This window comes from Marinomonas ushuaiensis DSM 15871, assembly GCF_000521805.1.
Lineage (GTDB): Bacteria > Pseudomonadota > Gammaproteobacteria > Pseudomonadales > Marinomonadaceae > Marinomonas > Marinomonas ushuaiensis.
Window position 1 is genome coordinate 1 of the sequence record NZ_JAMB01000003.1, and the last position, 115,343, is coordinate 115,343.

Below are 115,343 nucleotides of genomic sequence, written 5' to 3' on the forward strand. Positions count from 1 at the left end.
TTCGAACCCCCTATGGGACGCCATTTATCTTTTGATGAAAAAGATAAAAATATTACTTGAATAGAGTAGGGTAATATTGAATGTGCGGGAATAGCTCAGTGGTAGAGCACAACCTTGCCAAGGTTGGGGTCGCGAGTTCGAGCCTCGTTTCCCGCTCCATTTGTCTTGATTCAATCGTATTGATGATGGGTGAATGAAATGTTTATAGTTTTTTCAAAACTAAATTGTGTCCCATTCGTCTAGAGGCCTAGGACACCGCCCTTTCACGGCGGTAACAGGGGTTCGAACCCCCTATGGGACGCCATTCTTTTTTACGCTATCATAGCTAACCTTCTTTTTGAGTTTTTAGCCATGACTTGGTTTGTCAATTACAGACTAGATTCTTCAGTTTCAATTGCTGACCGAGGCCTTACTTATGGCGATGGTGTATTTGAGACCATTCGCGTTATTCCCAATACTATTTTTCAACTTGATGATCACCTCTCTCGTCTTTATCGTGGCCTAATTAGGCTAGGTATGCCTCTTTCAGATAAACAAAAAAGCGAGCTTGTTGCTTTTTTATATTCGACAAGTTCAACTCTTATCAATGAAGAATCCGTGGTGAAAATAATAGTCACTCGGGGGGAAGGCGGACGAGGGTATTTGCCTCCTGAAAAAGCCATTCATTCAGTGATTATTGGCATTCTTCCAGCGCCAAATTATCAAATGCAACAAGATAAAGGTGTGTCTCTTTCTGTTTCCCCTATTCCAGTTAGTAATAATCGATTTCTATCAGGTATTAAGCATTTAAATCGTTTAGAAAATGTTATGGCTAAGCGATTCTTGGTGGCTCCTGATTTTGAAGCCATTATGCTGAATGAAGGCGATGAGCTGGTAGAATGTATTCAAAGCAATCTTTTTTGGTTTAAAAAAGGTGTCATTTACACGCCATCGCTTGAAAAATCAGGCGTGCAAGGGACTTATAGAAAAGCCATTATAGAAAATCAAACTCATTACTCTGTGCAAATTGGGCACTTTTTTCTGTCTGACATTATTAGTGCTGATGAAGTTTTTATAACGAATAGTTTGATGGGGGTTGTACCAGTGATTAACATAACGACTCGCACAGGTAAGCAATCTTTTCCTATCGGGGTTCATACTCGAAAGTTACAAATTTCAATGCAAGCTAAGGATCCGCATGGCGTTCATTAAGTGGTTTTACCGTGTTGCCTTTTTAGGTTTAACTCTGGCGGCGATTGTTGCAGGCTATTTTTATCATTCAATAACAACTCCGATGACGTTAGACGCGACTGAAACATTTGAGGTTCGAGCAGGTGATACGGCCTATAGCTTAGGCAGTGCATTGAATCAGAGAGGAATGATTGATTATCCGTTTTTAACCCGTATTGTCTCTAGACTTCACCCTGAATGGGTTCCAAAAGTCGGAAAGTATGCGATTAATCCAGATATGAACCTCTTAAATGCAATGGCGCTGTTTAACTCAGGTCAGTCTATTTTTTATTCCATTACTTTATTGGAAGGAAAGACAACACAAGAGTTTCTATTGACTATGGCGGAGAAGGGTAACATCACCATGACGTTGGCTGGATTGTCAAATGAAGAAATTGCGAAACGTACAGGGCTTGATATTTCTCACCCTGAAGGGCAGTTTTTTTCGAATACCTATCGTTATCATGAAGGTGATACAGACGTCAGCATACTTAAGCATGCTAATGAGTTACTGAAATCTACTCTCAATGAGCAGTGGAAAAATAAATCCGATAATCTCCCTTATAAGTCACCTTATGAAGCCTTGGTGATGGCATCTATTATCGAAAAAGAAACAGGTGTTGCTGAAGAGCGCTCATTAATTTCTCGTGTTTTTATTAGTCGTTTAGAAAAAGGTATGCGCCTACAAACCGACCCAACTGTAATTTATGGCTTAGGTGACTCGTTCACTGGGAATTTGACGCGTAAAGGTCTTCAAGATATGTCTCCTTATAATACTTATCGTTTTTATGGTTTACCGCCTACTCCTATAGCAAATGTTGGTAAAGAAGCGATAGAAGCAGCGCTTAATCCTGGAGAAACTAAGTCTTTGTATTTTGTTGCTAAGGGCGATGGGACACATGCTTTCTCTAATACATTAAGAGAGCATAATAATGCGGTAAGGAAATATCAGTTTAAACGTCGTGAAGATTACAGATCCACCCCTGAAGTTACGAAGTAGAGGAGTCAGCGTATGAAAGGTAAATTTATTTCGCTTGAGGGTGGAGAAGGCAGTGGTAAAACGACAGCGATTCATTTTATTCAAAAATGGCTAGAATCTCATAATATTCCTTATTTAATGACTCGTGAACCCGGTGGAACGCCGCTTTCTGAAGAAATTCGTCAGCTTATTTTGACGCCACGGGAAGAAACGGTAAATGATGTTACTGAATTGTTGCTCGTTTTTGCTGCAAGAGCTCAGCATTTATCTGAAAAAATTCAACCCGCTTTAGAAAAAGGCATCTGGGTCATCAGTGATCGTTTTTTAGATTCCAGTTATGTTTATCAGGGTAAGGCTCGTGGTGGTGATTTTGCCATGTTGGATCAATTGGCGACTTGGGTTGTTGGCGACAACAAACCAGATGCGACTTTGTTGTTGGATATTTCTGTTGAATTAGGTCAAGAGCGAGTCGTACAGCGCCAGCACCAAGACCGTTTAGATAAAGAATCTCTGTCGTTTCATCAAAAAGTCAGAGATGGCTTTCTTGAACGAGCAAATGCCGATCCAGAGCGTATAAAAATTGTCGATGCAAGCCTATCTTTAGAAGCCGTACAAAAGCAAATAGAAGAGCAATTATTACAACTTAATAATGCTTGGTCTGGTGATGTATAAATGACAAATATTGCGCCTTGGCTAATACCTTGCTTGCAGCAAGTGCAGGTTTTAAAGCAAACAAAAAGCTTATCACATGCGTTATTGATTACTGGTGCTGATGGTGTCGGACAAGAAGAACTCGCTCGTGAAATGGTGAAGGACTTGATGTGCGAAAAAGATCAGCCTGCAGCCTGTGGTGACTGTCATTCTTGTCATTTAATGCAGGCTGAAACTCATCCTGACTTTCGCGTTTTGGACGGTGAGGCGTCGAGCATTAAGGTTGATCAGGTACGTTTGCTGGTAAAGCAGATAAACCAAAAACCTCAGGTCGGGTATAACAAGGTCGTATTAATTACTCACGCCCAAGCGATGAACATCAATGCGGCTAATGCGGTTTTAAAAGCCCTTGAAGAACCATCAGATCGAACTTACTTTGTCTTAACCAGTTCTCAGTCAACTAGCTTGTTAGCAACCATTAGAAGCCGCTGTCTTCTCGTTAATGTGCCAACACCCAATTTAGATGAAGTAAAGCAATGGTTAACACATCAGGCTGATAGCCAAGAATTAAAAGATCTTTTTTGGTTAACGACTCAACCATTTCGTTTACTGTCACTTCAGAAACAAGGTAAAGCTAAGCTTTATGCTGATTTGCCAGCTCAGTTGAATTCCTTGTTACAGGGAACGATCTCGACACAAATAATGTTAAAAGGCTTGGATAGTAGTAATCTTGAAGATTACTGCAATGGTTTAGCCGCTATTTTGCATCAATGTATTTGTCATTCAACAGGCGATTCATTGGATAACGCATTACAAAATATCTATCCTACTTTGATTGTTCGCTTAGGGATTCAAGGTCTTATGATTCGTTATCAGGCATTACAAAAGCTTAAAGCAGACCTTCAAAAAACAAATTTAAACCCCATAATGCAACTCACACACGAATTGAATCAATGGTAAAACAACTATGTTAATTGATACACATTGCCATCTTGATATGTTGGACTTGGCACCGTACGACAATGACCTTAACGGCGCTATCGATGCGGCTTATCATCAAGGTGTTAGGCAACTTCTTAGTATTTCTGTTGATCTAAACAAAATGGGCACCATTTTAGCCCTTACCCAGCGCGATGGTGTTTACGCAAGTTGTGGTGTGCATCCATTAGAGAGTCAAGGGTTGATAACTGATGATTCATTGCTTCGAAAATACGCTCAAGAAAGTAAAGTAATTGCGATTGGTGAGACGGGACTCGACTACTTTTATGAAGCATCTGAAGAAGCTCATGACGCTCAAAAAATCAGCTTTATGCATCACTTACAAGCGGCTGGAGATTTAGGTTTACCTGTTATTGTTCATACACGCAGTGCGAAAGAAGATACCTTGGCTTTGATTAAGCAATACGGAAACTCCGATACAGCAGGTGTTTTGCATTGCTTTACTGAAGATTATGAGATGGCCAAAGCGGCGTTGGATGAAAATTATCTCATTTCAATTTCCGGTATAGTCACTTTTAAAGCAGCGGAAGAGCTAAAAGAAACTGTACGTAAGCTTCCTTTAGAGTCTCTTATAATTGAGACGGATTCTCCGTATCTTGCACCTGTTCCTTATCGCGGTAAAAAGAACGAACCTAAATATGTGTCTGAAGTGGCTCAATATGTGGCCGATTTAAAGGGAATTCGCTATGAGGCTTTATTAGAAGCGACCGCAGCAAATTTCCAGCGCGTTTTTTCAAAAGTGGACCCACAAAATCAACTTAAGCTTAAAACATGATTTATGAGTTAGGTCCACTGCAATGCCTTCACCTTGATTAAAGAATATTAATGATATTCTTTAATCAATCTAGTCGAAGTGAAATCAGAGTGTTAGTCTCAACGCATTGTATTTATTTAAATTTATTTGAGAGAAGAGACACTTCTTTCGCAAGCCTATTCATTAAGTGGCTTGTTAGACAAAAGGAATCCCATTGATGTCCAACATGGTTACCTCTCTACCATATCAGGCGCTTGCAGCAAAAGTACCTAGCGATCACCTTCCTTTCAATACATTAAATGATATTGAGCCTCTTAGCGGCATTTTAGGTCAAGAACGAGCGGTTGAAGCGATTCAATTTGGTGTTGCCATGCAGCGACCTGGCTACAATATCTTTGCGATGGGAGACTCGGGAACCGGACGTTCTTCTTATGTTTTGAATTATCTTAAAAGTGAAGCAAAGCGCCGTCCAGCACCTAATGAATGGGCTTATGTAAATAACTTTAATGAAAGCCATAGACCAAAAGCGATTGAGTTTGAACCTGGCTTAGCGTCTGAGTTTGAAAAAGAAATTCGTACCTTGATAGATGGTTTGATGACGACATTTCCTGCGGCATTTGAAAACCCTACTTATCAGCAACAGAAGAGCGTTATAGATCGCGCTTTTAATGAAAAGTACGAAGCCGCTATTAATAAAGTTGAGCGTGTATCAGGAAAAATTGGTGTCGCCATGTTCCGTGATGCTTCATCCGTTAGTTTTGCGCCAATGAAAGACGGAAAAGCATTAGAAGAGAACGAATTCGCAGCCTTGTCTGATGATGAGCGAGATGCTTTCCAAGAGGGTGTTTCGACACTGGAAGGTTTGCTGAATGAAGAATTACTCGGCTTGCCTCAATGGAAGCGCGCTACGTACGATCAAATTCGTCAATTGAATTTAGACACGGTAAAAGAAGCGCTCGATCCTTTGATGTCTGGGTTGTTTGAACAGTATCAAAACCATGCCGATGTTTTTAAACACCTTACCGAGTTGAGAGCGGATTTGGACAAAATCATCATAGACCAAATGGCTGATGATAAAGCGTCTGAGAATCGAGATGAAATTGGTCGTCGTCAATTCTATGAAGATTTATATTTGCCGAACATTGCTATTACTCACGAAATCGGCGGCGGTCAGCCTGTTGTTTATGAACCACATCCAACTTATCGCAATTTATTTGGTCAAGTCGAACACAGCAGCGATCAAGGTATGTTGGTCACCAGTTATCGTTTAATTCGCTCTGGTAGTTTGCATGCGGCAAATGGCGGTTATTTAATTCTTGATGCGGAAAAGCTGTTAACTGACCATTATTTATGGGAAGCACTTAAACGAGCATTGAAAAGTAAGACCTTAAAAATTGAGCATCCTTATGCAGATATGGGGTTAATGAATACCATGACGTTATCACCACAAGATTTGCCTTTACAGGTAAAAGTTGTGTTGATTGGTGCTCGTGATATCTATTATTTGCTTCAAGATGCAGATCCTGATTTTCAAGAAATGTTTCGTGTTTTAGTCGATTTTGATGACACTTTGAAGCGCTCAAAAGAATCTGAATTTTCATTTGCTCGCCTGATGAAAGATCGAGTGGATAAAGAAGAATACGCGAACGTGACTCGTGACGGTGTTGCAGCACTTATTGAGTACAGTAGTCGTTTAGCTGAGCACCAACGAGAAATGGCTGCAAAAATAGGCGATGTGTTTGAATTACTTGGTGAAGCTGACTTTGTCCGTCAAATGGCGAAAGAAAATGAAATTACGGCAGAGCACATTACTCGAGCACTTACTGCAAAGAAACATCGTACAGGTCGAGTCAGTGAAAAAATCATTGAAGAAATCATTGAAGGCACAGTGCTTTTGGAAAGCGAAGGTTTTGCGGTTGGTAAAATCAACGGTTTAACTGTTATGCAAATTGGCGATAGCAGTTTTGGTGCACCTGCTCGTATATCTACGACGGTTTATCCTGGTGGTAAAGGCATTATAGATATTGAGAGAGAATCAAACCTTGGTCAAAACATACACTCAAAAGGTGTTTTGATTCTGTCTGGTTACCTTGGAAATAAATATGCTCAGCGCTTCCCATTAGATATATCCGCGTCCATTGCGATGGAGCAAAGTTACGGTTATATCGATGGTGATAGTGCTTCTACTGCGGAATTATGTTGTTTATTGTCGGCTTTGATTCAAGTGCCGTTGCGCCAAGATCTTGCGATTACTGGTTCTTTGAATCAATACGGTGAAATTCAAGCTATTGGTGGTGTTAATGAAAAAATTGAAGGTTTTTTCAATGTTTGTAATGCACGAGGATTAACTGGTACGCAAGGCGTTATTATTCCTAAATCTAACGCGAATAACTTAATGTTAAACGATGACATCATCGAGGCTGTGAAAACAGGCATGTTTCATGTTTATGCTATTTCAACAGCAGACGAGGCTTTGCATTTGTTGACAGGAATTGAACCTGGTGTTGCAGATGAAGAGGGTGATTATCCTGAAAATACTTTGTCAGCAAGAGTCATTGAGCGCCTAGAAGAGATATCTAAACTGGGTGAGGAAGATGATGAAGAAGAGGAAGATTCCGAAGAAGCTCCGGAAACAGATAAATCCGAAGCAAGCAAAAAAGTAGAAAAATAGCCATAATCAATGATAAAGGCTAGGAATGACGCCCCTAGTGTTTGCCATTGGTTCTTTTGATTATTTCCGCTTTGCATTTAGAGTTGATTAGAGCGTAGACGGTGTAATATAGGCCGTCTGCTTTGACATAAACATAGCTGGCGACTTCTTTTCTTTTGCTTGGCAAATGCCTTTTTAGAATAAGTGCTCTTTTGAAAACCTTTCCTCCCATGAGTTTTTCAGCACTTTCATCGGACGCCATCTTTGCGTCAAAATCATTACACTCAGCAAAAGTTAAGTTGCTTACACTTAAACAAAGAGCCATCAATAAATAGCGTCTAAAATGAAAAATATTTTACTCCAGTGTATTCTGTTTTAAGTTTGTTGGATCGAGTTTGGGCTGCCTATATTAATTATGTACGCCTTACCCATAAATCAAACCTTTGAATAATACCATTTAAAATAAGTAAATCTAAGATGCATTGCTTGTAACCTGAAGGTGTTGTGATCAATTAAAAATCACTGCTACGATACTGATCTTAGCCTTTTTCGGATTTATCGGTAAGCCAAGTACAATGATTTTTCTGAAAGACTAAGGCATGGAGGATTTATTCGTGGTTTTCCTAGATGACCTAGCTCGAATTCGCTGTTACAATGCGCCCGATAAAGAGAGGATATTATGGCTCGTGCTAAAAAATCGCGCAGTATGCGTGGAAAACTTGGGAAAACTGGTTCAAAAGAGATGATGAAGGAGCAAAACAAAGCCCGTAAAGCTTCATCGACTCGTCGTTTTGCAACAAAAAAATCCAAGGAACGTAAAGAACAATCACATAAAAAACTTGAAAGATTAGGATTGCTTCCACCAAAATCGGAAGCGGGTCCAGCTGTAAGACCGCGTCGTTTTGTATTCGTTAAACCTGTTGATGAAAAAGAAGAGCAGGAAAAAGTACTTGCAGAGCAAGCAAGCAACACAGAAAGTGAAGATTTATCAGTTGATGAGTTGTTGTCTGCCTTTACAGAACAAAATTGATCAAATAAATGTAAAATAGAAAAGGCTGCATCTGCAGCCTTTTTTTATGTTGAAAAAACACCATACATAAAATATCTGTTAATACTGTTTAAGTCTGATTGACCAAATATAAGGTGATGAATTTGAAAGCCTCTGTTCCTATGTCAAGTGTCCGTTATCTTTTAAAAGCAGTGGAAGACCAAGGCTTAAATCGTCAAGCCGTACTTGAAAGCTTGGAAATAACACAGGATGAAATAGAGCAAAACGATTCATTTTCAGCCTACCGATACGGCATGCTTTATCAAAAAATCATGTGGTTAATGCAAGACGAATCTTTTGGTATGCTAAGTGGTGGCAAGGTGCCAAATGGTACTTTTCGAATGATGTGCCTTTGTATTATTCATGCGAAAAGTTTAGCTCATGCTCTATACCGTTGTAGTGATTTTTATGAAATTTGCCGAGGTCCAACGGTTAAGCCTGTGCTGATTAAAAAGGGTCGGTTTGCTTTGGTAACATTTGCGCCGATCGATGCATCAACCGGAGATGTCAATTCTCTAGTTACTCCAGAGTCTAAAGAACAGCTTAGAACCACGCTTTCAATGTGGCATCATTTCATTTGTTGGTTGATTGGCCGTCGTTTGAGTTTGAAGGCGGCGTACTTTACCAGTGAAAGGCCAGACGATGTGGAATACTACAAGACTCTTTTTCAATCAGAAGTGAAGTTCAACCAGCATGCCAACGCCTTGGTGTTTCCTGCTAATTATTTGGATATGCCGATTGTTCAAACAGAAGACAGTTTAAGAGGTTTCTTAAAAACAGCACCTTACCAATTAATGGTGATGGTTGAGAACGACAACAGCCTTAAATCACAAGTGATGGCGATGTTAGGTAAAGACTTCTCAAGAGAAATGCCCAGTGCTGAAGAAGTAGCAAGTGCACTTAATATGAGTGTCTCTACGTTACGTCGTCGTCTAAATGATGAAAAAACCTCTTACCAACACATTAAAGACGAATGTCGAAAAGAGGCCGCTATTACCTATATGAATGCGCCGAGACTCAGTATTAATGATATTGCTGCTTTGATGGGGTTTGATGAACCAAGTGCATTTTTCCGTTCTTTTAAAAAATGGACTGGTATAACGCCGGGTGAATATCGAAAAAGTGAGGAATATTTAAAATTCGGAAAATCGATAAAACGCCCATGATGTATAGGTTTTAGATTTATAAAATCAAGCCTTGATTGTTTTTGTTAGAAATATAGGCCTGAATTGTTATTGAGAGATTTGCTTTATTTTTCCATTCTATAGGTATACATCCGCTCGGATAATTAACCGGAGAATAAAAAATGAGCGAATACCAATATCCTGCTAATGATATCTTATTCAGTTTGTCCTCTGTTGCTCAAATGCAGCGACTTATCCCTTATTTAGACGATGCTATCGACAAAGACCTTTTAGAGGCCATTCTTGGTGAAGCTGGAAAGCTTGCCGAACACGTTATCGCACCTATCAACGGCAGTGGTGACAAAGAAGGGTCTCGGGTCGAGTCTGGTGAAGTTTACGAAGCGAAAGGCTTTAAAGAGGCATTTAAGGCGTATTCAGAAGGTGGTTGGATCGGACTTTCTGGCGATCCTCAATATGGTGGGCAAGGATTACCATCTTATATTGCCACAGCCGTTAATGAAGGGGTTCAAGCCGCTAACCTTGCTTTCTCTCTGTGCCCTTTACTAAGCTTAGGGGCGATTGAAGCTATCAGCCTTCATGCTAGTGATGAGTTGAAAAATCAATACCTACCAAAAATGTTAGCAGGTGAGTGGGCTGGAACCATGAACCTGACTGAATCTGCTGCAGGTTCTGATCTTGCCGCGATTGCCAGCAAAGCCATTCCTGATGGCGATGTATTTCGCATTAAAGGCCAAAAAATATTCATTACGTGGGGCGATCATCAAATGAGTGACAACATCATTCATTTGGTTCTGGCTCGACTACCGAATGCGCCTGAAGGTGTAAAAGGTATTTCACTGTTTATCGTTCCAAAATTTATTCTTGATGAGAAAGGTGAACCGTCTCAACGAAATGACGTTCAAGTGGTTTCTGTTGAACATAAGATGGGGATTCATGCTTCACCGACTTGCGTTATGAGCTTTGGTGATCAAGAAGGTGCTGTGGGTTATCTTGTTGGACAAGAAAACGAAGGCATCAAAGCCATGTTCACTATGATGAATAATGCTCGTCAGGGTGTTGGTCTACAAGGATTGGCTATTTCAGAACGTGCTTATCAACAAGCTTTGTCTTATGCGAAAGAACGTAAGCAAGGTATGAAAGCCGATAGGTCTGGAAGAGCGGTAATTATTGAGCACCCAGATGTGCTTCGTATGTTAATGACGATGAAATCACAAATCGATGCGATGCGTTCATTAGTTTATGTGGCTGCCGTCGAAAATGATTTGTCTCACTTTGCGACAGGTGAACAAAAACAAGAATCAATTGAAAGGACCGCTTTGTATACACCAATCGTTAAAGGATGGATCACTGAGCAGGCTCAAGAGGTTACCTCGTTGGCCATTCAGGTTCATGGTGGTATGGGTTTTATTGAAGAAACAGGTATTGCCCAACATGCTCGTGATGCTCGTATCCTTCCTATTTATGAAGGGACAAATGGCATACAAGCGATTGATCTGATTGGTAGGAAGCTCCATTCAGATAAAGGTAAAGCCATGACTTCTTTGCTTGCAGAAATTGAAGCGGAATTAACAGAATGGGAGCAGTCAAAAATCAGTGATCATACTGCACCAGTCAAGGCGATACTTGAGCAAGCAAAACTGGCAACTCAGTACTGTTTGTCATCCATGCAGGTTAACCCGGTTTTAGGTACGGGTTTGGCATATTCTTACATGATGCTAATGGGTTACTTAATTGGCGCTTGGCTACAATTACGAGCTTTACATGCTAGCAAGCAAGATGAAAATAATTTGGATGATGCTCAACAAAGATCTTGGTCGCAGTCCGTTTCATTTTATTGTGATCATGTTTTGCCTAGAGCTGTCGCGCATTTTCAGTCTATTGAGCGCGGTCAGTCATCTATAGATGATCTTGATGAAAGCAGTTTTAACAGATAAATAGAACAACACTTTATAAAAATAATAATGCCGTTTTCTAGGAGGCAGTATGACAGACAGAGAAGTAATGGAGTTTGATGTTGTGATCGTTGGTGGTGGTCCTGCAGGGTTGTCAGCAGCATGTCAAATCATGCAAAGAGCCAAAGCAGAAGACAAAGAAGTCAGCGTTTGTTTGGTTGAAAAAGGCTCTGAAATCGGCGCTCATATCTTATCGGGTGCCGTGGTTGATAAAAAAGCGCTAGCAGAACTATTCCCTGATTGGGAGGCAATGGGAGCACCGTTACATACATCCGTTAATGTTGATGAATTACATTGGTTAAATTCCGAAAGTGGCTCTAAACAACTGAGTAACTGGATGATTCCGAAAACGCTTCATAATGACGGCAACTATGTTATTAGCCTTGGTAATCTTTCTCGTTGGTTAGCCGAGCAAGCCGAAGAACTTGGCGTCGAAGTATTTCCTGGGTTTTCAGCAGCACATCTTGCTTATGACGAAAACGGTCAGGTTGAAGGTATCATTACTGGAGATATGGGACTGGCTGAAGACGGTTCGCAAAAAGACGGTTTCATGCAAGGTATGTTACTAAAAGCAAAATACACTATTTTTTCTGAAGGTTGTCGTGGTCATCTAGGTAAAGAGCTTATGGAACGCTTTGAGTTAGACAAAGGTAAAGCGCCACAACATTACGGTCTTGGAATCAAAGAATTATGGGACGTGCCAGAGTCTCAAAGTAAACCGGGTACTGTCATTCATACCGCAGGTTGGCCATTAGGCAAAGAAGCGGGCGGTGGCGGCTTTTTGTATCATCTAGAGAACAATCAAGTGGTTGTTGGCTTGATTGTCGACCTTAACTACAAAAACCCTCATCTTAGTCCGTATGATGAATTTCAACGTTATAAGCATCACCCAATCATTTCACAACATTTGAAAGGTGCAAAACGCGTTTCTTATGGTGCTCGTGCGATTGCTAAAGGTGGTTGGTCATCTCTGCCTAAAATGAGCTTCCCTGGTGGCTTAATTATTGGGTGTGATGCGGGAACCTTGAACCCAGCAAAAATCAAAGGCACTCATACGGCAATGAAAAGTGGCATGTTAGCGGCAGAAACTGTTTTCGATGCGCTACAAACAGAAATGTCGCCGGCAGAGTTAACTCACTTTGACGATGCATTACGTCATTCTTGGTTAGGTGAGGAGCTAGAACAAGCCCGTAACTTTGTTCCCGTGATGCATACATTAGGGACTTTCTGGGGTGGTGCATACAATTGGCTAGATCAAAATCTTTTCTCTGGTCGTTTACCTTTTACCTTTAATGATATGGAACCTGATTATGCTTGTTTGGAGTTGGCTGATGCCCATAAAGCACCAGAGTATAAAAAGCCAGATGGCTTGTTAAGCTTTGATAAATTGTCTTCTGTTTTTTTATCAAACACTAACCATGAAGAAGATCAGCCTTGTCATTTGCAATTGAAAGATGCAAATATTCCCATTCAAAGTAATTTAGTGAAATTTAATGAGCCCGCTCAACGTTACTGCCCGGCAGGAGTTTATGAAGTCGTGCAGGTGGAAGGTGAGTCTGTTTTTCAGATAAACTCTCAGAACTGTATTCATTGTAAAACTTGTGACATCAAAGACCCGGCTCAAAACATTACCTGGGTAACACCTGAAGGATCTGGAGGGCCGAACTACCCAAATATGTAAAAGCCATATTTTTTGTGGCTTTGGCTCCCTATGCAAAAAGTAGAAAAAACATAGAAATAATTCAAAATAGTATTGAAAACAAACAGGTCATTTATATGTGACTTGTTTGTTCACATTCATCACTGGATTTCAGAATTAGCCTGTTTAATAATGATACCCTACAAAAAGGGGAACACTATGCGTTTATGGGTTGATGCTGACGCCTGTCCTAATGTTATTAAAACCATTCTTTTTCGCGCAGCCGAACGGACAGAAATCCAATGTATTCTTGTCGCTAATCAAGCGATTTCAATTCCGCCATCTAAATGGATAGAGCGCAGAGTGGTTAGCTCTGGTTTTGATGTGGCTGATGATTATATTGTCGATAATATTGATTCTACTGATTTGGTTGTGACGGCAGATATTCCTTTGGCGTCTGATGTAATTGAAAAAGGCGCTTTGGCAATCAACCCTCGTGGTGAACTATATACCAAGGAAAACATTAAACAGCGCCTCGGTATGCGGGACTTTATGGAGCAGATGCGTTCTTCTGGTGTGCAAATGGGTGGGCCACCAACATTCAATCAACAAGATCGCATGGCGTTTGCTAATACATTAGATAAACTGTTAGCACAAAGAGCAAAATAGTCTTAATTATTAACTTTTGTTGTTGAGAAATCTGGAAAGTGTTTTTTGAATGCTTTCCAGATTATTCGACGTTTATTAGGTGAGTTCATATGAAAAAAATCGTGGTTGTTGGCGGCGGTGCAGGTGGCTTGGAATTGGTAACTAAATTAGGTCATGTGTTTGGTAAAAAACGCCAAGCAGAGATTGTACTTATTGATAGAAGCCAAACCCATATCTGGAAGCCTTTGTTACATGAAGTTGCAACCGGTTCTTTGGATATTAATAATGATGGGCTCAATTATCGAGCACATGCGGCTAAGCATCATTATCAGTTTCAATTGGGCACGTTAATGGGTGTTGATCCTGAAGCGAGAACGTTAACATTGGATGCTTTATCAGATGACATGGGGCATGTTGTTTTACCCGAGCGCACCATTGTCTATGACATCTTGATCATGGCAGTTGGCAGTGTCAGTAATGATTTTGGCACACCAGGTGTCGCTGATCATTGTTATTTCTTAGATTCACACAAACAAGCTGAACGTTTCCAGCAAGCCTTATTGAATCAATTTTTACGAGTTCACCAAGAAGGTGCTGATGCAAAATTGAAACTGGCGATTGTTGGAGGTGGCGCAACCGGTGTTGAACTGTCCGCTGAACTCTTCCATGTCGCTGATATGTTGAAAGCCTATGGCATGCCGGAAATGTCTGGAAAACGTGTTCATGTTCAATTGATTGAAGCTGGCCCTCGTATTCTGCCAGCATTACCAGAACGAATCGCTTTCTTAGCAACTAAAGAATTAAAACGTCTAGGTGTTACCGTCAGTCAAGATACGCGAGTAGTTCGAGCTTATGATGGTGGATTTGAAACGGCAGATGAAACAAATATTGATGCAGATCTTATGATTTGGGCTGCCGGTGTTAAAGCGCCAGATTTCGTTGCTAATATTAACGGGCTTGAAACTACGAAAAGTAATCAAGTTCTGGTTAAAGGGACATTGCAAACAACGACATTTGAAAATATTTATGTGATCGGTGATTGCTGTGCATGCAAACAAGCAAATGGTTCGTTTGTTCCTCCACGTGCTCAGTCAGCCCATCAGATGGCATCGTTGGTATTTGACAATATCAAAGCCTCTTTCTTGAGCGAACCATTGAAAGAATACACTTATAAAGATTATGGTTCTTTGGTGAATTTAAGCCGTTATAGCACTGTTGGTAATTTAATGGGGAATTTAATGGGGGGCTCTATGTTTATCGAAGGACGTATTGCTCGCTTTGTTTATGTTTCCTTGTATCGCCTTCACCTTATTGCTATTCATGGTTGGTTCAAAGCGACTGTTATTATGGCCGCTCAGAAGATTGGAAAAGTGGTTAAACCCAAATTAAAACTGCATTAATAGACCTCTAGTATTTTCCATCAGGAAACGCTTCATTAGGTAGTTGTTCATTAAGAATAGTGAAAAGCCGAGATTATCATCTCGGTTTTTTTTTGCTCTATTTTTATTTTAACTGCATCTAAGCTTGACCTATGTGTTACCAATAGGTTTTAAACTAACACTGTCATTTAGATATTTTAACGGTGAGCGTATGCGAGTAAGTGAACTGGCCAAAAGAGCCAAGGTAACACCTGAGACGGTTCGACACTATACAAGATTAGGACTAATTCATGCTCAACGCGACCCTAACAATGGTTATCAGTTGTATGACAAGTTGGGAGTACAAAGACTGAATTTTATTCGACAGGCTAGTGAACTAGGGTTTAGCTTAAAACAAATTGAAGAGATATTTGAGCAATCTGACAGTGGCGATTCACCCTGTCCATTGGTACGAGATTTATTGCAAAAAAAGGTTCCTGAAACCAAAGCAAAAATTGCGCAGTTACAAGCCCATCTTTTGAAAATGGAAGGTGCATTGAAAGCTTGGGAGGAAATGCCAGATGGTACGCCTGATGGACATTCTATCTGTTGCCTGATTGAAGATTGGGAAGAGAAAGAATCCGAGAGTAAATAGGAGGAGACTATGAATAGCCTAACTGAAAGGAAATTGAATGTAACAGGGATGTCTTGTCAAAAATGCGTTTCTAAAATACGTACATCGATTCAAGATAAGGATCAAAACGCTATTGTTTCAGGTGTGCCAAATGAAAATATACTAACTGTCACTTCTTTTCTTACTACTAAGGTAATTGAAGCTATTGTGATTGATGCCGGCTATAAGCCAGCATCAGCGCCCATTGATGATGAGCGCACTCAAAAAAAAGATTCAAACACAGTAAAAGCAACAAACCCTACCAATGAACAATCAAATATTAAGACAGAAGAGCACCAATATAAGTTGTCAATTACAGGCATGACTTGTGCGAGTTGTGTGAGTACGGTTCAAAAGGCATTAAGGAGTTCAAGCCAGGTTGTTTCTGCTGAAGTGAATTTCGCTAACCGCACTGCACACGTGGTTACGGAAGGTTCATTTGAGACTCTAATCGAAGCCGTAGCGAGTGCCGGCTATGAGGCCAGCTTGATTCTTGATGAAGAAAAAAGTGAAGCGAATCGTGAGAAAAAAGATTTAGAAGAATATCGTAATAAGATTCAGTCTTCTGTACTTGGTTTAGGTCTTGGTGTTCCTCTCATGCTCTATGGCTTGTTGGGCGGCGACATGATGGTGAGCTCGATCACTGATAGGTTTGTTTGGTTATTTGTCGGTCTTGTCACCTTCGCTATTATGGTGCGAGCCGGAAAACATTATTTCGTTGGCGCTTGGAAAGCATTCAAATCACATCAAGCTAATATGGATATGCTAATTGCATTGGGTACAGGTAGCGCTTGGTTTTATTCCATGTTGGTTTTGTTAACGCCTACCTTATTACCAGAAAGCGCACACCATCTTTATTTTGAAGCAAGTGTGATGATTATTGGTTTAATCAATCTTGGGCAAGCACTTGAACTGCGAGCTCGTCGTAAAACCAGCCAAGCATTGCATCGACTATTAGATCTACGCCCAAAGATGGCAACCTTAGTAAAAGGCAATTCCGAGTCTCGAATTAGTGTTTCTGACATTCAGGTAAATGATATTTTACGTGTTCGTTCAGGTGATAAAATTCCTGTGGATGGAGAGATTCTGGAAGGTAGTTCGACCGTAAATGAATCCATGTTAACAGGTGAAGCAAAACCGGTTAAAAAAACTCAAGGTGACGTTTTATCGGCAGGAACAGTAAACGGTCAAGGTAGTTTATTATTCAAAGCAACACGTATTGGTTCAGATACATTATTAGCTCAAATTATTACTATGGTGAGTAAGGCGCAAAACTCAAAACCACCCATCAGTGTTCTTGCAGACAAGGTGTCATCTGTCTTTGTACCGAGTGTTATTATCATCTCGATTCTAACAGCATTGGTTTGGTTTAATTTAGGAAGTGAGTTCGTTTATTCTTATATGTTGGTAACCAGTATTTCTGTACTGATTATTGCTTGTCCTTGTGCGTTAGGTTTGGCTACACCAATATCGACCATGATAGGCATAGGTAAAGCAGCAGAATACGGTGGTCTGATTCGAAATGGCGAAGCATTGCAAAGAGCCAGCGAATTGACTGTCATTTTGTTAGATAAAACAGGAACAATAACGGAAGGTAAACCTAAAGTTGTTAAACAAATCCTGACTAAGAGCATACTAGATGAGCAAGATCATCCAAATAATAAAAATAAATTCTTAGCGCAAATTGTTCACTCACTTGAGTCTCGTGCGAATCATCCATTAGCGGATGCACTTTTAGAACACAGTAAGGTATTTCTTGAAAGTAATGAAACTCTTCCACTTGATGAATTTGAATCATTAGTGGGGTTAGGTGTTAGAGGAAGCTATCAAGGTAGTAACTATTACTTAGGCAATGAACGCTTAATGAAAGAAAAGGGTGTCTCTATCGAAATGGATGGCACTGAGGGTTTAGAGTACGCCAATGCCACACGTGTTTATTTAGCAGAGGAAAAAAATTCAAATGAAGCCGATTTGATTGGTGTTTTTTATATTGAAGACCCGATTAAAAAAGACATAAAAGCGGCTATATCAAGCTTTAAAGAACAAGGTATGAGGGTTGTTATGCTCACCGGAGATAATCCTCAGACTGCGAAGTCTGTCGCCAATGACGTTGGTATTGATGATTACCATGCGCAGTTGATGCCAGAAGATAAACTGAATTGGGTAAAACAACTTCAAAATCAAGGTGAGGTTGTCGGGATGATTGGTGATGGTATTAATGATGCTCCGGCTTTGGCTCAAGCCGATGTTGGTTTTGCCATGGGGGCTGGAACCGATGTCGCAATGGAAAGTGCTGACATTACTTTGATTCATAATGATTTGAAAGGTGTCGCCGACGTTATTCAAATTAGTAAGGCGACCTTAAATAATATCAAGCAAAATTTATGGGGGGCATTTGCCTACAATGGCTTAGGGATCCCTATTGCTGCAGGTATTTTATTTCCTTTTACAGGTTGGTTATTGAGCCCTATTGTTGCTGGAGCGGCTATGTCTTTATCTTCAATTACAGTCGTAATGAATGCCAATCGATTGAGACTATTCCGTATTTCAGTCCCTAAAAACACCATTGATGAAGAGGAGGTTTAAGTATGTTGATTAACCTTTTAGGTTTAGCGGCCATTGCTTTTGTTATTTATTGGTTTTGGCTGCCTATTCACCGTAAAAGAAATAGTCAAAAATCTAAGTAAATTATTTCATATGGGTGTTTTTTGAGAAAGTAATTGCTATTTAAGTGTTGTATTATACTGCCATTAAAAAACGAGCTAAGAGGATACTCTTGGCTCGTTTTGTTTTAGTAATTTTGTATTCGTCAATTATGACGTTGCCTTCCTACCGCGATACTTTAACCAAATATTGGAGTTTTTATGCTTGCTTATCAGTGGGGCGTTTTTGCTATTGCCCTTGGAACCTTTGGTATCGGTACTACCGAGTTTATGCCAATGGGTTTGCTTCCTGTCATCGCTGAAGGTGTAGGTGCATCGATTCCGGCTGCAGGTTTATTAATAAGTGCCTACGCAATTGGTGTCATGATCGGTGCACCTTTAATTACCTTGTATTTAACCAAGTACAGCCATAAGACGTCTTTATTGGCTCTTATGGTTGTTTTCGTATTGGGCAATGTGCTTTCTGCTTTGGCGGTTAATTACGAGACATTGCTTGTGTCTCGAATAATCACAAGTTTGTCTCATGGTGCTTTCTTTGGTATTGGTGCTGTGGTTGCTATGAACTTAGCGCCTTATCATAAGAAAGGCTCTGCCGTAGCGTCTATATTTCTAGGATTAACCATTGCCAATATTATTGGTGTCCCTATCACTACATGGTTAGGACAAACATTTGATTGGCGAATCTCATTTGCTGTAACTGCATTGCTAGGGTTAGTCGCTATATTAGGTATTAGCCGAAACCTTCCAACTATGCCTAGAACTGAGAAACCTAACGTTAGAAGTGAGCTTAAAACTATCATGCAGCCTGCCGCATTGCGTGCATTTGCAACAACGGTAATGTGTGCCAGTTCAATGTTTACACTTTATACCTATATTACGCCGATAATGCAGACTCTGGCTCAAGCATCAGATAATGCTGTTGCCATCATGCTGATGTTAACCGGAATAGGGTTCACGTTAGGTAACTATATTAGTGGCAAGGTAACGGATAAATCACCAGATATGGCATTGTTTGTTTTCCTAGGCTTACAGGTGTTAGTACTACTTGTGTTTCGTTTTACATCGACTACGGTTGTCGGTGCTGGAATAACCATTTTGCTATGGGGAACCGTTATTTTTGGTAGTGGTCCACCGTTACAGATGCAGGTAATGAAAATTGCAGAAAAAGCACCAGGTTTAGCGTCTTCAATTAACATAGGCGCTTTCAACTTAGGTAATGCTATTGGTGCTGCGTTGGGGGGATTGGTTATAAGTATTGGTTTTAGTTTTGATTGGATTCCAACGTTTGCTGCTTTGCTATCTTTCCTAGCTTTGGTCATGGTATGGCTCAATCGTCAAAAATCAAAGAGTAAAGATATCCGTTAAAGTTGGCCTTTTGTGTTACAAAATTATTATAATTGTATTAACTTCTTAATATTAAAGCTTTTTAAGCTAGATTATAGGTGAATTGATTTGAGCATACTGAAAAAAAACGTCTTAAGACTGAATAGACTTATCCTATTTTTAGCGATTACAGTGACTATTCTGACGTTTGCCAACAGCCTTTATTCGAATTATGAAGTACAAAAGGAACAATTGGTTTTGCAAGCGTTGGAGGTTAACCGCGCATATGCCAGTAAGCTTTCGGATACGACTGAGGTGTTTCTAGCTTCATCTCAACAGCAGCTATCTTATACGAGCAGCCTTTTATCAAATAAAATGGGTGATGAAGCATTTTTGAAGGAAGAAGTTGACAGGCTTAGACTTCAAACAAACAGTTTCAATTCTGTTGTTATAACGGATGATACAGGTATTGCCAAAGCGGTCTCTCCGGAAACAACTGGGTTGCTAGGTCGACAACTTAAATCTGTTGGTAGTTTAGAAGCGCTTGAGGAAAAAAGATCCTTAATTAGTAAGCCTTTTATCTCGACAATAAAAAATCTCCTTGTCTTTATCTCCACTCCAATATTTGATCCTAAAAACAACTATGTAGGCTTTGTTGGTGGAACAATTTATCTAAAAAAACCTAACATCCTTAGTAAAATACTAGGCCAACATTATTACGAAAATGGCTCCTATATTTATGTAGTCGATAAGCAAAAACAAATTTTGTACCATCCAGACATCGATAGAATAGGTGATTATGTTACCAATAATGACGGTATTGATGAAATCATCATGAGCCAAGAAGGCGGCATAGTACTTAATAATAGTTATGGCAAAAATATGTTGGCTGGTTATGCAAATATTCCCAGTACTGATTGGATTATCATTACTCAAAGTCCTCTTAATGTAACGTTAATTCCATTAACTGGCATAATGGAAAAAGTTATTTTACGCACGATGCCCATGGTAATAGGTGTTTTCATCTTTATTTGGTTCTTTGCCCGCGCTATTTCTCGTCCTCTTCAACTCTTGGCTGAAAAGGCAAAATCACTTGATAACCCAGAAGTTAACGAAGAAATTGAAAAAATAAATTCTTGGTATGCTGAGAGCTTAAGTCTTAAAAAGGCTATTTTGAGTGGTGTGAAATTGTTGCATAACCAAATAGGGCAGCTACAGCGAGATTCGGAAACTGATCCATTAACAGGTGCAAATAACCGACGAGCATTTCAGGTAAAACTTAAAAAACTCGTTTTATTGGAACAACCCTTTTCTATACTTTCTCTTGATATAGACTACTTCAAACAAGTTAATGACAATTATGGGCATAATGTTGGTGATGAAGTTTTAAAACAACAGACTCAGTTAATACATCGCTTTTGTCGAGACGGTGATATGGTCGCTCGGACAGGTGGTGAAGAATTTATTTTATTGTTAAAGGATGTCGAGTTAAATGATGCTTATTTAGTTGCTGAAAGATTACGCATTGCGACTGAACAAGAAGTATTTGATACGGTTGGCCATATTACCGTGTCTATTGGTGTTGCTGCTTGGTCAAAAAATTCAGTCTCTATTGATGAAATGCTGTCATCGGCCGATAAAGCACTTTATGAAGCCAAAGGGCAAGGCCGTAACCGCTGCATAATAGCAACGCCGGACATTACTAAATAATTTCTAATTATTTGAATTTCAAAAAAAACACCAAGTTGTTAATTTGGTGTTTTTTTATGTTTGAAATTTACTTTTACATGCTACATTGACTAATCATTTAGCAATAATTTTGCCTGTTCAAAAACAATAGGGCGACCTTCTGAGGTCGTTGATGTTACTGTCATTTTTGCATTTAGCATAAGTTGTTCATCACGAACACGATGAACTGTTTGATGAAACACTATCTTTAATCTAGAAGTCTTTTCAGTACGGGTTTGAATATAAAAAGCGTCACCACTTTTTAGCGAGCGCTTATAATCTAATTCGGCTTTAATGAGGACAAGATGTATGCCTTGGTGCGTAATTTCGGCAAAATCTAGGCCTTTCGTTTTTATAAACTGATGGCGGGCATGTTCTAAATAGTTTTGATACACGGCGTTATTCACTATGCCTTGCATATCACATTCATAATCTCGTACTTCAAAAAACGTACAATTCAACGATGCTTTATTATCTTCCATTACATAACCTTAACTTGTTGTCTGTGACTATTTCTATAAAGCGAGAATATGAGTCCAGGAACAACTCGAATGTTAAAAGTTTTCTTATGAAGAGCAGCATTGGTTTTTACCTGATCGCTTGGCGTAGAGTAAAAAATGTTGTGCTTTTTTGATCAATTGATTTGGGCTTTCATCGCCAATCAAAGTCGTAACCCCAATTGAAACAGTCACTTGTGGAAGTAGAACTTTTGTATTTTTATAACGTATTTTTTGAGTCTCTATTTCATTTCGTAATAACTCGGCGAATTTTACTGCCACGGCTATTTCGGTTTCACTAAGCAATATTGCAAAACGGCCACCATTTATACGACCAATAGAGGCTTTTTCAGGTAACAGTCTAAACAGTAATTTAGCAATGTAACGAATCAATGATGTGCCTACATTTTTTCCGTATTCATTATTGATCACACTTAAATCATCGATATCGATTAAGATCAAAGATAAGTCATCTTCAGCATAAGGTGTTAAAGAAAGTAAAGCGTGCTCGAAGCCTTTTTCGTTCGCAAGTAATGTCAAAGGATCAATTTCAGAGGCTTTGTTAGCATCTGATAACCCTTCTCTTAGTTTTGCTATTTCTTCTTGTGCGCGTAGTAAAGACTGACTGTAGTGTTCAATGATTTGATTCGTTTTAAGCGTTCTTAATTCTAGCTGTGAGGTTAGTTTTTCCAACTGATCAGGCGTTTTAATATCTTTCAAAGCTTCTTTTGTATTTCGTAAGGCTTCATGAAAAGTATGAATCTCATTAGAAGCTGTTGATGTTTCAGACTCTAAATTATCGGTAAGCTCTTTTAAAACTGGGCCTTGTTGATAAGCGTATTGAAATTCTTTTGGTAATAAGAACTCATTAAACAGCTCTTGAGATACAAATGCAGGTAAGCTTCCAAAACGACGTAAAGTTCGATCTACGACTCGATTCAGCTTTGGTGTTCTATTTGATGTGTATTCATACCAAATACCATAGTTGTATGGCGTCGGTGGAATATCTAACTTTTCCATTAATGGAATCGCTAAGCGCATGAGTTCATTCGCTTGTGTGACGCTATGTTGAAACATCTAAAGAGCCTCTATTGCCACGATTACTGTTAAGGTGTTCTGCTTATGGAAATAAAACATACTTTGAGGGTTGTTCTACCTCTAAAATATTGACGATTTCGACGTCATGGCGAATTTTTATGACTGTTTATATATAGTAAGTAGAATTTCCTTAAATTGCTATTAACCACCAGAAAATTTACTTTTGTAACCTTCTTTTTCGAGCAAATCTTTTAGTTTTTGACGGTTATCACCTTGGATTTCAATTTGCCCGTTTTTTACCGCACCGCCGGTTCCACATTGTGCTTTGAGTTTTTTTGCCAATTTTTTTAAGTCGTCTTCTGTAACAGGAAGACCTTTAACAACAGTAACGCCTTTACCTTTACGACCCTTTGTTTCTAAGCTTATCAGGACTTTACCATCACCAACAGCTGGTTCATTTTTACACTGGCATGCGGATGTTGATTGTTCACAGTTAGGACAAAGACGACCTTGATCTGTTGAGTAGACTAAATTTCTATTCTTCATTGATGCAACCTCACAAACCTTATCCTTTAAATCATTGTATTTTATCACTTTTTTGAACAGGGAACAGATAAAAATAGTAACATGTTGGCGTGGTTATATTTTATAGGGTGCTAATGTATCGAGGATGTTGGTTATTTTTTCATGAAGAGGGGCTTTCAAAACAAGTTGTTGCTCTGTTATTGGATGTTTAAATTGAAGGCTAGACGCATGAAGCATCAGTCTAAAATCCTCGGGCCAAATTTCTTTTGCCACTTTATTGATATGACGGCAGCCATAACACGAATCGCCAACGAGAGGATTCAATAGGTGTTTGAAATGACGGCGGATCTGATGCTTTCTACCTTGCTTTGGTACTACTTCAATCCAGCTCAGGCGCATACTGTCGTAGCGACTAACAGGAATAGGAAGTTGATAATGAGCTTTTAAAGTAAAATGGGTTTCAGCTTCTTTTTCAGTTCCTTCGATTTTAAAACGAGATCGACCTTTTTGTTCATTGAGCTTGGCCAATGGGTAATCAATCACGCCACTTTCTGCGCAAAAACCTCGGACCAAACAATGATAAATTTTCTGTGTTTTAGATTCTGCAAATTGAGCAGAAAGCTGCCTTGCAGCATCAGGGCTAAATGCCATAACCAAAACGCCTGACGTTCCTCTGTCCAATCGATGGACCGGGAATACCCATTTCCCTGTTTGGTCCCGCAGACGCTGTACAACAGCGTCTTCTTCCTCTTTGGCTAAGTGTGTCCGATGAACAAGTAAGCCTGCTGGCTTATTGACAGCAACAAGATGCTCATCTTGAAACAAAATCTCTAAAGTCATTCTATTGTGTCTACAAACGCTGTGATTTTTTGCAAGGCAATGTCTGCCAATTTCTGCATGGCTTCATTACTTGCCCAAGCAATATGTGGGGTTAATAGAAAATTAGGGTATTTAGAGAGTTGGTGCAAAGGGTGATCTAATGGCATCGGCTCTTGTGTCGAAACATCAAAAGCAGCGCCTGCGATAGCTTGTTTTTCAAACGCTTTTAGTAATGCGTTTTCATCCACGATGCCACCGCGGCTAATATTTAGTAATAGAGCATTTGGCTTCATTAGAGCAAATTCAGCATCGCCGATTAGGTTCTTAGTATCTTCCGTTAATGGGCAGTTTACACTTATCACATCAGCCATTTTCAGGGCACTTTCAAAATTCGTATAACCTATCCGTATATCTTTAGCGCCTTTACGTTCGGCAAAAGTAACTTTCATTCCAAAGGCTTTTGAAATCTCGGCTACTTTTTTGCCTAAAGAGCCTCCGCCAACAATGACCATGTTGGTGCTATGAAGATCTTGGATCGGATAGTCTAAAAAGCAGAAGTGTTCTGAGCTAGACCATTTTCCTGATTTAACATCTTCGATATAGGAAATAAGATTTCTTTTTAATGCGAGCAGCATTGAAAACGTATGTTCAGGGACACTATTGATTGAATAACCCGCTACATTTTGAACTGTAATGCCTTGTTTTTTGCAAGCTGCAGTGTCGACGTTATTAATACCAGTCGCCATGACCTGAACTAATTTTAGTGAAGTAGCTTTAGCGATAGATTCTTCGTTTAACACCACTTTATTGGTCAATACAATGTCGGCATCTTTAATGCGCTCTGCTACTTGTTCCGATTGAGTATTTTGATATTCAACGACTTCTGTTATCAGTGTTGGTAATTCAATATCGATGCTATCAGGGAATGAACCTCTGTCTAAAAAAACGGCTTTCATTTATCTTCCTTATTCTTTTCTAATAATGCGTGTAAATATGGCTGTATATTTTGTAGTACAACTTTTTGACCTTGTGCATTTGGATGAAGACCATCGTTTTGCATTAAGTCTTTATTTAAAGCAACGTCTTGAAGCATAAAAGGCAAATACGCTAGATTATATTTTTCAGCAATGCCTTTGTATAAATTAAAAAACATTTCTGTGTAACGTTTTCCGTAGTTTTGAGGGATTTGATTACCCACTAATAATATCATGGCATTGGCTTCTTGAGCCTGTTCAACCATTTTTTCTAAATTAATAGTGGTTTGATTAAGCGGATAACCACGTAAAGCATCATTAGGACCAAGCTCTAACACAACCCATGAAGGTTTATGTGAATCAAGGAGAGCTTGAAAGCGGGATAAACCACCTTGTGTCGTTTCGCCACTGACACTGGCATTTACAACCTTGATATCAGGATGAGATTCGGAAAGTTGATTTTCTAGTAAACTAACCCATCCATCTTGTTGTCTTAAATTATAAGCCGCACTCAAGCTATCACCCATAACCAATAGGGTTGAAGCAGAGGCCAACGAACTCATGAAAAGAATCGTTATTGTACATAAGAGTAGTAATGGTCTTTTTAAAAACATATCAAACCTTTTTAGAGTAAAACTGCATGGCTACAAACACCGCGATTAGAGTACGTAATTTAACTCATACTGTTACGTCAAATACAGGGGATTTAACCATATTGAAAGGAATTAATATGGAAATCAATGAAAGCGAATCGGTTGCTATTGTTGGTTCCTCTGGTTCTGGTAAGTCGACCTTGCTTGGTTTATTAGCCGGTCTTGATGTGAATACTTCAGGAGATATCTTTCTTTATGATCATAACTTCTCTAGCCAAAATGAAGAGCAGAGAGCGTTAGCGCGTGGTGAATACGTTGGCTTTGTTTTTCAATCCTTCCATCTTTTACCCAGTTTACAAGCCATTGAAAACGTGATGTTACCGGCAGAGTTAAAAGGCGATAAAGACGCGCGTAAAAAAGCAGAAGCTTTATTGGATAAAGTCGGTTTATCTCATCGGTTAACACATTACCCAAATCAGTTGTCCGGTGGCGAGCAACAGCGCGTTGCCATTGCACGAGCCTTTGCGTCCCAACCGAAGATTTTGTTCGCCGATGAACCAACAGGTAATCTTGATGAAGAAAATGGCAACCTGATCATTAAGCTTCTGTTTGATCTGAACAAGTCCCAAGGAACGACTCTGGTTATGGTCACTCATGATAATGAGCTTGCGAAAATGTGCGACCGTCAACTGGTTATGTCTGCGGGCCAGCTTACGGAAAAAACGTTATGAGTTTTACCTTTCGTTTAATGCTAAGAGACATTCGAAGCGGGGATCTAATCACGCTTTTGATGGCGCTTATTATTTCAGTGAGCACAGTCACATCAATTGGATTGTTTATTGATCGCCTGCAACTTTCTTTTGAACAGGAATCCGCGAACTTATTGGCCGCTGATCGCTTAATTCGTTCAGATGAGCTTATTTCAGACGATTGGAAATTAGAAGCTCAAAACTTATCGTTGGAACAAGCCGAGCGAACCTCCTTTACAACCATGATGTTTGCAAAGGATTCTCTGCAATTGTCGCAGATAAGTGCTGTCAGCAATAATTATCCTCTTCGAGGGGCTTATCTTGTTGACGATACTTTGTTTGGCACAGGGCAAAGCACAACGGATTCGCCGAAGCAGGGCGAAGTTTGGGTATCCTCTCGACTTGCTAGTTTATTAAATATCGATATTGGTGATGAAGTCGAAGTTGGTGAAGCGAAATTAACAGTCTCTCGTTATTTAGTGAGAGACCCTGGTTCAAGCACCTCAGCTTTTGCGATTTCACCTCGTGCTGTGATGAATATCGAAGATCTTGCTGCCACCAATGTCATTATTCCTGGAAGTCGAGTTCGTTATTCTCTACTTCTTGCAGGGGGCAGAGACACGTTAGCCGAATACGAAGCTTGGGTGAAGCCGCAATTAGAAGACGGACAGCGCTGGCAAACGCCTGCTCAGCGTGGCGAGCGTATTGGCGACACAATAGGGCGTGCGGAATCTTTCTTGTTATTGGCTGGCACATTGGCTGTGGTGATGTCTGGTGTTGCTATGGCTCTGGCTTCGGCTCGATTTGTTAAACGCCATCTGATGCAAGTGGCGATTTTGAAAACGCTTGGTGCTACTCCTAAGTTATTGACTCGAGTATTTGCACAGCAATTGTTTGCGCTCTTGATCGTTGGCGCTTTAATTGGTCTTGGGATCGGTTGGGGAATACAAGAGATCATTGCCTCCTTATTGTCTAGTTTGGTGTCAAGCAGCTTACCAGAACCTTCTGTTGACCGTTTATGGTTGGGTGCAGCTACTGGCTTTATTTCTATGTTGGTTTTTTGCCTGCCATTGATGATGAGGTTGATTAAAATCTCACCATTGTCTGTCTTGCAGCCCAACGCAAAGATTGAACAAAATACAGTGTTTGTTTATCTGATTGGCTTTGTCGGCATGTATGGTTTGATGTGCCTTTATACCAATGGTTTTTTACTACCAAGTATTATGACCGTGGTTATTGCGGGTATTAGTTTATTGGTCGCTGGTATTGGTTGGCTGGCTTTTCGATTAGGTCGCTCTTTAACATCAGGAGCAACCAGTGGTTGGCAAATAGGGTTGGCTTCTTTGTATCGTAGATTGGTGCCAAATTTGTTTCAGCTTTTGGTATTCACATTAATTATCATGTTGACGCTGATTTTAATTGGCATCAAATCAAGTTTGATTGCCGATTGGCAGCAACAGCTTCCAGAAGACGCACCCAACCATTATTTATTCAATGTACAAGCAAGCCAAATTGAACAAATCAATGATGAAACAACCAAGTTAAATATACAGAAATCAGATTGGTTCCCTATGGTTCGCGGTCGAGTTACCGCAGTCAATGAAGACACGGTACAAGACCTGTACCCAGAAGAACGTGGCGAACCCGAGCTATTTGAACGAGAGCTAAACCTTACTTGGTCAGATACTATCGGTGAAGGCAATGAATTGGTTTCTGGTGATTTCAGTGCTGAAGGGTTATCGGTTGAACAGGAATCGGCGAAAGAAGCCAAGCTGTCACTTGGAGATGAACTGACGATTAATATTGGCGGCAATATCGTTACGTTACCGATTACTTCTATACGTACCGTTGACTGGGGTTCTATGCAGCCTAACTTCTATCTCATCTTACCTAAAAGTGTTTTAGAAGATTACCCTGCAAACTTCGTCAGCAGTCTGTTTATTAGTGATGATTCGGCGCAACCTTTTTATCGTGTGATGTCAAAATTTCCAACAGTGTCTATTTTGAATGTGGGTGATATTTTAAAACAGATACAAACGATAATTGGCCAGTTGTCTCAAGCCATTCAATTGGTGTTGTTATGTATTCTCAGTGCTGGGGCTTTGGTGTTGCTTGCTAGCGTAAGATCAACACTGGAAGAAAGGTTGGAAGAAGGCGCATTGTTACGGGTTTTAGGAGCCAAGAGTTCACTGGTTAGACAAGCGTTGTTTGTTGAGTTTGGTGCGCTCGGATTCTTCTCAGGACTCATTGCCGCGATAGGCGCTGAGGGGTGTTTGTATGGTTTACAGGTCTTTATATTCAATACTGAACCAAGCTTCCATCTATCATTATGGTTATTTGGGCCTTTAATCGGTGTTTGTGTCATTTCAACCATTGGTATATTTGCCAGTAGGACTGTGTTAAAAGTGCCGCCTATGCTTTTATTGCGTGGGTTATAATAGGTACTTTTTAAACTAGATTGAGTTGTTTGGATGTTTGTAGAAAAGCATGGCTATATTATCAGCCGCCATACTCGTGAAGTAGGTGGCCAGATTGAAATGAGCCTCTTTATTAAAACCCCGGAAGGAACCGTTAAGGTTTTACCCGACAAACAACTGAGTGTGTTTTTTACTGATGCGCCACTCGACAGCCTTCCTAATGACGTAACTGGGGTTCAATGTACTGAATCCCAGCTACGATCTTTTGATAATACTCCCGTTACTATTGTTCAAAGTCATAGCCTGACCATCCACCAGCAAATGGTTAGCTTGGTTAAGCGCAATGGTTTTGCCGTTTTTGAAGGAGATATCAAAGCTCATAACCGTTATTTAATGGAGCGCAACATTCGTGGCTCTGTTCGGTTTATTGGCGTGCCTGATTCCGCTAATCAAATATATCGTCAAGCAAAAGTCATCGCGGGTGATTGGCAGCCAGAATGGAAAGTGTGGTCTTTGGATATAGAAACCTCAGTTTCAACCAATACCTTGTTGTCTATTGGTATTACCGCAAAAGACCAACGTATTGCTTTTGTTGTCACCAAAAATCCCATAGACACAGACATTGTGTATGCCTTTTCGGATGAAAAAAATCTGCTGTTGGCTTTTATACGTTATGTCAGAACCCATTCCCCCGACATTTTTATTGGCTGGAACCTGATCGGCTTTGATTTACAGTTTATTGATCAGCGCTGTCAGGTGTTAGGTATTCGTCCTGCGTTTGGTGTGAATGGTGAAAACTGGAATATTCGATCGTCAGATAATCAGGGGCGGTATTTCGCCAGTATTCCAGGGCGAGTTGCGCTGGACGGCATCACTTTATTAAAAGTTGGTGGCTATCATTTTGAATCTTACAGCTTGAATAATGTCAGCAAAGAAATTTTAGACGACGGCAAGTTATTGCAAGGTGGTGATCGTTGGCAGGAAATAGAGCGTTTACACAGAGAAGATTTAGACGCTTTTGTCGCCTATAACTTGCAAGACTGCGATCTGGTTCTACGCATCTTTGAAAAGCTTAAGCTGATTCAATTACAACAAACCCGTGTTGACTTAACAGGTATTCCTTTGGAGCAGCCTGGGGGTTCTGTCGCTGCTTTTGAAAATCTTTATTTGCCTCGTTTGCATAAAGCTGGTTGGGTTGCTCCAGCGTGGACTGAGGATGACTTTGTCGCCAGTCCCGGTGGCTTTGTTATGTCATCGATTCCAGGGCTATATAAAAATGTCTTGGTGTTTGATTTTAAAAGTCTGTATCCAAGTATTATTCGAACCTTCTATATTGATCCATTAGCGCGCGTCTCTGCTAGACATGAAAGCACTAGGCATGAGGAGCAAAAATCAAAGACGATTAAAAGCCGTTTAATTCCTGGTTTCTTAGGTGCGAACTTCGATAGAAATAAAGCTATTCTGCCAGAACTTATTGCTGAGCTTGCTCAAGCTAGAGAGGAAGCTAAAAGAACCAACAATGACATATTAAGTTACGCGATTAAAATTATTATGAATTCTTTCTACGGTGTATTGGGTTCTAATGTTTGTCGTTTTTATCATGCCGAATTAGCCAGTTCGATTACTATGCGTGGTCATGAGTTACTGGCAAGAGCGAAAGATTGGATAGAAGAGCGTGGTGCTAAGGTTATTTATGGTGATACGGATTCTTTGTTTGTCACGCTCAATGACGCTCAAATAGATCCTCAACTATTTGGCGAGCAACTCTGTACCGAAATTAATCATTGCTTGCAGGTGTGGTGTAATGACTACGCTCAGTTAGAGTCGCGTTTAGAATTGGAATTTGAACAAGTATACGATCGCTTCTTTATGCCAACCATTCGTGGACAAGAAGAAGGCAGTAAAAAACGCTATGCAGGTCGTTCAAAAGGAAAGTTGATCTTTAAAGGTTTAGAGGCAGCAAGAAGTGATTGGACACCTTTAGCAAGACAATTTCAACGAACCTTATTCGAAAAAATATTCAATGACGAAAACCCAATTCCATATATTCAAGAAACCATCGAAAAATTAAGAGCAGGGCTTTACGACGAACTTTTGGTGTACAGCAAGCAGCTAAGTCGACCTTTGTCTTCTTACACTAAAAACAAGCCGCCTCATGTTCGAGCGGCTGCTATCATTGACCAGAAACGAGCAGAATTCGGTCAACCGCTTGAATACGATAAAGGACGTAAACGAGTTTACTATTTATATCAAATAACAGGCGTGATCCCTTATGAAACCACGGATGACTTAGTGAATTTGGATTATGAGCATTACATCGAAAAGCAAATTGAACCGATCGCAGAGAGCATTCTTCCTTTCTTTCATACTAATATGGAAAGCCTTCTTTCACAGCAAATCTCACTTTTGTAGGTTTATTGTTAGCAATTCACAAAAACTGTTATGTGCTTTTAAGCTCAATACCAAAGACAGACTCTGTATTTTTATTAGTATTTAAAATTAGCTCTTCTAATGCTATGCCTTTTAAACGAGCAACTTCCATGGCGACCCAAGGTAAATATTTTGGGTGATTCTTCTTTGGTCTTGGTCGAATATTCCGAGGCAGCAAATAAGGTGCATCGGTTTCGATTAATAATTTGTCCAACGGAATATGAGGCACAGAGGCTTGTAAATTCGCTCCACGACGTTCATCGCACACCCAACCAGTAATGCCAATATAAAGCCCTAGATCCAAATAGTTGTTAAGCTCTTCTTGGTTGCCAGTAAAACAATGGATCACCGATTTCTTCGCCAATTCTGGATGACGCCTTAATCGTTCAAGCATTGCTTTATGAGCATCTCTTTCGTGTAAATAGAGTGGTAAGTTATGTTCAAGTGCTAATTCGATTTGCTCATCAAAAGCATAAAACTGTTCATCTGGTGTAGAGTAATTACGATTGAAATCGAGCCCTGTTTCCCCAATAGCAATAGGTTTTGCTGTTTGTATGAGCTTGGAAAAAACTGCTTTACTACTCTTGGTCCAGGTTTTTGCTTGATGAGGATGGCAGCCAAGGGTGTTCCAAATCTCAGCGTGTTCTTGTCCTAATGTTTGAACTAACTTACTTTCTTCTAAATCTGACGCAATACAAATCATGCCGTTTACACCAGCGTCTTGCATTTCGGTTAACGTTTTCTCAATATCATCAATCAGAAAGCTGTGGTTGATGTTTACACCTATATCGATCATAAAACACTCATATTATGGATGGGTCTAAAACTATTGGGCGATAATATTAATAAAGAATAGATTTAAATAGAGCTTTATTTTTCATAATTATGGTGTTGTAAGAGAAAAACAATATTAAACTTCTATTACTAAAATAAGGTAAACAATTGTTTTATGACAAAAAAATACTGTAACACTTAGCCGAATGCAATATCATGGCTATAATAAATTTACGCATTAATAAGAAATGTTTGGAGTGCTATATGGCAAGCATGTTAGAAGCTGTAGACCAAAGGACAAAGTTGGTTGGTGAAAATCGTCTTGAATTGCTTATGTTCCGCCTTAATGGAATGCAGACGTTTGCGATAAATGTGTTTAAAGTTCAAGAAGTTGTCCAGCTTCCTAACTTAAATTTAATGCCACATAGACATCCATCCGTCGCAGGTGTTACTCATTTTAGAGGAAGAACTATTCCTGTTATCGATTTGTCTGAATCGATTGGTTTGAAGTCTACGGATCGAACTCAGCCATGTAACTTAATCGTCACTGAATACAACAATACAGTTCAAGGCTTTATGGTTGGCGAAGTTGATCGCATCATTAATATGAACTGGAATGAAATTTTACCGCCACCAAGTGGTACAGGTCGCCTGCATTATTTGACAGCGATTACCCGATTAAATGAACGTATCGTTGAAATTATTGACGTTGAAAAAGTATTGGCTGAGATTTCACCTTATGACACATCTGTGAGTGATGATGTCATTGATAAAGACTTATTATCTCTAGCAAAAGGGATGGAGGTTCTTATCGTGGATGATTCGTCAGTTGCTCGGGCTCAATGTAAATCTACATTGGACTTTTTGGGGATAGAGGTTCATGAAGCCACAAACGGTAAGCAAGGTTTAGAAGTACTTAAAAAAATGGCTGATACAGGTGAAAACGTACCAGAAAAGCTATTGATGCTTATCACTGATGCAGAAATGCCAGAAATGGACGGTTATCGTTTGACTCGTGAAGTTCGTGAAGACCCAAGGCTCAAAGACCTATATATTGTTTTGCATACATCATTAAGTGGTAGCTTTAATAAATCGATGGTGCAGAAAGTAGGTTGTGATGACTTTTTATCTAAATTCCAGCCAGATAAATTGGCATCTTTAATTCAAGATAGAATCCGAACTGTTGTCTATCGGGACTAAAAATTTAGCGAGCTAATTGTAAATATAAGCAGACTGCATGTCTGCTTTTTTGATTTGAATTTCTTATCAGTCCAAGCGCAGGTGTTTCTACTTATGCCAATTGAGTTAATTCTACTTTTACTGTTTATCGGTGCTGGAACTGGCTCAGTAAGTGCCATCATAAAAACCTCTCCGGTGCTTGTTGCTATCCCTGCTTTGTATTTTTTTCTGCCTGTATACGACTTATCCCTAGATAGCGTTATTTTACCTGTTATTGCTACTTGTCTGACGGCGTTTATTCCGACCTATCTGTATACATGGATTAAGTCGATGAAGGGTGGCCTGGTGGACTTTCAGCGTTTAATTAATTTCACGCCTGGTGTTGTCATGGGGGCGGTCATTGGTGCTCAGATACTGTCGTTAATCAATCCTAATGTTTTCAAAGTTGCGTTTACAATCATTTCTATTGCTGGCATTTTTAATATCATTCTCAGCGCTAAAATAGAAGCAGTTAAAAGCGTTAATATCGGTAAATTTGCTCGGTTACCTATTGGTTTATTAGTTGGTGTTGCTTCGCTCATTTCGGGTAATTGTGGACGTGTGTTGGCTGGGTATTTGTTTGCAATCAACAAGACAAGCCTTATTCATCGACAGGGAACAATCGATGGCGTGGTTGTTTTTGTATCTATTGCTGCCATGGTTGGTTTTATTTATCCTGCCCAAACCTTTAATGATTTAGGTTTAACAGCTTTCGCAGGCGCGATTCATTTACCATCGGTGTTGGTTTTAGCCGTGAGTCATTTTTTCTTTTTTTGGTTTTGCGAAAACCGAGGGAACGAGTTAGATAAGAAGGTTCTATCTATCAGCTTTATGTGTTTTTTAGCTTTTGCGCTCATTAGATTGTGGATCTAATTTTGATTTAGACACGTATTAAGTGATTCTGTGAAAATTTTATTAGATAGTAACAGTAGACATAAAAATCAATCCAAAAGGTATTGCATGAAAAATACGAGTAATTATGGTGTTTTGATGATCAACCTAGGAACACCAGACGCCCCGAAAACACCCGAAGTACGTCGCTTCCTAAAGGAGTTCTTGTCAGATCCTCGTGTTGTTGACCTTAATCCTTTACTTTGGAAACCTATTCTAAACCTCGTTATATTGACAATACGCCCGCCAAAGGTCGCGAAAGTATATCAACAAGTTTGGATGGATGAAGGTTCTCCTTTATTGGTGTTGAGTGAACGATTGAAGGAGAGAGTAAAAACAGAGCTTGCTGAAAAAGCAGGACATAATGTTCCTGTTGAATTGGCGATGACTTACGGAAACCCTAATATAGAAACGGCGACCAACAAACTGAGAGAGCAAGGTGCTGAAAATATTGTCGTGATACCAATGTACCCACAGTTTTCGGCAACGACCACCGCAGCCGCTTACGATGCTTTAATTAAGTCACTTAAAAAATGTCCATATTGGCCATCTTTACAGTTGTTGCATGACTACGCGGATCATCCATTGTATATAAAGGCTTTGGCGAACTCAGTTAGAAAACAATGGGAGTTACAAGGTGAGCGTCGTCACTTGGTACTTTCATATCATGGCATTCCAAAGCGTTATGTCACGAATGGCGACCCTTATGCGCGCCGTTGCGAAACCACTAGTCGGTTGGTTGCTGAGGAATTAGAACTAGAAGATGACGATTGGACACATGTCTATCAATCTAGATTTGGACGTGAAGAATGGCTAAAGCCCTACGCTGACGCAACATTGAAATCTTTTCCTTCTATGGGGATTAAGAAGATCAATGTAATCAGCCCAGCCTTTTCAATTGATTGCATTGAAACATTGGAAGAGATCACTCTAGAGCTGGGGGATGAGTTTAAACATAATGGCGGTCTTGCGTTTGATTACATTACGGCTCTGAATGACTCATCTGATCAAGTTGCGCTTTATCTCAATTTGATTGAAAAAAATACAAAACAATGGACATAACATGATACTGAATAGCAAAAGTATTGAAACGATAGCCTTTGATGCTGATGATACACTTTGGCGAAATGAAGAGATCTTCATTCATGCTCAAGATGAGTTTATTCGGATGTTAACGCCATATCATGATGAGGGTTATATTCGATCTCATTTGAATGCCGTTCAAATTGAGAATTTAGAAAACTTCGGATACGGCATTAAAGGTTTTACGCTTTCTATGATAGAAACGGCGATTACGCTAACGGAAGGCCGAGTAACCGGGAGCGAGATACACGAAATAATACAGCTTTCTAAATGCATGTTGTCGTCACCTGTTGAGTTATTACCAAATGTTGAACAGGTGCTGTCTAGTTTGAAAGGGCATTTTCAGCTCTTTGTTATAACGAAAGGTGACTTGTTAGATCAAGAAAGTAAACTGGCACGCTCTGGTGTAGCGGATTACTTTGATGCCATTGAGATTGTTAGCGATAAAAATGCCAATGCTTATGAGCAGATTCTTCAACGACATAAGGTGTCAGCTGAGAGTTTTCTTATGGTAGGTAATTCTATGAAATCAGATATTTTACCTGTCTTAGATATTGGCGCTCAAGCGCTTCATGTTCCATATCACAGTACTTGGGCTCATGAAGAAGTAACGGAAGATGTATTATTAAATTACCCGCAACTAGAGTCCTTAACTGACATATCTGAATTGATGACCTGGTTAAAGACTCCTCTAGTAAAAAGCATGAAGGAAGTATCATGAAGTATATTAAGGTTATGATAAGTTTGCTTATTTTCGCATCTCCTTTTGCTCAAGCCGACGAGAGTTCTATTGACAAGGTAAAAAACGGAGCTATTGAGCTTTGGGAAAAAACTAAGGTAACGACATCTGAAATCACTTCTAGTGCATCTAATAAAGCATCAGAAGTTAGTGAGAAGGCCTCTGAAATAGGCAATAAAGTTTCCAAGGACACAAAAGAAACCGGTGCGGTTGTTTGGGATAAAATGAAAGAAGTAGGAAACGCTACAGCTGATGGCGCGCGGAAAGGAGCGTCAAAAATACGTGAGTATGTTGGAGACGAAAAATGTGAAGAGGACAGCGCTCTTTGTTATAAATAATAACACTCTAAATAATAGTTATTCTATTTTAAAAGACTGGAAATACTTACTGAACCATATTAAGAGTAAGACTTGTGTCAGCGAAAGAAATTAAGAAAAATACACATTCTGCCTCTAACTGGGAGCAAGAATTTCTAGAGCAAGGTGATGCGCACATTACATCGGCAAAAGTGCGCTATCGCTGCCCAAAATGTGAAAGCTTATTAGTGCTGAAAGAAGGCGCGAATGGAGCGTTTTGGGGGTGTGAGTCTTACCCAGTTTGTAATTACACCGCAAACAATGAAGCTGGGAAGCCAGTAAGGGCTAAACGATATTTATGCCCTGCCTGCGAGGCTCCGCTAAGGAAAAAAACATTTAAGGATAATACTTTTTGGGGGTGCTCTAGTTACCCTGATTGTAAGGTTACTGTGGAAGATGATAATGGTGTTCCATCAAGTACAAAAAAATACCCGTGCAGAGCCTGTGGTCATTACTTAGTTAGGAAAAAAAGTAAGAATGGTTACTTCTGGGGATGTATTACCTATCCAAAATGTACCAACACATTAAATGATAATAAAGGTTTGCCTGAGTTAAAGAAAAAACGTTAACGCAATTGGTACTGCCTTTCGATATCGTGTAATGCCTCATTTATTTTTGTGAATTCAAATTCAAATCCTTGTTTGCTTAATCTTTCTGGAACTATTCTCGCTCCATGTGTAAGTAAGCAGGCCATCTCACCAAATATTAAATCAAATACAAACTTTGGTATAGTGACCCAAGCAGGGCGCTTTAGTGTTGAAGCATAATACTTAGCAAACGCTTTTTGCTCTACTTGTTGTGGTGCTACAAGATTATAGGTACCAATAAAACTTTCATCTTCTATGGCGTTTGTAATGCCTTTATTAACATCATTAATGTGAACCCATGAAAACCATTGACGACCATCTGCAATTGGACCACCTAAACCACATAGGAAGGGGGTTCTCATTTTATCAAGAGCACCACCAACGCCAAGAACGACACCTAACCTAAATATAACAACACGCGTATCTTCGTTAAAAAATGCGTTAGCTGAGTCTTCCCAATCACGACACAACTCATGAGAAAAGCCCTGTTTAGGTGATGTGTATTCATCAAAAATTTCATTTTTTGCCACACCATAAAAACCCACAGCCGACATTGAGACAACAAGTTTAGGAGGGTACTTTAGACTCGCTCTAACTTGGTTGGTTAAGTGTATACGGCTATCGTACAATTCTTTTTTTCGCTTTTTGGTCCAAGGCTTACTCGCAATATTTTCACCCGCAAGATTGATGAAAGCATCAAACTCTTGATCTAGTGAAGCAATGGCATTTAAACGTATTTGTTTTACGTTTGAATGTAATTTAGGGTTCTCTGTTCTTGTTATCGCGTAAATACGATGATTAGCGTGTAATAATTTCTCTATCAAAGAGGACCCAATAAACCCTGTTGCTCCAGAGATCAAAATATTCATGTTTTGTACCTTCTACATTGGAGTTATTTGTTTATTACGTTTGAAAAAGGAAATAGGATCAATACCTTCTACTAATTTAGTATTCATGACTTTTTCTGTTTTTTGGTTAGAAGATTGTAAGGTATTTTTGCTATGCACCTTCTTTTTCTGGAATAGGATAGCTAAAATGGGTCATCAAGAAACATTAGGTATTAAGATGCTACGTAAAGAATACGATCACATCATACTTCTTGCTCATGGAAGTCCAGATCCTCTTTGGAAAGAACCTTTCGAATCTTTGTATCAGCAAGTTAGCAAAGTCTATGGTGACGGTAACGTTAGTCTTGCTTATATGGAATTAACATCGCCATCGCTGGAAGATGTTGTTGCAGGACTTAAAGGTGATTTCAATACAGTCGCTGTATTGCCTCTTTTTCTAGCGGTAGGCCGCCATTTAAGGCACGATGTACCTAAGCAAATAGATGCTCTGCAGCGTGAAAACTTACGAATAGAGTTACTACCACCTATTGGTGATGATTCATTAGTAAAAGAAGCGATGCAGACGGTTATCGCCAATCATTTAGGTAAGGTTTAAAATGCTGCTTTTTTTAGTTGATTCATGGAGCCGAATTAATGTTATTTAAACATCTACCTGATGAAATATTCCAGGCATTAAGCGGTTCAAATAGAGCGTTGATAGAGGCGGTACTAACAGATCTTGCTGAGATCTTTTATGATCATGCTGAAGACCCTATAAAAGATAAATCGACGATCATCGAATCCATAGAAGATACTTTGCATAAAGTGGATACTTTTGCTTGGCATGATGATCAAAAAGAATCATTCGAGTCACCAAAGACCATTCATGATTATGCGTTGCGAATTTATCATCGCCTTGTGAACACTGGTTGGCTGGTGGAAGAGCAAGAGCTTTATCGTGTGAGTGTTTTGATGACACCGCAGATATCTATGCTTCTTCGATCTTTGGTGGAAATAAGTCGCCATGGTAAACGCAACTATGGCGCTACAGTGCTAAGCATACTCAGTAATTTAGAAGCAGTCGCCAAGCAGCCTAAGGAACGTGGTGTTACATTACGCCAGTCAGCAGAAGCGTCAAGAGACTTCTCCGCACATCTTAATCAAATATTACTTGGTATTCGAAGCTTACAAAAAGAGCTTTTTGCAAGCCGAGACCCGAAAGCCATTGTGGCTGGGTTCTTCGATTTGTTTGTAGAAGGTATTCTAATTGCCGATTATAAAACCATCAAGACAAGCAATAACCCGTTTCGCTTTAGACGACAAATTTTAGAATTAACTCAAGACTTTTTAGCTAATCCTGAGACACTTGGGCAAGTTGCTCAATGTTATGTTGATCAGCAGCTTATCACTATGGCGGAAGCGCAAGCCATGGTTGAAAAAGATTGTCGAGACATTATGCAAACGTTTGGCAATATAGAACAACGCTTAGAGCGCATTGATGAATACCGATACCGATTAGAAAAACGTGCTGCAGACACGGCTCGCTATATGGACAGTTCTCGTCCTGGTATGGCGAATAAAATTGCAGGAATAATTTCAGATGTAGCTAAGTACGAAAAACTTCCGATTTTGAAAGAAGTCGTCGGTGCTCGTTTTGTTGGTGTCTCATCTGCCGCACAGCCAACTAAACGACGTGAACCACCACCACCACGAATAATGACGCCAACAGAAGTATCAGCTGACGCCATAAAGATTCGAGATCGACAACGTCGCTTCCATGAAGCTAGACAAGTAACCATACCAAAAATGCAAAGTTACTTAGAAAAGCAAATGTCCTTAGATAAAAACAAACATATTCTAGATTTCACTATTGAGTCCGTAGAAGATTTTGTTTGTTTCGACCATTTGCGATACATAGGTTCACTTGGTGTAACCGCTAAAAAACTCGAAGATTATTTTGAAATACACTTTACCAATCAGTATTTGGATGTACATGGGTTCGTTGAATGTCGCGAATTTAATGTGGTACGTAGGAGCAAAGCGTAATGCTTAAAGAATTAAAAAAAGTAGTGGAAGAGTCAGGTAAAGACGCTCAAGAGTTCCAACAGACAGCTAACTTTATTATTGCGAATCAGTTTGCGAGTGCTTTTAAGCATGGGCAGCGTAAGCATTATTTATTATTGGAAGCTTACCAAGACTACTTTGACCAATTATTTGATGCTTTAGGCATGAGACTTTACATAAATGAAAACGAGCGTTTGGCTGGAGTATTACCCGTCCAAAAAGAAGCGTTTGTTCGTTTGAAAACGGATGAAACTTTGTTCTTGTTAGTGCTTCGTCAGATTTATGAAGAAAAAATTGAAAACTTTGAGGTAGACAATGGATTTGTGGCGACCAATACTCACATCATATTGGATCGCTTTGTAAATCTTGTGAAACGAGAAATTCCAAGTGAAACTCGCTTCAAAGATATTTTGGCTCTTTTTAATCGTCATGGCATTTTGATTCGTGGTAAGTCTTATGAAGAAGACAGTAAAAATCAAATAATTAACATTACGCCAGTTGTTCGACTTATCGTTACAGAAGCCTATTTGAGACAGCTAGAGTCCTTTAATGGTGCCGACCCTGATGAAGATGATATTGAATCAGATTTAGATGTCGAAACAACGTCAGAAACTAACCAGGACTAGGGCCAAAATATGAAAAAGCTCAATCGAATCGTATTAGTAAATTGGTACCTACTTGGTGCAGAAGAAATCAACATTCGTGGTAATACAGCGATTGTCGGACCGACAGGTTCTGGTAAATCGTCTTTATTGGATGCTATTCAAACAGTATTAACAGGTGCAAGTAAGCGACATCTAAATTACAACGCCAGTGCAAACGACGGTAAAGCAAGTGGTCGAAGTATCCGATCTTATATTTTGGGTATGATAGATTCAGGTCAAGCCAGTGCAAAAGTATTTGGCACTCAGCCAAGACAAGATGCAACTAGCTATTTAGCTTTGGTATTTGAAGACAGTATTTCAGGTAATGAATCTACAGTTGGTTTGGCACTAAGTGCTTCTTTAGCGTCACCAGAAGAAGATGTGCTCGGTCGTTTTGTATTGCCTAATTACGGCGCAAAAAAATCTGACTTCATCGATGCAATGGAAGGTAAAAGTTACAAAGCCAAGCCTTGGATTGAAGTACGTGAATCGCTAAAGAAAATCTGTCTTGACCCTTACATTAAGTCAGGTAGTGCCTCAGCGACTCAATATATCAACCGATATCTTGATGAGTTAAGCCCTAGTTCAGATAAGTTGATTACGCTTGATAGTTTTTTGAAAAATTTCAAAAATGCGCTTAAATTTGTCCCGATCGCTTCCCCAACTCGATTTGTTCAAGATTTTGTTTTGGCCGAAGCGCCTCTTCAGGTTGGTGCGTATCAGAAATCTTTAAATGAATATCGCCATCTTGAAGCGAAAACCTTAGAAGTGTCTAAGCGAATCGATGATTTAAAGCTCATCCAAGTAGATTGCGAGAAAAAACACCAGCAAGAGCAGGCCGCCGTTAATTATCAATGGATAGCAACGGAAGCACGTTTTGATGAACTTGGCAGCAAGCAAGATGACATTCAAGACCAGTATGAATTACAAAAAGAGCGAGAAGAAGAAATTGAAGAAGAGCTGGCAACACAAGCTAGCTTATTGAAGCAATTACAGAGTCAGTTGCTGCGCTTTGAACAACAATACGAACATTCAGATGTTGGTTTGAAATTACAGCAACTTGAACAAAGTAAAAAATTACTGGTATTGCAGGGGCAACAAGATCAGAAAGCTATTATACAAGTTCGTCAGCTTACTTTATTGCTGTCATCTCTTACCTCGTTTCAGGACTTAGTTTCCAAAGAAACAATGAGCTTAGTAAAAGAGTTTTCTGCGTTTGATGGTTTGATCACAGAAGAGGGTCGTGTTGAAGGCAACCTTAAGCCTCTGACGCAAAAGCTAAATGACCTTAATGCACTGCTTGATAAAGAAAAAGCACAAGTATTTGGTCAGCGTTCAGAGCTAAACCGAACAATTTTAAATTTAAAAGACGAATGTAAGCAATTAGAGTCTGACGTGTCATCTTTGAAGGGTGGCGTGAGTCCATTGTCTCAGAATACAAAACGTTTAATTGCTTTACTAAAAGATGCCAACATTACAGCGACGCCATTAAGTCACTTAGCTGAAGTGACTGATCGTAAATGGCAAGACGCTATTGAAGGCTATTTAGGCGCTCAACGTGAAGCTCTGATTGTAGAGCCGGAAGATGCAGAAGAGGCTATTCGTGTTTTTCGTGCTCACCGTCGTCAACTAATGGGCTGTCGTGTTGTTGATACAACTCAAACAAGGCTTTGGTTAAATCGTGGGGATCAAAATTCAGCTTTGCGTTTTATTCGCTGTAACAATGATCACGCTCAGGCATATTTAAATCGTCGTTTAGGTGGTATTAAACCAGTAGAAACAGAGCGTGAACTTTTACGTGAAGACAGCGCAATGACTGCGGATGGTATGTTGAAATTGTCAGGTACTATTTCTACGATTCGCTCAGTGCCTCATATGATGGTTGGTATTAATACTGACGGAATGCGCGAATCACGAGAAACTCAACTTGCCAAGTTAAGTGGCGAATTGATGTCTTTCCTGAAAGCGGATCAACGCCTTGAGCAAGCAGACTCCTTGCTTGGTCGTATCATGGCAAATAATCAGTTTGATACTGAATCGATCGGGAATGCGAGCCATACTGTTACACGATTAACGCAAGAATTAGACTCTGTCGAAACTGAAATTGCTCAATTACAGAAACATGACGATACGGATCTTCAAGAAAAAATTGAAGAGCTAAAAGTTCGTATCTCAAATGTTGAGCTGGAACAGAAGAAACGAGATCGTGAGCGTCAGCAAATTTCAGAGCAATTTGGTGCGTTAAACACACAAAAAAGCCAATTAAGTTCAGCGTTGGCCGCACTTGATGAAGAGCGAAATCGCTTAACTTCTAATCCAAGGTACAATGCCCAATTTGCCAGTGAGCGCTATGCGTTATTAGAAAGCAGCATGGTAAATGGAGCAGCCATCTATAAAGAGTCAATTAGTCGAGCTGACAAAGCCAGCGAAAAAGCTCGCAGTTTTGACCAAAAAGTTCGTAAGGAAGTGGCTGATCATTACTCTAAGTATCATCAGGCAAACCTAGATAATGATACTCAATTGGATTATTTAGAATCTAAATTTGAAGAGTTTGAGCATTATGTTTCTTATCAAATTGATGTTTTGAGTGAAACAGAGTTGGCGAAATACGCCAAACGAGCTGAATTAGCACGCCGAGAGGCAGAAGAAACATTCCGTTCTGATTATGTTTCTAAATTGAAGGATTCTTTGGATCAAGTAGCTCATATTATTAAAGAGTTGAATCACAGTCTTAAGCGTCGCCCGTTTAACCATGAAATCTATCAATTTCGTTATTACCCAAATGGTGATATGAAAGATATTCTTGATCTTGTTAAGCGTTTTAGCGATCAGGATCAAGCTAATGTAGGAGGGTTGTTTGATCCTCATTTAAGTGATGACCCTGAACATGTTCGTGCCATTACTTCTATTCAAGAGTTAATCTCTGATGAGGAAAAACAACAAGATCTCGCAGATTATCGTAAGTTCTACAACTTTGAAGTTGATATTCTTGATGGCGAAGGCAATAAGAAAACTACATTGAGTCAGCGCATTCAGACTGGTTCTGGTGGTGAGCATCAGATTCCATTCTATTTGGCCATTGCTGCCGCGTTATCTACTACTTACCGCTTACATGAAACAATGGATGGCGATATTGTTGGTGGGTTCTCGCTAGCTATGTTTGATGAAGCATTCAATAAAATTGATATGGTTAAGACATCAACTTGCATGGGCTTTATGAAAGATATTGGTCTACAAGTTATTGCCGCAGCGCCTGATGATAAGCGTGCTGTTATGGCGGCAAATATGGACACGATTATTAGTGTATGGCGCGAAGGTGGCGCGGTGTCTATTGATGTTGCCTATCCAAAAGAAAAAGGGCAAGTGCTCCTTAATGGGCAGTTAGACACTCTACCAACGATATAATAGAGAAAAATATGAAGGTACAGGATCAAATTGATCAACGAATTAAAGATGAAGTGAGAGTTCATCATATAACTCTTGAAAACGAGAGTTATATGCATAATGTGCCGGAAGGCAGTGAGTCTCATTTTAAGCTTGTGCTAGTAACAGATGCTTTTAAAGGTAAAAGGCTTGTTCAGCGCCATCAGCTTGTTTATGGGATTTTAAAAGAAGAAATGACAATGATTCATGCGCTTGCAATGCATTTGTATTCCATTGAAGAGTGGGAGGAGCGTAATGCGCTTGCCCCTTCTTCACCAAAATGCCATGGAGGAGAGAATAAAAAATAAATCCTGATATCGGAGATCGATCAGTGTGCTAAACATTCGCAAGCGAAGTGTACCTGGAAGAATTCAACTCGATTGGATGATTAACATTTATCGCACTTAGAAATACTCACTTGCATAATACAAGTGAGTATTTTTTTATGATTTTTTACCGTTCTTTTTTTTGTTTTTATTGCCCTGTGATTTAGATTTTGGTGAAGCTTTTGGGAATGGGCGCTTTTCTGGCTCAGTCCTCATCACTAAAAATAGATCTGTCACAACTTCTGGAATTTGAGCGATACAAGAATTAGTAAGCTTTTCACTTGAGCGAATTTGGACAACTTCTTCGTCATCAAATAAGTCGGATGCAACCATAATAGGTAGTAGAAGTTCAGCAACCACTTCTTCTTTTTCAGATTCAAACCAATTTTCTTCGGTCATGAAAACGCCTTCCATAAAACCAGTAGCCCATTCTTGCAGCTCACTTAGCTCTTCTGGTGATGAGCCCATTTCTAATTCACAAGGAATTAAAAAGCCATCTTCTGACTCTTGTTCTTTTTGAATATCTAAGAAAAGGCGAGATAAATACTGAAGTATTTGTTTCTCTTGTTTTTCATTTTCAAACTGAGGAGTGTCTTCAAAAATAACAGGTAGCCATTTCTCTTCAGGAATACTAACAGGGCAAATAGATAATGCGGTTAAGAAACCATGAGCCATCACAAAGTTCTGACATTCCTCATGAACCTGATCTGATTCTAAAAAATTCTCTAATGTTTCTAACTCAAGGTCATCAAGAGGTTGGTGCGCCATGTAAATACTTCCTTAATGCGGATTTAGTATTCGATTCTAGCGAAAAGAAGGTGAAAAATCGATGCAGAAAGTGCCTTGTTAAGGGATAATTCCGAAATGAATTTAAAGAAACAGGTACTTTCCCGTTTAGGCCACGCTGAATACCGTCCATTGCAGGAAGAAGCAATCGATGCGCTGTGTTCTGGCCAAGATGTTTTGTTAGCTGCGCCAACAGGTGGAGGGAAGTCTTTGGCTTATCAGGCGGCCGGACTTATCCAAAATGGTGTCGCGGTTATTGTTAGCCCGTTATTGTCTTTGATGTCACAACAAGTCGAAGAATTAAATAAAAAAGGGGTTCGCGCAAAGTTTCTAAACTCAACATTAAACCCCGGCGAGCAAGACGACTTAGTTTCAGCCTTACGACATAACCATATCGATTTACTGTACTTGTCGCCTGAGAAGTTAGTTCAGCCTTCTGTCATGGGTTTTTTGCATAGCTTCGAAATTTCTCTATTCGCCATCGATGAAGCTCATTGTATTTCTCAGTGGGGGAGTTATTTTAGGCCCGAGTACAGCCAGCTTGGACAATTGAAAGTTGCTTTTCCAACTGTGCCTATTATTGCACTCACTGGCACCGTAGATAAAAATACAATCAACTCTATTCAAGAATCTCTACAGCTAGAAAGCTGTCTTGTTTTGCGCAGTAGCTTTGATCGCTCTAATATTAATATTCAAATTGCTCAAAAGAGAAAAGCCAAACAGCAGATTTTATACTTTCTCCATAATGAGATGCCTGGTGAGAGCGGTATTATTTATTGCCGATCTAGAAAAAAAACAGAAGAGTTAGCACATTGGCTTAACACGTTAGGTTTGCCTAGTTTAAGCTATCATGCGGCGATGACAGATTCAGAGAAGCAAGTAAATCATAAATTGTTTTCTGAGCAGCATGGCACAATCATGGTGGCAACAACAGCTTACGGAATGGGGATAGACATTGCGCATGTTCGCTTTGTTGTACATGTAGATTTACCGAGTAGTCCGGAAGCTTATTTTCAGGAAGTGGGTCGTGCTGGTCGAGACGGTAAACCGGCTAAATCTCTTTTATTATATGGCCTTCAAGATATGTTGCAGGCTCAGCAATTTATTGCTTTGCAACCGTCTGGCGCTGAAAGTGATACGCAGCGTTTAATGGATTTTTTTCGCATCCTAGAAGGCCGTGGATGTAGGCGAAAAAATATACTTTCTCATTTCGATGAAGACGTTCTGGATTGTGGTTTTTGTGACAGATGCCTTGGGAGTAAGTCAGAAAGTAATATGACTATAGCCAGTCAAAAGCTTTTGTCTCTTATTTATCACACCAAAGGAGTTCAACCCTTCTCTGTATTGATTCAAACTTTATTAGGGAAGAGGACAAAAGCAACGAATCTCATAAAAGCAGAATCTTTGTCATTATTTGGTAAAGGGAAAGAGCTTGCCGAAGCTCAGTGGAAATCTATTATCAGACACCTGATTGCCTATGAATACATCACATTGGGACAATCCAGTCTATTTACTGTTCACATTAATGAAAAAGCCAGAGCAGTTTTAAAAGGCGATGTTCAGATTATTATGTCTAGCGAGCGTTATTATCCAATATTAAATGAAGATCAGCTTTTGAGTGATAATGTAAATTGGCATCGAGTTTTGTCTTGGAAGCATTCTTGTTCAGATGTAGCGTTAAGCGATTCTCAGCTTAGACTTATTTGTTTGCACAAACCAAACTCCATAGCATCATTAAGTAGATTAACAGGATTGTCAAAAGACAAAGTCGCTATTTTTGCTGAGGCGCTGATAAAAATCGTACAAGAACCTGATATTAAAAAGGTCATCGGGTAATGGCTTTATCCTCTCAAAAAAATCATATAAATCCAGATGCAATGAACATCATGATTGAGAGCGTAAACTTATGCTTCGATAAGGCAGATGCATTCTTCGGTAATTCATTTAAGCGTTCTAGTTGTAATTTCAAGCAAAGAGGGCGGGCTGCTGGTACTGCGCATCTACAAAAAAATGAAATCAGATTTAATTACTTTATGTATCAGCAAGACCCAGAAATATTTATAAGTACGGTGGTTCCTCATGAAGTGGCTCATATCATTGTGTTTCAAATTTATGGAGGTAATGTAAAGCCACATGGAAAAGAATGGCAGGCTGTCATGATGAAAGTATATGGAATCAAACCGGATAGGACACATACTTTTGATACGCCAGTACCAAAAGAAACCTACCAGTACTATTGTGAATGTCAGGAGCATAATTTTACTAAGCAGAGACATACAAGATCGCTTCGTGGTACACAATATATTTGTAAAAATTGTAAATCTACGTTGCAGTTTTTAGCCATTGGTCCAAATATCAATCTAGAGCCGCGCTAAGAAAAGTGATTTTTCATGCACTTTTGCGTTATCTCATCCATTTTTGATGCGATAACGCTATCCTTATAGTAAAATAAGCGCGTTTTGTTTATAGCGTATTTATCATGGATTTATCTAGTCGACCTAAAGAAAAATTGGAGCAAAATAAGCTCCAGAAACGTCTCCGAAGATTAACAGGCCAAGCTATTGCTGACTTCAATATGATTGAAGAGGGTGATAAAATTATGGTTTGTTTATCTGGTGGTAAAGACTCTTACACCATGCTTGAGATTTTGAGAAATTTGCAAGCCAGTGCTCCAATTGATTTTAGTATTATTGCTGTCAATCTAGATCAAAAGCAGCCGGGATTTCCTGAGCATATTCTACCTGCTTATTTAGAAGAGTTAGGTGTGGACTTTCATATTTTGGAACGCGACACTTACAGTATAGTCAAAGACATTGTGCCTGAAGGGAAAACCACTTGTGGCTTATGTTCTCGTCTAAGGCGTGGTTCTTTGTATGGTTTTGCTGAAGAAATTGGTGCAACTAAAATTGCTCTTGGACATCATCGAGATGATATTTTAGAGACCATGTTTTTAAATATGTTTTTCGGTGGAAAATTGAAGTCTATGCCGCCAAAATTATTGAGCGATGATGGTAAGCATGTTGTTATTCGTCCTTTGGCATACTGTAAAGAAAAAGACATAGAAACTTTCGCAACAATGAAGGGATATCCAATTATTCCTTGTAATCTTTGTGGGTCACAGGACAATTTACAAAGACAAGTCATTAAAGACATGTTGCAAAAATGGGACAAAGACTACCCTGGTAGAACCGATTCTATGTTTACTGCACTTCAAAATGTGGTTCCATCGCATTTAGCAGATACAGAACTATTTGATTTTAAAGGTTTGAAGCAAACCGCATCAGCTTTTGACCGACTAAATATTATTTCATTATAGGATGATAGAAATGAATCTTACGTATAAAGCTCTATTGTTAACTTTAGGTTTTTTAGGATCTTCCGTAGTGTATGCATCAACAGCGGGCGTGAGTTTAACAAACGACACTGTGCAAGGTGATGTTAATTTAGATTTAGGAAGTTTCGGCTTTAATGCTGGTATTACTCACGACTCAGATGGAAGTTCATCGACAGGTCATGTTGGTTTAACTGTAGAAGACTCTGAAGGGGCCGGCGGTCCATTGCAGGTAGGTTTGGGTGTTCGCTTATATGTTATAGATGCGGATTTAAATGATGGCGATAATGAGCTGTCGGCAGCATTGAGTCTTGGTGGTTGGTATCGATATACTCTTCAAGAAGCCAATCGCATTAGTATATATGGCTCTGGCTACTATTCACCTGAAGTCCTGTCTTTTTCTAATTTAAATCATACGTATACTTATGACTTTCGACTTGAGTACATGACAATGCGTAACTCACGTGCCTATATCAATTATGGAAATACAGTTGTTGTCTATGATGATAATAGTCGAAAAGAGATAAATAAAGGCTTTTCTGTAGGTGCGGTAGTCGATTTTTAATCGTTTAAAGTATAAGGTTTTACAAATAAAAAAGGTGGCTAATGCCACCTTTTTTATTTTTAAAATTAAGCAATAAAACTTAAATCAATCTCCGTCATAAGCACAAAGGCAAAAGACAGGAATATCACTGTCTCTCAGCTTCTGGCTGCCACCTAGGTCGGGTAAATCTATAATAGCGGCTACTTCTTTTATATTAGCTCCTTGCTTAGTCAGTAGTTTTATTGCTGCAAACAGGGTTCCACCAGTTGCAATCAAGTCATCAAATAACAAAACTTCATCACCAGCTTTAACAGCCCCTTCTTGAATTTCTAATTCTGCTTCACCATATTCTAAGTCGTATTTTTGTGAAATTGTTTTACCAGGTAATTTGCCTTTCTTACGTACTAAAATAAGAGGTTTTTGAAGTTCATAAGCAAGTACTGCTGCGATCAAGAAACCGCGTGCATCAATGCAAGCAATATGAGTAATGTCTGTAGACATATAACGATGAACGTAAGCATCAACAACCATTCTCATACCTTTAGGATCGCTAAAGATAGGAGTGATATCACGAAAGCTAATGCCTTCTTTTGGCCAATCTTCTACTGTTTGGATTAGAGACTTAACATAAAAATCATCGTAGAGCATATTCAATAACGCCTTAGTTTATCAATCAAATGTTGTCAATTTTACCACAATCACTCGTAATCCCTACGAGTTTTTGCATTTCAGGGAAGTTGACTATCTCAATTTCTTTGCCGTCTACGTGTATTAGTTCGCTTTTCTGGAAGCGGGTAATGACTCGACTCACTGTTTCGACCGCTAAGCCAAGATAGTTGCCTATTTCACCACGAGACATAGATAGTCGAAAAGAGCTTGCAGAATACCCTCGTTTTTTAAATCGATTAGAAAGGTTTAATAAAAAAGACGCTACTTTTTCATCTGCATTTTTTTTACCTAGCAATACCATCATTTGCTGATCGTCAGAAATCTTACGGCTCATTACTTTAAATAGCTGATGCCTTAAAGAAGGGATTTGTGCTGATAGGTCTTCTAGATGACTAAACGGAATTTCACAAACTGTTGTTGTCTCTAGAGCTTTGGCAGAAACGGGATAGGTGCTTGAATCTATTCCACTCAGACCAACTAGTTCACTAGGACAATAAAAACCAGTAATTTGTTCTTCGCCATAGGAGGTAATGTTGAATGTTTTTAAGGTTCCTGAACGAACTGCATAAACAGAATCAAACGTTTCGCCTTGACGGAAGAGAAAATCTCCTTTTTTTAAAGGTTTTTTACGTTCGATTATTTGATCTAGCTTGTTTATATCTTCGTCGGCTAAAGCAATAGGAAGGCAAAGAGCACTTAAACTGCAATTTTGACATTGAGATGTAAGCGTACTGTTAAACCGTGGTTGTGTGTGTGTTGTTGTCATAAGAGTCTCCCTGACCCAAATCTATATAACTTTTGAGTATTTTATGTGGTTGTCCAAATACTTATCGAAAATCATACAAATACAGCGAATAAGTAATCTACCACGGTCTGTAACACCAATAATGGTCTGCATTCCATTATCATTTATTTTGATCATACCATCTTCGATCATAGGTATAAGATTATCAACTTCTTCTGCAAAATATTCGAAAAATCTAATGTTATACTTTCGTTCAATCACTCCTGTATCTAATTCAAACTGTGAAATAAGAGTCATAATCACCTGATGACGAACCCGGTCATCAACATTGCTAATATAGCCCTTATTGATAGGTAATTGTCCCTTTTCAATGCTGTGTCTATATTTATCTAAATCTGTGTGGTTTTGGATATAAACACCATTTAGATCGCTAATGGCAGATACACCAAATGCGATTAAATCGCTGCCAGAGTGGGTAGTATAGCCTTGGAAATTACGCTGTAACAAACCTTGTCTTTGAGCTTTTGCTAAGCTGTCATTTGGTTTCGCAAAGTGATCCATGCCAATATATTCGTAACCAGCTGAAATGAGATGCTCAATGCTCATCCTTAATAATTCAACTTTAAGACTTGAGCTAGGAAGGCTTTCATCCAGAATCCGTTTTTGAGCCTTGAAGCGCTCTGGTAAATGAGCGTAACTAAAAAGAGATATTCGGTCAGGAGATAAAATAATCACTTTATCCAAGGTATCTCTAAAGTCTTCAATCGATTGAAATGGTAAGCCGTAGATTAGGTCAAAATTAATTGATTCAATGCCCATTGAGCGAGCATCTTCAACGAGATTTGTTACCATCTTAATCGGCTGAATACGGTGTATGGCTTCTTGAACCTTGTTGTCAAAATCCTGAACCCCAATGCTAATTCTATTGATACCCATTTCAATAAGTAGCTTAAGTTTGGATGTCGTTATTTCTCTTGGATCTATTTCTATACTGTAATCTTGCGACCCATCAGTAATGAGATTGAAATGCTGATTAATGATATTAAATAAGCTGCGAATAAGCTCTTCAGTAAGAAAAGTGGGTGTGCCACCACCAAAGTGAAGTTGTGTAACTTTTCGAGTGTGGTCCAGCATCAGACTACGTAACCTCATTTCTTCACCGAGCAATTCAACATACTCAGCACCTTTTTCATATTGTTTAGTCACAATCTTATTACAAGCGCAGTAGTAGCAAAGGTGAGCGCAAAATGGGATGTGGAAATACAAACTAAGCGCTTTGTCTGACGGTATCATCATCTTATCTATTAAAGCGATTTTGCTGATGCTTGAGTTAAATTGTGGTGCTGTTGGATAAGACGTATATCGAGGCCCTGATAAATCGTACTTATTAATAAGTAAAGAATCCCAAATCATGATGTGTTCCTATTAAAAATTCTAATAGAAATTTTACTCCTTAGCCATCAGGAGTTTTCTGATCCAGATCAAGGGATATTGCTCTGTTCTAAAATAAGCCTTTTAACAAAATGGGGTTGGATAACCTACTAAGCATTCATATAATCAACGCCAAAATCACTTTTAGATAAATTCATTATGACAGACTTACCTTTTTACCTCGCTCATGGTGCTGGTGCTGGTCACAGCAATGCTTTTTTGAATGCATTAGGCGTTGCGATTTCAAAGCAAATGAATCAGAACATAATCCCTGTAACTTTCGCTTATATGGAAGAGCAGCAAATCAAATCTAAAAAAAGGCCTCCACCTCCCTTTAAAAACCTTGTTCCTGAATTTGCAAATAACATTAAAAATGAAGAGGCCTGTATTGTCGCAGGCAAGTCGATGGGAGGACGCGTAGCAACTCAGTTGTCTAGTTTATCTATGGTCAAAGCTATCGTTTGTTTTGGCTTTCCTTTTTACCCTGCAGGAAAGCCTGAAAAAAACAGACTTTCTTTTCTTGATAATCTACAAGTACCTTGCTTGATTATTCAAGGAACAAGGGATCAACTTGGATCATACGATTGGGTTAGTCAGCAATCATTACCGAATAATGTCAAAGTTATTTGGGTGGAAGGCGCCGATCACGATTTTAAAACCTTAAAAAAGCAAAATCAGAGTATCTCTGATACTATTTCGAATCTTGCTGAGATAACGCAAACTTGGCTTAATTTGACGATTTATAAACAATCACCAGAATTTAAACAATACCAAAATACTTTATCGAATTGAGTTATATAGAAAGAGAATCAATATGGAACACCAAGCTTTACTTGATGCAACAGGCTTACTTTGTCCGGAGCCTGTCATGATGCTGCATGTAGAAATGCGAAAAATAGGGCCAAAAGACATCCTTAAAGTCATTGCTACAGATCCATCTACGACACGAGATATCCCTAAATTTTGTCAATTTCTTGGGCATAAGCTTATCGATCAAGAGCAAGATGAGGATACGTATTTTTACTGGATAGAAAAGAAAGAGGCATAAAAAATACCTCCATATATAGTGTATGGAGGCATTTTGATTTATTGACATAACTAAGAGTTTCTAACTCTTGTTATGCCACCTTGAGGCTTCTGCTTTGAAACTTCTGCCCTAAAATAGCACTGTGATAGGTGTGTTCGAAGCTTGAAAAAGCGACATCAACGTCTAATCTAAGCTGGCGTACAATATCATTAGATGAAATCAGACCACGTATGGTTTTTGTTCCTTCATCAATAACTAATAAGTGCTGTAGCGTATTTTCTCTTTGGCTGTATAAAAGCGATTCAATATCTGAATTCTTAAGGGATGTATACGATAATGCTAGTAACGTTTCTTTTGGCCTCATCAAATCCGCAACCATCAGTTCTGAACGTTTATAACCTTCAGCTACTTGTTTAATAAAAACATCCTCAGATAAATCTTCAAGACTGATTACACCAACAAAATGGTTATGCGTATCAACCACGATTTTCATGCGGACGTGTTCTTTTTTCATCAATTGAACCAATTCGTCAGCTCGAGTATTTGACTCAATAACTCGTGGTCCAGCGGTTTGGAAATCGGTTAATACAGATAATGCGGAAGAATATATGTTTGTATTGTCGTAAGTTGTAGGCCAAGTAAGATCGTTAACGCTTTTTGTAGAAACATAAGTTAATGTTTTCATGATAGAACCCCAATAAAAAAGAAATTGATAAGAATGGGTAAGTTAAATCGATGAAAAGGGTGGTGCTCTTGGGTTGATGTCTCCGTAAATATTTTTTGTATTAGGGATGTAGCGATACGAAAAATATTGAGGTAAAGGTAGGGAGGGAATACTGGAAGTAAAAGCTGAGGCAATATAATTATTATCAGAACCTAACTCTTGATCTGGCGCAACGACTTCATTAAAGCGTTGCTCTACACTAGGCTCTAACCAACGTAACTGACTTACTTCTTGAGCACTGGCGCGTTGAGATATCGTCAATAAAGACGATAAAATCACGGCAATGATCATAAGTAATTGAGTTTTCATGATGGTAAGCAAACCTTCTTGCTATTAAGCATAAATATATTTTCTATAATAATTAATATATTCTCACTGCTTTACAAATCCCAGTCTTTTTTAAACAAATGACCTTTCTTTCCTCGATTATGCACTTTATCAATGAAGTGTGACCTACTTGGAAGAAACTTGATCTAGATTGCCTCTGTTTTGTTAGTAACTCAGTTAATCAGGGGGGATTGGCCAGTCAATCCTACATTATCCTTAGTGCCGTGGCATGAGGGGCTTGGTGAAGTGGGTATTCCTTGGCTTTAAAGAGCTTAGTGCAGATGAAATCAATTCACAAACAAAAAAAGAGCGACAGCCAATAGGTCTGCCGCTCTTTTTTATGATGTTCATCTATCTACTTTAACAATGAGTTAAGCCGTTGCTGCTGGCAGCATAATCGTGGCTTCACCTGTAACAACTACTTTATCTTCACATTCACATACTGTTTTCAATGTTGCACGACGGCGGCGTTCATTAATATCTGTAACCGTAACAGTAGTTATCACTTCTTGCCCAACAAAAACAGGAGCACGAAACTTCAATGTCTGCTCAAGATAAATACAGCCTGGCCCAGGCAATTTGGTACCAATTGCTGCTGAAATGAAGCCAGCCGTTAGCATGCCATGAGCAATGGTTTTACCAAATGCTGTAGTCGCTGCGTATTCTGCATCCAGATGAACAGGATTTGTATCGCCTGTAACATCTGCGAAAGCTTGTACATCTGCCTGAGTAACGACTTTACGATACTCAACGTTTTGATCTATAGAAAGTTGTTCTAATGTATATCCAGAAGTCATCACCTATCCTTATATTGTAATTTATCGCTATGGTACACTTTCGGCCCATTATTCTTAAGAGGTATCTATGGTTAAGTTAGTGATTTTTGATTGGGACGGTACCTTATTTGATTCCATCGATACAATTTGTCAAAGCATGTTGCATGCGGCTCTATTAGCAAATGCCCCGCAACGTAACAAAGAAGACGTAAAAAACATCATTGGTTTATCATTAGATAAAGCGGTTCAGGTGATTTGGCCAGAGTTAGCTGAAAACGAGCAGGGTGTCATTATTGAGCACTATAAGAAAACTTATGTTGCTAAGGATCAAACACCTGCTGACCCATACGCAGGTGTAATTGAAACATTAAATAAATTAAAAAAGTCTGGTATTAAAATGGCAGTTGCAACAGGTAAAAGTCGAAGAGGCCTAGAAAGAGCCATGTCTCTTACGGGAACAAAAGACTTCTTTGTCAGTACTCGTTGTGCTGATGAGGCGCTTTCTAAGCCGCATCCATTAATGCTAGAACATATTCTGGCTGAGCTAAGCTTGCCTCCAGAACAGGCTATCATGATTGGAGATACTGAATACGATCTAAACATGGCAACAAACGCAGGCATGAAGAGTATTGGCGTGACTTACGGTGCACATAAAGAGGCTCGCTTAAAAGCTTGCCAGCCACACGCACTGATTAACAACTTTAACGAACTAACAAATATTTTAGGATTATAAGAAATGAGTTGGACTGAAGAGGAAGATCAAAAAACATCTCGTGGACAAAATAGAGATTTGACTGAACAGCAAGGAGAGCTGAATAAAGAGGAGGGCGCACAAGAAGAACAGCGTCTAGATCCAAATAAAGAAATTTGGTCGTTACTTGAAAAATCACTGAGTGAGAACCTTATAGAGAAACGTCGTACTAGACGCTGGAAAATATTCTTCCGCCTTGTGACTCTTTCTATCATTTTTGCCATTACAGCAGGTTGGTTCTTACGCTCGGAATTACCTGAAGTAAACCTAGACGGTGATGTTGTTGCCATGATTCCAATGCGAGGTGTGATAGGTGCTGACTCAGAAATTGAATCTTATGAGTTTGTTGGTTTACTAGATAGTGCATATCGAAATAGTCAGTTAACTGGTGTTGTTATAGAAATGAACAGCCCTGGCGGAAGTCCTGTGCATTCGGGCATTATTTATGATGCGATTCAAACTAAGAAACAAACTTACCCTGAAATTCCAATAATTGTCGTTGTTGAAGATATGGCCGCATCTGGTGGGTATTATATCGCTTCTGCAGCAAGTGAAATTTACGCAGATAAAGCCAGCTTAGTGGGTTCAATCGGTGTAATCTCTTCTGGTTTTGATGCAAGTAACTTGCTTGAAAAACTAGGTGTTGAACGTCGGACGTTTACAGCGGGGCGAAATAAAGCATTTCTTGACCCTTTTACCCCAATGACAGAAGAAGCAACAACAAAGTGGCAAGCGGTATTGGATGAAACGCATCAGCAATTCATTAAAGCGGTCAAAGATGGTCGCGGCGATAGATTGACTGTAACAGACGATGTTTTTAGCGGTATGATCTTTACTGGTTATCAAGCCGTAGATATTGGTCTTATTGATGGATTATCAAGTGTTCATGACTTGTTGAAGCTTCGTTTTCCTAATGCTAAACCAATTAATTACGAACCTAAGAAAGATTCATGGAGAGAGTTAGCAAAAGAATTTGGTGTTGAAATGGCAACTAAAATAATGAGTTCAACGACCATTCGATAAATCACTTCAGGATAATTAAAAAGAAAGTAACAACTCCCTCTAATTGTTATTAAAGGGTGTTTTTTATTAATTATTTAAGATTGTTAACCGCTTGGGTTAACGCAGACTTTCTTGAGTCACAAAATGCATTATGAGGTAGGCGTTTTAGAACGCCTAGTTTTTCTAATCGTTCTGTCGTTTGCCCGTTTGGACTGAAGATATAAACGTCGCAGTTTGCCTCTATCGCATCTTTAATCGCATTTTCTAAAGCTAGGCCAATAGTTAAGTCCATCATAGGAACAGCGCTTAGGTCTAATACTACGGCCTTGTAGTTATGAATGCGGTTATGATGTTTCGCTATCGCTTTACTGGCTCCAAAAATCATTGGGCCTGTTAGATAAAATAGTAAAACTCGACCATCAGCCTGATCAAGTAGGGCTTTTTCATCATCAGATAAAGAGATGTCGTCGTCAGCATCACTGATAGCTTTTACATTACCTGATTGTAAACGACTTAATTTTTCAATAGTCATAATGTTTGCAATGAAAACACCAATACCTACGGCAACCATCAAATCCACAAATACAGTGAGAGCCATTACTCCATACATAATAATGGTTGGCGAAAGTGCAACTTTGTGAGCTCGCTTCAAAAAACTCCAATCAAGAATGTTAATCCCTACATATAAGGCGATACCAGCGAGTACCGCCATTGGAATTGGACTGATTAGATTGGATGCACCAAGAACAACCAAAAGCAGAATTAAAGCCCTTGCAATAGCCGCTAGAGGAGACTTACCTCCTGATTGAATATTCACAACAGTTCCCATTGTTGCACCAGCACCAGGCAACCCACCTAATAAGCCTGAGAAGAAATTTGCAACACCTTGACCGATTAATTCGCGATTTGAATCATGCTCTTTACGAGTCAAACTGTCTGCAATAACTGCAGTTAAAAGCGTATCGATACAACCTAATGTACCAAGCACTAAGCCATTTATTATCATCTCAATAATGACTGCCATTTCAAAATGTGGCCAATGAATGCTAGGCAAACCTGATGGAATAACACCAATCCGGCGTACATCGGCATTGTTAAATAATATAATTGAAACAAGCGTAATAGCGACCAAAGCAACAAGCTGAGGCGGAACAAATCGACGCCATTGTTTAGGTAGATAAAATAGTACGCCTAAGGTTAAAAGACCGAGGAAAAGTTCTGAAAATTTCAAATTGAAAATAAGATCAGGGAGGGCGCTAATTGTCCCTATTACTCCGCCTGATGGCGATGGGTGCCCTAGGAATGGCGCAAGCTGCAGAATAATTAAAATAATGCCTATACCAGACATAAACCCAGAAATTACACTGTACGGCATTAATGTAATGTATTTACCAAGTTTTAAATAACCAAGTGTAATTTGAAAAACACCTGCAATCATGACGACAGTGAATGCCATCGCTAAACCATTTTCTGGACTGCTTGCCATCATGCTAGTCAGTACTGCGGTCATGATAACCGTCATTGGACCTGTTGGCTCAGAGATAAGACTCGTGGAGCCACCAAATAGCGCAGCAAAAAAACCAACTAGAATGGCTCCCCATAAGCCAGCTTCTGCTCCTGCCCCCGAGGCTACACCAAAAGCCAGAGCTAAAGGAAGAGAGACGATTGCGGTAGTTGCTCCACCAAATAAATCGCCAATAAGAACCCAATCTTTAAAGCGAGAAAAATCAATGATCATTATGGTTTACCTATACGTGATCTATGTTCATATTAGACTATTGATATTATATATTTTATCTTATTTACAAAAGAGCCCGCATAAATGCGGGCTCTTTTTTTGGTTCAAATAAAACGTTAGATTACTCTGCGTTTGTATCTGGACTTGCTTCCGCGGCTTTATTTTCTTCAAGTGCTAGCCTTGGGTCATTTTTAACTCGACCTGCGGCTGAGCGTCGACGAGAAGTAGTCGCATTACGTTTTTCTTCCTGTTCCTGACGCAGCTTTTCTTGCTGAGCTAAAATGGCAGCAGGCAATTCAACAGGCGCTTTAGTCTGGGCGCTGGCTTGTTGTACTGCTGGCTTACCACGTCCACGACGAGGTGTTCGAGTTGAGAGACCTGCTGTGGCTGGTTTCTCTTCAGCTGTTGTTTCAGCTGTTGTTTCAGCTGTTGTTTCAGCTGTTGTTTCAGCTGTTGTTTCTGATTTTTCTTCAGTAGGCGTTTCTATTGCTACTGAATCTGTAGCTTTAACTTCTTCCGCCGCATTTGTTTCAGAAAGGGTAGCTTCTTCAACTAGCACTTCAGTAGGAGCTTCAATTTTTCTCATTTGAGCTTTCACCGACATTTTAGGTTTTGTCGGCTTCGCTGTTGGAGATACGTCTACAGGTGTTGCTTCTTCAGTTTTTGTTGTTATCTTCTCGGCTTCAACGGCTTCAACGGCTTCAACGGCTTCAACGGCTTCAACGGCTTCAACGGCTTCAACGGCTTCAACGGCTTCAACGGCTTCAACGGCAGGTTTAACATCTTGTGCTTTTACTGGCGTTTCTTCTGTTTTTGCTGTGTTTTCAGTAGCTGTATTTTCAACTGTCGTGTTCTCAGCAACGGCCGCTTCGTCTTTAATTTCTGGTTTTGTTGCTTCACTAGAATTATCGGCGACTGTTACCGCTTCAGCTTTGGTCGTTTTTTCTTCAATTGCTGAAGTGTTATCCGTTTCTGCTGTTTCTTGTGTGTTAGCATCATCTTTTTGTGGGCGACGAGAGCGACGAGAACGACGAGAACGACGTTGTGGCTCATCACCATTTTCGTTGTTCTCTACTTCAGCTAATTGTGCTGCTTCAATAAGTGCCGCATCTTCTTGCTCTTGCAACTTAGTTGCTTCAAGAGCTTCGTCTTTTAGCTTACCGCTACGACGACGATTGTCATTGCGATCACGTTTACGTTCTTTAACTTCAGGAACCACTTTTTCTCTTGGTTGTTGGCGAGGTGCTTTTACAGCAGCTTCTTGCTTTTCAACTTTCGCTTCAGGTGTTTCTTGTTTGTTATTACTGCGATTATTGTTATTGCGGCGATTGTTGTTATTCGGTTTTGAACCTGCTTCAGCTTGTTCTCTACGAGACTGACGAGTAGAGCGATTATTCTCTGTCGTGTTATCGCGATCAGAGTTCTGATGCTTTACATTACGCTTGTTGCGATTTGTGCGAGTGTTGGTGCTTGGTTTGCTAGTACTACGTTCATTACTCGATGTAGTTGTATTTGCACTCGTTTTCGTTGTTTTTTTCGTGTTTGCTTTACTTTGTGGCTCACCAAATAACGCTTTCATTATACGAGTGAAAATACTCGGTTTATTTGCTTTTCGTGCAGTTGGTGCAGTTGGTGCTTGAGTTGTCGGAGTTTGTGCAGTTGCTGTGTGCGCTGGTGCTGGTGATTTCGGTGCAATGCTAGTAACCGCTGCTTGTGGACGAACATTTTCATTCGTCTGGCGCGGTTCATATGGCGGTTGCTCTGGTGTTTCCACTAGCGTGTAGCTGTTCTCATTTTGAGAAACGACTGAACTGTCATCACGAATGCGTTCCACTTCGAAATGTGGCGTTTCCATGTGAGGATTTGGTACAAGAATGATATGAACACTATTGCGCTTTTCTATTTTAGCAATGTTGGTTCGTTTTTCGTTAAGCAAGAAAGTGGCAACAGAAACAGGCAAGACGGCACGAATTTGAGACGTGCGCTCTTTAGAGCATTCTTCTTCAATAAGGCGTAGAACTGAAAGAGCCAGCGACTCTACATCACGGATAAACCCTTGTCCATTACAGCGAGGACAAACGATACCGCTGGTTTCACCCAGTGATGGACGTAGTCGTTGACGAGACATTTCTAGTAAACCGAAGCGTGAAATACGGCCAATTTGGACGCGTGCACGGTCGGCTTCTAACGCATTCTTCATGCGGTTTTCAACTTCTTTTTGATTGCGAACTGGTGTCATATCGATAAAGTCGATAACCACCAAGCCACCAATATCTCGCAAGCGTAATTGACGAGCTATTTCGTCTGCTGCTTCTAGGTTTGTTTGTAGTGCCGTTTCTTCGATATCACCGCCTTTGGTTGCGCGAGCGGAGTTGATATCGATAGAAACAAGTGCTTCTGTAGGATCGATAACAATTGAACCACCAGAAGGCAAACGGACTTCGCGTTGGAAAGCAGTTTCGATTTGGCTTTCAATTTGGAAACGGTTAAATAAAGGTGTTGTATCCGTGTACATTTTAATGCGCGATTTAAAATGTGGCATAACCTGCATAACAAAGTTGATCGCATCTTGGTAAGCATCTTTTTCATCGATCAATACTTCACCAATGTCTTCGCGAAGATAATCACGAATAGCACGAATCACTATATTACTTTCTTGGTAAATTAAGAAAGGCGCTGGCTTTTCTGAAGCGGCTTTAGTGATCGAATTCCAAAGCGTATCTAGGTAATCCAAATCCCATTGAAGTTCTTCAGTAGAGCGACCGACACCGGCAGTACGAACAATCAACCCGCCATTTTCTGGTGTATTAAGGCCAGACATTGCTTCTTTGAGGTGTGATCTGTCATCACCATCGATTCGACGTGAAATACCGCCAGCACGTGGGTTATTAGGCATCAAAACTAAATAACGACCGGCCAAGCTAACAAATGTTGTTAGCGCCGCGCCTTTGTTACCGCGTTCTTCTTTATCTACTTGAACAATCACTTCTTGACCTTCGCTTAACACATCTTTGATGTTAATTCGGCCTTCATGATTGGACTTTTTAGAGAAGTAAGTTTTAGAGATTTCTTTTAGAGGAAGGAAACCGTGGCGATCTGCTCCAAAATCAACAAAAGCAGCTTCAAGACTCGGCTCAATGCGAGTGATGCGACCTTTATAAATATTGGATTTTTTCTGTTCGCGCGAACCGGATTCGATATCTAGATCATATAGACGTTGACCGTCAACTAGGGCGACGCGCAACTCTTCTTGTTGAGTTGCATTTATAAGCATTCTAATCATTGTATGTGTGAACTCTGTTAGCTGAAACGAAAGAGTCACTGCAGTGATAGGGTAACCATTAATAAATCTGACTCAGCACTAAAGCTAATCATTTAGTCTTCTCTGGCAAGAGGAGTACGCGTTTCGTTTACTTGTGTTAAACGCTTTTGTGCGGTCGCTGCCGTGATTAATACTAAATAGTTTCTTTAGGCGGTCTCGTTTCTTTGCTTTTTTATGGAACGACGCGAACGCGCGGTCGAGCAATATAATGAGAATTCCTTCCACTGAAGCGGATTTTTCCGAATCATGCGGTTTATTATTTAAGATTGACTGTTACAAAGGTAAGATAGGTGCCAAAGTGTCGCTTTGGTAATTTATATTCAATTCTTCATCTTATCTTCGAGGTGTTTTGTTGCCTCTTACCCTTTGCGATATAGAATATAACAGTAAAAACTAAGTGCTTCAATTATAAAGGAAACCAATCTTTGCTTATCTCGAACTCAGAACAAAACTCAGCAGAGCGCCCAGCGGTTCGTTACGTCACCATTGACGAGAACAATTTGGGGCAACGCATAGATAATTTCTTGGTTACCTTCTTAAAAGGAGTACCTAAAGGAAAGATTTATAACTTGCTTAGAAAAGGTGAAATACGGGTTAATAAAAAACGTACTAAGCCAGACTACCGTCTTCAAATCGAAGACGTAGTTCGTATTGCGCCTATTGTTATTGCACCGGAATCAGAAAAACCCACTTTATCTGATCGATTAAAAAACGAGATAGAGTCTCGTATCGTATATGAAGACAAGGGTCTAATTGTTATAAATAAACCTTCTGGATTGGCTGTCCACGGTGGTAGCGGCCTAAGCTTTGGGCTTGTTGAAGTGGTTCGACAAATGCGCCCTTTAGAAAAATTCATTGAACTTGTGCATCGCTTAGACAGAGATACTTCCGGTCTGATTATGGTTGCCAAGAAGCGAGCGGTATTAAAAGAATTGCATACGGCATTACGAGAAAAAGAAGGTGTCCAAAAAACGTATCTGGCGTTGGTTTATGGTAGTTGGCCAAAACGTAAACTTCAGGTTAACGCACCACTATTGAAGAATGAGTTGAAGTCGGGTGAACGAGTTGTAAAAGTTCACACCGATGGAAAGGAAAGCTTAACGAGATTTAAATTAGTTAGACAATTTGAAGGTTACAGTCTGGTTGAGTGTGAGCCAGTAACAGGTCGAACTCATCAAATCCGTGTTCACACTTTACACGCAGGCTATCCAATTGTGGGCGATGAAAAATATTCACCTATTGAGTCGTTGAAAGAAACGAAAGCGTTAGGCTTTAAGCGTTTGTGCTTACATGCCACACGTTTGGACATCATGCTTAATGGTGAACGTATGTTATTTGAAGCGCCAATAGAGAAAGAATGGCAAACGTTAATGAATGAAAAATTAATTTCAGCATTTCCTTAATGAAATCATTAGATTGTCGAATATAGGCAACAATATAGAGACGCTTAGGAATAATCGTTATAATGCGTTTTCGCATAATCGTGCATCTATTAATAAGAAGAGATAATGAGTAAAAGTCAAACAGTCATTAAAGATCTATCAACGATTAAAGATTTTATTCGATGGACATTTAGCCGCTTCCAAAAAGCAGATTTGTTTTATGGTCACGGTACTGACAATGCTTGGGATGAGGCTGTCCAGCTTGTGATGGGAGCACTAAAACTACCATTAGACTTTGACCGTGACATGCTCGATTGTGCGCTTACTTATGATGAGAAAAAACACATATTAAAGCTTGTTCAAACTCGTATTACAAAGCGAGAACCTCTTCCTTATTTACTAGGTGAAGCTTGGTTTATGGGCTTGCCGTTCAAAGTCACCAAAGACACCTTAATTCCTCGTTCGCCTATTATGGCTTTGTTAGAAAGCGAATTTGTGCCTTGGCTTAAAAACTATCCTCTTAATATTCTTGATATGTGTACGGGGTCTGGTTGTTTAGGCATTGCAGCTGCGTTAGTTTTTGAAGACGCTCAGGTTGATATCACTGATATTAGTGAAAAAGCACTATTGGTGGCAAACGAAAACATTCTGCGACATCAAGTTGAAGACAGAGTCGAAGCTATTCATTCCGATATGTTTAAAGCCTTAGTTGGTAAGCAATATGATTTGATTATTTGCAATCCACCTTATGTAGACGCAGAAGATTTCGAAAGCGCCCCTGCAGAATTTCATAATGAACCAGAGCTGGCTCTTACATCAGGTGAAGATGGGCTTACATTTACTCATGATTTTTTGGCTCAAGCCGCGCATTATCTGAGAGATGACGGTATATTAGTATACGAAGTAGGGAACACAGAAAACGCACTACAGGCTGCCTACCCAAATATTTCCTTTATGTGGGTGGAGTTAGAGCAAGGTGGTAATGGCGTTTTCATCCTAACAAAAGAACAACTTAGCGAACTACTACTTAGCTAACTACAACAAGAGCAAAAATAACTTATGTCTGGCAATACATTTGGAACACTTTTTAAAGTCACCACATTCGGTGAAAGTCACGGTATTGCATTAGGTGCAATTGTTGATGGTTGCCCACCGGGAATCGAGATTTGTGAAGCGGATTTACAGCATGATTTAAACCTACGCAAACCCGGCACATCAAAACACACAACACAGCGTCGTGAAGCTGACGAAGTTAAGATTCTTTCAGGTGTGTTTGAAGGCAAAACAACCGGCACTCCAATAGGATTGCAGATCGAAAACACCGATCAACGCTCAAAAGACTATGGCAATATTGCAGACACATTTCGTCCAGCTCATGCCGATTACACTTACGATCAAAAATATGGTTTCCGTGATTATCGCGGTGGCGGTCGTTCATCTGCTCGTGAAACTGCAATGCGAGTTGCAGCGGGTGCGATTGCTAAAAAATACCTAAAGCAGCAATTTGGAATTGAAATTCAAGGTTTCTTATCTCAGCTTGGCCCAATTAAGCTTGAAGTAAAAGATCTTAGCCAAGTGTATGAGAATAGTTTTTTTAGCCCTGATCCAGACGCGATTCCTGAGCTTGAAGCCTACATGACAGCATTGCGTCGTGAAGGTGATTCTGTTGGCGCGAAGATTACCGTTATCGCAAAAAACCTCATGCCTGGATTAGGTGCCCCTGTTTTTGATCGTTTAGACGCTGATATTGCGAAAGCGATTATGAGTATAAACGCGGTGAAAGGCGTTGAAATCGGTGATGGCTTTGACGTTGTTGAGCAAAAAGGCAGCGAACATAGAGATGAGATGACACCGGAAGGTTTTTTAACTAACCATGCAGGTGGTGTTTTAGGTGGCATTTCATCAGGACAAGATATTATTGTTCATATGGCTCTAAAACCAACCTCAAGTATTACGATTCCAGGCAAAAGTATCGATCGTTCTGGTAACGCCATTGATGTCATCACCAAAGGTCGCCATGATCCTTGTGTTGGTATCCGCGCAACGCCAATCGCAGAAGCTATGTTGGCATTGACGATAATGGATCATTTACTAAGACATCGCGCACAGAACTCTGATGTAGTATGTGCTACGCCGATTATCAAAGGGCAAGCATAACTAAAGAAATTGAATTGCTATTTAGCAATTCAATTGGAATGTTAGATCAACCAAGAGAGCCGCTATTTATTTGTATATAGCGGCCTTTTTATTTCTGAAATAAAGTAAAAACTAACAAACTTCAAATCCATTCTCCAAAGGTAAGGAAAGATCATGTCTAGCATTATTCGCATCATTGTAGGTTCAACTAATCCGGTGAAAGTGAACTCGGCAAAAAATGCTTTTTCCGCTGCTTTTCCAGACCATACCATTCGGTGTGAAGGCTTTTCAGCGTCATCTGGCGTTGCAGATCAACCTATGACGGAGCATGAAACACGTTTGGGCGCACAAAATCGAGTTCGCTATTGCGCTCAACAATACACCAAAACAGCTGATTATTTGGTCGCAATGGAAGGTGGTGTTGATGAATTTGAGGAGGGCGCAGTGACCTTCGCTTATGTTGCTATCATTAATTGCAAAAATAATACATTAATGACAGGCCGTTCAGCGAACTTACCTTTACCAAATAAAGTATTTAAACGATTAAAAAATGGCGAAGAACTTGGTCTTGTCATGGATGACTTATTTAATACCTCTAATATTCGACAAAAAGGCGGTGCAATTGGCCTACTCACCAATCATAACGCAACAAGAGAAAGCATCTACACGCAGGCTCTAATTCTAGCGCTTGCACCAGCTTTACACCCAGAGCATTACTCATAACTTTATTACTCATAATTTTTGTAGATAGAAGCCAATAAAATGAAATATCAATGGATCTTATTTGATGCGGACGAAACAATTTTTTATTTCGACAATTTCGCCGGTCTTAAAAATATGTTCTCACGTTACGATGTGAGCTTTAGCCAAACTGATTTTGATGAGTACCAAAGCTTAAACAAGCCTTTATGGGTCGAATATCAAAACGGTCAGATTAATGCTGAACAACTTCAAAATCATCGATTCAAGCATTGGAGCGATAAGTTAAATATCAGCACAAGCGAATTAAATTCTCAATTTTTAGACTCCATGGCTGAGATTTGTAAAACGTTACCAGGAGCAACTGAGTTAATAACGTATCTGCATGAAAACAACATTAAGATGGGTATCATCACAAATGGATTTGCTCAATTACAGCAAATCCGTTTAGAGCGTACAGGGCTTCAATCTTATTTTTTGCCTGTAGTCATATCTGAATTAGTTGGGGTCGCCAAACCGAACCCTTTGATATTCCAACACGCATATGAACAAATGGGTGCACCAGATAAAGCTCAAGTTCTTATGGTTGGCGATACGTTAGAGTCTGACATTCTTGGTGGCAATAACTTTGGTTTTGATACTTGTTGGTTGAATCATCATGACAAAGATTATACAGCGGAAGTTCAGCCAACATTTCAAATTAGAAACTTACAGGAATTATTAGATATTATTAAAAATAATGCCCCTCAAAAATAAGCTGGAACGATAAAAATGAAACCAAGAAGACGCTACCATGCACCATCAATTTACTATTTCGATGCTGTTTATCGTTTAGGGTCGATTCGTGAGGCTGCTCGCTCTCTTGATATTGCGTCTTCTGCAGTCAGTAGGCAGATTCAGAAGTTAGAATATGATTTAGGCGTACAATTATTTGAAAGGTTGCCAAAGGGGATAGTATTGACCGCTGCAGGTGAGAGCTTTGCACAGCATGTACGTCTTGTCTTACAGGACTCTGAACGGGTTTATTCAGAGCTAGAAGCATTACAAGGCTTGCAGCGAGGCCATATTGAGATCCTTAGTGTCGAAGGGCCCACGGTTGAATTACTGCCAAACCTTTTAGAGGATTTTAAACAGCGTTACCCTAATGTTAGCATTGGCATTCGTATTGCTGGATCGAATTCTATTCCAAATGACATCATTGAAGGGAAGGCTGATATTGGAATCGTTTTTGATCTTGAAAGACATCCAGATTTATACCAAGTCAAAATGGGGACGTTTCATTTTGGTGCTGTTGTAACCCCAGACCATCCACTCGCCAGTAAAGCACAGGTAACTTATGAGGATTGCTTACCGTTTCCTCTTATATTGAGTAAATCTGATTTATCCATGTATCAAAAGCTGGCATCACTAAAGGGCAAACTGCCTACTTCTTGCTCTATTATTGAGTCAAGCTCTGTCGCTTTGTCCCGCAATCTTGCACTGAAAGGCATGGGCATTGCGTTTCAAACTAAGATAGGCATTGAATCGGATATTGAACAATGTCGGTTGGTTCACATCCCTATTATTAATCGTGTTCAATTGATTTCTGAGCTTGGACTTTATGTTCGAGCTAAACGCACGCTGCCTGTTGCTGTGGATTTTTTGGTAAGAGAGATGGCCAATGAAATTGAAAGGCTATCCCTTAAACATAATGATGCTAATTTGGCATCAGTGTGATCTAAAATAATCTCTATTCGGCATCAATTCTACTTGCTATTGTGTTCTGATCTTATTAGTAAAACGAAAGGCACCAGTGATGAAAGAGCAAGAAGTAAACAAAGAGAAGCATGAAAACGGCTTACCTATTATTAATATCGAAGGCTACGCAACAGCAACACCTGAGAAATTATTAAGTCTGGCAAAGGAAATAGGGCACGCTTGTCGAGATAAAGGTTTTTTCTATATTACGGGACATGGAATAGATGCCTCTCTTATAAAACAGTTAACGGAAGAGGCTAAATCTTTTTTTAATCTCAGTGATGCAGAAAAAATGCGACTTGATAAGAAGCACTCAACGGCCAATCGTGGTTACGAGCCTATTAGAAATCAAACCCTAGAAGCTGGCGCACCACCAGACTTTAAAGAGGGGCTTTATATAGGCATTGAGCACGGCGATGACCACCCAATGGTGAAAGCAGGACGCTTTAATTATGGTCAAAATCAATGGCCGAAAAACGCCCAATATTTTCAAAAAGCCGCCACCCAGTATATCCATGAGATGACCGAGTTAGCGAAAAGTTTGATGTCTCTTTTAGCCTTGTCGCTAGAATTACCAAAAGATTATTTTTCTGAATTTAATCATGATCCAACAACACTTTTACGCATGCTACATTATCCGCCACAACCTAAAAATCCATTACCGAATGAAAAGGGCTGTGGTGCTCATACTGATTTTGGCGGGCTTACTCTGTTGTTACAAGATGACAATGGAGGATTGCAAGTATGGGATAGAAAAAACGATGCTTGGATAGAGGCACAACCGATTGAAGGCAGTTTTATTGTCAATCTGGGCGATATGATTTCTCGTTGGACCAATGATAAATACAATTCAACATTACACAGAGTGATCAACACAAGTGGTAAAGCACGATATTCAATGCCTTTTTTCTACAGTGGTAATCCTGATCATATTGTTTCCTGTTTACCAACTTGCTTAGAACCTAATAGCGCCCCTAAATATCCACCTATTAGTGTGGAGTCTCATATGCGTGATATGTATAAAAAAACTTACTCGGGGAATAATAATGAAAAATAAAACAACAATGCCTCATAAGAATTTAGTTTTTATACATGGCGCTTGGGTCAGTGGCTGGGGATGGTCAGCATTAAAGCCGTATTTTGATGGCGCTGAATATCACTGTTATTGGCTAAATTTACCAGGCAGCCAAAGCAAAGAAGAGTCCCTTGAATCTAGAGCATCATTAAATGATTACATTGCTCATGTGTACGATTTAATTGATGAATTAGACGAACCTGTGTGGCTTATTGCTCACTCAGGAGGCGGCTTAACAGCAACCGCCGTAGCTGAAGCAAGGCCAGATATGGTATCGGGCATTATATATGCTGCCGGAATGATGCTTCCATCAGGAATGTCATACGGTGAAATTAGCTCAAAAGTTGGACAGAGAGACAATATAGACATCAGTGGTATTTCAACTTACTTGAAAAAAACCAAGTATGGTAGTTATGTTGACAGTCTTGATGGCATCAAGAAAATCTTTCTTCAAGATGTTTCTGATGAAATCATATCTGAAATAGCGCAAAAAATGGTGGTTCAGCCAGACGAATCTCGTTTAGTTTCCGTGACATTGACGAATGAACGAGCAGGTAAAATACCTAAGTTTTATATTGAAGCGTCAAATGACAATTCAATTTTATTGACAGTACAAAAAGAAATGCAGTCATTAACAAAAGTAGATAAAACAGTGAGTTTAGATTGCGGACATTTTCCACAAGTGGTCATGCCAGAAGAATTATCAATAATTATCAAAGATTTCGTGCTCTAGGTGATAACCGATACTTACTCACTAATTCCGATAAATGTTATTATCGGAATTAGTGAGTAAGTATGTATTACCTTGGTGTTATGACTTATTGCCTAGCTTTAGGCCTTAATTTAAAACTATCAGCATAGGTTTAAAGTTAAAGTACGACACATTGCTAAATTTGAATAACCAACCACACACCATTTTTCTTAGGGCCTTGATACTCTATACGCCCTTCTTTCTTTAGCTTTGATACAGCTCGCTCTACAGTACTCACAGAGCGACTGATACGACTAGCAACGTCGACAAGTGCTAAGTCTGGGAACTCTGTTAAGACGGCTAATATTTGATCTGTTGTTTTACCCGCGTTTTTCCTTCTGAATGAATCGCTTCCGTAAGCGATTCATTCATAGCAGATAGTAAAAATTCAATAAAAACACTGCTGTCAGATTTGGCATCTGCTTCTCGAAGTGAATGATAGTATTCTTCTTGTATCTCTTTAAAGCCGAGAGTTTCCACTATCTACTCATCAGGCTACTTACTCAGAGAATTAGAGACCAAGTTAACAAACCTATTTTTAAGGCGAAACAAGATCTTTATTAAAGAACATAGTGGAAGTTAATACTAGATTAGAAAGAAAACACAAAAAAGCCAGTTAGACGTTAATCTAACTGGCTTTTCGTAGTACAACTAAAATGATTATATCGCTTCAGTTCCACTGGAATAATGGCGGTGAGCAAGTCCGCCATAATAGGTTCCATTAAAGTTCACTATGATATATTAATTCATTATATATCAGTAACTTATAGAAATATCTTTTCCAATAGCGTCCAGCGAGATATACTAAAATCTAGCTTCTATTGATGTACTGGTTGATGTACAAGGTGATTCGATGCCAAAAATTGCAAAAGAACTTACTGCCCTTGCTGTATCTAAGATAAAAAAAGAAGGTCGCCATGCTGTTGGCGGTGTCAGCGGTCTGTCTTTAAAGGTTGCTGGTAACTCCAGGAGCTGGGTGCTCAACATGCTCATGGGAACCAGGATAAACAAAGAAGGCAAAAAGGTTCCTAACCGTCTATTTCTTGGCTTGGGTAGTTATCCTGAAGTTACACTTTCTGAAGCGAGAGATAAAGCCAGAGAGCTTCGTAGTGAAATCAAAGCAGGTATCAACCCTATTGAAGCTAAGCAAGAAAGAAAAGCTGAGGCTATTCGAGAGCAAGGTAGAAACACCAGCTTTAGTGAGTGCGCTCAGTTAGTATTAAATATGAAGGAAAAAGAACTTAAGAATATAAAGCACATCGCCCAATGGCGATCTAGCTTAGAAAATTACGCTTTTCCAATAATTGGCCATCTAGCCGTTAATCAAATCAACAAAACACACATACTTGAAGTGCTTCAGCCCATATGGCTTGAGAAAAACGAAACAGCTAGTCGTTTACGAGGTCGTATCGAAACAATCCTAGACTACGCTAAAGCAAAAGAGTTTAGAGAAGGCGATAATCCAGCTGGTTGGAAAGGCATGCTAAAACCATTACTTCCAGAACCAAGTAAAATCCAAAAACGTAAACACCATGCCGCACTACCCTACGCTGAAATAAGTAATTTCATGAAAGAGCTATCTAAGCGCCCCGGCCTTTCAGCCAGGGCGCTTGAATTTTCAATTTTAACCGTTGCTCGTTCTGGTGAAGTTCGTGGTGCTACATGGAATGAAATAGATTTTGATAACAAGATATGGATCATCCCAGCAGAACGTATGAAAGCGAGAAAAGAACATCGTGTGCCACTTTCTTCTGGCGCAATGAAGATACTAAACGAGCTTCCTCGCATCGCTGGTGGCAATTTAGTCTTTCCTGGTCAACAAGGTAAGCAGATGTCAGACATGACGCTTACAGCGGTTCTCAAGCGCATGGATCGAAAAGACTTAACTCAGCATGGCTTCCGTTCAACATTTAGGGATTGGGCTGGTGAAACCACCAGCTTCCCTAGAGAAGTCATTGAGCACGCCCTGGCGCATAAACTGAAAGACCAAGCCGAGGCAGCTTATCAACGTGGGGATTTATTACAGAAAAGAAGGTTGCTTATGGAGGATTGGAATAAGGCTACAACAATATAGATATAGGGAGAGTCTATAAACTCTCCCTATATCACTTTTCTAATACAGAATGTCAGTTTACTTTTCGTTTACTATAAATATAGAAGTACCCTTGGTTCTGGATCGGATATTGATATTTTCAGAACATGATTTAATAGCTCTCGCTTGGCTCATTACACTAGCTTTAAAATCAAAGGTCTTGCTTGAGCGTGTCTCCCAACAACCAAGCCCTTCGTCTAAGTAAAGTTTTAGTATTTCACCTGAATCAAAGGTGATTTGCATAATACGGCTATGAGCTACCTCCGTCTTTCTAGATGAATCAAACCGTATCGACTTACCTGTAATATCTTCTAGAACGCATTTAACCGCTTGCTTTCTAGCCTCTAATGTATCCCAGTTATCATTAAATGACTGAGCATTAGTATTATAAGCAAAATTCGCAGTCTCAATTTCGATTAGACTATATTGATTTATTTGCTCTGTCAGGCCATTCAGCAAGTTAAATAATAACGAGGCATGTAAAGGTGTCACCAAGTACCTATCCCTAAAATAGATCTCTTTAATCATGCCTTTTTCGAACAAATTAGATTTTATTCTACGATTAATAGCATGCCAAAACTTTTCAGGAAATTGCTTAATACTACCATCACAGTCATTTTTCAGAATGAGATGAGTTGTGTCTGGAACATTCCAGTCTGACATATCAATTTTCTTTAACGCTACTGCTTTTTCAGTATTAGAAAATATCACAACCCCATTACTCGCATGCCAATCTTTACTGGGGCAATTTACTCCCAACTCAGTATTAGCAATGGTTATCGTTTTATTCTTACATTCAAACTGAGCTACTATTTCATGCTTATCAGGTTTACCTGTGAAGAATTCAAAACCCTGTATATTTAAACGGTAAATCACTTCTTTTAGCTGATCATTTAATGCATTTTCTGGGACAACCAAATTAACCTGGCAATTATCTTCATACATATATCGCAACAAGATATTTTTAAACTCCAGCGCATTCAAATCCCAATCAGTGACATTATCACTTAGCCACAAATTTATGCTGGATAAACCTCTATCCATATAGGTTTTAATAAACTCACCAATGGAACTGTGGTAATACTGCCCATCATTAAGCAAATTAAGCACTTCAGAACTACCATTATGATTCAGAAAATCAGCGCCTAACCATTCCAGCGCTTTCATCCGGTCAAGCTTATCGACATCGTGGCGAGAGTCAGACTCCAACAGGCAATCGTTACAGCAAGCCTCACACTTCTCGCAAATTAACTTACTTGCCATCATTTCTAATAAAGTTTGAATTCTTTCTGGTGCTGATGTAGCAAACCCTGCGCCACCACTAATCGCATCATATAGCTGAATAACCGTCGCAGTATTCGTTTCATCTACAATTGCTGGACGTGTCGCATAGCCAAGCTCTCCTGTTGAAATCCCCAATTTCTCAGCTAATGCAGAACGTAAAGCAACCGCCAACGTGGTTGCAATAATACGGCCGTCTTTATCTTCCGCTATATACTCCTGAGTCACAGGGTGTCTTAACACCAACTCAAATACATCGGTGTTAGTATGATAGCCAAGGTGTATACCTTCTTGAATGGTCGCTTCCCCATGACAGTAACTATCACTTTCAGTCTCTTTACTCTGTCTGTTTGGCACAAGTGGATGATGTCTCACACCTGTATTAAACGTGGATGGTGGATTACCATCTTTATCTAATGAAGCCGCGCGACCACATGACAAACAAAGCGCATAACCTTTACCGCTAACGCCAGATGAATGATAAAATATTGTACCATCTACATCCGCCGTCATATGTCCCATAGCAGGGTTTGGCAATGCATGTTTTTCGCCTCGTGTAGACAGCCAAGCTGGCTCAATTGGCACATAACTTTGGACAGAAATATCATTATTTGGTTCTGCATAGAACTCACTCACAAAACCTGTTGGCTGCAATACTTTTCGTGTATTCGCAGACTTAATAGGTTTTGCACATGTGCTGTTACTACATACTAAGTTTTTAGATGCTTGTGTTACCCCTTTCTCATAACCCGTTTGACCACAGTGACCACATCGCCAAGCCATATCAAACTGCTGCGCTTCCTTAATATCAGTATCCACCATATTGTGCCAACTCAAAGATACACCGCCTGACTTGAAAACGCGGCCATCTAATACTAATTCAGTACCGGGTGCATATTCCTTGATAGCAACTGCCAAATTACGGCTAGGTAACCCCCTTACTCTCGCAAGATTATCTTCTCGTCTTTCTTGAGATGTTTTGCCTTTCCCTCTGTTCTTACTACGTTTAAAGTCGACAATATTATTATTATCAAAGGTCACTACATCTGTAGGGAAACCATAACCAGGTAAAAATGCTTTAGCTGCTAATTCTTTTAGTAAATACTCATTACACAAGCGTTTTACTTCAATTTCTATACGATAGGAAAACGGACTCCCTTTCTCCGCACTCACTTGTTCAGTTATTAAGTATTCGTGATCTTTTTGCCATTTCTGCATGTGTACTTCTATTGCTTTAGCTGTATTTTCTCGTAACTTAGAGGCTGGCAATTCAGATAAATCAGTACCTTTACTTATCCCCAGTATCGCCTTATTGACTCTATTTGACCCAGCTTTAAGCCAAAGGATAAAACGAGAACAGATAGAGTCTTGACCACTAAAAAACCACTCAAGTTTAAGAGATGTTTTATCTGTGCTGGTATCTCCAACTTCCTCTTTGAGGTATATCGATAACAAGATAGCATTCACATGCCTCTGAACTAAACGAGGTGAATTAAATGCCACATAAGGAGCTGCAATATCTGTCTCAAAAGCCCACTTAGGTTTGGAAAATACCTGCTGATCATGAGGGTTTGACTTACATAAGGTATAAGAGATAGCACGGGACTCTTTACTCCTACCCGCTCGGCCTGCTCGTTGTAAATAATTAGCAGGATGAGGTGGTACATTGTTCATGACAACAGCAGATATACCGCCAATATCGACCCCCATTTCCATAGTGGTTGAGCAATTTAATACATTAATTTGACCTTTTTTAAACATATCCTCATATTTACTTAAAGCACTTGATGATTGCTGTGCTGAGTGTTCTGCAGTACGATAATAAAAACCACCTTCTACAGCTCTGTCATTGATATCCGTCCAAAGGTTTTGTGACCTTAGAACCTGAATGTTTTCATCTTCTGAAACAGAGTCACGAATAGTGTCAATACCTTCATCATAATCTTTCTGAGATAAATCAAAATCACTCAGGAGAGGGTAACTTACCTCCTCACATATAATATTATGACCATCTATTTTTCTAGGTAAATAAGGAGTGAGATTTTTAAAACAAGTATCAAATAATTTATGTGTTATAGGACATATATAAACTTTATTCGTTAGGGAAAATGTCATCTCATGTCGTCTAAGATGAAAACGATTTCCATCATGGCTTAACACTTTAGATGTTTGGGTTAAATCCAACCAAGCTTGCTTTAACCAAGCATTGATCAATTCTACATGGAGCAAGTGCTGAAGATCTAAACCAGCACCAAGCATTAATAATTTAACTAAACGACCTTGAGCGCCTTTTCGATTAACTTGGGGCCACTTTTTAACACGCATTTCATTCGCTTCTTCCGAAGAAGGTATAATCAATTCTTTAGATGAAAAGCGTTGACCTATCCATTTTTTCCAACCGTCATCCTCAAGCTTGACATAAGAGTTTTCTCTGACAAAAAAGTCTAAACTGACTTTTAGAAAATCTATCCAGTCATTTAAATCAAGGCCATATTGCTCCCAATATTCTGGCACTTTCTTTATGCGACTTAAGCCTTGGTAACCCACTTTAACTAAACCTTGGGTTTCAGAACTATTTTGTCGTTTCGGGCGCCTTGAAAACTCCCTAAATAACATCATATCTGCCAACTTATATGCGCCATCTGTTTGATCAAAAATTTCAGGTGACAGTTGTTTATTGGAGATCAAAATACTGCCTTTAAAATCACTTAGACCGGCTAACTCTTGCGCCATTTCAGACCAAGATAACTCAATCGGTTTTAATGATTTTACACCCGATTTTAGGCTTAATGCTTTTTGCTCTAGATCTTCAGCATTGCTAATAGCACCTAGGTTTCTTAGGATTTTTGCTTGCTCTAATAGCGCTTCAGGTGTCACATCATCATTTAGAACATCTTCAATTGGTTGTTTATTTTGCGCCTGCTTTAGCGACTCTAATACAGCCCCGCGTAATTTTGAACGCTCGGCTTCTTGCTGCATTTTTACCGCTAACCTTGCTGTCCCTTGCCGACTATCTGTAAAAGTAATCAAGCGACGACCACGTCCAGGTAGACTTAAGCGCCCAATATTTTTAGTTTTATCATCCTTATCTATTTCAAAATCAGGGCAATATTCTAAAACGGTTGGCACCACGCTAGTCACATAAAAAGGGGCTGACAAAAGAGCTCGTTTAAAAGGCAACCCACCATGATGAGGCTGATAACCACAAGCAGAACAACACATCACCTTTGGATCTGCTTGAGCTAAGATATAACCCTCTTTTTGATGAACTTGATTACCTTCTTTATCTAACCCTATAAGATTAAAAGACTCGCTCTTTGTATAACAACTCGCATAAATATCTGGCAGAACCGATTTACCCTCTAAATGTACAGGGGCTTTTTGCTCTTCATCTTCATCTTCATCTAACTCATCATTTTCTAAAGCAAACTCATTATGTGTACGGGTATTCCATTGAATGATTTTTCCTCCTTTATTTTCACCTAATAAATGAGGTTCATTGCATTCAAGGCATGAAGATAGCTCAAGCACAGGGGCTTGGCATTCACAGCGACTTCTTTGTGTCGCGTAGACCATACCAAAAGGCCAGTTTGTGGCTAAATGGGTATCTTTTTTTGCAGGACAATGGCTATCCACACAAGCCCACAAACCTTGTGTCATCCGTTGAAAAAAATGTGCTCTAAGCTTCAAAAAAGCCTGACTATCAAACTTAGTATCCTTTACTGTTCCTGTAAGAATGTCTATCCATCGCAATAATATTTTCTGCTCGATTGGCTCTTGATTTAACATCTTACCCATAGCCCTAGCTATGTCATTAAGCGTCATAGGACCTTGGCTATTTGCTGTCATAACAGATCGCAATGCTTTCGCTATGGGTGACATTTCAAGTGCGCTAAAGCGTGCTAAAGATACCTTTTCATCATATTCTTTGTCACTGGGGTCTAGATCAGCAGGGATACTCTCTATTGCTTCTAATGACTGAGAAAGGTTAGCTGTATCATTTATCTCAGGGATAATACGTTGACCACCGATCACCTCTATTTGATCTATGCCCACACCAGCAATATTTGATAAGAAAGTTTTTAATTGTTTCTCGGCATCTTTATTCGCTATCGTCGCTGATGTAGCGACAAAGCGAACATTCTTGGCTTCAACACCAAAAGCATATATCACCCGACGCAACTGTAGCGCGAGCTCAGCCGCTTGAGAGCCCATATAACTATGAGCTTCATCCAATATAATCCAGCGTAATGATTGAGCTTGTCTTGAGGCTTCAATAATCGGAGAGTCAATCTGTCTGATCAACATATATTCCAACATAGTGCCATTAGTCACCAGCAATGGCGCAGGCTCTTTACGCATTAATTCGCGGGATAGAATCTGGTTCTTACACTTCTTTTGTGCCTGATAAACCTTAGCCTCATCATTAGGAGTGTTACCGTTATAAAGGCAATAACGTATTTTATCTCCAAAGGCTTGAGTCCATGCATCAAGACGCTCCTCTTGAGAGTTGATTAGCGCATTAAGCGGATAAAGAAATAACGCTCTGACACCTACTAAAGGAGCTTTTGTCTCTTTTTGCTCTCGACATAAATCATTCAATACAGGCACCATAAAGCACTCAGTCTTACCAGAACCAGTACCTGAAGTAACAATAACGGATTTTTTCTCTTCTTCTATTAAGTATTGCCACGCTTTAAGCTGATGAGCGTAGGGCTGGAACTCCTTACCAAAGCGATATTTATTTTTTTTAAACTGCTGTTTGTCACTATCATTACGATTCATAATCTGTTTTTGATCAAGCGAATTAACCAATTCATGACTTAATAAGCTACCTTCTAAATCTGACATTAAAGGTTCCGCTTTTTCCCAACCAAACATATGTTCGAACACAGGGTCCGCTAAAAAGGCATCACCTTGACCTGCAGTTACTGACATCTGTTCAGATAAGTGATTTCTTAAAGACGGATTAGTTATCGATAAAATACTTAAACTAGATTCTTTCGCACGGCTAATTGCTTGAGTGACTAATGATGAAAAATAGGGTCTCATTTAATGTCCTTATTTAAAAATTGAAATACTGCAAATTGATACATGGGCTTAAACCAATCCATGTCGAAGTCTCGAATAGTGCGAAGATGAAAAGCTTTTGTTGCATCTAATTTATTATTTACTCTGTTATTTTTATTAAAAAGCGCCTCTGAATCCAACTTACCAGCCGCTACCGCCGCTGCATAAATAGGTAATAAAACAACCGCTTGATGATGTCTATGAAAAGTATGAATAGAAAGATTGAAATTCGAATCAAAATTAAACCAACGCCTTAATTCTTGGTCATATTTTTCTGGCCATTTTGCATCCAGATGCTGCTGTAACAGCTTTTGATACCAACTATCCTCATTATCAATAATCAAACCTTGCATTATTTGAGTAGGAAACGCTTGGGGTTTACTACCATCCTTCAAATACGCTTGATAGGCCCCTTCATAAACCCCTATTTGAGTACAGATTCTATCAATTAACCCCCCTATCACCTGAGTAACTACAGCCTCAGGTAACTTAGCCTCTAAAAGGTCTGATTTATAATGTTCAATGGCATATCGCCAATCTTCTATTCCGATTAACTCCCAAACAATCGGGTACTCTTTTTCTAATCGAGCGATTAAGCCAGCATCCGCATCAAACTTTAAAATTGCTAAACATAATGCTTTAGGTTGTTTAACTAACTCCCCCCAAGCTTGAAACGTCGTAAGCGGTAAATGGTAAAATTGTTTTTTAAGCGTAATAAAATATTGCCAACTTGAATGGCTCGGCTTATCCGCCATGCAAGCAATAATTGGGGTGAATGCATCAGGGCAAAATTGAGGATGATAAGCCATCACTGCTTGAGAAATATGTTTTAACACTTGCCCAACATCAAACTTCTGTGGTCGACCTAAAATAAATTTAGGTCTAAAGCTAATTTTAGACCCAGCTTGCGGGATCACTAACCAAGGGCCAGTATCCTCTAATTGTCTTGGTAGCTCGTAATCCCCTGTTGCAGCATTTTCACTGCGTCGACTATCAAGTAGATAAGCTCTTTCTTCGGGCGCGGCCAACTTAAATAGTTGAGGCTTAATCTTTGATGAATCAAAGCCAGAGCCTTCTTGTAAACAAATAAGATTACGCGCTCTGTCGTGATCAAGTACCGCCTCATATCGCTTAACGATAATATCCAAATTTTTTGCTGGCCCACGCACTGTCACTAGAACTTCACTATCTAGCTCGGGTTTAAGTGACATGAGTTCTTGTATGTATTCTTTTAAAGCATATAGAGAAATGACCTTAGGCTCATTTTCCACCCGATAACGCCATTGGAAAGTTGGTGTATTGGCATAATTCACCTGATAGTCTTTAAGGCTTATTTCTAGCTCAAAGTAATTTGACTGTCCTGCATCTGAAAAAAGGTGTAAACGACTACCCAATAGGGCATCTAAACTAATTTGGCGCTTAAGCACTTGCCCTTCTTTGTCATATGCAACCGCCCCCTTTGAAGGAAAAGGTAGGGTTAAAACAATCGGATCACTGGCCAAATTAACAAACACGACTAACTTAAAGTAATCTGGCGGTATGCCCTCTCCCTTCAAGTGAATATGTTGGGTGTTCGCTTCACTCTTATCTCTTCTAACTTCAGTCACGCCTTTTATTTGATAACAGCACAAACTCCTGGTTTTAAGTGTCACTATGCCTTCATTCGGTTTATCGGCTGAGGTTAAACTCAGTTCAAAATCTTGCGGTAAAACCCCCACTCTTTTGCGTAATAATGTTTGGTTTTTGGCATTGCGATAGGATAAGGATTGGCGGCCATAATTTTCTGCCAACGAAAGGTTGTTTTGGGCCTGTCCATTTAGAAATAAATTTAAACTTTCTCTTTGTTCAAATGGCACATTGGTTGCCCACTGATAACTGGGAATACCAACAAATACATGGGAAGGCTCACTTGACCATTCTAGAAACTTCCCTTGCAAAGATAACTGATCACCCGTGTCATTAGGTGCATTAGTTTCAATAGTAAAACATTCCTTAGTCTCATTCTCAAAACACACCTTACCTTGGCATTTTACTAGACTAAGCCCTAAGTACTGCCCTTCTTGGATCATACTAGGTTCAACATCATTTGAATTCTTATCCAAACTATTAAGATCATTTAAATGTGTGTCGACAACATTCGTTACTTGGCAGTTTTCTGGTAATAACAACCACACATTAGGCGTTTTAACCTTAAAGCTGGCTTGGCCTGCGTATATCAGCATGTCATTTTTTTGGATAAAACCAACTGGGACCTGTCCGATTTCTAGCCAGGAATAAGGGATAAGCATTTTGGCTAATTGCTGACCTGCTTGCATCGCCACTAAATAGAGGTTTTTGTCTGTATTTTGACGCGTTACCTGAAACTTCTCCAAGCGCATTTTTAAACGCGTATGCAAACCTTCAAAATGACCATGAAAGACCCCTGCATTAGCAAGGCAGACATCCCCCTCATATACAGCCAACTCAATACGTGCACTGTTGACGTCCTCTTTTGAAAAGCCAAACGTCAGGTTTGTGGGTAAAGTAACTTCACTTTTAATTACATCAGATTGCAAAAACAGGAAATGCTTTGCCTGTAACTCTCCTCTTTTAATACCTTGTTTTTTAACTTCTTTGGTGGCACTAGTTAATAAGTTATTTAAAAAATCAGAACCTATCTGGTCATCTAACGGTAATGGGAATTGAGAGCGCCAATGACCATTAACTTGATCTAAATGCTTAGCTGGGTCTTCTTTGTTTTCTAGCTCAAACACATCCACCATAGACAAGAGTTTATCTGCCATATCGCCAATCAACTTAATCGAGGTATTTTCCTTAAAAGCCTGTGGCAATTTATTAACACATTCCTCCACCAGCTCATGGGTTGTCTTTCCTAACAAAGTCGCATGTTGATAGCGACTCAGTACTTGTTTGAATAGTTTTTGAAAATGATTGTTTTTATCAATCAGTAATTTGAAAGGTAAGCCCCCTTCGCTGAATACTGAGCCTAAATAGTTATTGTGCTCACTTTGATACTGTAAAACAGACCTTTGCCAATAATCACTTAATCCTTTCTCTACGATATTTTTGACATCTACTGGGTTTAATTGAAAACTTAAGCTTTGCCAAATTGGCTGCCAGCTCCATTGGTTTGTATATTCACGGCGAAACCATTCTGAGCAAAATAAAACAAACGCAGCGCTCCAGTCAGGGCACAAGTCTCCAAACGAATTTTGGGCATCAGCTTTGCTAACGCAACACTTTAAACTTAAGTACTCATCAGCACTTACCTGATATTGATATAATGGTTTTCCTGTTACACCTGATAAAGCTCGCTTTATAAAAAACTGCTTCAGCCATAATTTAGGCTTTATAATATCTACTTTAACAGCCACATTAATTTGTGAAAGACCGTTTGTTACATCACCCATGTTAAGTCCCTTTGTTATTACCTTGTTATAGCAACATATGAAATATTGGTATGATTTTGAAATTAAATATTTTTAGGGGCTAGCAAACCAATAATTTAACAACCTCTATGTGTTAATCAGATAGCTATTCCTCTAAAACTTCTAATCTGTAGCTAGTATGTTGCCGCTGACATCTATATTTAGGCTTACCTTTATAAAGAATCATTAATTAATTCTATTTTTAATCTATTTTCTTCAATTCGAGCTTTTGCTTTCTTTATTCCACCAGAATATTTATTAAAATCACCAACATTTTTACCCCATTCTTTTAAGTCTTGTACACGTCGCTCATCCATCATGATTAATGTGTTTAAAGCTGTTACTTTGGCTGTTGATGCTTGCTCATCTATGGCTTTTTTCAGGACCGTAAGGGCTTCGACCTGCCCTTCTAGTGATTTTAAAGTAACCTCTTCAAATTGATTATTCTGTTGCTGCTGTAATACAAATGAATATATAGCCAACCCTAATGCAGCACCAGAAAATAGATTCGCCCCAATACCAAAAGTAGTTGAGAAGTAAGAGGCTTCTTCAAGGCTTGGGTAAAAATTCATTACACCAAATCCAAGAAAAGGAATTATGGCAGCAAACACAAGAACAACTGAACACATTTTCTTCATACATATCTCCTAATAATAATTAATAGATATATTGCGAAGACCGTGCCAATTATTTAAACCTTAAAATTCAACAACTTAAATAAAACCTAATCATAGATAGATAAATTAATTTATTATTAAATAAAATAAATTATGTTTATTTTTTATTATTCTTCGTTTCACCGTCCTGTTCACTCAGCATCAAGTAGCTTAGACAAGCTGTTTTTACAGAAGGTAACAACTGATAAGCAGCACCTAGATTGTGCCGATTTCTATTTCACGTCGTATTTATCTATCCAGTTGGTTAGTGTTTGGTAGTTTTTAAGCCCTAATAAGTCAGCTGCTTTGGACTTATTTCCATTTGAATGAGCTAATGCTTTAGGAATATAGTGCCTTACCAAATCAGAAATAATATTTTGAATATCAATACCTTGAGAAATATCTCTATTTAACAAGCTGGTATTATTATGAGGACGATCAAACAAAGCCTGCTTGATGTCATTAGCCGATATTGCGTCTTCATTACTCCATAGAGAAGCTCGCAATAAAGTAGATCGTAATTCACGTATATTACCCGGCCACTGTTGTGACAAGATAATATTTTTTGCCTTTGCAGAAATTTCTTTACCTACTAGAGCAGCATCCTCCTTTGACATATCCATTAATAACGCCTCTGCCAGTAGAGTTATATCACCCTCTCGCTCTCGTAATGGCGGCAATAATAAAACACCAACAGCAACGCGGTAAAAAAGATCTTCTCGAAAAAAACCATCATGGATAGCTTGCATCAAGTTTCTGTGAGTCGCTGTGATAATACGAACATCAACACTTTCTTCTTTAGTCGCTCCCACCGGAGTAATGACGCTTTCTTGTAAAACTCGCAGCAATCTAACCTGTACGTTAGGTTCTAGCTCACCAAACTCATCTAAAAAAAGTGTTCCACCATTAGCTTGCTGGAAGTACCCTTGTCGGTCAGCTGACGCCCCTGTAAAGGCCCCTTTTTTATGACCAAACAAAATCGAATCCACCAGCTCTGAAGGGAAAGCACCGCAGTTCACTGCAATAAAGGGTTTATCCACACGTGAACTTGCATTATGAATGGCTCTAGCAAAAAGTTCTTTACCTGTCCCTGTTTCTCCTTGTATCAGTATAGGAACTTCACGCTTGGCAAGAATTTCAGCTTGTTGTTTTAAACGCTGTATTATGGGGTTTTGGGTAATGATATTTTCAAAAGCTGCACTGGAAATAACACCATCATTAGATAACTGTGTAAGTTGCTTGGAATTCAGTTTAATGGCTGGTGGTGTGTATTCGGCGGAAATTTCAAAGGGTATATTTACTTCTTCAGCGCCCTGTTCTTTGCTTGATCGATAAAAGCTAGCAGAGTATTTCGCCTTCCCAAGTAAAATCCAAATGGATTGCATGGCCGGTGTACCAGGGCTCAATAAAATACATATATCAACATTTGATCTTTTAAGAGAGCTTAGGTGTTTATCTGCAGCCTGAAATATAGATTCATAATCAACAGGAGTGACTAATGTTTCTTGATAACACTCTATGGTATGACTAGTTTGGCGCATCAGCCACTCTATATAGGGAGCACTCCTAGTTTCTGGGTAGGAACACAGAAGAATAACTCGATCAAAGGTGAAGTTCGCTAAGGTAGACGATATAGGTGCATCGGATGGCACATCAGAAATAGCTGCTCTTAGGTCTGTTTCACCAATCCATGAAATAAGTGTTTTTTCTGCCACAAATACATCCTTTATAAACTGCTAATTAATGGTGAAGACTACTACAGTTTCTTCGGCAGAACATTAATAGATGTTAGTTTCTCGCATTGCTATCTTTCATTTTTTTAACATGCTATTAGACACTCAGTAACATTAAATTCTAATTGATAAAGAGGTATTTTATGAATTCCAAACGTTATATAGTATTAAGACTAAAAGTGATTATAAACGCCATCATATTCAAGGCGGCAATGATGATTTTATGCTATTTAATGTTTGATTTTCTAATTAAATCCTTGATAAGAAATAAATACTTTAGGCTTTTCTAGACAATAACATTTTAATCTTACCAGACCTTTGGTAAGTCTTGCCATTTTGTAGTGTAGCTTGGTGATAAGTACTCTCGTTTCATTACCCAGGTTGGAGATACGCCTTGTGAAGCAAAGAATACGTTGCCCAGGCCGCTATGATTTATATGGTCTACAACATTCATCAACGCTCTAGAATACGCTTTATTTGATGATGGTCGAAACAAGTCTTCTTGGAATGTTCCATATTCATAAAAGTCAGAGAAGATGACACCTGCTTTTGCATAGTGAAATCCTTCCTTATAAATACACTGAAAGATTGCCTCAGTGACTTCTAATAGATCTCTTGTGTCGTCCGTTGGGTTTGGTAGCTCTACTGTTAAGGTTTTAGCATACTGAGGTTGCCCATGTATGAAGGGACTAGTTCTAATGAACGCGCTCACTACACGACATAAACGCTTCTCTCCACGCAGTTTCTCTGCAGCACGGGTTGTGTACTTTGCAACAGCTTCCCTTAGCTCTTGTTTATCTGTCACCTTATGACCAAATGAACGGCTGCAAATTATCTGTTGTTTAGTTGGCCTTACCTCTTCTAAACCCAGACAAGACACGCCGTTCAGTTCCTGTACTGTTCGTTCTAGTACAACAGAGAATTCGCTTCTTATGTCTTTAGGATTTCTTTTGGCTAGGTCTAATGCTGTATTAATCCCTTTGGCTCTTAACTTTTCTGCTGTCCGCCTACCCACGCCCCAGACGTCATTTACATCTACCAAGGCCATTAACCGTCTTTGTCGTTCAATGTCCATCAGATCGACTACAGAGCCTGTCGCAGGATATTTCTTCGCCGCATGATTAGCTAATTTCGCCAAAGTTTTTGTTGGGGCTATTCCCACACCAACAGTAATCCCCGTCCATTGATCTACCTTTGCCTTAACCTGCTGACCAAAGGCGAGCAAATCCATTGCATACTCAACCCCCGTTAAGTCCATAAACGCCTCATCAATCGAATACACTTCCACCCGAGGTGCTTCTTCTTCAAGTATCGTCATCACCCTATTTGATAGATCAGCATACAACGCATAATTAGACGAAAAGCACACAATGCCATGCTTTTTGATTTCATCTTGAATTTGAAATACTGGCACCGCCATTTTCAAACCCAACGCCTTAGCTTCTTTCGAGCGAGCCACGACACAGCCATCATTATTAGACAATACGACAACCGGTGTATTCTTTAGATCTGGACGGAAGAGTTTTTCACAGCTGGCATAGAAGTTATTACAATCGACTAAAGCAAAAACAGATTTCACTGACTGCGCTCAAACTTTCTAATTACACTCGTCACTACCCCAAATATCTCTAATTCAGACTCTTCAGTAATAGTAATCGCGGGATAGGCTTTATTCTTTGGTCTAAGAACAACGTTAGGCTTTAGCTCTAATATCTTCACTGTCATTTCCCCATAAATACAGGCAATAACAATATCCCCATGGCGAGCATTTAACGATTTATCCACCAGCAGTACATCGCCAGAATGTATACCCGCATCAATCATTGAGTCGCCTTGAGCACGCACGTAATAAGTAGAAGCTGGATGAGAAACACAAAACTCATTTAGGTCTAATGTACGCTCAACAAAGTCTTGTGCTGGTGAAGGAAAGCCAGCAGAAACAGATTCGATATAAAGAGGGATACGTATGCTATTTGAAGCAATAAACGCAGAAGATTCAGAAACACCAAGATATGAAACACGCATAATACGACTAGCTCTATACTGTATGTTTATACAGTATAGAGCTGAGTGTAAATAAAGGCTATGTGAATTTTTACTAAATGCTGCAGCCTATTTCCTTAAATTCGATTCAGACTTACTCGTCTCGCCAATTTCATAGCCAGTCATTGCCCTTGTTTTCTTATCATTCGATATAAAGCCCAAGTTATAACAGCATCTAAAGTAATACCTAATCCAAACATTATTGCCACTTTGTTAAGAGAAGGTATAAACCAGCCTTGCTGATAACCTATAAACGCAGCACCGTAAAACAGAGTATTCACAATTAAGGACTGGTATAGCATTAGATCCGTTCGACCAATGCCATAAAAATAGCTATCAATCACATTATTGAGTGCAAAAACCACATAAAAACCAATCATAATGAGCACTAGATGAGTAATGCTAGTTGAGTCCTTTATTCCCATTACAGTATGAATAAACTCTTCCCAAAATGGCATCGTCAACAACCATAAGACGACAACACCGAAGGTAATTATTAAGTAGCTAGTAACTCGCGACTCACTGAGCCCATTACTTGTTGCCGCTTCTCTTTTAACAACTTGGCCGAGAGTCATCACAGGCAATAACAACCACCCCCATATAAATCCATTGGCAACCCAAAAAGTTCCAGACTGCTGAAGCTGATTCATTAACTGGAGAATCATAACTACAAATGCAGTATTTCTAACCAAAGACTCTAGACCAGACTTACTACCCACCTTGAACCAAAGCTTTAACCAAGTTTGATTTTTAAATCGGAGCTCTTTAAACGACAACTTCATACCGTTGTACTTGAGCACCTGAAAAGCAACAATGACCAATAAGCTATTTACCAAAATATTTGTAATGGCAATGCCATTAACACCAAGTTGATAAGAGAATGGCAATTGGCTAACAAGAACACTGTCACTTATTACGGTAAGAGCCGACTGGATAATTAACAGGCTGTATAAAGCTTTATATTTACTATGCAACACTAGAAGTAAGTTTAAAACCGTATACACACTGGAAATGAAAATGGCGACTGTTTCTAATCGAATATAGTCAATGGTGTCTTGTATCAATGAATTGCTTTGCTGCATACCTGCTACTAATTGAGGGGTAAATAGCATCACAAAGATGGTCACGATGCCATAAACTAAAACAATGACACCTAAAGAAGATATTGCACGTTTCTGAAACTCTAAAGGGTTAAGGATTGCCTGGCCCAATATGAAAGCCAATGGAAGAATGAGAGCTTCACTAATCACCTCATAGCCAATATTTAACCAAGCAACTTGAGCTGCAATACTGAGCGCCCAACTATCCGGAATACTCCCAAGAAAATGAATACGTGTTGTCGTATAGATGAGTGGTATGAAACTACTAATGATTAAAGCTAACCAAAGCTTATAGTCTATTTGCTTAAAGTCCGTTTTGAACACAAAAATCCCTATTAATTCACTTAATAGTGTTACTGGCCATAGATTTATTGATAGCTAAAATATTTCTATAATCACGCAAAAAACTTCAAATAGTCGGCACTTTAAATTCCAACCATTGCTTTTGCTTAAGTCTTTCAAAGGCTGCGAGTATGTGAGCTGGCTTCATTCCTGCTTTTCTGGCATTCCAGTTATGTACTTTACGAATGAGCTCTTCACTAGATATATCTGCACTATCTGCACTATCTGACTCTTGAGTTGCGACCCAATGTACCGTAGATAAAAGCTCCATACCGTTTTGCGATTCAAACCCCTCAATCAGTTCAGCCACTTGATTGAAACGTTGTTTTGTTTCGATATTCTGATCTAGAAAGTGAAGCGCTTCTTCTGCTGCTTCACTTTTCAACTCAATAGGTGTCTCAGGCTTATTTGATCCATCGGCATACCCTGTGATGAAGTGCCCTTCCATTCTTTCAAGCACATGACGCAACACATCTGCGTATGGGCCATAATGGTGTTTTTTAAAAATCACCTTGTTTAAAGGCTCACCAGAAAGAGTCAAAAAGTATACGAGCTTCTGAACCTCTAAAAGTGAAAGACGGTATTCAAAACCAGTTGATACATACCGATCTATTAAACCTAATACAGCCGCTCTACCCGCAGTCATTTTTGGACGAGTTGTTTTATTTGGCATAGCATCGGCCTCGGGCGCTGATTGAGGTGGGTAAATCAACCATTCAATATCTGGTAATTCTGAAAGAGAATTTTCAAGCAGTCTTTCAACTTTACCCCATGGTAATCCACCCAGGCCACTACCTAATGCAGGGATAGCAACCGATTTAAGACCTAAACGAACCGCTTCAGACTTTAGGCTTTCTAGCCCTTGCTCAATATATTCAAACTTTGAATTACCTTTCCAATGTGATTTGGTAGGAAAATTAATAATATAAAAAGGAGCACTCATTGAGTTCAATGGTACAGAAAGCACTTGGCCAGTATGAAAAGATTTATCATCACAAGCCTTTTTGTATACATTGAAGTTTTCTGGAAACGCTTTTTTAAATTGCAGAGCTAGCCCCTTCCCCATTACACCAACGGTATTAACCGTATTGATAATGGCATCAGCTTGATCGTGCAATATGTTTCCAGCGTGATAAGTAATCATGACAACCTCTAGTAATACCATTCTGGTCGAACTTGGACCACAGGTTTATGTTGGGCAGATTGTAGCAATAGATTCACATCATCGGCTACCGTTTGAGATCTAACACCAATACGTTTAACGGTATGCCACTGTACAGATTCATACGCTAAAAACTCCGCTTGTTTCTCTTCTTTAAAATCTTGCCAGTACTTTTCATTAATTATTCTCTGGATATCGAGCTCTGACAGTCGAGAGAAATCATCAATTTGCTCTGCGTAATCAAGGTCTGCATGAATATCAGTAAAGAAGCAATGTTCATTAGATAAACTGATCGTTTCAGTATCACTGATTAAGTGCAGTACGCGATCCTGACCTCCTTGAAAATCGGCATGACCGCGGTGTATGACGTAAAGCATCACAGAGCGTGGACAAAAATTAAAAGGTACATACTGTCCAATCATTCCGCCAGCAGCTACATTAACAGGCCGTAAAAGCCTACGTTGTTTGATATGACTATAACCAATGTTCTGATTAACCAAACCTAATTCAATACGTTTTGCATCAGACCACAGGCAACCTTCACTTATGATGTGAACCAAATTATCTATATGTGTAATGTGGGATACAGATACTGTCATAAAACTCCCTCAACCAAAATTCCCTTACATTCAAAAAATTAACGTAGACCACAACTAAAGGCCTAGTCATAATCTCTTGGTTCACCGCTAACTGTTAGCTCATAATCTTGTAAACCAAAAGAGCCCATAACAGGCTCGCAGGTAACATCAACGTTCACAGTTAAATCCCTTCCAGGTACATCAGCTTCCTTACGGTGAGAACCACTCGCATATCCACTCATTTTCACATCAAAGCTTGTATTTAAATCATGGCTATCAACTGATAGCTCTATTTCATCAAAAATGGTATCTGTTTCAGCCATAGGTCCAGAAAGGTCCTCTCCCATTAATAGATCATTAGAATCTTCATTAACCCTTTCAGAAATTTCTTCCACTAATGTATCTTCTGATACAAGCTTAAAAGGCAGCTCCTCAAATAACATTTGAATATGATTAAATAGTAAATCAGAACTTAAATCTTCATTATCTGAGTTTTCTCGCTCACATATAGCATCTAAATTTTTAGCTAAACCGTCATCTAAAATAATATATTTGAGTTTAGTCAGATATTCATTACTAAAATCTTTATCGTTTATAAGTTCGTCTGTTGTTTCATATCCAAAAACAGCTGCAATACATGAAACAAGCCCTGACGCTGTTAATACAACCCTGTCCTGCTTTAAAGAGTCAGACAATAAATTCATAAAATAAAAAACGGCGGGGAACCTATGTGAAGCCATCGTTGCATTATGAATTGCAGACTGCTCTTCATATCGCTGCTTTTCTTTCGTTGCTTTTCGCTGTTTTTCCTCTAGTTCTAAACGCTTTTTCTCTAAACTAATTTGTTCAGCTTCAGCATCAGCTTTGGTTTTATCTGCTAGTGCAGAAGCTGTTTTGACTTTTTTATCAATGAATTCTCGAATTTTATCTCTTCGCTCTATTCTATTTTTTTCTTTTTGGATATCTAAAGCGACATCTTGTGCTAAAAAGTCTTTCTCTGGGTTTGATCTAAGTCTTTCCTTATTAAGCTCCCATTGCTTTCTGGTATGTTCGATATCTAAATCAACAGCGTGTGAGTACTGCAAAACAGCAGTCTTTTTTTGCTTTTCTTTCACCCACAAGGAAGCCAAAGGGAGTATGAACAAGTAGCCTATTGTCAATGCTGTAGGGATTAGTAATAGTCCTAAATCTTGTTTTAATAAGCTTGGATTTGACAACAAAGCCATACTTTCGACTAAAGCACTTATTCTTTTTTCTAAGTCACCTTTACCCCAAAACAAAAGAGCTAATTTATCCCAATTACAAAAGCACCAGGAAACAATAAATGTTCCAACTATTGGATCTTTGATTCTAGTTTTAGCATTACCCTTTATGGTGGACCAAATATCATCTAACACTTGCATACTCTGACCCTAAAATAATAGTCATTAATAATATTCCTTTATATACCCATACGCTCTATCAAACAGTATTTGGTCTTTGTGTAGTTGATATTTGAGTAAGGCTTTACGCAATGATTTTTGTACGTCTCGTTCTCCGCCGGTGCTGTCTTGCCAGCCGGGGAAGCTTACGATTCGTACGATGGCGTCTATATCTGTGACGATACGTTCTACGACGGCTGGTGTTTGGTCGTCTTTTAATTCTAAGAACAAATCAGTCAAAGCTGCTTTAGGTGTTTTTTCTTGTCGTTGCTCGTCTAGGTCTTTTTCGGCTTGGACGGTTTCTTTGGCGATTTTACAAAGTTCTTTTACAAAGTCGATTGAGGCAATCAGTCCTTTTTCGGCTTTGTCGCGTAGTGCTTCTAAACGTTCACTAAGAGACTTAAATTCTGGTAAATCACCACGGTCTTTAAAACGTTTTGCTAGTTCTTTTTCTAACTGCTTGGTTTTACGCGGATCTGGGTTGTTAAAGATATTTTCGATGACATCGGCATCAAGTACAAACTCTTCTAGGTTATGTACTTCACCTACATGAATATTGTCATGTATTAGCTGTGTGGTTTGCGCGCCAAGGGCCAACCACAACAACTTGCCAATGTTATCTGTCGCGGGTCTTACTGATTCATAAACCTGAGCAAGCCATCGATAGTCTTCGTTATATTGGTCCAGCACGCTATCAGGCGAAAGAGATTCCCAAAGCTTCGCCAGGTACTTAAAGTCTAAAGCGAAGGCGTCTTTCTTTTCGTTATCACCTATGGCGTTCTGGGCTGCTTCTAATCCATCAAAACCTTCTAGCGTTCTATCAACGGATGGAAAATGCGCTAAGGTATCCAGCATTGCTTGAGGCAGTTTTGAACGCAGCTCACTTAGGTTAGTAATAACCTGCTGTACGCTTTCTTCATCGAACTCTAAGGCTTTAGCAGCATCATCAAACACACCAAAGTAATCGACGATACAACCAAAGGTTTTATTAGGATATAAACGGTTAGTACGACAAATCGCTTGGAGCAAGGTATGGTCTTTCATGGATTTGTCTAAATACATAGTTTGGCAAATTGGCGCATCAAACCCGGTTAACAGCTTCGCGGTGACAATGAGAAATTTCAATTCTGATTTAGCATCGTTAAACTCATCGACGAGTTTTTCTTGTTGGCTTTTATCAACGCCCCACTTCTGTTTGAAGTCAAAATCGTCATTGGCGCTGGTGGATATAACGACCTTACTTGCCGCTTCATCAAAGTGTTTGTCGAGTGCTTCTTTGTATTGCACGCAGGCATAACGATCTGGTGTGACTATCATGGCTTTAAAACCGTGGGGATCGACTTTGTCCATAAAGTGAATAGCAATGTCTTCTACGATTTTTTCAACCCGTTCTGGGGATTTTAAGAAAGCCGACATTTTGGCCGATTTTTGATTGAGTGCATCAGCCTCTTCATCACTTAAAGCCGCGCTTTCTTTAAAGTCTTTAAAGGCTTTGTCTAAGGCGTCTTTATCTACGTGAACATCCACTAAACGAGGTTCGAAATGCAGCGGTAAAGTGGCTTCATCACGTATGGAGTCATGGAAAGTATAACGCGACATATAGCCGCCTTTGTCTTCTTCGACACCAAATGCCCAAAAGGTATTTTTATCGGCTTTATTTACGGGCGTACCGGTTAAACCAAATAAGAAGGCATTCGGTAACGCCGCGCGCATTTGACGACCTAAATCGCCTTCTTGCGTTCTATGTGCTTCATCCACCAGCACGATAATGTTATCGCGCGTATTCATGTTCGGCTTGGCATCACGAAACTTATGGATCATCGAGATAATGATTTTACGGGTATCACGTTCTAGCATTTGCTGAAGCTCTTTAATGCTGTCGGTTGATTCCACATTGGCGACATCAGCGGCATTAAAGGTGCCATTGATTTGAGTGTCTAAGTCGGTTCTGTCCACCAGCACAATAACGGTTGGGCTTTTAAGTTGAGTGGCTCGGCGGAGTTTTTGTGCAGCAAATACCATTAATAACGATTTACCAGAACCTTGAAAATGCCAGATTAAGCCTTTTTTGATTTTGCCATCGATAACACGCTGAACAATTTTGTTCGCGCCTTCGTACTGCTGGAAGCGCGGTATGACTTTAATACGCTGTTTCTTTTTATTGGTCGTAAATAACGAGAAGTTACGCATAATATCCAGCAAGCGTGCCGGATGTAATAAATCGCTTAACTCAAAACCCACGCCCGACAAGCCCACCGCTCGACTTAGCTGAGCGTCTTCTACACGCCAAGGCGCCCAAAACTCTAACGGACAACGAACAGCACCGTAAAATAACTCTCTCCCTTCAGTCGCGAAAGACAGCACATTAGGCACAAATAGCTGAGGCACGGTTTTTTCATAAATATTGTGAACTTCGTGCGCACCATCAAACCAACTAATACATGAACGAATCGGTGTTTTGGCTTCACCCACCACGACAGGAAGTCCGTTAATCATCATCACCACATCGGGGATTTTGGTTTCACGCTGATGGATACGAAACTGATTGGTAATCACATAGACATTGCGAGTCAGGTCATCAAAGTCGATTAACCTCACAGGGACATAGCGATTATTCTCGCCAAAGGGCATGGTTTTTTCGCCTGTCATCCAAGCGAAAAATTCTTCATTGGCTTTTACCAAACCAACTTGGTTTACCGAAATTAAAATAGTACGGAGTTTATGTATGACTTCATCCGCCAAATGTGGATTGGCTTCAATCTCAGGGTTAAGGCGAATTAACGCTTTAGCCAATTCAGACTCAATCAAGACCTCATTCACACTGCGGCCTAATTGTTCTGGCGACTTGAACTGCCATTGCACACCAAAGTTTCTTTGAGGCTCTGCAACTTCATTTTTAGTCTGAGAGTCGTTCAAATTGACGCCACTCATTTGATGAATGATGTAGTGCTCCACACTATTTAATTCGGTAAATCCCATACCTAAAACACCTTACTAAGTAATGAAGTTAATAATTCTTTAGTATTATGAGCTTTTATCTCTAACAGTCTTATATTGTTAGCTATTCTTTCTAAAGTATTCGCTATTTGGATCTGTTTATCTTTATTTCTATATGGAACAACAACTTTCTGTATGTCTGAGCCGTATACATGCATAACTGTTGCTCCTGTTCCAAATTTGTTCAACTGATGCCTCACTAGTTGTGAATTCATCAAATACCCTAAATAAGTACCATCCATGTCTTTCGGGCGGAAGATTAAAATATCACTCCCTGCATATGCTTCAACTTTTTCTATGAAAGCCGCTGATTTACCAATTTCTGTTATTGTTTCTCCAGAACCGGCAAACAAAATATCATTAACTTTAAGCTTTACGGCTTTTTCAGATGATTTTGAGGATATAAAAGAATGAAATTTTTTAATTATTCGGTGATGTTTTGTATAAAGCTCACCATATCTGACACAAGGGATTCCGCTCTCTATAACTTCTGACTTAGCGATACCTTTTCCTTTTATTATCTCACCCAGTTCTTGTAATTTTATGATTTCTTTCTTACTAGACAAACAGTTAATTACTTGATTAATAGTTTTGCCATTCAAATTTTCACCATGTATTTGATATTCAATTTGAGCTTCTAAATTAGAGGAAAGCTTTTGTTTAAGGCTCAATTCATCTTGTAAAGATTTATCTAATTTCTCTAAAAGTAAGAAAAGCTTATGCTGACCAGTTTTACTTGGAAGAAAGAATTCGAAATTGGCTAAATCTTTGAATTTAACTCTTGGTGATAACCCACCTGCTGAATGAGTAATTGCGTGATCAAAAAAACTGTTGTTGTTTACAATAAATGGTAATAGCTCTGGTAAAAGCAGTTCCTCTCTAGCTCTCATTACAGTGATATCACCAGAACAAATCCCTTCAAAACCTGCTTTAGCCGCTTTCTTTAAATAAGCTCGACGTCGCCCGAATAATACATCACCTTTACTGAATTTCTTTGTAAACGTTGTACTTTTTTCAATGCTCGCTGAGCGGCGCAAGTGCATATCTTCACTATCAATATGTTCTAAACCAACTATATGTTCTATACCTTCAGCAACAGGATCTTTAACCGTTTCTTTTGGCTCAAACACCAAATCACCAAACTTCACTTTTTGCCAGTCTGATTTATCGATAGAGAAGTTTTTAATCGCTTCCATGTCAAACATTAAACTAGCTCCTCAAATAAATTTTCCATTGATTTTTTTAAGTCATCTGAGGACTGTTGCCAGCCTTGATAAACCGTTGCAAAGTCAATTTCTGCATTATTTGATAAGGCATCTGGGCGAATATATCGGTTGATGGCCATGTTGCCGTTTTTATCAAGAACATCTTGTGTGTTTACCAGTACAGAAAAGTTTTCGACACTTTTAAAATTGCTATAAGTTTCGAAAATTTTATCGATATGAATTTGATCTAAATACCCAATATTCTTATCTTGCCTTACTTCTTTCACCGCATTAATGATCAGTACTTTACCTTTTTTACTTTCTTCCTTGTTGGTCTTGGTGATCAACAAGCAGGCTTCCATAGGCGAGTTGTAAAAGAGGTTTGGCCCTAGACCAATCACACATTCCACTTGGTCTCGCTCTATCATTTTAGTGCGCATTGCGGTTTCTGCATCACGGAACAAAATACCGTGCGGCCATAATGAAATAGAACGCCCATTGTCTAAATCAAGACTCTTTTGAATATGTTGCTGAAAGGCATAATCAGCACAACCTTGTGGTGGTGTACCCCATAGATTACGGCCAAACGGATCACTTTCAAATGACTTACGATCCCAAGATTTGATAGAGTACGGCGGGTTAGCGAGTATAACGTTGAATTTTTTTAGTTCGTCATTTTCGAGTAATCCGGGATGAGACAAGGTATTACCACGGACAATATCGAACTCCTCAATACCATGCATAAACATGTTCATACGGGCAATGGCTGAGGTTAATAGATTAATCTCTTGGCCGTATAGTTTAAGTGTGCGGTATTCTTTGCCTTCGTCTTTTAAGTGCAAGGCACAGTTAAGCAATAAACCACCGGAGCCACAGGTAGGGTCGTACACGGATTCACCCGGTTGTGGGTCCATGATCATTGTCATTAATTTAACCACGGTACGGTTAGTGTAGAACTCAGCGGCGGTATGGCCACTGTCGTCGGCGAACTCTTTGATCAAGTATTCATAGGCATTGCCTAACTTATCATCAGGTACGTTTTTTAAATTCAGCTTATGCTGTGAATAATGCTCGATAAGGTCCGTTAGCATGGCATCGGACAAGCGTTCTTTATTGGTCCAACTGGCGTCACCAAAAATACCGTCTAACGTATCTGGATTGGCCTTCTCTATCTCACGCATGGCGTTTTGTAACGCCATACCAATGTTGGTTGTGGTTTCACGCACATCATTCCAATGAGCACCTTCAGGAATGAGAAAATTATGATTCTCAGCAAACGCAGCGCATTCAATATCGCCATCATTTTCGGCTAACGCATTTTCAAACTCTTCGTCATACACATCTGAAATACGCTTAAAAAACATCAGCGGAAATATATATTGCTTATAATCACCCGCATCAATCGTACCTCGAAGCGCAGTGGCTGCGCCCCAAAGGTATTTTTCTAATTCTTGTTGGGTCATCATGCTGATTGATCCTCACTGATCAAATCATTTTCGAACGCTCTGTAAATATCTTCAATTAAATTCGCCAATGGCGTAATATCATTATGATTTTTATCAAGTTGAGCTAGCTTCTTGAAAGGGATCGATATTGAAATGTAATAACCAAAAGCGATATTAACTACCGTTCTATTAGAGTTTATGATTTTATCTTCCCAGTTACATTTGCTTTTCCAATCGCAGGCTAAATATTGGTCCAGTAGATCCTCAATCTTACTCCAGTTATCTTTTTTTATTCTACCTGTATGTTTTTGAAAATTTTCTTTGGTAAAGAGGTTCTGTGTAAAGTCATTTTCATTAAACCATAAGCCTGTTATATATTTCTGCCCCATCATTTTTATATGATAAGACAATTTTGTAACGTAGCTATCACCATCAATTTCTAACTTAGAGCTGAACAATGGCTCTTTATTAAAGATATGGTATCCCTGACTTTTAGTATTTCCAGGGTAAATATCAGCAATCAAATCACCAGTGTCTTTATCTACTTGAAATAAGAGTTCATTTGACCAACCTTTTGAAAAATCAGTCCCTAATCTATCGTAATAAGTTAAAGGCTTGATTGATTCATTGTTCTTACAGAATTCTGTTAATGCAGACTCAATTCTCCTATAAATAGAGGCAGAGTTAACATTCTTCAAAGAGCCAATTGGCGTTTCTGGAAGCCATCTGAAATTATGATCTTTCACTAGCTGAATGAAATCAGTGAGAAAACGATTACTATTCCCCATTGTTTTTTCGAAGCTAGCGACCTTAACCGCAATTCTCATTAATTTTTTCCAATTCAAATCAACAGGCGTTATATCGCCTCTACATTCATGTATATTTTTATTTTCTTTTTCAAAGATATTGAATATTTGATTGTACAGTTGAGCGGTGCAGTCAATATTGTCACGCTTAGCTTCAATAACGATTAATACGTTATCAATCGTTATTACTAAATCACAAACTGGGTCATAGCTTGCACCGTCTCTCTGTTTCCAAAAGTTAGTCATTACTGCTTCGCTTAATGAAACAGCATACACCTTGTCAAACTCAGTAATTTGACTAGCTTGTTTTTGTATCTCAACTTGAATATTTGTTTCGCTATCAAGGTTTTCAAACAATTCACCAAACAAACTGGAACCACTAAAAATTGACTTTAGAACCTCATGAGAAAAAAGAGCATCTTCTTGCAAACATATAGCTAAAGACCTTGTTAAATCGTTTTCAAGTTGATAGCTGCGGTTATCTTTCGCATAGGTAGTGAAAATATTTAGATGTTTATTCATTTATAAAAATCCTTTTAGTACTTGTTTGAATTTTTCTTCAGCTTCAAGGCTTGCTTGCCATGCTTCTTTTAAATCAGCCATAGCCTCTTCTACTGAAGGTAAATTGTCTTCAATGATTTTCTCGACATAAAGTGGAATATTTAAGTTGAAATCGTTTTCTTCTAGGTCAGCCACGGTGGCAACTTTGACGTAGTTCTCTACATCTTGATAGCTGCGGTACCAGTCAAATATTTGTTGTATGTGTTTTGGTTCTAGGAAGTTTTGTGCCCGGCCCACTCGAATCTGATCAGAAGCATCAATAAACAAGACTTTGCCTTTTCTATCTTCCGCTTTGACTTGTTTAAAGACCATGACACAAGCGGCAAGTTGGGTGCCATAGAATACGTTAGGACCTAAGCCTATAACCGCTTCTAACATGTCTTGCTCTAACAAGGATTGTCTAATGCGTCCTTCTGCCCCTTTACGGAACAGTGCCCCGTGAGGCAATACAACCGTCATACGACCAGTGCTGTTCATGGATTTAACCATGTGTTGCACCCAAGCCATGTCACCATTACCTTGAGGCGGTACACCGGCGATATTACGACCATATGGATCGGACGCCCAATTATCAGCGCCCCAGTTTTTAAGCGAGAAAGGCGGGTTAGCTATTACACAGTCAAATGTCTGCAACCCATCTGCTTCAAAAAAAGCCGGATTACGCAGGGTGTCACCCCTTAGTATTTCGAAATCTTCGATACCGTGGAGGAACATGTTCATTCTAGCGATACCACTAGATGTCAGGTTCATCTCTTGGCCGTAGAGTTTTAAGGTTCTTGCATCTTCATTGTTGTGTTTAAGGTGATCAACACACTCAAGCAACATGCCGCCTGTACCACAAGCAGGATCGTAGATTGTCTCACCTTCATGAGGGTCTAAGATCATACCGAGTAAATGCACAACAGACCGAGGCGTATAGAATTCCCCAGCTTTTTTGTTGGTTAAGTCAGCAAAGTGTTTTATTAGATACTCGTAGGCATTACCAAGCATGTCAGGCTCAACATTGTGGTTACCTAAAACATATTCAGAGAAATGCTCGATGAGGTTGATGAGCAATGCATCAGATAGTTTGTTTTTGTTGCTCCATTGAGCGTCGCCAAAGATACCGTAGAGGTATTCTTGATTTGATTGCTCTATGCCTCGTAATGCTTCTTCAATGGCTTGACCAACGTTTGTCGTCGTTTCACGAACGTCTTGCCAATGACCGCCATCAGGAATTTCAAATCGATGCATTTCTGGTAAGGCGGCGTATTCTTTGTCGCCATCCGATTCATCAAGCGCGGTACGGTATTCTTCTTCGTACACATCGGAAATACGTTTAAAGAACAGTAGAGGAAATATGTAGGCTTTGAAGTCGGAAGCGTCTACTGGACCTTTAAGAATCCAAGCCGCTTTTGAAAGGTATTGCTCTAATTGTGAAAGCGTTATTTTCTGTGTCATTTCTTATTCTCTTCTATCCATGCTTCTAGATCTTCACGCTTAAAGCGCCACGAGCCGCCCACTTTAAAGCCAGGCAACTTCCCTTCGCTTGCTAATCTGTATGCGGTTTTCTCTGCCAACTTTAAATAAGCGGCTACCTCTCGTAAGGTAAGGATTTGATCTTCCATTCAGAATGCCATCTTGCTGGATTGGATTATTAATAATTGATACTGAGAGAATACGAGAAAATTGAGGAATGGACAATGAATCGAATAAGGGAAATGGATTAAGTTGATGTGCAATGGTGACTTTGAAAAATTTGATTCGACTAACATCTAGCGTCTAACCGCACCTGTAACCATTCTTGAACTTCTTCCTGCACCCAGGCCACAGCTCTTGGGCCTAGTTGTATTGGCTTTGGAAATTCGTCTTTTGCCATATAAGCATAAATGGATGACCTTGATAAACCTGTTGTGTTGATTACGTCTTTTAATTTGATGACTCGCATGATGATGCCCTCATATTGGTTCATCAAATGCCATGGGCGTAAATTCCTACTGGACTGAAGTTTCAATTTCAAATAAAGACAGACCTATATTACCCCTGTGCATAAACAATCACTTTAGGAGAAACGTCATGCACAGCTCATCCTTTACTTACCAATCAGAAACCGAAGTAGTAGCCGCAGCAGCCAATATCATTGAAGAAAAATTACGGAGAGAGAGCGAGACATACAACCATTGCAGTCCCGTAAAGAAATTTGTAATGAGTAAGCTATCCTTAAGAGAACAAGAGGTATTTGCCGTGTTATTCCTAGACTCTCAGAATCGCTTGATTGCGTTTAAAGAAATGTTTTACGGAACGATAGATGCAGCAGCGGTTTACCCTAGAGAGGTCGCTAAAGAAGCTCTGAAGCACAATGCAGCTTCAGTTATACTTGCTCACAACCACCCTTCAGGAATCACACTACCGTCTCAAGCAGATAGGCGAATCACCAAATCAATAAAGAATGCTTTAGAACTTTTTGATGTCAGAACCTTGGATCATATTATTGCTGGAGAAGATGCCTACTCATTGGCAGAAAACGGAGATATGTAATAGGAGCGGGGGAACAACTCCCCCACCCCTATTTATTTTTTTTTGAACTTATATTATTTAATAAAAAACGCTTATCTGCTGCATCCGAAAGAACGTACACCCGTTCCGTATACCTTCGTTCGTTTTTTGGCAAAATAACTAATACGGTAATACAGATCACCGTAGATTGAGTTAAAGCTAAGCGAATTCTTATCTAAAATATAAACGCCTTTTTTCGCATAATGTACTAGTCCACCAGAATTATCCGTTTTACATAACAAAGCGCTACACCAAGCTTTTTTGATACGCTTCGCTAGATTAGCTTTTGTACTTTTAAAGTTGCCTAAAGCATAAAAAGCATCCTTATTAAGAATAATGACAACATGAAAATGATCCTTCTCCGCTCCTCCATTTTCTCGTACCCACGCATACTTGAGTCTATTTGGATAAACCCTACCACCTTGCCTCAGAGTTTTATTTTCCTTCGCCTTTATTATTGCTTTAAGTGACTCAAAGAATTTAGTGATTACTTTTGTATCATCACCCTTGTACCCAACAGGAAACCGTAGATCGAATCTAAAGGCGATCGTTCTTGTCGTTTCCTCTGTACTTTTGTCTAACAAAGCTTTTAGCTGCCTTAGGTAAAGCTCACTAGATTCTGCCAGTGGGCTGTGAATTTTTAGACTTTGATATGTATTGATTGGCTTGATTGTACTCATGATCATTTCCTTGTATTTGGTTGATTCATACAAGGGGTATCAGCGTAATTTTCTACGTACTTTTTCTTATACGTTCTTGCTCCTAAAGGGCAATCACTCTTTGTATATTATTAAACCAACATTAAACCTTACCACATACATTGAAATGCAAAACCAATTCACCAACCTACACAGTCAAAATTGACATTTAGAGAGCTCTGATGTTAAGTGTCATTTGAAAGCCATGAATTCATTTTGGAGTAAGTTGAGTCATGGAAAAATTAACCTATGGAGACTGTAACCAAAATCTTACACCTACACTTGATTGCTGAAAGAGTATAAATAGCTAGAAACTAAAAAATTGACACTTAATCTACCCTTAACCCCCATTTTTAAAGAGATTAAAGAAAGAAAAAGGTACGAAATTACTACGGTTTTTGACATGGAATTACTACAATAATATTGGCATTATTTTGCGCCAAGGATTTTTTATGCAAGTAAAATCAAAAATTGATTTAATAAGAATGATGACTGTCTGTCATTTATACTTGGAAGATCAGAGAGATGATAAAAACGAACTAGAGCCAATTCAACTTCTTTCATTAACTGAGAGCGGCATCTTAAGTCGATTCAAACACCATTTCATAAATACGGCAAAGTACTTAAACTCAAAAAGTAGCACTTATACCGCAGAAATTGATTCCGTTGAATCGGCTGACAATGAATCTGAAAGGCAAGCACAGTTAATCTATGATATGACTGCAATTGAGTTCATTAATCTAATAAGCAACAATAACGCTGAAAGCTTAATACTTGATCACACCAAACTTGAGTGGCTCAAAAAAGATAGAATTACGCTGTACAAAATTAATGCGATATTAGCCAATTTCGTGCGCTTGGTAAAATTCCCAAACAGGAGAAACAACACCATGACGCCGATGGATTACAGTCTACGTTTAGATGGCAACGAGACCTTGATACATAATGGTATGTTACCACATATAAATAAACTCTCTACAGATGAGCTATATCTGAGCACATTAATAACACTCGACAATATCGATTCATTTAAGCGTCCTATAGTTAGACACAAAAGAATCAACTCCATAAAAAGCTACTATTTTAATATAGATAAACTAGTTCACCCCCTTCAAGATTTCGTTTCAAAGCATCCAAAATACATTCAAAAGTCGTGGGCATATCTATTAAAAAAAAGAGAGTTCCAAAATCACGGAGGAATCTACTCTAGATTTAATATCAATTACAAAGTAGATAGAGAGACGTTAGAATACTTAATTATTGAAATTGGATATGAAAACAGAAAAAGCGGGGATAAGATTAAAGAAATAGATAGGCTTTTACGCAAAGTTTGGTCAGTTGAGAACACAAGAAAAAGAGACAACATAGTAAAACCAATAACATTAAGCAAAAAAAATTATGAAAAACTGCAGACATTATGCAAACAAAACGGTGTTAGCGAAAAAAAATTTATTTCCGATTTAATAGACAGGGAGCAAAAGAAGATGAACAAATAAAACTCTATTGATGTACTTTTTGATGTAAAAAATCAAGGATCACTCTGTAACCCTTGATTTTAAAGGAATAATGGCGGTGAGCAAGAGATTCGAACTCTTGATGCCTTTCGACATACACGCTTTCCAGGCGTGCTCCTTCGGCCGCTCGGACAGCTCACCAAAATAATCTATAAACTAGTCATAAATTATGTGGCGTATTTTAATGATCAAGTTTCTATATTGCAACTTGTTTTCTTCAAATTAACCTTAAAAATTAATCTCTTACCCATTCCAAACAATTTTCCAAGTTAACTTCAGGAATGGATGATGGTTTTTCTTTTGGTGTTCCCACATAAATTAGACCAACAATTTGGTCTGTTTCTTCTAAAGAAAGCAATTCTTTGGTTTTTTGAGTAAAGCATGCTGGGCCACTACGCCACATAGCGCCATAACCAAGAGCGTGTAAACCAAGTAACACTTGTTGAGTAGCGGCAGAAACAGCCATGACTTGCTCTATTGCAGGTACTTTAGGATGATCTTGTATATTGGCATAAACCAGTAAAACGGTTGGCGCTCGAAAGGCTTTTTTCACAAAAGCTTCTTCTTTGCCTTCCGGCATTGAGCTGACTTCAGATAGCGCATGATGCCAATAAATTTGTCCTAGTTTCGCTCTGCCCTCACCTTCATAAATACGAAAGCGCCACGGTTTAAGGTTGCCGTGATCTGCCGCTCGACTTGCAGCACTAAGAATAGAAACCCACTCACCGTCGGTCGGAGCAGGAGCAACTAAAGCTGGCTGAGATACACGATTGCGCATGAATGCTATAAACTCTTTACTCATAATATTTATCATTCCGTAAACGTAGGAAAAAGTAGCAAAATCGTATAACGATTTGTTGTATGTTAATGTCAATCAATAATATACCCATTACTTTGATAGCTAGGGGAATTTTATGTCAAAGTTGTTAATTTGGACACTACTTGAGCTCACCACCTTTCTTTTTTTGTTGAGTTTGGTCTTCTTATTGCTATCGCACTCGCTTAATAAAAAGATAAAAGATTTACAAGAAAAAAAAGATAACGAAGAAAATGCAGTTGAACTTTCCAAAAAAGAGAAAGCCATTAAGAGCTATAAGCGTCTTGCTCATTTTCTAGATAAGCAAATCAGTTTTGCTGTTAACGCTATTCGCCCAAATACAGAGGATCATCATGAGACCAATACCATAAAGTTATGGGGAACTATTCTAAGAGCGGAAAGAGCTATAATTTTAAATCAAGCCGATCAGAAACCAACCCCTATCTTAATTCGATTCCTATCAAGCCTACTCTATGCTTTGTCTTCGCCAAAGTTACAAATGGCCGATGCCGATAAGCTACATCAAACTCTCAAGGAGCTTGAGGCAGAAATATTCCAAACGACAGAGTTATTGGTTGTTAAAGAATCATTAACAATTAATCAGGTTTTATTAAACGAAGATTTACGAGACAGTATGGATCGAGCAAATAGAAGGTTAGCGCAATTAAGAGCTAAGCAAAAAGAACAGCAACGATTAAAGTTAGAGGTATGTGAGTTACAGAAAAAAATCAAAAAACTGGAACAAAGCCAAATTGACGACCTAAATATAAAGTTAAAAATTACCCCTCCTCATGCTCAAGAGCTAAATAAAGACAACAGAAATACAGCGTTCAAACAGATATCTGCATTGCATCACCTATCTGATCGACAAGAAATTGTCATAGAGCAATTGAAAAATGAGATGAAAAAGGTATCAAGCAATAAAAGTCCACATGATCTAGTTGAGACACAAAAAGTCGCCATTGCAAAGATGGAGCGCATGTCGGAAGAGACTCAAACACTAGTCATTCAGCTTGAAACAGAGCTACAAACATACAACTTTTCAATTGACTCATTAAGAGAAAACATCAGCATCCAAGACGCTAGGCTTGCTGAAGTGGAAAAACAATTATCCAGCAGTAATGAAACAGCAATAGGGAACCTCAAAACACTTAACACAAATAAGAAGGAAACATTGAGTTCTTTACGAGACTATCTAAGTACTGAATTAGAAAATCGCTCTTCTGTAAGCTTGATTGAGCAAGAAAAAGACATCAAGATGCTAGAGCGACTATTACAAGAATCAGAAACTTGTGTGGTCCTGTTAGCGCAAGAGCTCGATGCAGCAGAAGAAAAAAATCAAGAGCTAAAGCAGGAAGTTGAAATTTCAATGGTAAGTAATAGTGAGAGTAATCTAGGTCATTCTCAACTCTTAAATGAGTTGAGAAAAACAAATAGAGAGCTTGCTCAAACTACGGTCGAATTGAAAAACAAAATACTTGATATGTCTTCTGCCAAAGACCATCAGGAACTAAGGATAATTTATAGCAAGAAAACCCTAGAGTACAATCGATTAGAATTGGCTTCTTCTGATTTGGAAATGAAGTTTTTGGGGACGCTTAAATAAATAAGCTTACCCCATATAAACATTAAAGTAAGAAAGCAACTATATTTGGAAATCTAACATGCGCTGCAATGGGATAAGAGCTTTAACTCTTGTCTCTTCAGCAATATGAATTTCTCCCGATGCATTCCTAAGTGAATCACGAAGCATCTCCAAGCTATTTAGAGCCATCCACGGACAATGCGCACAACTTCGGCAATTTGCCCCTGAGCCTGCTGTTGGGGCTTCAATAAAACGCTTATCAGGCGAGGCCTGTTTCATTTTATAGAAAATACCTCTATCAGTTGCGACAATGAAGGTACTATTTTTCATTACTTTAGAAGCATTTAGCAATTGTGATGTTGAGCCAACAACGTCAGCAACCTCTACAACTGATTCAGGGGACTCTGGATGAACAAGAACGGCAGAATCTGGATAGATGGCTTTTAAGTCTAAAATCCCTTTTGCTTTAAACTCTTCATGAACAATACACGCACCATCCCAAAGAATCATATCAGCGCCTGTTTCACGTTGAATATATCCTCCCAAGTGTTGATCCGGTGCCCAGATGATTTTTTCACCTTGATCAACCAAGTGATTTACAACATCTAATGCAATACTTGAAGTAACAACCCAATCTGCACGCGCTTTAACAGCAGCAGAAGTATTCGCATACACGACAACTTTTCGATCTGGGTGTTGATCACAAAATGCAGAAAATTCATCTATTGGACAACCAATATCTAATGAACAAGTTGCCTCTAGAGTCGGCATTAGAATGGTTTTCTCAGGGCTTAAAATTTTTGCTGTTTCACCCATAAACTTCACACCAGCAACAACCAATGTTTTTGCTTCATGATTGGCTCCAAAGCGTGCCATTTCCAAAGAATCGGCAATAACTCCGCCTGTTTCTTCAGCAAGCTCTTGAATAGCATCTTCTGTATAATAATGAGCCACTAAAACAGCATCTTTTTGTTTTAGTAAAGATTTTATTTCATTACGAAGTTGCAAATTATCAATGGGGGTTTTGTCGATGTTTTTTTCTGCTTCTGAAAGATACATCTGAACCGTATCACGAAGGGCTGCTTTATTGAAAAGTTCGGACATATCATTACCCCTTAAAAAACTGGGAGCTAAATGAGTGTTTTTTGGTGGGTCGTACTGGATTCGAACCAGTGACCAATTGATTAAAAGTCAACTGCTCTACCAGCTGAGCTAACGACCCAAAAATCACAAAAGGAATAAAAAGATGTTGGTGGGTCGTACTGGATTCGAACCAGTGACCAATTGATTAAAAGTCAACTGCTCTACCAACTGAGCTAACGACCCAACGGGTTGCGTATAATACAGAGCCCGCTGAGGAATGCAAGTTATTTAACTTTACTTAAATAACCTGTCGCTAGTTTTGAAGCTTTACTATCAGGAAAACGTCTAATAACATCCTGTAAATAAGACTTAGCTTTTGCAGTATCACCTAATTGATCGCTGACTGTGCCCAGCTTGTATAATGCATCTTGCTCTTTACTGTGTCCTGGAAATGCCTTAATTACAGTGGAAAAAGCATCTACTGCTTCTGTAGACTTCCCTTGAACCAATTTCACTTCGCCTAACCAGTAATAACCATTACCAGTTAATGTGTTATCTGGATAATCTTGAACAAACTTAGTAAATGCTACTTCTGATTCATCAAATTTCCTTTCACGAATCAAGTTATAAGCATTGTTATAGGCTTGTTGAGATTCTGCAGATGGTGGCTGCAAGATAACAGGAGACAGCGGAGGAGCCAATTCAATCGACGTACTATTCTCTTTAATAACAGCTGGTGACTCAGGTTTTAACACTTGCTGTACTTGAGGGGTAGTAGTGACTGAAGGTGCTTGTTGAGAAAGAGATGAAGACATAAGCAGCGATATGCGCTTATCAAGATCAATATAACGATCTCTTTGACTTTGCTTCATTATTTTTAATGCATGTCCTTGCTCTTCTAATTGACCGCGAAGATGTTGAACCTCTTGCTGCAATGTTTCCAATTGGAAAAGCAGATCAGCAGCAGCACTTGAAGAAAGGCCGCCGTTTACCTGTTGAATTTCGGCTGATGCAAGTGGTGCTGTAAAAAACAGCACCACTGCAAAAGAGCGAATTTTCACGTCTTTAAAGATCATTTTTCGTAACGAACTTCAACACGACGATTTAATTGCCAAGCATTGTCATCATGACCAAATGCAACTGGAACTTCTTCGCCGAAACTTACACTTTCAACTTGAGATGCAGCAACACCTTGGATAGTCAAATAACGACTAACCGCTTTAGCACGACGTTCGCCAAGTGCGATGTTGTATTCGCGAGTACCACGCTCATCACCATGACCTTCCAATACGATACGAGCGTCTGGGTTAGATACAAGGTATGCAGCATGCTTAGCTAACGCTTCACGAGACTCTGGACGAACAATTGATTTGTCGAAGTCAAAGTAGAATACAGTTTGTACACCAGCCAAAGAATCAGTAACTGTTTCTTCTACAGCTGTTTCATCAACTATAACACTTGTCAAAGCGCCTTCTTCACCGGCACCGAATGCTTGGTCTGAAGCATCACTTATCGCTTCATCAGCTGCTTGTTCTGTAGATGTAGCATCTTCAGCAACAGTTGAAGTATCAGTGTCTGTTGCTGTTGTACTACAACCTGCAATCCAAGCTGCAGATAAACCAATTACAGCAAATTTACCTAGTTTGTTTACGCTCATTATTCACTCCTCAATGTCTTTATTTGAAATACGGGGACCAAGATGGCTCTCGTACATCACCTTCTGCTGATGGTAACCTATATTTAACAAGTCCATCAACGGATACTACAGCTAAGATGCCCTTCCCTTTATAGGTTGTGGCATACATCACCATGCTTCCATTTGGTGCAATGCTTGGTGACTCGTCTAAGTAAGTTTCTGTGAGAACTTGAACTCGTCCAGTTTTCATGTCCTGTAAAGCAACATGATAACTGCCATCGTTCTTCTGAACCGTCACAAGATATCGACCATCTGGAGTCATTCTTGCTCTGGTATTTAGATCACCTTCAAAGGTAACCCTCTCAACACGCTTACTATTTACATCTAATCGATAAATTTGCGGGTTACCGCCTCGATCAGATGTGAATACTATTCCTTTACCATCTGGTTCCCAGCTTGGCTCTGTATCAATAGAGTAATGATTTGTCATTCTCTGTAGTTTTTGAGTGGCAATATCTAAAGTATAAATCTCAGGGTTGTTATCTTTAGATAATACTAATGCAAGTTTCTTACCATCAGGCGACCAAGCTGGCGCTCCATTTAATCCTCTAAATTGAGCGATTTTCTGACGCTTACCACTTGCCAGTTCCTGTATGAAAATATTTGGACGACGGTTTCTAAACATAACATAGGCAATGTTTTTTCCATCACTACTCCAAGAGGGAGATAGTATCGGTTCTTTCGACTCCACAACAACTTGAGGCCTATGTCCATCAGCATCAGCGACTTGAAGTTTAAACAAAGGCGCTCTTTTATCACCATCTGCCGTTACATAGAGAATCCTTGTGCTAAAGGCACCTTTTGTACCCGTTAAGATTTCATACACTTTATCACTAATGTAATGGGCTGCGTCTCTGAAATTGCGTGAAGAGACATCAATTGAGCTATGCTTTTGAACCGGCTTTTGACTTAAAACATTTAACAACTCAAAACCAATTCTATATTGATCACCCGCAATTTTCTTAACGGTACCAATAACAACATAATCACTTTTTAAAAGGCGCCAATCACGATAAAAAACCTCTGATTCCTGTGATGGCATACTGAGCATACTAGAGCGAGGGACAGCTTGAAATAGACCACTACGCGCCAAGTCATCTTCTACTATTTTAGCGATATCCTCAGGCAAGGCTTCAACACCATCATAACCAAAAGGTACCACAGCAATAGGAAGAAGTTGATCAGCACCGCTCGTTATCTCAATAACTAATTGAGCATTGGCTGACGCCATAAATAATAAACTGGTAACAAAAGCACTCAACCATTTTTTAAACATCATTAATTTCTCAAATCTTGCGGGTTAAAAATCAAATCTACCTCACGAAAGTTACGCTCGAAAGTATAAGAATCGACATCGGCTAACTCTTCAATACGTCTAACTTTATAAACAGCATCAACCGTTCTTTGATCAAACAAGCCATCACCACTACTTTCAGTAATTTGTACATTCATCACTTCACCATTAGGTAAAAAATAGATACGCAACTGAGCCTTCATATTATTTCTAGCGCTTGGTGGTCGAATCCATGCTGCAGTAACCCTACTATTTATTAAACCACTAATAGATTGAACCATCTGAGCTTCTTCTACTGCACGTAGCTCAGCGGCTTCTGCCGCCGCTTTCGCTGCAGCCTCTGCATTTTTTTTCTGCTCAGCCTGTCTAGCGGCTTCTTCTTGGCGTTTTCTTTCCTCTTCCGCTAAACGTTCAGCCTCAGCTTTACGTGCTTGTTCTTTTTTCTTTTGATCATCAGCTGCTTTTTGTGCCTGAATTTTCTTCTCTGTTTCTTGAGCTATACGTTTTTTTTCTGCTTCTTGGCTTAGACGTTTTTGTTCTGCCTGTTGTTGTTTTTTTGCTTGTTCTCTTTTTAGAGCTTCAGCTTCTTTTTCTTCATTTCTTTTAGCTTGAGCAAGTTTTTTTTGCTTATCTTCTAATGCTTTGCGCTGAGCTTCTTTTCTTTTGCTTTGTTCAGCATCTCTTTTTTTCTTCTCTGCTAGAGCCGCTTGCTGTTGATTTGCTGCTCTTTCTTCTGATTCACGCCTACCTATTATTGTCTGTGATATATCTACCACGGTGGCATTTACTATAATAGGTCGTTTAGGTTCTTGTATTTTATCATCACTAAAATCAACAGCAATCAAGCCAGCAATAATTATTACACCATGTAGCCCCAAAGCTAATAATGTCGGTACACCATAACTGTCACTACTTAACCATTTCATTACTTATTATCCGGTTCAGTAACCAGTCCAACATTTGGAACACCAGCACCTTGCAGGGTAACCATCAAACCAATAACGTCACCATAAGGTACACTTTTATCCCCCCTAACTAATACTGCCATTTTAGGGTTTTGGCTCAATACTTTTCTCACTCGATCCTGTAACTGCCCTAACGTAATCGACTCTTGCTTACCGCCAACGTCTAAATAGAATTTACCAGACGAGTCAACAGACGCAATCATGACATCGTTCTCTGTTTCTTGTATTGGAGCCGCATTTGCATTAGGCAATTCTACATCAACGCCTTGAGTTAACATGGGTGCTGTAATCATAAAAATAACCAGTAACACCAACATAACATCAATGTATGGAACTACGTTGATTTCCGCCATTGGGCGGCGCTTATTACGCCTTCTAGAGCGAGCCACTATTCAGCGCCTCCCTCTCTAACATGCACCTTGCGATGCAATATACTTGTAAACTCATCTGCAAAGTTCTCATAACTAGAACCAAGAGACTCTGCAGTAGATGAAAAGCGGTTGTAAGCAATAACGGCTGGAATCGCTGCAGCCAAACCTATCGCTGTTGCAATAAGCGCTTCCGCAATACCTGGAGCGACGGCGGCTAGTGTTGCTTGCTGCACTTCTGCCAAACCAATAAAAGAATGCATAATCCCCCACACAGTACCAAATAGACCAACATAAGGACTTGTAGATCCTACTGTTGCCAAAAATGGTAGATGTTGATCAAGCTTTTCTTCTTCTCGATAAAGCGCAACACGCATTGCACGTTGCACACCGTCCATAACAGCATCTGGCTCCATATTTTGACTTTGTCTTAATCGAGTGAATTCTTTAATTCCCGATGTAAAAATAGTCTCCATACCTTCAGCGCTTCTACCATCTTGAGTAAGCTTTCGATAAAGTTGGCTTAGATCAATACCAGACCAAAATTGCTCTTCAAAAGCCGAGCGAATTTTTTTTGCCTGTTTTAGTATTCGAATTTTTTGAAATATTACAATCCACGAAAATATGGAAGCGGCCAGCAATGTCAACATAACAAGCTGAACAACAATACTGGCACTGGCGATAAGTCCCCAAATTGACATTATTAACCTCTATTTAAAGTCCGTAGGTAATTGGTAATTAAAATGTTCATAAGCTCGTTTTGTAACCTGTCGACCTCTTGGTGTTCTGATTACAAAACCTTGCTGAATCAAAAATGGCTCTATGACATCTTCGATTGTATCTTTGTCTTCACCCAGCGCAGCAGAAACGCTATCCAAGCCAACTGGTCTTCCGTCAAACTTTTCTATCATGGTCAATAACATACGTCGATCTAAGTGATCGAAACCTTGACTATCTACACTTAACATATCCAGTGCTCTTTGGGCAACTTTTTGACCAACAAGTTCCTCACCACTAACTTGAGCTACATCTCTTACTCGACGCAATAATCTGTTTGCAATACGAGGTGTACCTCGCGAACGTCTAGCGACTTCAAAGCAACCTGAATCGTCTAGCTTCATACCCATTTTGCCAGCAGATCTAGCAACGATCGTGGTCAATGAAGCAACATCATAAAATTCTAATCTTTGCACAATACCAAAACGATCACGAAGTGGTGATGTTAGCAAACCGGCTCTCGTTGTAGCTCCGACAAGTGTAAAAGGCGGTAGTTCAATTTTTATCGATCTCGCAGCGGGCCCCTCACCAATCATAATATCCAATTGGTAGTCTTCCATTGCGGGGTACAAAACCTCTTCAATGGCTGGGCTCAATCTGTGAATTTCATCAATAAAAAGAATATCCCCTTCATTCAAATTCGTTAACAACGCAGCCAAATCACCCGCTCTTTCTAAAACAGGGCCAGATGTTGTTTTAACATCGGCATCCATTTCATTACCAATAATATTCGCTAACGTTGTTTTTCCTAAGCCTGGTGGGCCAAATATTAATGTATGATCCAGTGGCTCGCTTCGTTGCCTAGCGGCCTGAATGAATATCTCCATTTGCTCTCGAACAACAGGTTGACCTATATATTCAGAAAGCATCTGCGGACGTATTGCGCGATCCACCTGCCTATCATTAACCTTTGGCTCTGCTGAAATAATACGATCTTGTTCAATCATAATTAACTACCTCAACATCCCTTTTAAAGCGGCCTTAATAACATCTTCGCTACTCGCTGCATCCATAGGAACGCCAGCAATAGCTTTAGCGGCTTCTTGTGGTTTGTAACCAAGGGAAATCAATGCTGCCTCAGCTTCCTGCCTAGGATCTGATTGAACCTGTCGCAATACCGCTGGCGCAGAAAATAAATCTGTTTTGGCTGCTTGTCCTAGCTTGTCTCGCAACTCAATAATAAGTCGCTCAGCTGTTTTCTTTCCCACACCTGGAATACGAGTTAATGCTGACACATCAGAATCTTGTACATTTGAAATAAGCTCTTCTGCCGACATACTCGATAAAACAGCCAAGGCCATTTTAGGACCAATGCCGTTTACCTTAATTAACACTCGAAACAAAGCTCGTTCGCTTTTATCAATAAACCCATAAAGTGTTTGAGAATCTTCTTTTACTAAAAAATGAGTATAAAGTATCACTTTTTCGCCGACTTGTGGTAAATCATAAATCGTCGTCATAGATGCGCTAATTTCATAACCAATGCCACCCACATCAAGAAGTAATTCTGGTGGTGTTTTTTCTATCAAAGTGCCGACTATTCGTCCGATCACAACGTTTTCCTTACATCTTGTTCAGTCCAACGTTTCGAAGAACGCCCTGCACGCTTACCAACGCCATACTCTAGGCCGCCAGATGTGCGGGTATTAGCATGACACAAAGCGATGGCCAAAGCATCTGCCGCATCAGCTTGTGGCTTTGATGATAATGCTAATAATAGCTGAACCATAGATTGAACTTGTTCTTTATCAGCATTTCCGTTCCCAACAACAGACTGCTTCACGCGTCGAGCTGCATATTCATGCACGATTAAATCCCGTAAAGATGCCGCAACAATCGCAGCCCCCCTTGCTTGTCCTAGCTTTAGCGCTGAATTTGCATTCTTGGCTAAAAACACTTCCTCGATCGCAAATTCATCAGGTTTATATTCTTCCAATAACGCTGAAACATTTTGAAATATATGCTTCAACCTGACAGAAAGCGCTTCATCCGGTAACCGAATGCAGCCGCTATTTACATAAACGGATTTTCCATTTGAAACATCAATAATGCCAAAACCAGTTATTCTGGATCCAGGGTCAATCCCTATTACTCTAGTGGTGGCCATTATTTTTCATACTCTTTGTAATTGTTTTATATTTCAGCAGTCCTTACATAAGTATGCAATGCTAAACTATAAAAAAGGCCGCTTATTAGCGGCCTTTTACGTTTTTCTTTCAATCTCTTAACATAACATACTGTTTTAAAATAAGTTTAAGAGAGAGGCTATCACTCAACAATCGGTTTTCTTACACGAATACTTAATTCTTTTAATTGTTTTTCACTTACTTCACCTGGCGCTTGCGTTAACAAACAGGTCGCACTTTGCGTTTTAGGGAAAGCAATAACGTCACGAATAGATTGTGAACCTGTCATTAGCATCACCAAACGATCTAGGCCAAATGCTAAACCACCATGTGGTGGCGCACCAAATTTCAATGCATCAAGTAAGAAGCCAAACTTCTCTTCTTGCTCTTCTTTACTGATATTAAGAAGCTCAAATACAGTTTCTTGCATAGAAGATTGATGAATACGAATAGATCCGCCGCCAAGCTCTGTACCGTTAAGAACCATATCGTATGCCTGAGACAATGCGGTCAAAGGATTCGCTTTAAGATCTTCTGGAGAGCATGAAGGTGCTGTAAATGGGTGGTGAATTGCAGTAATGCCACCATCACTTGTTTGCTCAAACATTGGGAAGTCAACAACCCAAAGAGGTGCCCATTTGCAAGTATAAAGATCTAAGTCTTCACCAAGTTTGCAACGCAGCGCACCAAGCGCTTCGTTTACAACTTTTTCAGAGTCCGCACCAAAGAATATCAAGTCGCCATCTTGCGCTTCAAGACGAGTTAATAACGCTTCACGCACTTCAATTGGCAAGAATTTAACGATTGGAGACTGTAAACCTTCTTCAAGATTAGATTTGTCGTTAACTTTGATGTACGCCAAACCTTTAGCACCATAAATGCTAACGAATTTAGTGTATTCGTCAATTTTCTTACGTGTCAGAGCATTACCGCCTGGCACTTTCAATGCAGCAACACGGCCTTTTGGATCTATTGCTGGACCAGAAAAAACTTTGAAATCAACATCGGTCATTAAGTCAGAAACAGTCATGATTGTTAATGGAATACGAAGATCTGGTTTATCACTACCGTATGTTTCCATCGCCTCAGAATAAGGCATGCGTGGGAATGTACCCAAGTCAACATCCATCAATTCTTTAAACAAACCAACAATCATGTTTTCTGTCATTGCCATTATTTCTTGTTCGCTCATAAAAGATGTTTCAATGTCCACCTGAGTAAACTCTGGCTGACGATCAGCACGTAAATCTTCATCGCGAAAACATTTAGCAATTTGGTAGTAACGATCAAAACCAGACACCATCAACAACTGTTTAAACAATTGTGGAGATTGCGGCAGAGCAAAAAAACTACCTTGCTGTGTACGGCTTGGTACCAAGTAATCACGCGCACCTTCAGGTGTTGCACGAGTCAAAATAGGCGTTTCAATATCTAGGAAGCCATTATCATCTAAGTAACGACGTAATACAGAAGTTACCTTAGAGCGGAAACGCATTTTTGCCTGAACTTCAGGACGTCGTAAATCGATAAAACGGTTCTTTAATCGAACATCTTCACCAACGTTTTGATGATCGTCCAATTGGAATGGAGGCGTTTGTGCTGCATTCAGAATTTCAAGTTCTGTGCCAAGCACTTCAATTTCACCCGTGTTCATATTCGGATTTACTGTGCCTTCTGGACGAGCGCGAACCAAGCCTTTTAGCTTAACAACAAATTCGTTACGAACGCTGTCCGCAAGTGCAAAACTGTCTGCACGATCTGGATCAAAAACGACTTGAGTAATACCTTCACGGTCACGAATATCTAAGAAAATAACACCACCGTGGTCACGACGACGATGTACCCAACCGCATAAGGTAATTTCTTGTGAAATGTTAGAAGCATTTAACTCGCCGCAATAATGGCTGCGCATAATTTCTTTCCTATTACTATTTCAGTAAGCTATCTCAGTAAGAGATGAATGTGTTCTTAGAGAGCTTTCTGTTTGGCTACATACTTAATATGTTTATTAGCACCAAACAGAGAAGCTGAATATTTTAAGGCAAAGCATTATATGCGAACAGAGGCTGACTCTCTAGAGTCTGAGCCAAATTTGTCCATCACAAGATTACTGCTTTATCTAATAGTGACTACCTCATAGGTTATTTGTTGACCATTTTGACGCAGAACAACTTCATCATCGATCACTTTCCCTACCAATATCTGACCAACAGGACTTGAAGGCGTAATCAGGTAAATCGTCTGATCATCAAATTTAACGGTAAGTCCGCCGGCGCAAGGAGAGACAAAAAACCGTTTTGAAATATCATTTGAGTTCAATAAAGCTAACTCAACCAAACACCACAACCCTATTGAATCATTCTCATCATATGGGACAAATGGTTTTTTATTAAAAAATAGCCAGTCTTTTTCACACTCTAATACTCGCTGGGACTGTCCGTGAGCCAAATAAGAGGCTTCCAAACCAAATGTATCGTATTTGTTTTCAGCAACACTTTCTTCATTCGTCGCTGCATCATGCGCTTGCTTCGCAGCCCATTTAGCCGTTTCGAAACGGCGCAATAATACAGATGTGACTGCATCATGTACTTCTTTCTTATCCATACGCTCATCTAACTT

General features: G+C 39.4%; 100 protein-coding genes and 5 tRNA genes. 52 read left to right on the forward strand and 53 right to left on the reverse strand.

Going from position 1 to position 115,343, the window contains the following annotated elements; all coding sequences use genetic code 11:
- Positions 1–84 precede the first annotated feature (84 nt).
- From MUS1_RS04715 to MUS1_RS04805, 18 genes are all read left to right on the forward strand, one after another.
- Positions 85–159: transfer RNA gene (locus tag MUS1_RS04715), tRNA-Gly, on the forward strand.
- A gap of 69 nt (positions 160–228) precedes the next feature.
- Positions 229–304, forward strand: a tRNA-Glu gene (locus tag MUS1_RS04720).
- Between the two features lie 47 nt (positions 305–351).
- Complete coding sequence (gene pabC / locus MUS1_RS04725) at positions 352–1,191, forward strand: aminodeoxychorismate lyase (RefSeq protein WP_036160088.1); 840 nt, start codon at positions 352–354, stop codon at positions 1,189–1,191.
- A complete protein-coding gene (mltG, locus tag MUS1_RS04730) occupies positions 1,178–2,209 on the forward strand; it encodes an endolytic transglycosylase MltG (protein WP_051436111.1) in 1,032 nt (343 codons plus the stop codon). The genes pabC and mltG overlap by 14 nt, the downstream gene beginning before the upstream one ends.
- A 12-nt stretch (positions 2,210–2,221) precedes the next feature.
- Positions 2,222–2,860 (forward strand): dTMP kinase, encoded by a 639-nt coding sequence (tmk, locus tag MUS1_RS04735; protein WP_036159765.1) that lies wholly within the window; start codon positions 2,222–2,224, stop codon positions 2,858–2,860.
- Positions 2,861–3,799, forward strand: a complete 939-nt coding sequence (holB, locus tag MUS1_RS04740) for a DNA polymerase III subunit delta' (RefSeq protein ID WP_036159767.1) — start codon at positions 2,861–2,863, stop codon at positions 3,797–3,799.
- A gap of 7 nt (positions 3,800–3,806) precedes the next feature.
- Complete coding sequence (locus tag MUS1_RS04745; RefSeq protein WP_036159770.1) at positions 3,807–4,613, forward strand: TatD family hydrolase; 807 nt, start codon at positions 3,807–3,809, stop codon at positions 4,611–4,613.
- 196 nt (positions 4,614–4,809) lie between these two features.
- Complete coding sequence (locus MUS1_RS04750) at positions 4,810–7,263, forward strand: Lon protease family protein (protein WP_036159772.1); 2,454 nt, start codon at positions 4,810–4,812, stop codon at positions 7,261–7,263.
- 658 nt (positions 7,264–7,921) lie between these two features.
- Complete coding sequence (locus MUS1_RS04760) at positions 7,922–8,272, forward strand: hypothetical protein (protein ID WP_036159776.1); 351 nt, start codon at positions 7,922–7,924, stop codon at positions 8,270–8,272.
- A gap of 116 nt (positions 8,273–8,388) precedes the next feature.
- Positions 8,389–9,456: an AraC family transcriptional regulator gene (locus MUS1_RS04765; protein WP_036159777.1), complete on the forward strand. Its 1,068-nt coding sequence runs from the start codon at positions 8,389–8,391 to the stop codon at positions 9,454–9,456.
- Between the two features lie 140 nt (positions 9,457–9,596).
- The gene (locus MUS1_RS04770) at positions 9,597–11,369 is read left to right on the forward strand and encodes an acyl-CoA dehydrogenase family protein (RefSeq protein WP_036159778.1); all 1,773 of its coding nucleotides are present in this window, start codon (positions 9,597–9,599) and stop codon (positions 11,367–11,369) included.
- A 49-nt stretch (positions 11,370–11,418) separates the two neighbouring features.
- The gene (locus tag MUS1_RS04775; protein WP_036159779.1) at positions 11,419–13,068 is read left to right on the forward strand and encodes an electron transfer flavoprotein-ubiquinone oxidoreductase; all 1,650 of its coding nucleotides are present in this window, start codon (positions 11,419–11,421) and stop codon (positions 13,066–13,068) included.
- A gap of 177 nt (positions 13,069–13,245) precedes the next feature.
- The gene (locus MUS1_RS04780; RefSeq protein WP_036159781.1) at positions 13,246–13,695 is read left to right on the forward strand and encodes a YaiI/YqxD family protein; all 450 of its coding nucleotides are present in this window, start codon (positions 13,246–13,248) and stop codon (positions 13,693–13,695) included.
- Positions 13,696–13,784: 89 nt separating this feature from the next.
- Complete coding sequence (locus tag MUS1_RS04785) at positions 13,785–15,074, forward strand: NAD(P)/FAD-dependent oxidoreductase (RefSeq protein ID WP_036159783.1); 1,290 nt, start codon at positions 13,785–13,787, stop codon at positions 15,072–15,074.
- A gap of 190 nt (positions 15,075–15,264) precedes the next feature.
- Positions 15,265–15,687: a MerR family transcriptional regulator gene (locus tag MUS1_RS04790; RefSeq protein ID WP_036159784.1), complete on the forward strand. Its 423-nt coding sequence runs from the start codon at positions 15,265–15,267 to the stop codon at positions 15,685–15,687.
- 9 nt (positions 15,688–15,696) lie between these two features.
- Complete coding sequence (locus MUS1_RS04795; RefSeq protein ID WP_036159786.1) at positions 15,697–18,291, forward strand: heavy metal translocating P-type ATPase; 2,595 nt, start codon at positions 15,697–15,699, stop codon at positions 18,289–18,291.
- A 278-nt stretch (positions 18,292–18,569) separates the two neighbouring features.
- Positions 18,570–19,733: an MFS transporter gene (locus MUS1_RS04800; RefSeq protein ID WP_036159787.1), complete on the forward strand. Its 1,164-nt coding sequence runs from the start codon at positions 18,570–18,572 to the stop codon at positions 19,731–19,733.
- A 333-nt stretch (positions 19,734–20,066) separates the two neighbouring features.
- On the forward strand, positions 20,067–21,401 hold the full coding sequence (locus MUS1_RS04805) for a sensor domain-containing diguanylate cyclase (protein WP_425411733.1): 1,335 nt from the start codon (positions 20,067–20,069) through the stop codon (positions 21,399–21,401).
- Positions 21,402–21,490: 89 nt separating this feature from the next.
- Here MUS1_RS04805 and MUS1_RS04810 read toward each other — a convergent pair whose 3' ends face one another.
- From MUS1_RS04810 to MUS1_RS04835, 6 genes are all read right to left on the reverse strand, one after another.
- Positions 21,491–21,901 (reverse strand): acyl-CoA thioesterase, encoded by a 411-nt coding sequence (locus MUS1_RS04810; protein ID WP_211236429.1) that lies wholly within the window; start codon positions 21,899–21,901, stop codon positions 21,491–21,493.
- A gap of 84 nt (positions 21,902–21,985) precedes the next feature.
- On the reverse strand, positions 21,986–22,993 hold the full coding sequence (locus MUS1_RS04815) for a GGDEF domain-containing protein (RefSeq protein WP_036159788.1): 1,008 nt from the start codon (positions 22,991–22,993) through the stop codon (positions 21,986–21,988).
- A gap of 162 nt (positions 22,994–23,155) precedes the next feature.
- Positions 23,156–23,500: a stress response translation initiation inhibitor YciH gene (gene yciH, locus MUS1_RS04820; protein WP_036159790.1), complete on the reverse strand. Its 345-nt coding sequence runs from the start codon at positions 23,498–23,500 to the stop codon at positions 23,156–23,158.
- A 93-nt stretch (positions 23,501–23,593) separates the two neighbouring features.
- Positions 23,594–24,319: a pseudouridine synthase gene (locus tag MUS1_RS04825; protein ID WP_036159791.1), complete on the reverse strand. Its 726-nt coding sequence runs from the start codon at positions 24,317–24,319 to the stop codon at positions 23,594–23,596.
- Positions 24,316–25,254 carry a D-2-hydroxyacid dehydrogenase gene (locus tag MUS1_RS04830; RefSeq protein WP_036159793.1) on the reverse strand — a complete coding sequence of 313 codons (939 nt, stop codon included), beginning with the start codon at positions 25,252–25,254 and terminating at the stop codon, positions 24,316–24,318. Before MUS1_RS04830 ends, MUS1_RS04825 begins: the two co-directional genes overlap by 4 nt.
- Positions 25,251–25,835: an arylesterase gene (locus MUS1_RS04835; RefSeq protein WP_245595750.1), complete on the reverse strand. Its 585-nt coding sequence runs from the start codon at positions 25,833–25,835 to the stop codon at positions 25,251–25,253. The genes MUS1_RS04830 and MUS1_RS04835 overlap by 4 nt, the downstream gene beginning before the upstream one ends.
- 77 nt (positions 25,836–25,912) lie before the next feature.
- Here MUS1_RS04835 and MUS1_RS04840 point away from each other — a divergent pair, with 77 nt between their 5' ends.
- Genes MUS1_RS04840 through MUS1_RS04850 form a run of 3 tightly spaced genes read left to right on the forward strand, consistent with a single transcriptional unit; the run spans position 25,913 to position 31,443 of the window.
- On the forward strand, positions 25,913–26,596 hold the full coding sequence (locus MUS1_RS04840; RefSeq protein ID WP_036159795.1) for an ABC transporter ATP-binding protein: 684 nt from the start codon (positions 25,913–25,915) through the stop codon (positions 26,594–26,596).
- Positions 26,593–29,052 carry an ABC transporter permease gene (locus MUS1_RS04845; RefSeq protein WP_036159797.1) on the forward strand — a complete coding sequence of 820 codons (2,460 nt, stop codon included), beginning with the start codon at positions 26,593–26,595 and terminating at the stop codon, positions 29,050–29,052. The genes MUS1_RS04840 and MUS1_RS04845 overlap by 4 nt, the downstream gene beginning before the upstream one ends.
- Positions 29,053–29,085: 33 nt before the next feature.
- Positions 29,086–31,443: a DNA polymerase II gene (locus MUS1_RS04850; protein ID WP_036159799.1), complete on the forward strand. Its 2,358-nt coding sequence runs from the start codon at positions 29,086–29,088 to the stop codon at positions 31,441–31,443.
- A 28-nt stretch (positions 31,444–31,471) separates the two neighbouring features.
- Here the strand turns inward: MUS1_RS04850 and MUS1_RS04855 are convergent, their stop codons facing one another.
- Positions 31,472–32,257 (reverse strand): TatD family hydrolase, encoded by a 786-nt coding sequence (locus MUS1_RS04855; RefSeq protein ID WP_036159801.1) that lies wholly within the window; start codon positions 32,255–32,257, stop codon positions 31,472–31,474.
- A gap of 242 nt (positions 32,258–32,499) precedes the next feature.
- Between MUS1_RS04855 and MUS1_RS04860 the strand changes: the two genes are divergently transcribed.
- The 6 genes from MUS1_RS04860 to MUS1_RS04885 all read left to right on the forward strand — a co-directional run bounded on the left by MUS1_RS04860 (position 32,500) and on the right by MUS1_RS04885 (position 37,091).
- Positions 32,500–33,435 carry a chemotaxis protein CheV gene (locus MUS1_RS04860; protein ID WP_036159803.1) on the forward strand — a complete coding sequence of 312 codons (936 nt, stop codon included), beginning with the start codon at positions 32,500–32,502 and terminating at the stop codon, positions 33,433–33,435.
- A gap of 93 nt (positions 33,436–33,528) precedes the next feature.
- Positions 33,529–34,326: a sulfite exporter TauE/SafE family protein gene (locus tag MUS1_RS04865; protein ID WP_036159804.1), complete on the forward strand. Its 798-nt coding sequence runs from the start codon at positions 33,529–33,531 to the stop codon at positions 34,324–34,326.
- An 87-nt stretch (positions 34,327–34,413) separates the two neighbouring features.
- Entirely contained in the window at positions 34,414–35,406 is a 993-nt protein-coding gene (gene hemH / locus MUS1_RS04870; RefSeq protein WP_036159806.1) for a ferrochelatase, read from the forward strand.
- Position 35,407: 1 nt separating this feature from the next.
- Entirely contained in the window at positions 35,408–36,148 is a 741-nt protein-coding gene (locus tag MUS1_RS04875; RefSeq protein ID WP_051436113.1) for an HAD family hydrolase, read from the forward strand.
- Positions 36,145–36,504 (forward strand): hypothetical protein, encoded by a 360-nt coding sequence (locus tag MUS1_RS04880; RefSeq protein WP_036159807.1) that lies wholly within the window; start codon positions 36,145–36,147, stop codon positions 36,502–36,504. The genes MUS1_RS04875 and MUS1_RS04880 overlap by 4 nt, the downstream gene beginning before the upstream one ends.
- 74 nt (positions 36,505–36,578) lie before the next feature.
- Complete coding sequence (locus tag MUS1_RS04885) at positions 36,579–37,091, forward strand: DNA topoisomerase family protein (RefSeq protein ID WP_051436115.1); 513 nt, start codon at positions 36,579–36,581, stop codon at positions 37,089–37,091.
- On the opposite strand, the gene MUS1_RS04890 is transcribed toward MUS1_RS04885, so the two are convergent.
- Entirely contained in the window at positions 37,088–37,978 is an 891-nt protein-coding gene (locus MUS1_RS04890; RefSeq protein WP_036159809.1) for a TIGR01777 family oxidoreductase, read from the reverse strand. The two genes, MUS1_RS04885 and MUS1_RS04890, sit on opposite strands and share 4 nt — an antisense overlap.
- A gap of 166 nt (positions 37,979–38,144) precedes the next feature.
- Here MUS1_RS04890 and MUS1_RS04895 point away from each other — a divergent pair, with 166 nt between their 5' ends.
- Genes MUS1_RS04895 through MUS1_RS04915 form a run of 5 tightly spaced genes read left to right on the forward strand, consistent with a single transcriptional unit; the run spans position 38,145 to position 44,375 of the window.
- A complete protein-coding gene (locus MUS1_RS04895) occupies positions 38,145–38,552 on the forward strand; it encodes a sirohydrochlorin chelatase (RefSeq protein ID WP_084035558.1) in 408 nt (135 codons plus the stop codon).
- A 38-nt stretch (positions 38,553–38,590) separates the two neighbouring features.
- Positions 38,591–39,982 carry a Wadjet anti-phage system protein JetA family protein gene (locus tag MUS1_RS04900; protein WP_036159810.1) on the forward strand — a complete coding sequence of 464 codons (1,392 nt, stop codon included), beginning with the start codon at positions 38,591–38,593 and terminating at the stop codon, positions 39,980–39,982.
- Entirely contained in the window at positions 39,982–40,626 is a 645-nt protein-coding gene (locus tag MUS1_RS04905) for a DUF4194 domain-containing protein (RefSeq protein ID WP_036159813.1), read from the forward strand. The genes MUS1_RS04900 and MUS1_RS04905 overlap by 1 nt, the downstream gene beginning before the upstream one ends.
- A 9-nt stretch (positions 40,627–40,635) precedes the next feature.
- On the forward strand, positions 40,636–44,049 hold the full coding sequence (locus MUS1_RS04910; protein ID WP_036159815.1) for an SbcC/MukB-like Walker B domain-containing protein: 3,414 nt from the start codon (positions 40,636–40,638) through the stop codon (positions 44,047–44,049).
- 11 nt (positions 44,050–44,060) lie between these two features.
- Positions 44,061–44,375 carry a BolA family protein gene (locus MUS1_RS04915; RefSeq protein ID WP_036159816.1) on the forward strand — a complete coding sequence of 105 codons (315 nt, stop codon included), beginning with the start codon at positions 44,061–44,063 and terminating at the stop codon, positions 44,373–44,375.
- A gap of 135 nt (positions 44,376–44,510) precedes the next feature.
- Here the strand turns inward: MUS1_RS04915 and MUS1_RS04920 are convergent, their stop codons facing one another.
- On the reverse strand, positions 44,511–45,161 hold the full coding sequence (locus MUS1_RS04920; protein ID WP_036159818.1) for a YecA/YgfB family protein: 651 nt from the start codon (positions 45,159–45,161) through the stop codon (positions 44,511–44,513).
- Positions 45,162–45,257: 96 nt separating this feature from the next.
- On the opposite strand from MUS1_RS04920, the gene MUS1_RS04925 reads away from it, so the two are divergent.
- The 4 genes from MUS1_RS04925 to MUS1_RS04940 all read left to right on the forward strand — a co-directional run bounded on the left by MUS1_RS04925 (position 45,258) and on the right by MUS1_RS04940 (position 49,075).
- Entirely contained in the window at positions 45,258–47,015 is a 1,758-nt protein-coding gene (locus MUS1_RS04925; protein ID WP_036159820.1) for a RecQ family ATP-dependent DNA helicase, read from the forward strand.
- Positions 47,015–47,554 (forward strand): SprT family zinc-dependent metalloprotease, encoded by a 540-nt coding sequence (locus MUS1_RS04930; protein ID WP_036159821.1) that lies wholly within the window; start codon positions 47,015–47,017, stop codon positions 47,552–47,554. Before MUS1_RS04925 ends, MUS1_RS04930 begins: the two co-directional genes overlap by 1 nt.
- Before the next feature lie 104 nt (positions 47,555–47,658).
- Positions 47,659–48,495: a tRNA 2-thiocytidine(32) synthetase TtcA gene (gene ttcA, locus MUS1_RS04935; RefSeq protein WP_036159823.1), complete on the forward strand. Its 837-nt coding sequence runs from the start codon at positions 47,659–47,661 to the stop codon at positions 48,493–48,495.
- A gap of 10 nt (positions 48,496–48,505) precedes the next feature.
- The gene (locus tag MUS1_RS04940) at positions 48,506–49,075 is read left to right on the forward strand and encodes a YfaZ family outer membrane protein (RefSeq protein ID WP_036159824.1); all 570 of its coding nucleotides are present in this window, start codon (positions 48,506–48,508) and stop codon (positions 49,073–49,075) included.
- Between the two features lie 84 nt (positions 49,076–49,159).
- Here the strand turns inward: MUS1_RS04940 and MUS1_RS04945 are convergent, their stop codons facing one another.
- The 3 genes from MUS1_RS04945 to hemN are packed head-to-tail and all read right to left on the reverse strand — an operon-like array spanning position 49,160 to position 51,881.
- Positions 49,160–49,702 (reverse strand): adenine phosphoribosyltransferase, encoded by a 543-nt coding sequence (locus tag MUS1_RS04945; protein WP_036159826.1) that lies wholly within the window; start codon positions 49,700–49,702, stop codon positions 49,160–49,162.
- A gap of 25 nt (positions 49,703–49,727) precedes the next feature.
- Positions 49,728–50,489, reverse strand: a complete 762-nt coding sequence (gene fnr, locus MUS1_RS04950; RefSeq protein ID WP_036159827.1) for a fumarate/nitrate reduction transcriptional regulator Fnr — start codon at positions 50,487–50,489, stop codon at positions 49,728–49,730.
- 21 nt (positions 50,490–50,510) lie between these two features.
- On the reverse strand, positions 50,511–51,881 hold the full coding sequence (gene hemN, locus MUS1_RS04955; RefSeq protein ID WP_036159828.1) for an oxygen-independent coproporphyrinogen III oxidase: 1,371 nt from the start codon (positions 51,879–51,881) through the stop codon (positions 50,511–50,513).
- A 177-nt stretch (positions 51,882–52,058) separates the two neighbouring features.
- Between hemN and MUS1_RS04960 the strand changes: the two genes are divergently transcribed.
- Complete coding sequence (locus MUS1_RS04960; RefSeq protein ID WP_051436116.1) at positions 52,059–52,691, forward strand: alpha/beta family hydrolase; 633 nt, start codon at positions 52,059–52,061, stop codon at positions 52,689–52,691.
- Positions 52,692–52,713: 22 nt separating this feature from the next.
- Positions 52,714–52,947: a sulfurtransferase TusA gene (tusA, locus tag MUS1_RS04965; RefSeq protein ID WP_036159831.1), complete on the forward strand. Its 234-nt coding sequence runs from the start codon at positions 52,714–52,716 to the stop codon at positions 52,945–52,947.
- A gap of 70 nt (positions 52,948–53,017) precedes the next feature.
- On the opposite strand, the gene MUS1_RS04970 is transcribed toward tusA, so the two are convergent.
- The 3 genes from MUS1_RS04970 to MUS1_RS04980 form a co-directional block, all read right to left on the reverse strand.
- A complete protein-coding gene (locus MUS1_RS04970) occupies positions 53,018–53,611 on the reverse strand; it encodes a CBS domain-containing protein (protein WP_036159833.1) in 594 nt (197 codons plus the stop codon).
- 42 nt (positions 53,612–53,653) lie between these two features.
- The gene (locus MUS1_RS04975) at positions 53,654–53,959 is read right to left on the reverse strand and encodes a hypothetical protein (protein ID WP_036159834.1); all 306 of its coding nucleotides are present in this window, start codon (positions 53,957–53,959) and stop codon (positions 53,654–53,656) included.
- 389 nt (positions 53,960–54,348) lie between these two features.
- Positions 54,349–54,774, reverse strand: coding sequence for a MaoC family dehydratase (locus MUS1_RS04980; protein WP_036159835.1), 426 nt, complete (start codon positions 54,772–54,774; stop codon positions 54,349–54,351).
- A gap of 67 nt (positions 54,775–54,841) precedes the next feature.
- Here MUS1_RS04980 and MUS1_RS04985 point away from each other — a divergent pair, with 67 nt between their 5' ends.
- Positions 54,842–55,486 carry an HAD-IIIA family hydrolase gene (locus tag MUS1_RS04985; RefSeq protein WP_036159837.1) on the forward strand — a complete coding sequence of 215 codons (645 nt, stop codon included), beginning with the start codon at positions 54,842–54,844 and terminating at the stop codon, positions 55,484–55,486.
- A gap of 3 nt (positions 55,487–55,489) precedes the next feature.
- On the forward strand, positions 55,490–56,527 hold the full coding sequence (sppA, locus tag MUS1_RS04990) for a signal peptide peptidase SppA (protein ID WP_051436117.1): 1,038 nt from the start codon (positions 55,490–55,492) through the stop codon (positions 56,525–56,527).
- Positions 56,528–56,597: 70 nt separating this feature from the next.
- On the opposite strand, the gene MUS1_RS04995 is transcribed toward sppA, so the two are convergent.
- Both MUS1_RS04995 and rne read right to left on the reverse strand, forming a co-directional pair.
- Positions 56,598–58,244 carry a SulP family inorganic anion transporter gene (locus MUS1_RS04995; RefSeq protein ID WP_084035559.1) on the reverse strand — a complete coding sequence of 549 codons (1,647 nt, stop codon included), beginning with the start codon at positions 58,242–58,244 and terminating at the stop codon, positions 56,598–56,600.
- A 121-nt stretch (positions 58,245–58,365) separates the two neighbouring features.
- On the reverse strand, positions 58,366–61,527 hold the full coding sequence (gene rne / locus MUS1_RS05000) for a ribonuclease E (RefSeq protein WP_036159838.1): 3,162 nt from the start codon (positions 61,525–61,527) through the stop codon (positions 58,366–58,368).
- Positions 61,528–61,997: 470 nt separating this feature from the next.
- On the opposite strand from rne, the gene MUS1_RS05005 reads away from it, so the two are divergent.
- The 8 genes from MUS1_RS05005 (at position 61,998) to MUS1_RS05040 (ending at position 69,328) form a co-directional block, all read left to right on the forward strand.
- The gene (locus MUS1_RS05005; RefSeq protein ID WP_036160109.1) at positions 61,998–62,969 is read left to right on the forward strand and encodes an RluA family pseudouridine synthase; all 972 of its coding nucleotides are present in this window, start codon (positions 61,998–62,000) and stop codon (positions 62,967–62,969) included.
- A gap of 105 nt (positions 62,970–63,074) precedes the next feature.
- The gene (gene prmB, locus MUS1_RS05010; protein ID WP_036159839.1) at positions 63,075–63,983 is read left to right on the forward strand and encodes a 50S ribosomal protein L3 N(5)-glutamine methyltransferase; all 909 of its coding nucleotides are present in this window, start codon (positions 63,075–63,077) and stop codon (positions 63,981–63,983) included.
- A gap of 24 nt (positions 63,984–64,007) precedes the next feature.
- On the forward strand, positions 64,008–65,105 hold the full coding sequence (gene aroC, locus MUS1_RS05015) for a chorismate synthase (protein ID WP_036159840.1): 1,098 nt from the start codon (positions 64,008–64,010) through the stop codon (positions 65,103–65,105).
- A 153-nt stretch (positions 65,106–65,258) separates the two neighbouring features.
- Positions 65,259–65,807 (forward strand): inosine/xanthosine triphosphatase, encoded by a 549-nt coding sequence (gene yjjX / locus MUS1_RS05020; RefSeq protein WP_036159841.1) that lies wholly within the window; start codon positions 65,259–65,261, stop codon positions 65,805–65,807.
- A gap of 39 nt (positions 65,808–65,846) precedes the next feature.
- Positions 65,847–66,539, forward strand: a complete 693-nt coding sequence (gene yjjG, locus MUS1_RS05025) for a pyrimidine 5'-nucleotidase (RefSeq protein ID WP_036159842.1) — start codon at positions 65,847–65,849, stop codon at positions 66,537–66,539.
- A 15-nt stretch (positions 66,540–66,554) separates the two neighbouring features.
- The gene (locus MUS1_RS05030) at positions 66,555–67,499 is read left to right on the forward strand and encodes a LysR family transcriptional regulator (RefSeq protein ID WP_036159843.1); all 945 of its coding nucleotides are present in this window, start codon (positions 66,555–66,557) and stop codon (positions 67,497–67,499) included.
- A 79-nt stretch (positions 67,500–67,578) separates the two neighbouring features.
- Positions 67,579–68,577, forward strand: coding sequence for an isopenicillin N synthase family dioxygenase (locus tag MUS1_RS05035; RefSeq protein ID WP_051436118.1), 999 nt, complete (start codon positions 67,579–67,581; stop codon positions 68,575–68,577).
- The gene (locus tag MUS1_RS05040; protein ID WP_051436119.1) at positions 68,567–69,328 is read left to right on the forward strand and encodes an alpha/beta fold hydrolase; all 762 of its coding nucleotides are present in this window, start codon (positions 68,567–68,569) and stop codon (positions 69,326–69,328) included. The genes MUS1_RS05035 and MUS1_RS05040 overlap by 11 nt, the downstream gene beginning before the upstream one ends.
- Before the next feature lie 154 nt (positions 69,329–69,482).
- On the opposite strand, the gene MUS1_RS16365 is transcribed toward MUS1_RS05040, so the two are convergent.
- Together MUS1_RS16365 and MUS1_RS05045 are read right to left on the reverse strand one after the other, a co-directional pair.
- Positions 69,483–69,710, reverse strand: a complete 228-nt coding sequence (locus MUS1_RS16365) for a winged helix-turn-helix domain-containing protein (RefSeq protein ID WP_084035560.1) — start codon at positions 69,708–69,710, stop codon at positions 69,483–69,485.
- On the reverse strand, positions 69,647–69,826 hold the full coding sequence (locus tag MUS1_RS05045) for a hypothetical protein (protein WP_036159844.1): 180 nt from the start codon (positions 69,824–69,826) through the stop codon (positions 69,647–69,649). The genes MUS1_RS16365 and MUS1_RS05045 overlap by 64 nt, the downstream gene beginning before the upstream one ends.
- Before the next feature lie 373 nt (positions 69,827–70,199).
- Here MUS1_RS05045 and MUS1_RS05050 point away from each other — a divergent pair, with 373 nt between their 5' ends.
- On the forward strand, positions 70,200–71,420 hold the full coding sequence (locus MUS1_RS05050) for a tyrosine-type recombinase/integrase (RefSeq protein ID WP_036159845.1): 1,221 nt from the start codon (positions 70,200–70,202) through the stop codon (positions 71,418–71,420).
- A gap of 57 nt (positions 71,421–71,477) precedes the next feature.
- Here MUS1_RS05050 and MUS1_RS05055 read toward each other — a convergent pair whose 3' ends face one another.
- From MUS1_RS05055 to MUS1_RS05135, 17 genes are all read right to left on the reverse strand, one after another.
- A complete protein-coding gene (locus tag MUS1_RS05055) occupies positions 71,478–77,771 on the reverse strand; it encodes a DEAD/DEAH box helicase (RefSeq protein WP_036159847.1) in 6,294 nt (2,097 codons plus the stop codon).
- Positions 77,768–81,199 carry an STY4851/ECs_5259 family protein gene (locus MUS1_RS05060; protein WP_036159848.1) on the reverse strand — a complete coding sequence of 1,144 codons (3,432 nt, stop codon included), beginning with the start codon at positions 81,197–81,199 and terminating at the stop codon, positions 77,768–77,770. Before MUS1_RS05060 ends, MUS1_RS05055 begins: the two co-directional genes overlap by 4 nt.
- Positions 81,200–81,390: 191 nt before the next feature.
- A complete protein-coding gene (locus MUS1_RS05065) occupies positions 81,391–81,855 on the reverse strand; it encodes a hypothetical protein (RefSeq protein WP_036159850.1) in 465 nt (154 codons plus the stop codon).
- A 251-nt stretch (positions 81,856–82,106) separates the two neighbouring features.
- Positions 82,107–83,588 (reverse strand): sigma 54-interacting transcriptional regulator, encoded by a 1,482-nt coding sequence (locus MUS1_RS05070; RefSeq protein WP_036159851.1) that lies wholly within the window; start codon positions 83,586–83,588, stop codon positions 82,107–82,109.
- Between the two features lie 325 nt (positions 83,589–83,913).
- On the reverse strand, positions 83,914–85,185 hold the full coding sequence (umuC, locus tag MUS1_RS05075; RefSeq protein ID WP_036159852.1) for a translesion error-prone DNA polymerase V subunit UmuC: 1,272 nt from the start codon (positions 85,183–85,185) through the stop codon (positions 83,914–83,916).
- Positions 85,182–85,631, reverse strand: coding sequence for a translesion error-prone DNA polymerase V autoproteolytic subunit (gene umuD / locus MUS1_RS05080; RefSeq protein ID WP_036159854.1), 450 nt, complete (start codon positions 85,629–85,631; stop codon positions 85,182–85,184). The genes umuC and umuD overlap by 4 nt, the downstream gene beginning before the upstream one ends.
- Positions 85,632–85,771: 140 nt before the next feature.
- Positions 85,772–87,073, reverse strand: a complete 1,302-nt coding sequence (locus MUS1_RS05085; protein WP_036159855.1) for an MATE family Na+-driven efflux transporter — start codon at positions 87,071–87,073, stop codon at positions 85,772–85,774.
- Positions 87,074–87,158: 85 nt separating this feature from the next.
- Positions 87,159–88,235, reverse strand: a complete 1,077-nt coding sequence (gene darG, locus MUS1_RS05090; RefSeq protein WP_036160115.1) for a type II toxin-antitoxin system antitoxin DNA ADP-ribosyl glycohydrolase DarG — start codon at positions 88,233–88,235, stop codon at positions 87,159–87,161.
- Between the two features lie 8 nt (positions 88,236–88,243).
- Entirely contained in the window at positions 88,244–88,852 is a 609-nt protein-coding gene (gene darT / locus MUS1_RS05095; RefSeq protein WP_036159856.1) for a type II toxin-antitoxin system toxin DNA ADP-ribosyl transferase DarT, read from the reverse strand.
- Positions 88,853–88,914: 62 nt separating this feature from the next.
- Positions 88,915–90,234: a cell envelope integrity TolA family protein gene (locus MUS1_RS05100; RefSeq protein ID WP_051436120.1), complete on the reverse strand. Its 1,320-nt coding sequence runs from the start codon at positions 90,232–90,234 to the stop codon at positions 88,915–88,917.
- A 24-nt stretch (positions 90,235–90,258) separates the two neighbouring features.
- On the reverse strand, positions 90,259–93,231 hold the full coding sequence (locus tag MUS1_RS05105; RefSeq protein ID WP_036159858.1) for a type I restriction endonuclease subunit R: 2,973 nt from the start codon (positions 93,229–93,231) through the stop codon (positions 90,259–90,261).
- A gap of 2 nt (positions 93,232–93,233) precedes the next feature.
- On the reverse strand, positions 93,234–94,454 hold the full coding sequence (locus MUS1_RS05110; protein WP_051436121.1) for a restriction endonuclease subunit S: 1,221 nt from the start codon (positions 94,452–94,454) through the stop codon (positions 93,234–93,236).
- Positions 94,454–95,920: a type I restriction-modification system subunit M gene (locus MUS1_RS05115; protein ID WP_084035561.1), complete on the reverse strand. Its 1,467-nt coding sequence runs from the start codon at positions 95,918–95,920 to the stop codon at positions 94,454–94,456. Before MUS1_RS05115 ends, MUS1_RS05110 begins: the two co-directional genes overlap by 1 nt.
- Positions 95,917–97,227, reverse strand: a complete 1,311-nt coding sequence (locus tag MUS1_RS05120; RefSeq protein WP_036159859.1) for a hypothetical protein — start codon at positions 97,225–97,227, stop codon at positions 95,917–95,919. Before MUS1_RS05120 ends, MUS1_RS05115 begins: the two co-directional genes overlap by 4 nt.
- Positions 97,228–98,706: a type I restriction-modification system subunit M gene (locus MUS1_RS05125; protein ID WP_036159860.1), complete on the reverse strand. Its 1,479-nt coding sequence runs from the start codon at positions 98,704–98,706 to the stop codon at positions 97,228–97,230. It abuts the gene before it with no gap.
- Positions 98,703–98,873 (reverse strand): methylation-associated defense system helix-turn-helix domain-containing protein MAD1, encoded by a 171-nt coding sequence (gene mads1, locus MUS1_RS05130; protein ID WP_036159862.1) that lies wholly within the window; start codon positions 98,871–98,873, stop codon positions 98,703–98,705. The genes MUS1_RS05125 and mads1 overlap by 4 nt, the downstream gene beginning before the upstream one ends.
- 140 nt (positions 98,874–99,013) lie before the next feature.
- On the reverse strand, positions 99,014–99,217 hold the full coding sequence (locus MUS1_RS05135) for an AlpA family transcriptional regulator (protein WP_342665488.1): 204 nt from the start codon (positions 99,215–99,217) through the stop codon (positions 99,014–99,016).
- A 104-nt stretch (positions 99,218–99,321) separates the two neighbouring features.
- Here MUS1_RS05135 and radC point away from each other — a divergent pair, with 104 nt between their 5' ends.
- Complete coding sequence (radC, locus tag MUS1_RS05140; protein WP_036159863.1) at positions 99,322–99,783, forward strand: RadC family protein; 462 nt, start codon at positions 99,322–99,324, stop codon at positions 99,781–99,783.
- 71 nt (positions 99,784–99,854) lie between these two features.
- On the opposite strand, the gene MUS1_RS05145 is transcribed toward radC, so the two are convergent.
- Complete coding sequence (locus MUS1_RS05145; RefSeq protein ID WP_051436122.1) at positions 99,855–100,481, reverse strand: inovirus Gp2 family protein; 627 nt, start codon at positions 100,479–100,481, stop codon at positions 99,855–99,857.
- A gap of 470 nt (positions 100,482–100,951) precedes the next feature.
- Between MUS1_RS05145 and MUS1_RS05150 the strand changes: the two genes are divergently transcribed.
- Positions 100,952–101,995 (forward strand): hypothetical protein, encoded by a 1,044-nt coding sequence (locus MUS1_RS05150; RefSeq protein ID WP_036159865.1) that lies wholly within the window; start codon positions 100,952–100,954, stop codon positions 101,993–101,995.
- A 71-nt stretch (positions 101,996–102,066) separates the two neighbouring features.
- On the opposite strand, the gene MUS1_RS05155 is transcribed toward MUS1_RS05150, so the two are convergent.
- A tRNA-Ser gene (locus MUS1_RS05155) sits at positions 102,067–102,154 on the reverse strand.
- A 94-nt stretch (positions 102,155–102,248) separates the two neighbouring features.
- Complete coding sequence (locus tag MUS1_RS05160) at positions 102,249–102,815, reverse strand: nitroreductase family protein (RefSeq protein ID WP_036159867.1); 567 nt, start codon at positions 102,813–102,815, stop codon at positions 102,249–102,251.
- 112 nt (positions 102,816–102,927) lie between these two features.
- On the opposite strand from MUS1_RS05160, the gene MUS1_RS05165 reads away from it, so the two are divergent.
- A complete protein-coding gene (locus MUS1_RS05165; protein ID WP_036159868.1) occupies positions 102,928–104,436 on the forward strand; it encodes a hypothetical protein in 1,509 nt (502 codons plus the stop codon).
- A 39-nt stretch (positions 104,437–104,475) separates the two neighbouring features.
- Here MUS1_RS05165 and nadA read toward each other — a convergent pair whose 3' ends face one another.
- The 14 genes from nadA to MUS1_RS05235 form a co-directional block, all read right to left on the reverse strand.
- Complete coding sequence (gene nadA / locus MUS1_RS05170) at positions 104,476–105,519, reverse strand: quinolinate synthase NadA (RefSeq protein ID WP_036160127.1); 1,044 nt, start codon at positions 105,517–105,519, stop codon at positions 104,476–104,478.
- Positions 105,520–105,561: 42 nt separating this feature from the next.
- Positions 105,562–105,637: transfer RNA gene (locus MUS1_RS05175), tRNA-Lys, on the reverse strand.
- Between the two features lie 28 nt (positions 105,638–105,665).
- Positions 105,666–105,741, reverse strand: a tRNA-Lys gene (locus MUS1_RS05180).
- A gap of 41 nt (positions 105,742–105,782) precedes the next feature.
- Positions 105,783–106,574 (reverse strand): tol-pal system protein YbgF, encoded by a 792-nt coding sequence (gene ybgF, locus MUS1_RS05185; RefSeq protein ID WP_036159869.1) that lies wholly within the window; start codon positions 106,572–106,574, stop codon positions 105,783–105,785.
- A complete protein-coding gene (gene pal, locus MUS1_RS05190; protein WP_036159870.1) occupies positions 106,571–107,155 on the reverse strand; it encodes a peptidoglycan-associated lipoprotein Pal in 585 nt (194 codons plus the stop codon). Before pal ends, ybgF begins: the two co-directional genes overlap by 4 nt.
- Before the next feature lie 19 nt (positions 107,156–107,174).
- Complete coding sequence (tolB, locus tag MUS1_RS05195; protein WP_084035563.1) at positions 107,175–108,473, reverse strand: Tol-Pal system beta propeller repeat protein TolB; 1,299 nt, start codon at positions 108,471–108,473, stop codon at positions 107,175–107,177.
- Positions 108,473–109,414, reverse strand: coding sequence for a cell envelope integrity protein TolA (gene tolA / locus MUS1_RS05200; protein ID WP_036159872.1), 942 nt, complete (start codon positions 109,412–109,414; stop codon positions 108,473–108,475). The genes tolB and tolA overlap by 1 nt, the downstream gene beginning before the upstream one ends.
- Positions 109,414–109,842, reverse strand: coding sequence for a protein TolR (gene tolR, locus MUS1_RS05205; protein ID WP_036159873.1), 429 nt, complete (start codon positions 109,840–109,842; stop codon positions 109,414–109,416). Before tolR ends, tolA begins: the two co-directional genes overlap by 1 nt.
- Positions 109,842–110,522 carry a protein TolQ gene (gene tolQ, locus MUS1_RS05210; protein WP_036159874.1) on the reverse strand — a complete coding sequence of 227 codons (681 nt, stop codon included), beginning with the start codon at positions 110,520–110,522 and terminating at the stop codon, positions 109,842–109,844. Before tolQ ends, tolR begins: the two co-directional genes overlap by 1 nt.
- A 9-nt stretch (positions 110,523–110,531) precedes the next feature.
- Positions 110,532–111,545, reverse strand: coding sequence for a Holliday junction branch migration DNA helicase RuvB (ruvB, locus tag MUS1_RS05215; protein ID WP_036159875.1), 1,014 nt, complete (start codon positions 111,543–111,545; stop codon positions 110,532–110,534).
- A 6-nt stretch (positions 111,546–111,551) separates the two neighbouring features.
- On the reverse strand, positions 111,552–112,151 hold the full coding sequence (gene ruvA, locus MUS1_RS05220; RefSeq protein ID WP_036159876.1) for a Holliday junction branch migration protein RuvA: 600 nt from the start codon (positions 112,149–112,151) through the stop codon (positions 111,552–111,554).
- A complete protein-coding gene (gene ruvC / locus MUS1_RS05225; RefSeq protein WP_036159878.1) occupies positions 112,148–112,705 on the reverse strand; it encodes a crossover junction endodeoxyribonuclease RuvC in 558 nt (185 codons plus the stop codon). The genes ruvA and ruvC overlap by 4 nt, the downstream gene beginning before the upstream one ends.
- 161 nt (positions 112,706–112,866) lie before the next feature.
- Entirely contained in the window at positions 112,867–114,636 is a 1,770-nt protein-coding gene (gene aspS / locus MUS1_RS05230; protein ID WP_036159879.1) for an aspartate--tRNA ligase, read from the reverse strand.
- A gap of 203 nt (positions 114,637–114,839) precedes the next feature.
- On the reverse strand, positions 114,840–115,328 hold the full coding sequence (locus MUS1_RS05235; RefSeq protein WP_036159881.1) for a GreA/GreB family elongation factor: 489 nt from the start codon (positions 115,326–115,328) through the stop codon (positions 114,840–114,842).
- Positions 115,329–115,343 lie beyond the last annotated feature (15 nt).

Bases quoted from the DNA above. Each gene is read 5' to 3' on its own strand.
- MUS1_RS05165 (WP_036159868.1), top strand. From the start codon at position 102,928: ATGTCAAAGTTGTTAATTTGGACACTACTTGAGCTCACCACCTTTCTT.
- MUS1_RS04745 (WP_036159770.1), top strand. From the start codon at position 3,807: ATGTTAATTGATACACATTGCCATCTTGATATGTTGGACTTGGCACCG.
- prmB (WP_036159839.1), top strand. From the start codon at position 63,075: ATGAGTAAAAGTCAAACAGTCATTAAAGATCTATCAACGATTAAAGAT.
- MUS1_RS05105 (WP_036159858.1), bottom strand. From the start codon at position 93,231: ATGGGATTTACCGAATTAAATAGTGTGGAGCACTACATCATTCATCAA.
- MUS1_RS04840 (WP_036159795.1), top strand. From the start codon at position 25,913: ATGGCTACAAACACCGCGATTAGAGTACGTAATTTAACTCATACTGTT.
- radC (WP_036159863.1), top strand. From the start codon at position 99,322: ATGCACAGCTCATCCTTTACTTACCAATCAGAAACCGAAGTAGTAGCC.
- rne (WP_036159838.1), bottom strand. From the start codon at position 61,527: ATGATTAGAATGCTTATAAATGCAACTCAACAAGAAGAGTTGCGCGTC.
- MUS1_RS04960 (WP_051436116.1), top strand. From the start codon at position 52,059: ATGACAGACTTACCTTTTTACCTCGCTCATGGTGCTGGTGCTGGTCAC.
- MUS1_RS04875 (WP_051436113.1), top strand. From the start codon at position 35,408: ATGATACTGAATAGCAAAAGTATTGAAACGATAGCCTTTGATGCTGAT.
- pabC (WP_036160088.1), top strand. From the start codon at position 352: ATGACTTGGTTTGTCAATTACAGACTAGATTCTTCAGTTTCAATTGCT.
- MUS1_RS05135 (WP_342665488.1), bottom strand. From the start codon at position 99,217: ATGAACCAATATGAGGGCATCATCATGCGAGTCATCAAATTAAAAGAC.
- tmk (WP_036159765.1), top strand. From the start codon at position 2,222: ATGAAAGGTAAATTTATTTCGCTTGAGGGTGGAGAAGGCAGTGGTAAA.
- mltG (WP_051436111.1), top strand. From the start codon at position 1,178: ATGGCGTTCATTAAGTGGTTTTACCGTGTTGCCTTTTTAGGTTTAACT.
- MUS1_RS04895 (WP_084035558.1), top strand. From the start codon at position 38,145: ATGGGTCATCAAGAAACATTAGGTATTAAGATGCTACGTAAAGAATAC.
- MUS1_RS05035 (WP_051436118.1), top strand. From the start codon at position 67,579: ATGAAAGAGCAAGAAGTAAACAAAGAGAAGCATGAAAACGGCTTACCT.
- MUS1_RS05145 (WP_051436122.1), bottom strand. From the start codon at position 100,481: ATGAGTACAATCAAGCCAATCAATACATATCAAAGTCTAAAAATTCAC.
- MUS1_RS04890 (WP_036159809.1), bottom strand. From the start codon at position 37,978: ATGAATATTTTGATCTCTGGAGCAACAGGGTTTATTGGGTCCTCTTTG.
- MUS1_RS04980 (WP_036159835.1), bottom strand. From the start codon at position 54,774: ATGACTTCTGGATATACATTAGAACAACTTTCTATAGATCAAAACGTT.
- MUS1_RS04930 (WP_036159821.1), top strand. From the start codon at position 47,015: ATGGCTTTATCCTCTCAAAAAAATCATATAAATCCAGATGCAATGAAC.
- MUS1_RS05040 (WP_051436119.1), top strand. From the start codon at position 68,567: ATGAAAAATAAAACAACAATGCCTCATAAGAATTTAGTTTTTATACAT.
- MUS1_RS04790 (WP_036159784.1), top strand. From the start codon at position 15,265: ATGCGAGTAAGTGAACTGGCCAAAAGAGCCAAGGTAACACCTGAGACG.
- MUS1_RS04765 (WP_036159777.1), top strand. From the start codon at position 8,389: ATGAATTTGAAAGCCTCTGTTCCTATGTCAAGTGTCCGTTATCTTTTA.
- MUS1_RS04865 (WP_036159804.1), top strand. From the start codon at position 33,529: ATGCCAATTGAGTTAATTCTACTTTTACTGTTTATCGGTGCTGGAACT.
- ruvC (WP_036159878.1), bottom strand. From the start codon at position 112,705: ATGGCCACCACTAGAGTAATAGGGATTGACCCTGGATCCAGAATAACT.
- MUS1_RS04915 (WP_036159816.1), top strand. From the start codon at position 44,061: ATGAAGGTACAGGATCAAATTGATCAACGAATTAAAGATGAAGTGAGA.
- darT (WP_036159856.1), bottom strand. From the start codon at position 88,852: ATGACAGTATCTGTATCCCACATTACACATATAGATAATTTGGTTCAC.
- MUS1_RS04805 (WP_425411733.1), top strand. From the start codon at position 20,067: ATGGGTGATGAAGCATTTTTGAAGGAAGAAGTTGACAGGCTTAGACTT.
- MUS1_RS04825 (WP_036159791.1), bottom strand. From the start codon at position 24,319: ATGACTTTAGAGATTTTGTTTCAAGATGAGCATCTTGTTGCTGTCAAT.
- tolQ (WP_036159874.1), bottom strand. From the start codon at position 110,522: ATGTCAATTTGGGGACTTATCGCCAGTGCCAGTATTGTTGTTCAGCTT.
- hemH (WP_036159806.1), top strand. From the start codon at position 34,414: ATGAAAAATACGAGTAATTATGGTGTTTTGATGATCAACCTAGGAACA.
- pal (WP_036159870.1), bottom strand. From the start codon at position 107,155: ATGAGCGTAAACAAACTAGGTAAATTTGCTGTAATTGGTTTATCTGCA.
- MUS1_RS04995 (WP_084035559.1), bottom strand. From the start codon at position 58,244: ATGATCATTGATTTTTCTCGCTTTAAAGATTGGGTTCTTATTGGCGAT.
- MUS1_RS04760 (WP_036159776.1), top strand. From the start codon at position 7,922: ATGGCTCGTGCTAAAAAATCGCGCAGTATGCGTGGAAAACTTGGGAAA.
- MUS1_RS04855 (WP_036159801.1), bottom strand. From the start codon at position 32,257: ATGATCGATATAGGTGTAAACATCAACCACAGCTTTCTGATTGATGAT.
- MUS1_RS04845 (WP_036159797.1), top strand. From the start codon at position 26,593: ATGAGTTTTACCTTTCGTTTAATGCTAAGAGACATTCGAAGCGGGGAT.
- aroC (WP_036159840.1), top strand. From the start codon at position 64,008: ATGTCTGGCAATACATTTGGAACACTTTTTAAAGTCACCACATTCGGT.
- fnr (WP_036159827.1), bottom strand. From the start codon at position 50,489: ATGACAACAACACACACACAACCACGGTTTAACAGTACGCTTACATCT.
- MUS1_RS05125 (WP_036159860.1), bottom strand. From the start codon at position 98,706: ATGACACAGAAAATAACGCTTTCACAATTAGAGCAATACCTTTCAAAA.
- ttcA (WP_036159823.1), top strand. From the start codon at position 47,659: ATGGATTTATCTAGTCGACCTAAAGAAAAATTGGAGCAAAATAAGCTC.
- MUS1_RS04920 (WP_036159818.1), bottom strand. From the start codon at position 45,161: ATGGCGCACCAACCTCTTGATGACCTTGAGTTAGAAACATTAGAGAAT.
- MUS1_RS05120 (WP_036159859.1), bottom strand. From the start codon at position 97,227: ATGAATAAACATCTAAATATTTTCACTACCTATGCGAAAGATAACCGC.
- MUS1_RS04850 (WP_036159799.1), top strand. From the start codon at position 29,086: ATGTTTGTAGAAAAGCATGGCTATATTATCAGCCGCCATACTCGTGAA.
- aspS (WP_036159879.1), bottom strand. From the start codon at position 114,636: ATGCGCAGCCATTATTGCGGCGAGTTAAATGCTTCTAACATTTCACAA.
- MUS1_RS05055 (WP_036159847.1), bottom strand. From the start codon at position 77,771: ATGAGACCCTATTTTTCATCATTAGTCACTCAAGCAATTAGCCGTGCG.
- MUS1_RS04775 (WP_036159779.1), top strand. From the start codon at position 11,419: ATGACAGACAGAGAAGTAATGGAGTTTGATGTTGTGATCGTTGGTGGT.
- hemN (WP_036159828.1), bottom strand. From the start codon at position 51,881: ATGATTTGGGATTCTTTACTTATTAATAAGTACGATTTATCAGGGCCT.
- MUS1_RS05100 (WP_051436120.1), bottom strand. From the start codon at position 90,234: ATGCAAGTGTTAGATGATATTTGGTCCACCATAAAGGGTAATGCTAAA.
- tolB (WP_084035563.1), bottom strand. From the start codon at position 108,473: ATGATGTTTAAAAAATGGTTGAGTGCTTTTGTTACCAGTTTATTATTT.
- darG (WP_036160115.1), bottom strand. From the start codon at position 88,235: ATGATTACTTATCACGCTGGAAACATATTGCACGATCAAGCTGATGCC.
- holB (WP_036159767.1), top strand. From the start codon at position 2,861: ATGACAAATATTGCGCCTTGGCTAATACCTTGCTTGCAGCAAGTGCAG.
- MUS1_RS04780 (WP_036159781.1), top strand. From the start codon at position 13,246: ATGCGTTTATGGGTTGATGCTGACGCCTGTCCTAATGTTATTAAAACC.
- ybgF (WP_036159869.1), bottom strand. From the start codon at position 106,574: ATGATCTTTAAAGACGTGAAAATTCGCTCTTTTGCAGTGGTGCTGTTT.
- MUS1_RS05160 (WP_036159867.1), bottom strand. From the start codon at position 102,815: ATGAGTAAAGAGTTTATAGCATTCATGCGCAATCGTGTATCTCAGCCA.
- MUS1_RS05050 (WP_036159845.1), top strand. From the start codon at position 70,200: ATGCCAAAAATTGCAAAAGAACTTACTGCCCTTGCTGTATCTAAGATA.
- MUS1_RS05235 (WP_036159881.1), bottom strand. From the start codon at position 115,328: ATGGATAAGAAAGAAGTACATGATGCAGTCACATCTGTATTATTGCGC.
- MUS1_RS04975 (WP_036159834.1), bottom strand. From the start codon at position 53,959: ATGAAAACTCAATTACTTATGATCATTGCCGTGATTTTATCGTCTTTA.
- MUS1_RS04880 (WP_036159807.1), top strand. From the start codon at position 36,145: ATGAAGTATATTAAGGTTATGATAAGTTTGCTTATTTTCGCATCTCCT.
- MUS1_RS04985 (WP_036159837.1), top strand. From the start codon at position 54,842: ATGGTTAAGTTAGTGATTTTTGATTGGGACGGTACCTTATTTGATTCC.
- MUS1_RS04835 (WP_245595750.1), bottom strand. From the start codon at position 25,835: ATGAGTTCGTTGGCCTCTGCTTCAACCCTATTGGTTATGGGTGATAGC.
- ruvB (WP_036159875.1), bottom strand. From the start codon at position 111,545: ATGATTGAACAAGATCGTATTATTTCAGCAGAGCCAAAGGTTAATGAT.
- MUS1_RS04810 (WP_211236429.1), bottom strand. From the start codon at position 21,901: ATGGAAGATAATAAAGCATCGTTGAATTGTACGTTTTTTGAAGTACGA.
- MUS1_RS04910 (WP_036159815.1), top strand. From the start codon at position 40,636: ATGAAAAAGCTCAATCGAATCGTATTAGTAAATTGGTACCTACTTGGT.
- MUS1_RS05150 (WP_036159865.1), top strand. From the start codon at position 100,952: ATGCAAGTAAAATCAAAAATTGATTTAATAAGAATGATGACTGTCTGT.
- MUS1_RS05030 (WP_036159843.1), top strand. From the start codon at position 66,555: ATGAAACCAAGAAGACGCTACCATGCACCATCAATTTACTATTTCGAT.
- tolA (WP_036159872.1), bottom strand. From the start codon at position 109,414: ATGAAATGGTTAAGTAGTGACAGTTATGGTGTACCGACATTATTAGCT.
- mads1 (WP_036159862.1), bottom strand. From the start codon at position 98,873: ATGGAAGATCAAATCCTTACCTTACGAGAGGTAGCCGCTTATTTAAAG.
- MUS1_RS05110 (WP_051436121.1), bottom strand. From the start codon at position 94,454: ATGTTTGACATGGAAGCGATTAAAAACTTCTCTATCGATAAATCAGAC.
- MUS1_RS04940 (WP_036159824.1), top strand. From the start codon at position 48,506: ATGAATCTTACGTATAAAGCTCTATTGTTAACTTTAGGTTTTTTAGGA.
- sppA (WP_051436117.1), top strand. From the start codon at position 55,490: ATGAGTTGGACTGAAGAGGAAGATCAAAAAACATCTCGTGGACAAAAT.
- yjjX (WP_036159841.1), top strand. From the start codon at position 65,259: ATGTCTAGCATTATTCGCATCATTGTAGGTTCAACTAATCCGGTGAAA.
- MUS1_RS04925 (WP_036159820.1), top strand. From the start codon at position 45,258: ATGAATTTAAAGAAACAGGTACTTTCCCGTTTAGGCCACGCTGAATAC.
- MUS1_RS05060 (WP_036159848.1), bottom strand. From the start codon at position 81,199: ATGGGTGATGTAACAAACGGTCTTTCACAAATTAATGTGGCTGTTAAA.
- MUS1_RS04750 (WP_036159772.1), top strand. From the start codon at position 4,810: ATGTCCAACATGGTTACCTCTCTACCATATCAGGCGCTTGCAGCAAAA.
- yjjG (WP_036159842.1), top strand. From the start codon at position 65,847: ATGAAATATCAATGGATCTTATTTGATGCGGACGAAACAATTTTTTAT.
- MUS1_RS04860 (WP_036159803.1), top strand. From the start codon at position 32,500: ATGGCAAGCATGTTAGAAGCTGTAGACCAAAGGACAAAGTTGGTTGGT.
- tusA (WP_036159831.1), top strand. From the start codon at position 52,714: ATGGAACACCAAGCTTTACTTGATGCAACAGGCTTACTTTGTCCGGAG.
- MUS1_RS05115 (WP_084035561.1), bottom strand. From the start codon at position 95,920: ATGATGACCCAACAAGAATTAGAAAAATACCTTTGGGGCGCAGCCACT.
- MUS1_RS05065 (WP_036159850.1), bottom strand. From the start codon at position 81,855: ATGAAGAAAATGTGTTCAGTTGTTCTTGTGTTTGCTGCCATAATTCCT.
- MUS1_RS04905 (WP_036159813.1), top strand. From the start codon at position 39,982: ATGCTTAAAGAATTAAAAAAAGTAGTGGAAGAGTCAGGTAAAGACGCT.
- MUS1_RS04800 (WP_036159787.1), top strand. From the start codon at position 18,570: ATGCTTGCTTATCAGTGGGGCGTTTTTGCTATTGCCCTTGGAACCTTT.
- MUS1_RS04830 (WP_036159793.1), bottom strand. From the start codon at position 25,254: ATGAAAGCCGTTTTTTTAGACAGAGGTTCATTCCCTGATAGCATCGAT.
- MUS1_RS04770 (WP_036159778.1), top strand. From the start codon at position 9,597: ATGAGCGAATACCAATATCCTGCTAATGATATCTTATTCAGTTTGTCC.
- MUS1_RS04970 (WP_036159833.1), bottom strand. From the start codon at position 53,611: ATGAAAACATTAACTTATGTTTCTACAAAAAGCGTTAACGATCTTACT.
- MUS1_RS04900 (WP_036159810.1), top strand. From the start codon at position 38,591: ATGTTATTTAAACATCTACCTGATGAAATATTCCAGGCATTAAGCGGT.
- yciH (WP_036159790.1), bottom strand. From the start codon at position 23,500: ATGAAGAATAGAAATTTAGTCTACTCAACAGATCAAGGTCGTCTTTGT.
- umuD (WP_036159854.1), bottom strand. From the start codon at position 85,631: ATGCGTGTTTCATATCTTGGTGTTTCTGAATCTTCTGCGTTTATTGCT.
- MUS1_RS04945 (WP_036159826.1), bottom strand. From the start codon at position 49,702: ATGCTCTACGATGATTTTTATGTTAAGTCTCTAATCCAAACAGTAGAA.
- MUS1_RS04815 (WP_036159788.1), bottom strand. From the start codon at position 22,993: ATGTTTCAACATAGCGTCACACAAGCGAATGAACTCATGCGCTTAGCG.
- MUS1_RS04785 (WP_036159783.1), top strand. From the start codon at position 13,785: ATGAAAAAAATCGTGGTTGTTGGCGGCGGTGCAGGTGGCTTGGAATTG.
- MUS1_RS04795 (WP_036159786.1), top strand. From the start codon at position 15,697: ATGAATAGCCTAACTGAAAGGAAATTGAATGTAACAGGGATGTCTTGT.
- nadA (WP_036160127.1), bottom strand. From the start codon at position 105,519: ATGTCCGAACTTTTCAATAAAGCAGCCCTTCGTGATACGGTTCAGATG.